Genomic DNA, 115,343 nt, shown 5'->3' with positions numbered 1-115,343 from the left:
AAAGAAACCAAAGGCGCACTGCTTGTAATTGCCCCACCATTAAATAAAGGACTCGCTGCATACAGCAACACCCTGGATTTTAGCGCCAAACAAGCGCCGCGTGTTATTCTTCCGTAATCGATATCTTTATAAACAACCGTCGATAATTCTGCTGCAGCAGCATCAAGCTCTGAGGTGATGTAGTTTACACAATCGGCAAAATTGTTTCGTGGTAGATTAATGATATCGTTAATACCGAAAACCTGATCTTCAATCACCGGAACACCGCCAAAGGCAACAACCATGTAATGATAAAAATATGCCCTTAAAAAACGGGCCTCTCCACGCATTCTGTTCTTCATTGCCGCACTTAAAGGTGCATCGGGCAATTTGGAAAGCAGCAGATTAATCCGGCGGATATTTTTATAAGGTGCCGTCCAAAAATCCTTATCGGTTGCAAAATTAGTAGAAACGTTATTTGGTCCAATTATCCCCTGGACATAAGAATCTGCCCATACCGAAAGATTGTTGTTACCTTCAGCGTTATCAGTTGCAAGCTCTGTATTACCCGTTCCTCCGGCGGAGTTAAAACGCGATGGCCCAAAGCTATAACCTGCATCAACATAAATTCGGTTTAAAAAATTAATGGTTTGAATACTGTCGGTAAAAACGGCATTTTCATCCAATCCATTGGTTTTATCATCCAAAAAACCAGATTTTTTACACGAAAACAGAACTGCTGCAAGTAGCAATATTGTAATTATCTTTTTCATATCACTCAGTTAAAAAGTAACGTTAATACCAAAGTTCAAAATTCTTGTTGGCGGATACGGCAAATCCGCTATTGATTCTAATACCTCCGGATCTAAGTTGTAAAGCTTGTCGAGTTTGGTCCAGGTGAACAAATTATAGCCATTTGTATAAAGCCTTAAACCTTTTAATCTTAGTTTACTCAACAACTTCGGCCCGGCAGTATAACTGATTTCAGCTGTCTTTAACCGGACATAATCGGCTGGGATTGCCCAAAAATCAGAGTAAAAATCTCTCGGACTTTGACTTAATGCAGTTGTGTACAACTGAGGGTATTTTGCATTGTTCCCTAATTCCGGCGTCCAGTGCTCTAAGTGAATGGGCAAAGCCTTACTTGCATTGTGATGAATCACTGCCCCTTGAGCGCTGGCCACAAAATTCGTTGCTCCCTGAAATAATACCGTTAAACTGAAATTTTTGTAGGCTGCACTTAAGGTTAAACCCAAAGTGGTATTTGGTAAATTGGTATAACCAAAATACGACCGGTCGCTAGCATCAATTACTCCGTCAGCGTTTAAGTCTTTATATTTTAAATCGCCTGGGCGACCACCAATAATAGGTTTTGGAACGGCAGGATCTGCAATATCTGCAACGCTGTAGAACTCACCCGTCCAATTGTACTTTAGAACCGAACCAATTGACTGACCCGTCAGCGTCTGATAATCATAGGTTTGAATAGCCTCATCGGCGAAAACAATTTTATTTTTAGCCAATGAATATGTGCCACGTACCGAATATCTCCAATCTGTACCGATGGAATTATTGAATCCAAATTCTACCTCGAAACCCTTATTGTTTACTTTACCCAAATTAACTGGTGGCAAATTTTGTCCAAAAACTGCCGAAACCGTCCCCCTGGTAGTTAAAATATCGTATCGGTTATTGTTAAAATAATCGAATGAAGCGGTGAATTTACGCTTGAACAAAGCGATATCAAGGCCAATATCCAGTTTCTTTTCTTTCTCCCAGGTTACCTGATCGTTACCTAAAGTACCTTCAACTGCCGTACCATAGGGATTATTGGTAGCTAAGCCAAAAAGCCCGGTTCCTGAACCTGCGGTATAAGATTGCAGGTAAGCATAGGTGCCTCCTGTTCCATCTGCACCAACTAAACCGTAAGATGCACGCGCTTTAAACAGATCGATAAACTTCAGGTTATCTTTAAAGATTTTCTCTTCGGCAATGTTCCACCCTACCGATCCTGCGGGGAAGAAACCCAGTCTTTTTCCGACTGCAAAACGATCGGTACCATTATAGGCACCACTGGCTTCAACAATATATTTCTGCTTATAATCGTAGCCCAATCTGGCGGTGTAACCTCTAAAATTTTCGGGAATAAAGTTGTAGCGATTTCCATCTGCATTGTTCTGAAATGTCTTGCTATTTTGATTATACAAAACCAAGCCTGTAACGTTGTGATTGCCAAATGAACGGTTATAATTTAAAATGGCCTGCAAGGTAAGCGAGCTATTGGTACTACTGGCAGGAGAGCTAAGCGCTGGAATACTGATGCGATACACGTTATCTCGCTGCCCGAAATTATAAGCATCAGTTGCCGGATCATATATATAAGAAATGAAACCAGTACCACTTGTTGGGCGTTGCAGGTTACGGCTGTAAGCATAAAGGTTGCGGTAAGCCAAAGTTCCCTTTACAGATAAACCTTTGGTAATGAAATCCAGCTTCTGTACCGCCGATGTGGCTAAATTAACATTGTTTGAATAAGTACGGGAATAGCCATTGTACATCAACCGGCCGATCAGGTTATTGTTATTTCTTCCAGATGAATTTCTCTGCCACAAGCTGTAACCCAAACTTCCATCCGGATTATAAATTGGATAGTTAAAAGGAGCCGTTTCTGCCGTGCGGCCTAAATCGCTAAATAAACTATTGGCACTGGCATTGTTGGTATTCAATTCATCAACATTACCAAACAGATCGAATTTTACATCGAGTGTTTTGGTTAATTTAACATCAACATTCGAACGGTAATTATAACGTTTGTAGTAAAACTCACTGTTTAAATCTGCACTGTAATCTTTTAACTGACCACCTTGGTTGAGGTAACCAACAGAAACGAAGTATTTAGCTTTCTCTGTACCTCCGGTGATGTCAAAATTACCACGAAGCTGTGGCGCAAATTTCTTGAGTAAAATGTCCGTCCAGTCGTTGTTGGGGTGACCATAAGGATCTGTGCCATTTTTGTAGAGTTCTAAATCCTGATCAGAAAATGTACGCACAAAACTCGGATTAGGGTTAAGCGCATTCGTATTCACTTCGCCCTGATTGATGATCGATGCAGATTGATAAGCATCTAAATATTCTGGCCTTCTGGTTAACTGGTTTAAACCATATTCTGCCTGGAAAGTAATTTGCGGTTTACCCACCTTACCACGTACGGTAGTAACCAAAATTACACCATTCGCGCCCTTTATACCATAAATTGATGTAGTAGAGGCATCTTTCAAAATACTAACTGATTCTACTTCATTGGCGTTAAGGGATGAAAACTGATCATAAGTAAACTCAATATCATCAACTAAAATCAATGGATTATTATTTCCTACATAAGAACCTACACCACGGACATTAAAACTTGCCCCATCTCTGCCAGGTTGGCCAGAACGTTGCTGACTGCTAAAACCCGTTACCCTGCCAGCCAGCGTGTTTTGCAAACTTGGCGATGGACTTTGTTTGATATCCTTACCACTTATGGCACTTACTGCACCGGTTAAAGTTATTTTCTTCTTCTCTCCGAAACCAACAACTACTACTTCATCTAAATCTGTCTGATTTTCGGTTAAAGTTACCTTAATATTACTTATACCTTGTACTGAAACATCTTTGGTGGTGTAACCAACCATTTTAAGGGTAATCACATTGCCATCAACAAACAATCTGAATTTTCCGTTTGCATCTGTTAATGTTCCGTTTTTAGGATTTGTTTTATCGATAACGCTAACACCTGGCAAACCGCCATCCTTATCGCTAACCTGGCCGGTAATTTCTCTTCTCTGTGCCATTGCAGAAAAACTGAGCACAAAAAGAAACACACTTAAAATGTATATATATTTTCTCATTTCGTTCTTTTAAAAAATTAAACCATACAGTGCATCAATAATAACCCTGGTTTTGTAGCAAGCTCGTGTTCCTGGTAAGCTCAGCGTATGGAATTGGCATGTGATAGTATTTATCGTTGAAAACATTATCGGTTACGTTTTGCAATTCGTAACTGAAAGCCGTTCCATTTTGCGTAATTTTTAAGCCCTGAAAACTGCCGGCCAATAATGATCCTAACTTCCAGCGACGAACATCGAAGAAACGATGTTCTTCAAAACAAAGCTCAATTCTGCGTTCATTTCTAATTAAATCACGTAGCTGAGTTTGCGTAATGCCCACACTAATGCCATAACGGTTACCAGTGCCGGCGGTAATTCCTGCCCGTGCCCTGATTAAAATAATCTGCTTAACGGCATCTTCAACACGGTTAACCTCATTTAAGGCCTCGGCATAGTTCAATAAAACCTCTGCAAACCTGAAATAAGGGAAGTTGTGGCTTTGGTTAGAATAAGTTGTGGAGGTAGAGAAATCGGCCATAAATTTCCTTAAATAATAAGCCGTTCGGGTCTGTGTTTTAAAGGCCTGATTAGGTTTATCCAAACCACCCTCGAAAGTTTGTACCGGTCTGCCCAACCAGGCAACCGTATTATAAAATAGTATTGATTTTAATCTTGGGTCGCGATTATCATATTGTGTTGCTTCAGTTTGTGTACCTGTGTATGCCGAACCGTTCAAATTTGGGAAGGCATTAACTAAATTCTGCGTCGGACTGGTACGCCCGTTACTGGTAGTTGGTGCTACATAACCCACTGGCGCATTCGCATTTTCGATTACAGTAGAGTTCGCCGATTGTTTGGAAAAAATAATATCGGTATTAATTTTTGTAGTGAAAACCGCTGAATAAGCTGTAGTTCCGGTTCCGGTTGGCAGCTTATAATAATTTTTGGCAATAATAGCCTCTGCAGCGCTGATTACTGGCAACCATCTGTTTTGATCAGCAGTTAAATAACCCGTTAAGGATTTTAGTGCATTGTTTGATTCAATACCTCCACCGTTAAATAAAGGGCTTGCGGCATATAAATACAACCTGCATTTTAAAGCCAAAGCTGCCTCTGATGGCACTCTGCCAAACTCTGCAGCAATAACTGCAGATCCATTGGGCAGATTTGCTGCTGTATAATCGCATTCATTTGAAATATAATCTACACACTCGGCAAATGTATTTCGGGGAACATTTAGATCCTCTTCTAATGCAAATACTTTATCGCCAACCAGCGGAATACCACCGTAACGTTTTAAGAGTTCAAAGTATGCAAAAGCACGCAAAAAACGAGCCTCGGCAACCTGTCTTTGCCTGATTGCATCAGCAATAGGCACAATACCAATATTTTTCAAAAATACATTGCAGCGGCGAATGATCGTGTAGCTATTGTTCCAATTATTGTCCGGATAATTAACTGCCGTCAACTGTCCGTTGGTAAACAAACTAATGCCCGATCGGTTCGAAGACGGCACAGCATCATCAGTTGCCGCATCTAAGAAATCACCATCAATTCTATTAAATCCAGCTGGTAAAAAAGAATAAATTCCTAATAAATAAGCAGTAGAAAGTGTTCCGGTTTTATCCGTGGGATCAAATACATCTGTTTCTGTTGTGCGCTCTTCAGGTTCATTTTCAAATTTCTTGCATGATGACGATATCATCGTCAGCGCTATGATTAATAAGCTTAATATCTTTTTCATAACTATAATTGAATGTTTAGGCCCACATTAAATACTTTTCCAATCGGATAACCGCCAGTATAATTTTCCGGATCGGCACCGTTAAATGTATCTGAACTCCAGGTGTAAAGGTTCAATCCGTTTAAGAATATCCGCGTGGATTGCAGTCCGATCTTTTTGGTGAGTTTTCCGGGAATGGTATATCCCAATTCGATGGTTTTTAAGCGCACATAATTTCCGCTTCTTAACCAGTAAGAAGAACTTACAAAATTATTTTGCGCGCCATTTCTCGGGCCCGAGCTTGTTGTTAATCTGGGATAGGTTGCTGTAGTGGCAGTTGCCGGAGTCCATCTACCTAGCTGTATTTCGTATGCCTGAGCTGTTCCGCTTTGAAACTCACGGTATGAATTTCCCGACAAGTAAACCTGTTGATTTAATACGCCCTGAAACAAGGCACTAAAATCGATTCCTTTAAAACTAAAACCAATTCTTGAACCCAGAAAAACTGTTGCTTTCTCAGATCCAAATGTGGTTTGATCGTATTGGTTAATTACCCCATCGCCATTTAAATCGCGGTATTTGATATCGCCAGGTTGAGGGCTGTAACCTTCAATTGTTGGATAACCTGTAATTTCCTGTTGATTTTGAAACAAACCTTCGGCAAGGTAACCATAGTTCTGCCCTACGGGGTGACCAGTTCTGTACATCCACTCATACCGTTGGTTGGCCTCGGCCGAATAAATTAATTTTGAATTTTGCAAGCTGGCATTCGCACTGATGAAATAACCGAAATCGTTAAACCTTTGCGCCCAGTTTATTTGCGCATCCCATCCGTAATAACGTTGTTTTCCAATGTTTTCTTCGGGATATGAGATTCCAAGTAAACCTGAATTGTTACCGCGAACGATGCTCAAATCGCTATACACATTCGAGTAATATTCAACATTAAATGAGAGCTGGTTTTTGAATAGAGTTCCATCCACCCCTGCATTGAAAATTTTGGCTTTCTCCCAGGTGATGTTTGGATTAGCCAGATAGGATTCGCCAACCGTGGTTCCGGCCGCAGCGCTCGATCCAAAATAAGCAGTGGGCGAAGCATTATAAACCTGCATGTAAGTATAATAAGCAGTGTTATTTTTACCACTCTTACCATATGAAGTATAAAGCTTCAAATTATTTAACCAGCTCACATCTTTTAAAAACGATTCTTTATTGATATTCCAGCCTAAACCAGCAGCAGGAAAAAAACCGTATTTAAAACCACCATTGTTAGGATAACGATTAGCCCCGTTTTGAGCAAAAGACAATTCTGCTAAATACTTTTCATCATAATTATAAGCTACATGACCAGAGATACCTTGAATTGTATAAGGCAAATTTGTACCATTTACCAGATTATCCCGATTGGCAAGAATTACCGCATCGAAACCATGCTTGCTGAAAGTACGGTTATAACCTATAGAAAGTTCCTGAAAATCAGAACGGTTTTGAAAACCGATAGAATTGGTATTCCCTTGTTCGCTATTGGTACCAAACTGGCGATAAGTAGTTTCGCCCGTACCAGAAACACCATTTGGCTCAAAAACGGCAAAAGATTTAACCCTGACCAAATTTTCGTTCAGATTGCTAAAAAAAGATGCGCGAACTTTAACCCATAAACCTTTGCTTAAATCATCAAGTGTGTGTTTCAAATAAACATCGGTTAAAACTGTTCTGGTATTGCTCAGCGAGTAGCCAGAATTAATGCTTTGGGCTAAAATATTGTTGGTAAACTGAGATGAGCCTCCATAACTTCCATTGGCATTATACACGGGGTAAGCGCTGTTTGGAGTTGCCAATAAAGATGAAAAAATGTTATCTGCTGCTGCATTACCCGGATTATTTTTATTTAAAATCCTGCCCTGGATGTAAATTCCAGCAGTAATTTTATCGGTAAGATTTACGTCTACATTAGAGCGGATAAAGTACCCCTTTGCGCCAGCATTGGTGCTGTAGTTAGTATTAATATCGCTCTCCTTAAAAAATCCATTCTGATTAATGTGTTCCAGATTAATGAAGTATTTCACGTAGTTATTGCCTCCACTGGTATTGAGGTTGTAACGGGCAATTGTTGCCGAGTTTTTTAGCACCTGATCCCGCCAATCAACATTTGGATACAAATATGGATTATTGCCCGTTTGAAAACCATTTAAAGCTACCTGACTAAATCCGTTACCGGCAACCGATAGTCCATCGTTAACCAGGGCCTCGTTATAAAGCTGAGCGTAATTATAGGCATCAAGCGAATGGGAAATTAGATTCTGTAAAGGCCTTTGGGTACCCCACTGGCCGGTAAAACTAATTTGTTGTTTACCCGGACTTCCTTTTTTAGTTACGATTGAAATTGCTCCTCCAGATCCCCTAACGCCCAACATGGCAAGGGATACAGCATCTTTTAATACCGTAACAGATTCAATTTCCTCCATACTGATTTCGGTTACCGAGCGGGGAATACCATCGATAAAAATTAACGGGCTTTGCCCCCTCAAACGATAGGAAAAGCCTTCATTTAACGGTTCTCCGTTGCCTTGCGAAACCGATAATCCTGCTAAGCGGCCGGCAAGTGCCAAGGGATAAGCAACTACAGGTGTAGTATTAAATTCTTTACCCAGCACCATTGCAGATGAGGTGGTTGATAATCTTTTAGGTGTATTGAAATAGATCAGCTGTTTTAAATTCTTTAAGGAATCAGTTAATAAAGAATCGTTCCTAAGTTGATTGTAGGGCCTGATTACCGTAACCTCCTGCGCACCTGTCCCGTCTATGAAAATAAAAAGACAGCACAGCAATACCATAAATGGTTTTATAAAAATCGACATGGTTAGTTTAATTTTTAAGAGTTAAAAGATTGATGCTTTGATTAGTTTGCCGATCTCGAATAATCGGACTACCAGCACCTAAATTTTGGCGGGAAAGTAAGCTAAAGCTGGTAACTTGTGATAGTAAAATTCTCTCATAATTATTTGGTTAATTTGATTTGGTTAAAATCTGTTTACCAAAGATATTCAGCTTTTAATTTTTGATATTATGATCTGTTGACTAAATTTTATGAGAACGTTCCCATTTTTTGGGAACGTTCTCATAAATAACACAAAACACTGAAAATCAATACAAAATCATAAAAACAGATTATAAAAATTGCTATAAATCTTCGTTAGAATGGGAATTTTGATCAAAAAAAATCCCTTGCACTTTTATACAAGGGATTAAACCAAATATAACGACTACCAATTATCTGTTCGGAAAGGTGAAGCTGGCAATCCTTCCACATTATAAAGCTCGCCCACACACCAATCTTTAAATGCGTACCTAACCGCCACTGGTTGGCTAACCTCTGCACTGATTATAATAACCTTATCGTCTTTTATCCTAGCAAGTGCCTGATGGAAAACTTTATCGCGACCAGCGACTTCAAATTGCGTTAGCTTTTTACCATAACTGGTCATTCCCAATGGAGTTTCAGAAAACTTAACGACTACGGTATCATGCTTAATTTGCATCGATTGATACCTGGGGCCACTAAAGGCAATTCCCTGCTTATGGTATGTTTTGGCCAGTGCCAGATATGCCAATCGTTTTGCCACAATAGTTTTATTTGCAGGATGGATATTATGTTCTTCACCGGCATCAATTGAAATGGCCATGCCGGAATTGACCAAGGTATCGGTTAATTTTAACTGCGCCTCCCTTAGCAAGGGAACCGAAAGACCAGATTCTTTACCATAATACATGGGGGCTAATTGTACGCCATAAAAAGGCCATTCGCCTATGCCCCACTCCTTTCGCCAAAGTTTTACCATCGCCATTTGTAAGGCCAGGTAATCTTGATTGTTATGCCTGTTTTGTTCTCCCTGATACCAAATTACGCCTGCAATATTGTAGCCAACTAAAGGTTTAACCATTCCATTATATAAATTCCCAGGTATTTGATAGTGTGCTTTCGTTATCGCCTTATCAGTAGCCAACCGATCTCCCAGAAGATTTTCGATAACAGTTTTATCTGTCCATGCTTCAATTGGCGAACCACCCCAGGTGGTTTGGATAATGCCAACCGGAACACCTAAATGCTTTTGTAAAAAACTGGCAAATTGGTAACCGACCGCACTAAAACTACTTGCAGAACCCGCATCCGCCTCTGCCCAGGTTCCTTTAACATCGTTTTTTGGCGTTGTTGAGAATATTTTTTCAAGATGGAACAGCCTTAAATTTGGATTAGGTGCATCCAATAATATATCCATTGAACCCACAATTGGTGAACCACCGTATCCTTTCATCGGCATATCCATATTCGACTGACCCGAACAAACCCAAACCTCACCAATTAATACATTGTTTAAAACGATCTTGTTTTCTTGTTCAATGTCAATGCTATAAGGTCCACCAGCACCAGGCGTTGCCAGTAAGGCTTGCCACTCGCCATTTACCTGGGGTTTAACTTTGTAAGTTTTATTATCCCATGAGGTTTTGATGCGGATTGATTTTTTACCACTTGAAAAACCCCATATTTTTGCAGCTGTTTTTTGTTGCAGCACCATCCCATCAGCAAATAATGCAGGAAGCTTAACCTCTGCCCGGGCACTAAATGCCCAGGCTAGCCATACAAATAATATACTCTTTAGTAATTTCATAATCAAACTTTAATGGTGCTCTTATTTAGGGTTGCTTTGTAAATGGCTAGGGCAGCGGCAAAAATAACTGTACCCACTACAATAATCACATTTGAATGGCCTTTTGCTAAAATACCAAGGCACACGATCCCCAATCCAACGATAGCCATTGATATCGCAATTACCCGAATGCCAAAAATATTCTGCTTTTCTGCTGCGAAATGCACTTCTGTGTTTTTTGGCAAATGTGCTTCCCGTATCAAGGATTTATCTTCCTCCATTTTAATTGCTTTTGAAGAGATAAAACCACGGTTTAAGTAGTAGAATTCAAAAATCAAAAGCAAAGTAATCGGAATGCCCATGCCTAAAACCGTTTCCATTGTTCGGCTTAGTTTTAAATCAAGCAATGAAGGAGAAATCACTTTGAAAAACAGATTAATTACTAGCGAACTGATGGTTACAGTTACTACAGATAAGCCCGTTTGTCTTTTCGAAAAAAGTGTCCAGATGATGGGCGCAAACAAAGCTCCCCCGGCAATTGAGGCAGTACTTAAAACCACCTCAACAATTCCACCAGCACTTGGAATCCACATGGCCACCAAAATTGTCAGTACCCCAAATATTAAGGTAAATAAACGCGCCATCCAGATTACCTGCTTTTCTGAGGCCGAAGGGCGCATCAGATTTTTATAAATATCTTGCGCAAAAACCGTTGCAGCCATGTTAATGGTCGTATTTGCCTTACTCGAAGTTGCCGAAACCATACCTGCCAAAACTAATCCGATTAAACCTGCAGGCATTACTTTCTGAATGAGCATCATGTAGGCGTCTTCTGTTTCCAGGCCCTGCAAATTAGGATTGATAATGCGGTAAATCATCGGTGGCAGCATCCAGATTACAGGACTTACAAAATAAAGAATGGTGAAAATTCCTGCTACTTTTTTCGAATTCTTTTCATCTTTAACACTGGTGTAACGCTGAACGTAAGACCAGTTTCCGCCAATATAAAATGTTTGATAAACAATAAAGGCAAGCATAAATCCGTAAGTATAATCTTCGTTAAACGGTTCGAAGAAATGTGCCGGTGCATTTGAAAGCAGATTGTCGAAACCGCCTATTTGTGCAAATGCAATGGGAATAACAATAACAACAGCAGCAGAGAGGATTACAAACTGAACTACATCTGTAACCAGAACAGCCCAAAGTCCACCAGCTGCGGTGTAGAGAACGATGATTAGCCCAATGATTAGAATACAGGTATTTACCGGTAAATCTGTAGCCACATGAACCATTTTGCCAACCGGATAAAGTACCGCAGCTGTTGTAAAAAGGCTTAAAAGCAATGTCATGTAAGTATAAAACTGCTTCTCCTTATCTCCAAAACGCTTCCCGATGAACTCGGCAGCAGTAGCAACACCTGTTTTTTTCCATCTGGCGGCGATAAAAAGCATTACAATTAGACCACTTATAGCCATGGTTAACTGTATGGCATTGGCCACTACGCCATATTTATACGCGATAGATCCCCAAACCACAAAAGTACCTGCAGAAAAATAGCTAATGAATAACGAAAGTCCGTTTATCCACCAGGGTGTTTCGCCTCCTGCTTCGAAAAACGCCTGACCGTTTTTACTGCCAACACGGGTAAAAGTTAGCCCAATGGCGAAAATTAACAGGGCAAAAATGCCCATAACTATAAAATCCAGTCTTACCATTATTGTTCTTTTTGATCGGCATAGCAACGAACAGCGAATAATGCTGCGGGAATATTTCCTGAGGGATGCTGGAGCTCAATAGTTAAATTTTTAGTTACGATTTCTTTTTCAAAAACAACCTGATTACGCGTTTGATAATTATTTTTTTGCTCAAAAATGATTTCATTTGCATCATTTTTAATGATATAGTTTCTCACACAAAAAGGCATTACATTTTCCGGATGCGTCATTAAAACAGATTCCATGGGATGATCAAAATCGCTGTCGAACCAAAGATCAATTTTTTTGATGACTTGTGCCGTTTTCCATAACAAATTAACGGATGGTTTTGGATCTTTTAGCTCTGCAGCCCAGGCATTAGGTTGTGAAACGGGTCTATCGATACCGTTTAATAGATTTTCTACCCTAAAAACACTTTGTACCCCGGAAATATTAACCGCCAGATTCTGCCCGTTTGGACGACGTTGAGGACACCAGAATTCAAACTCGTCAACACCAGTTCCGACTGGAGGAACCTGCTTCCCATTGTTCGAAACCGCTTTATTTTTAGAATTAAACACCGACAAAACCCCTGTTAACCGGCTTTCGGTGAATCCGATTTCAACATCAGGATTACCGGCAAACATCAGGTAAACGTAATCGTCAGTTTCTATTTCAATACCAAAATCAATTTCAATAGTCTGTTTTCCTTTTTTAACGGCTATTTTCTTTAGGCCTAATGTTTTATCGGGTGTAAAATTTCCTTTTTTATCAGAAATTCTGAGTTCTACATCAATTTCAGTATCAATCAAAACGTTGAGCTGAATCGCAAAAACTGGTAATTTACCCACCTTAAGAGGAAACATTTGAGCGGATGGAACCGCCAGCGATTTCCACAGATCAACCTGATCAAACCCCCTAAACTGGTATTCGCTTGATGCAGTTAATTTTGCTTTTTGTGCCAGGTCAGTTTCATCCCTTAATGCAAATTCGGGTATAAATTGCCCCTCTCTGATTAAATTCTGCTGCAAGTTCTTCAGATTTTCTGCTGCGAGTAAAGCCTTGGGCTGAAGCCCGTTTTTAATACAAATTGCAGCAGCCATCCCTACAGCCTGACCAATGTAGCCGCAGGTAGCCATTACTCGGGTAGCGCCAAAAGCAACATGACTAACACTGATGATACGCCCCGCCAAAAATAAATTTTTGATATTCTTACTATAAATTGAACGGTATGGAATTTGAAAAATCCCTTTGCTATGCCATTGGTTACAACCCGGGCGTTCGCTGTAAACGCCATCGGCTGGGTGCAAATCAATTGACCATCCACCAAATGCAATTGCATCATGGTGTTTATGCTGCTCTACCAAATCATGCTGAGTCATGATATAGTCTCCCTCAAACCTGCGGCTTTCTCTCTTCCCGGGGATGGTTCCAACCCATTCTAAGGTCAGATTTTCAGCCTCTGGAAAATTGCCAGAATTTTTAATGTGGTTCCAAACGCCATAAACAACTTTCCAAAGTTCCCACTTAATTTTTTCGGTATCATGAACGGTATCTAATCTTCCGCCAAATTCTACCCACCACAATTTGCAACCAAATTCATTGGCATTAAAGTTACGGAAACGCGGAATTTCAGTAATATCATTCAGCGCAAAGGATGGCGGGATAAATTTCACCGGTTTACCGGTATCCTTGCTGTAAAAATAAAGCGAATGCCCTAAAAGCTCGCCGTACTCCTCAGTTGGCGCCATGCCTTCATCAAATTCTTCTTTGGGCTCTGCGCCCATTCTAAAAGCAGCTCCCGATAAGAATCCCATAATCCCATCACCGGTAGCATCGCAAAATAACTGGGCAGATAAATTGTATTGCGTAGAATTCTGACTGCAAAACGCCTGAACAGATTCTATCGTATCATTGTCTTTTTTGGTTATCTCATAAACGGCCGTATTAAGCAACAGCTGAATATTTGGCTCTTGCACCACCTTGTCCAGCAAGATCATATCCAAAATCATTGGGTTTCCCTCTGGGTTACGGAAGGTATTTTCTACCAAAAGTTCGTCGATTACCCCACCTTCACGTGCCCAACGATTATTGTTGCCCATGTGCGATGTGGCCCCTAAAATCCAAAGACGCACCTCGCTTGATGAATTACCGCCGAGTACCGGCCGGTCCTGAACTAAAAGCACCTTAATTCCTTGCCTGGCCGCGGTAATGGCAGTGCAAACACCAGATAAACCTCCGCCGGCAATAATCAAGTCAGCGGATAAATTAACCTGATTTAAATCTCTTTTTAAAGATGGTTCTTCTCTTTTCATGAAATATCTTTCGAATAGGTAGGAAACTGTATTTGGTTAGGCAGCAACCTACGCTTGATTTTTAATTGATTTCGAAGATATTTATATTTTAAGTGGACGACAGTGATGAAAAGCGCTAAAATGTTGTGGGAACGCTCCCGAAATTTGGGAACGTTCCCTTTATTCGGGTTGATTTTTGTCCCATTTTCTTTGTTAACATTGTTTAAACTATTACGCTGATTTCCGGAAATTACAGGTTAACTCCCCTTCACAGTAGAATTGCGAACGATCAGCTCAGCATCAAGCGTTCTGATTAAGGGCTTCCATTCCGAGATATCTTTATCCATTAAGCCCAAAAGCAGTTCCATTGCGTTTCTGCCAATTTCTCGAACGGGCTGAGCCACGGTGGTAAGGCTGGGTTCGATAAAGTTTGACCCATAATTATCACTAAAACCCACTACCGCTACATCTTCGGGAATTCGCTTTCCCAATTGCTTCAAAACCTGTATAGCCTCAATTGCAGTCGGGTCATTTACTGCAAATAGAGCATCAGCAGGATTGTCCAGCTCAACCAAATGTTTGACATACATTTTTACTTTATTCAAAGTTAAATCGTAGCCAATAATCAGTTCCTCATCCACAGGAATATTGTGTTTTTTAAGCGCATCCAGATAACCATTCGTTCTTTTACGCGTGATAACCAGCGAACTTGGTCCAGCCAAATGTGCTATTCTACGTTTACCGATACTAATCAAATGCTCTACAGCTTTAAATGCAGCATCGTAATCATTAACCACTACTTTTGGAACCATCATTTCTTCACAAACCCGATTAAAAAACACTACCGGAATACCTTTACGGATAAATGCTTTCCAATGATCGTAGTTTAGGGTTTCTTTGGTAAGCGATACCATCACGCCATCAACCCGATTGGCCAGCATCACTTTTGAGTTGGCAACTTCGGTTTCGTAACTTTCGTTACACTGAGAGATCAATACGCTATAACCCTGTCTTGCAGCCTCTTCCTGGGCGCCCACTACTACCTGCGGAAAAAAGGATGTGATAAATTCGGGCAGTACGATACCAATGGTCTTTGTTTTATTGGTTATCAAACTAATGGAAAGCATATTGCGCTGATAATCTAATTTTTCTGCCAGTTCCAAAACTCTTGCCCTGGTTTCGGTTTTTACAGAGGGATGCCCGGTAAGTGCCCTGGAAACAGTCGACTTCGAAATTTTAAGTTCGTTAGCAATATCAACTATGGTGGTTTGATTACTTTTCATATCTGGTTCACGATAAAAATACCGCATAATTTACTAGCAGTGGAGTGACTAGTAATGTATATAGCCACAAGTAAGTTAATTTTAATTAAAGATCAAAGCCGCGGGTCAAATACCTTTGACGATTACTGGTAAATAATTAAATAACCTTAATATTGTTACGTTTACTTCAGGCCAGCTTCAGAAGCATTTTTCTTTTTGAACTCCGAGGGGCTTAATTCAAACTGTTTTCTAAAACACACGCTAAAATATTTTGCATTGTTAAAACCTGTTTGATAGGCGATTTCAGCTACCGTCAAATCAGAATGTTCGAGCAAATAGACACTTCTTTTTAGCCTGATATTGAGAATAAATTCTTTGATAGACATGCCCACTATATCATGAATTTTCTGATATAAAATCGTCCTGCCGGTGTTCATATCCGAAACAAAAGCATCAACTGAATAATCGGTATTGGCCATATTAAGTTCTATGAATTTCATCGCCTTAACTAAAAGCTCTTCATCCATCGAGGTAATGGTTACATTTGAGGGATCGACAACCAACCTTTTGCTATACATTTCTTTCAGCTCCTGCCTGTTCTTAAGTATAGTATCAATCTGCTGTAACAGGTATTCTACCTCGAAGGGTTTATCAATAAATACGGTTGCACCGTGTTCAAGCGCTTTTATTTTATGCTGATTTTCGTCACCCGCTCCAGATATCATAATAACCGGAATATGGCTGGTTTTAAAATTCTGGCGCAAACGGCTACAAACCTCAAATCCATTGGCGTTAGGCATCATTAAATCGGTAATCACCAGTTGAGGATTAATTTTTTCGGCTTTGATAATCCCCTCAACACCATTGCTTGCGGCATAAACATTGTATTTTTCAGCTAACCGATGCTCTAAATACCCCCTCATGGTCGAATCATCTTCTATAAGCAAAAGACTAGTCGATTTTCGGGCGTTTTTGATGGCAAAATCCGTTTCGACTGGCTCTAACAGGATATCGTCAATTTCCGAAATCGTATAATCATAAACACTCTCTTGCAGATCAGCCGGGCTTGCCTCTTTTCTGAGTGGTAGCATAATGGTGAAAGATATTTTGTTGGTTTTATTGACCATCCAAATTTCACCATCAATTACTTCTACCAACTCTTTAACAATGGCAAGGCCAAGGCCAGAGCTTTCTTCAAAAGTTGGCCGAAATGAAGATAAATGGTTAAAAGAGGTAAAAAGGTTTTCAATCTGAAGTTCAGAAAACCCAGCTCCGGTATTTAATACCTCAATAGAAATGTAGGTTCTTTCCTGATCCAGTTTATCGGATATTTTTTGCTTTTCCTCGTCGGTCGATTCATAAATGCGCACCCCAACATAGCCCTTATTTGTGGTATATTTTAAGGCATTAGAGAACAGATTGGTTAATATTTTCTCAATAACATCGTAATCAAAAGCTATGTTTAAATGATCGGTAAAAGCGGTTATACTGGTTTCAATTTCCTTTCTGTTCGCATATAATTCAAACAGGCCAAATACATCACGCACAAAGCCTATAAAGTCGCCAACTTGCGGGCTTAGGGTAATCTTTTGGCTCTCTATCTGCCTAAAGCGCAGCAACTGACTGATGGTACGTTGTATCCGAGCTACATTTTTTTCAATCAATTGCATGTGGCTTACTACTTTGTGGTCACTATGCGCCATTGTTTCTTTCAATTGTTTAAGCGGTTCGAGCACCAAAGTGAGCGGCGTTTTTAAATCATGAGAAATATTGGTGAAAAAATCTGTTCTGGCCTGATTCAAATCACGCATATTCTGTTCTTTTAACGATTCGAGCGCAAGCCGTTCTTTAAAAACTTTTTTATTGGTATAATACCGCGCAATGAAGTATAATAGCGCCAAAACAATCAGCGTATAAATAAGATAGGCCCACCAGGAAAGGAAAAATGGGGGATCGACATGTAAGTACAATCTAGATACCTCGTTACCCCATAAACCATCGTTATTGGCAGCTTTTAATTCAAAAGTATAATTCCCACTAGGGAGGTTAAAAAAGTGTACCGATCTTTGGTTGGAGTTAACAGGCAGCCATTTTTCGCTTAGGCCTACCATACGGTAAGCAAACTGGTTCTTATCTGCCGATAGGTAACTGTTTGAGGAAAACCGAATCTCTATATTTGATTGCTCGCTTGAGAGATGAATTTTGTCTTGTTCTTGCCCAGCTAAAATTGAAATGTCTTTTGACAATGGCGAATCTTGACTATTTGCTGTTACGCGATTGTTATTGATGGAAAAGCCGGTAAAAAATACTTTTGGTTTTTGGGGATTTTTATTCAGAAATCCGGGATCAAACAGAATAAAACCATTTGTACCCCCGAATAGTATTTCTCCTTTTTTCGTTTTAAAAGCCGACCTGATGTAAAAAGAGCCACAGCTGTTTTCTTTGTAAAATTTCGCTTTCTCAAACTTACCTAATTTCTGATCGTAATGATAAAGGCCATCATTTGTACTAAACCAAATATTTTTTGATACATCATCTTCCAAAATGGCGAATACCATTCTGGGTAAAAAGCCGTTTTCACTGTTATAATTGATATACTGACCATCCTTTTTTAGCACATTTACTCCTCTTCCGGAAGTTCCGAGCCATAAATCGCCATTTGCAGCCAGGTAATAGCAACACAAATGGTTAACCGCATAAGGGCCATTCCTGATAAAATAGTGTTTCAATACTTTTAGATTATTCCTCTCGACTACGAATAATCCCTGATGGGTGATTAATCTAAGATGTCCTGCCTGATCAATATACAAAGCCTCGATTTCTACATCCATTGGTTTATTGTCTGATCCAACGATTCGAACGATCTCTGTTTCTGCCTGATTTTTTCGTTTATAGAAAAAAGGTTTATCCGGATCTGTCATCCACCAGGTACCCTGATCATCCCGCACAAAATCATAAATTGCCAACTGCTGTTTGCTAATTGGAGAAAGAAAACCCAGATCGCTAAAAGTTTGCTGAGCAACATCATAGGCAGAAATTCCTCCGTTAAAAGTTGAGACAAAAAGTTGTTTTTTGCCTTCATCAAAACGCATGCGTTTAACCAAATTAGAGTTTAGCGAATTGCTGTTTCGCTTGGGAAAATATTTAAAAGAATCATCCGATCTATTCCAGTAATTAAGTCCAACGCCCTCGGTTCCAATCCAGATATTGCCCAATTCATCTTCCTGAAAACTACTTACAACAGGGTGGTTAAGTCCACCGGGGCTAGGGTTGAAATAGCGAACATAAGCATCATACAAAGAACAATAAGCAATTTTCCCTCCATAGGTCCCGATCCAGACCCCTTGATCTGGATCGCGATAAATGGTCCATATAGAATTGTTTGGCAAAGAAAAGGCATCGTTTAAATTCATTTTTAACAGGCTGCTGCTTTCCTTAACCGGATCATAAAGAAAGAGCCCTGCTTGTGTTGCCACCCAGATCATCCCATTCTGATCTAAAAACAATTTCTTAGACATTATGGGTTGGCCTTTATTAGCCGCTATAGTAATATTTTTTTTAATCTCTCCTGCAGGATCAGTAATGTAAATTCCTCCCCGCTGGGTAAGAAAATAATAGGCCCCATTAAATTCAATCGCATCAATTGTTATGTTAGATAGCGAACCAAAATCAGCGTATAAAATAAAAGCCTTCTTTTGGGTATCTATTTTATAAAGCAAATTCTCCTGGGCAACGTAGATATTTCCTTTTAAGCTGAGTACATTATTGAAATATCTATTGGTAGGCAGTGGCAACTGTTGGGTTATTTTTTTTTTAGGGTTGTACCAAAATAAACGCTCACCCGAGAGCATATACAAATTACCATCGTCACCTAAACACAGCGACCGGATTCTACCCGGCATAATTAATTCGAAAGAAAAGTGTTCGTAATTAAATTTAAGTAAACCCTGGTTCGTGGCTAAAAACAATCGTCCTTGTTTATCGGTAATCAGCGTGCCATAGGCCCATTTTACCTTTGGATTACCGGCAGAAACAACATCATTGAGTTGATAAAAGCTATTTCCATCATACATGTAAACTGCATCCGGACCAGTGTACCAAATTCGGCCTAAACTATCTTTAGTAATGCTTTGTATCCCTCCATAATAAGAATTATCAGGCATTACATGGAACCTATATCTTGAAATATCAATAGCAAAGGCTCCCTTAATGAGTAAGATACTCAGGCAAAAAAGCAAAAGAAAGAATTTGCGGAACATCATAAACCTAAATGAGTAGAAGCATGTTAAAGCCTCCTGGCTTGAAATTACTATAATTATTGGTTTTCTTTAGTTTTACCTGTCGATAAAAACGTTATTGTTTATAATGATAATCGGCGAAACGAATAAAATTCTCCCAATCGTAAACATTTAGATCGTGTATGCCCTCACGCAGGTGATACCCGATTGATGAATTAATAATTGGTGAATTAACGGCAGGCGGTTCCGGGCCCAGCGCAGATTTCTTTCCATACAAATTATACACCGGAACTGCGTTTGTCAGCGATAAATAAGAACCTCGCGGATCTGCCCACCGGTCTTCTACAGCGTTAGTGGTATATACTGGTCTGGGTGCCATTAAGGCAATCAGCATATGCTGATCAACAGGTAGTTCATTAACCCGGTTACTGTATGTTTTGTAACGATTAGCAAACCAATACCCAAATTGTTTATTAATTAAGCTAATGGTTTCGCCATATTGCCTTCGGGCAAGCGATGCACCACTATTTCCGGAACAGCTGCTAAATACTAAAGCAAAACGTTGATCTAAGGCTCCAGCCCACAAAGATGTTTTGCCTCCTCTTGAATGCCCCACAATAGCTACTTTTTGGGCATCAAGGTTCTGGTCGGTTTCAAAATAATCCATTACGCGGCTGGCTGTCCAGGTCCAGGCACCAATGGCTTTCATTCCATCATCACTATTCAATTGTTCTGGATAGAGTTGATCAATTACGCCATGTTGATAGGAGTCCTTTTTATCTGGGGCAGCATCGGCCACATGGAAACTAGCTATGGCATAGCCTTTATCAATAATCATTTCTGCTGGCCAAAATGTACTTTTTACGTTGCGGTTTGGATCTGTATTTCGCTTACTGCGATTATTAATGAGTAAGAAAACAGGTACTGGCTTTTCCCTTTTATTGGGGATAAAAAGCACAATTGGGATCACCACATTTTTACCTTTGTTCCAGATGTTAATGTTTACCTCCTTTAAACAGGCGCGGCCATCCATAGCATCAGTAACCTTTCGGGTAAGCTCAAATTTGATGCTATCAAATGTGGTGGGCATCTGCCCATAAATATTTTTTTTGAACAAGGAGATGATTTCAGGCTTTCGGTCTTCTTCCCAGGACTTTTTGTTTTTCACCAACTGACCATCGGCTTTCTGTAATATGCCGGGTAAGGTATAGGCGGGAACCTTAGTTTCATCATAATTTACAATCTCCCCCATAAATTTATCCGTTTTTATTTGAGCATGGGCTTGAAAGGAGATTAGCTTTCCCAACAGCATAAAGGTTACCAAAGTTATTTTTCCCATAGCATTGATTTAAATTGCAATTTATCTTATTCTATAATTTTAGACAAATAAGTGTGCTGAGTAAAAAAGTCAAAGCCATTGCCTGTAAGCAAACAGACAATAGCTTCAACAATTTTGCTTCGTTTATTTTACAGTTACGTTCATTAACTTTAACCACCCATCTGTGGTAAGATCTCCATTAACCGCAAGTTTTATTCCTGGCAGATTATCTTTGGTAGTATCTATTATAGCCACCGCCCAGGTGTAAGTTCCCGCAGCAACATTAACATTTGCTTTTAACTGGTATGTTGATGGTTGATTTTTAAGCCATGTTGACGGTTCACTGGCATTATCTACAAAAAGTTTTTTAACGGCATTGCTACCATCAAGAAGTGCAAAGGCAACTTTATATTTATAGTTCCATTGTGGAATATTATTTGGGAAATATCCCCACCCCATATTTCGCCAACGGTGCGTGATGGTAGTTTCAGTACCACTGTTAACATTTTCTGGCAGGTAAACCTGATCTGGATATAAACGATAACCACCTTCAGAAATGAATCGTTGACATAAGTTAAAAGATTTGGTAAACCAGGTTTCAATATCGCCCACGCGAAAATCCATCATATTAACTGCGGCTTCTGCCGAAGAATCAAATTCCCCCTGACGAACATCTTCGGGATGCCCCTCTCTATATTTTCCACTGGGATCGATCCAATACCGGTGTGTACCACTTGTAATCCAACCTCCTTCCATAACAATCGGGCGTTTAAAATTCCAGGTTTTAGCAAAGTTCTTTTCCCAACTTTGATAGTAATCGGTCATCCCAAATGCATCCTGCCGAAGGCTATACCCTTTATTAATAGCCATTTCTAATAAACGCGTACTGTTAGCATTAACACTACCGCCGCTGGCAGGATCAGCAATTAAACGATGATATGTCATCATTAAAGGCACTTTTGTAAAGTACTTCGTATACAGAGTAGTTATCCAATCCATTACCTCTGCTTTATACTTTTCGGTACTGGCAACTGTTGCTTTGGATGGATCTTCATATATCACACCATGCCCTTCTCCCCATTTCCCAAGACCATAACCATCAATAAATGCCGTGCGCTTTGGGTCATTAAAATCTTCTGCCAGAGCCTGAATAAATTTGGCGTAGTATTGTTGGAAAATAGGATCTTGTGGATAAGGAGATTTCCGGTCTGGAAATTTACTATCTACTATATAATATTTGGCACCTGCATCAATTACAAACTGCGGGGTGTTCAAGCCTTGATCCTGTCCGTCTGCTACAAATCGGAATGCAATGGGTACCCCCCTGCTTTCGGCGCCTTTAATCATTTTATAAATTGCAGAGTTTGGATTTCTCCAGGCGTAAACTCCATCTGCCGGATTAAATGTTGCCCAGCTGGTGCGTATGTAGCAAGCTGATGCGTAATCTATTGCCTTCACTTTCTTTCCCAAATCGGGCACATAATATTCTGTATCCCAATAAGTTTCATTCCCAGAGCCCGAACCATACATTACCCAACCATTTAGAGGGTTGCGGAACACGGTGCTTCTGTTGTATTTTGGTTTCACGAGAGTGCCCTCAGCTTGAGGAGTGTCTTCATCATTATTTTTTTTACAGGCAAAAACCATCACACACAAAATTGCCATCAATGTCTGAGAGGCTAATGTCTTATAATTCATTTTTTTCATTGTGAGAAATTCTTAAAATTAACTGGTGTTAAATTATTTTACCTTTTTTCGGCCAGAATGGTCATATTTCGCAAATCGAATATGAGTGTGTTCGTACCTGCAGGAATGGTGTAATAAGAATTGCGCTGTGCACTCGTTGAGCCTCCCGATAAACTGGCAACAGTACCCTGTACAAGCGTAAGTTCCTGTAATGCTCCCGTAGCGGTTAATGGACAGCTAAATGCGTAAGCCAGGTTTTTATTATTATCGGCTCCACCGTACACGATAAACTTAGTTTTACCCACTTTACCCCCGGTATAAACCAGAATTTGTGGGTCGGCTAAGCTTACTTTACAATCCATTTTAACCGGCGTACCAAAACTGTTTATCGCACCATGCATCCACAGTTCGCTTACGGTAGTAGTTTGTGCAACACCTCCATCTCCATTCCAGGTTACCACTTTTGGAGTAAGTGCCTGCTCAGGGGAATAAATTGTAGCGGTAGCCTTTTGCATATTTACCACCACGCGATATTGTCCGGCAGTTTCTATTTTCCATGAAAAAGCATTGTCTCTCATCTTGATGCCTATAGCTGTGCCATCTTTTAAGGCAGTGCTGGCATCGGCAGATGCAATGTAATTGGTAGCGCCGCTATATTCTACCGGGATTTGCAGTTCACCAGGTTGCAGGTTAAGTAAATAAGCATATTGATTGAGATTTTCCAAGGTTTTAGACATTTCAACCTTGCTTAATCCCGGCACGGCACTCCCCCCTAAAAATACTTTATCTGCATCAAATACAACGGTTTTTATTGGTGTTACATTTACCCTGACAGTTCTAACCTCGGGCGCTTCAAATGTAGTACCTCCTTCCCATTGGGCTACTACCCTGAATTCTAGTGTAAAAGATTTATTGGCAGGTATCCCCCATTTTTGATTTGCCCAGTTTTGTAGTTGTTCTGAAGTAAAACTTCTGCTGAATGTGCCATCATCCTCATAATTCATAATTGCTGTAGATGAACCGAAGTTATTTCCTACCACATCCAGTTTGGTGGTATAGGAAACCAGGTGATCATCAGATTGTGGTCTTGCTGCTTTCCAGCTAAAGGTTACAATATCCTTTGCAGGGTTGTTTTCATCAAGCGCAATACTTGCCGATGAAATATTCAGTTCCAATTGTTCCTGTACTTTTTTAATATCGTTAATTCCCTTTTTGCAGGCAGAAAAACCAATTAGGAGAAATAGTAAAGACCATGTTTTATATAAAAATTTTATTTTTTTCATCATGTTGTTTCTAATCTGAAGTAAGCAGCACCTTGATCGGTTAAGATCAAAAAGCCATTTTTATTATTTCCCATAGCCCGGATTTTGTGGAAACACAGCATCGCGGTTTGCATCGATAATGGCCTGAGGAATTGGCCAAAGCGTGTGAAAATCCATAATCTTATCCTTTATGGCTGTGTTATACATTTTTACCCGATCGACTAATTTATTGGTGCGTATTAGGGTAAAACGACGGGTTTCTTCACCAACCAATTCGCGAATGCGCTCATCAAGCAGAAAATCTATGGTCATTTGGCTGGCGGTGATTACCGATGCCCCTGCACGTTTACGTACTTCGTTTACCGCATCAGCCGCTTTGCTGGTGTTTCCTTCTCCTAAATAAGCCTCAGCAAGCAGCAGGTAGGTTTCTGCCAAGCGAAATTTCATTCGGTCTTTGTAACTTCCGGTAAGGCTTAAGTTTTCTGCCCGACCATAGAAAAATTTGGTAATGGCCGGATTTAAGGTCTTGGTAGAGAACCAGGTTTGCTCTGTTATATTGGCTTTTTTACCAAACAAGGAAGTTTCAGCCGGGTTATTATAGTACCAGTTTCGCTTAATGTTATAATTTGAGTTGCGGATATCGGTACCTTCAAAGATGCCATTCACGTTTCCTGTAGCACTGGTACCAGTGGTACCAATCCACCATTTCATGGGAGTGAGCTGAGCTAAACCGCGTCCGCCTAAACTATCGGCCAAAACAAATCCAGTAATGCCAGAATAGTTCGGAATCCATGCCCTACGGGTCCAATCATCAGAATTGGTACCGCCGCCTATGGTATTAAATTCAAACTGTAATACCCAAATACTTTCTTTGTTGGCATTTTTAAGCCTGTTTTGGTTGTTTTCAACAAACATGTCGCTAAACACATCTCCAGGTTTATCTTTATTTACACCAAAGCGTGTTTTCATTAAACTGTAATAGCCACTGTTGATTACCGCCAATGCCGCCTGTTCTGCTGGTTGATATTCTTTATTTAACAGATACATTTCGCTTAAAAGATGGTATGCTGCCCATTTCGTCAACTTTCCATCTTTAACCTGATCGGGGTTTGCCGGCAAATATTGGCTGGCAAATTTTAAATCATCAATGATATGCCCAAGCACCTCTGCCTTTGGCGTACGGGTAAAGTTGAGTTTAAAATCGTATAGAATGGTTTCTACATAGGGAACATCACCAAATAAATAGACCAAAGTACGGTAAGCATAAGCCCTAAAGAAACGGGCCTCTGCCTGAAAACGCTCTTTATCTGTGGGGCTGTCCCAATTGGTATTTTTTTCGGCATAAATAAGCATTAAATTGGCTGATGAAATTACGCTGTATGCCCAGTTCCAATAACTATTTACAAATCTCTCTGAAGAGGTAAGTGTTAAATTGGCAAAAGGAAGTAATGATGCATCGCTGTTAATTACATCTGCAATATCGGTTGCAGCCTGTAGCGCCTCGTAAGGACAGGCACCATTGTGAATATAGGCGCCACCCTCTCCAAAAGTATTGTATTCTGAGCGGGTAAGTGCATACAAACCTGCACTGCCAACTTCAAAACCATAGGTACTGGTATAAGTATTTGTTGGTGCCAATTCTGTTTTTAAATCTTCTACAAGAAACTTTTTACAGCCGCTCATTGAAATTAAAAGCATTAGTACCACTCCCGTTTTTATCATTTTTTTCATCTTGTCGTTTTTGGTTAGAAGTTTACGTTTAAACCGAACATATAAGAACGGGCAGTTGGGTAAGATGCCATCCAGGTATTGTCGTAATTAAGTACCTGTCTGATATTGGAGAACGTATCCAAATTGTTTACACTAACGTTTACATCAATGCCGCTTACGCCAATTTTTTTAGCGAGTTGTTGCCCGATTCTATAGCCAAGGGTAATATTCTTTACCTGTACGAAAGAAACCTTTTTATAGTAGCCATGCCCGAAACTATTGGTGTATCCTGGAGAAACGATTGTGGCATCAGGATTTTCAGGTGTCCAGTAATCTGCGCCATGAACGTAGTTGGTAATACCAAAGGTCCATGAGCCAATATTGGCCATGTTATCATCGCGCCAAACGCCAAATACTCCGGTTAACAAGGCCGACATATAGAAATTTTTATAGCTAAGCCTGTTGCTTAATGATGCGGTATATCTTGGCATTTTCGAGCCGATTACTTTTCTATCTTTAGAATCGATCAGGCCGTTTCCATCAACATCCTCCAGCTTTGCCGCCCCTGCGGCTGCTCCAGATTGTCCGGTATAGTTTTCTCCTTTTTGCCAGATACCAATCATGTTGTAGTCATAAAAAACCCTTAATGGTTTTCCGATAAACCAATTGTTGTTTACGTCATCCAACCCATCTCCTCTCAATTCAACAATCTTATCACGATCTAAAGAAAACACCGCGGTAGAGTTCCATTTAAAGTTTTTTGAGTCTACATTGATCGAATTTACGGTTACCTCAAAACCTTTATTTTGGGTTTGCCCAATGTTATCCCAAATTCGGTTATAGCCATTCATAATGGGCACTGTACGAATCATCAACAGATCTTTGGTTTTAGATAAGTATGCATCTATTGATCCATTTAACCGATTTTTAAATAATTGAAAATCAATTCCAATATTTTTGGTGTAAGTGGTTTCCCATTTCAGGTTTGGATTGCCAATACCATCGCCTGCCAAATAGGCTGTATTAACTGCTGTTCCTCCATCGCCCCAAATATATTTTACATTTGAATAAAGGCGATCGAGCGTGCGGTAAGCGGTAATGGCCTGGTTACCGTTCGCACCATACGAAACCCTAAGTTTCAGTAAATCAATCCATTTTAAATTATCTTTTAGGAAATTTTCTTCACCAATATTCCAGGCCACAGCTGCTGATGGAAAAAAAGCATATTTGTTATTTTCTCCAAACACTGAGGCTCCATCCGACCTGCCAGTAATGGTAGCGATATATTTCCCCTTATAAGAATAATTAAAACGCCCCATATAAGACAAAAGTGCTGTTTCTGATAAACTCGAAGACATGGAAAGGTTACGGGCAGCAGTACTCATCATATTGTAGCTGGTATTATCGGTCACAAATCCCTCACCACTTTGAGATGCACCAACACTTTTGGTTTGCTGCATGCTGAATAATCCTGTGGCATCAAAACGATGATTGCTAATTGTTTTTTCGTATTTAAGCACATTTTCCCAGGTATAATCATTATAATGTCCATTATTGATGCTGGCTTTTCCACCTACTAAACCTGCCTGCTCTCTGCCATCAAAAGTATCGCGACTATAATATGTGCCGGTAAAGCTACTTCTGTAGTTATAACCGAAATTAGATCTTAGCGACAGGCCTTTAAGTGGCAGCTTAATATCTGCATATCCGGTAAGGAAGAAATTGCGGTTAATTCGATCCTGATCGGCGTTTACGTTACGCATTGGGTTTACGATAAGCGAATATTCCATTGGCTCCGGAACATAATAACCAGCCGCATCTTTATATTTCCCGTACGGGCTCTGCTTAATGGCATGTTCGATATTGGGTGTTACCCCGCCATCACTTCTTTGAGAGAATTGTGTTCCAATACCAATGGTTAACCAATTGTTGAACGTTTGATCGATATTGGCGGTAATATTTAACCTGGAAAGTTTAGAATTATAAACCACACCATCTTGTTGGAGTGAAGATGCAGCTGCCATATATTTCGTGCTCTCCGTACCCCCATTTATGCTTATCTGATGATCCATGGTAATACCTCTCTGAAAGATATAATCCTGCCAGTTATTGGTAACACCATTTTTGTAATTTTCGCGTTCGGTAACACTGATGATATTCCCCGCTATTGGATCGAGCTGCTCACCTGTATACCCTAATCTCAAACGACCAATATCTTGTTTAAATTTGATAAACTCATTAGGCCCCATTACATCGATACGCTGCATAGGCTCTGCAAAGCCAATCTGGCCTTTGTATGCAACCTGTGCTTTTCCCAACATCCCTCTTTTAGTTTGAATGAGAATTACCCCGTTTGAGCCACGTGAGCCATAAATAGCAACCGCTGAGGCATCTTTCAAAATGGTTAGGTTTTCGATGTTATTGGGATCCAGGTCAACCAGTGAACCGCTATATGGAATTCCATCTAAAACAATTAAAGGCGAGTTATTGGCGGATAGGGAATTTTCTCCACGAATAAGCAAGCTTTGGTCCTGGCCAGGAGCAGCATTGCCTGTGGTAATGTTAAAACCCGCAACCTGCCCAACCAAACGATCCATTAAGTTAGGGGTAGAAACCATGTTTATTTGATCTTTTCCAACTACGGCCAAACCTCCGGTTAAATCTTTTTTCCTGGCGGTACCATATCCCACCACCACAACTTCGTCTAGCTGCTTATCGCCTGCCATCTTAACATTTACAGTCCCAGAGCTGTTTACTCTAACCTCTTGATTATTAAAGCCCACATAAGAAAAAATCAGTAATGCCGTGGGAGCTGCCTGTAAGGTATAATTTCCATCACCATCTGTCGAAGTACCGGTAGTATTTCCTTTTACACGAACGGAAACGCCCACCATTACATCTCCTTTTTCATCGGTAACAGTTCCTTTAATTTTAATAAGTTCTTGTGCATAACTCATGCTTGCTGCAAGAAAAAGCAGGACAAAAGCCATGATGTAGCCTTTAAGCTTGATGTGTATTTCTTTTATCATTTAGATTTATATATGGTTAGTATTTAGTTTGTTTTTTCTTCGTCTTCAAGCTCATTTTAGAAAATGAAGATGGTTTATAGGTTCTGTTTTTCTATAGGCGTTTTATTTAAGTGTTAAACTTGTTTCATTATCATCAAGGATTTTTTCAACAATTGAGCAAAGCTGAAATGCCATTTTTGTAGTATGGATTGATAATTCTCAGCTGAAGAGCAAGAATTATCAATGCTTTAATGATTCTCGGCGAGGAGTAATCAGAAAACTAAGTTATTGAAGCATTAATTTTTGTATTTGCTAAAGCAAGTAATATAAGGTTACCTCTTGTTTCTATTTTCTTTTCTGATTTTTGTGCGGCGGTTCGTAAAACTTTAGTTTCAGAGATATTCAGTTCGGCATGAAAATCAGAAATAATCACTTGGGAAGTTTTCATTGTTTGTTTTTTTGTTATATCTGGCTAAGACAAAACTAGCGTGAAACACCAATTGGGAGGGTTTGTTTTTGTACGGAAATGGTTTGCTTTTGTACACAAAAGGCCATTTTTGAACATTTTTTTTGATCACCTCAGAAAATAAAATATTGATTAGAGTGTAAGCATTTTTTTTCTTCAACTTCAGCAGCTTCCGAACTATCCTTGTCGTCAGCATTTTTCAAGGCAACTTCGTTGAATAAAATTCCAGCAGGTTTTCTTTTTGAATGGATGCTTTTAATGCTGAAAAGGGTATAGTGGGTATTTTGGCAAAAGTGTACGCGCGTTTCGTATTTATGCTGACACGCTTTTTCGCTCCAATTTGAGTTCAGGCCAAATAAGTGGGTATTTCGGCAAAAGTGTACACGCGTTTCGCGTTTAAACTGACACCCTGTTTCGCTGCAAACTGACAGGCTATTTCGGGCCAAACTGACGGCGCTGATCTTCGGATCAGAAATTCTTCACTTAGCAATTCTTTTTAATTTTTTAAGTTCAGGCCAAATAAAGGCGCCAGTCGTTTGGATTCTCCTTGATACAGTCTTGGACCTGTCGAACTGGATTTGAGCGCTTCAGTGCACCTTTTTTGATGGGATTAAGCTTTAATTTGGAGAAGGATCCTTTGTTGATCCAGAAAAAGGGATGAGGCTGAACCGTGAACTTGATAAATCAAGGTGTTTCCAGGAAGAAGGAAATTGGAGGTCGAGACTTGATTTTGTTCAGAGGGAAAGGGACAATTTAGGCAACCTCCCGGCAGCCAAATTCGCGTACAGTTTGGTCCGAAATGGACTGTACAGTTTCATCGAAATACGCAATGGCAATTGCTGCTGTTTAACGGTAATACTCAATTTGTATTTGATATTCGCTCAATTTGCGTTCAGTCTTTTCCAGGACGTTACTGCTATTGTAATGCATAACGGTTTGATATACCTGCTTTCTGTATGGGTTATTGTGCTTGTCGCTGGTAAAAAAAGTTTTACTGTTCAGATTATCCGCTTTGTCAAAGTGAGACTCGGTTTTTAGCAGTCCATCCGAATAGTAATCAAATGTGATGATTTCATCAATTCCTTCGATGTTTTGTTTTACTTTTTTTAATCTGGTCCGGTTTAAGCCGTAATATATGGTGCTGTCTATGCTGCTGGTATTGCTGATTTTATCCAGGCAGATGAAACTTTGGCTGTTTTTATCCTCCTGGATGGAATACTGGTAGTCGGCATATAAAACGAAATCTCTATACCTGCTTTCCCGCATTAGCCTGCCTTTACTATCATATTGGAAGGTGCTTTTTTCAATCGTTGGAATGGGGATGTTTACTGACCTGAGCGTGCTGTCGTTGATTTCGACTAAGTTTCCTTTTTGGTCATAGCGGTTAGTGATTTTTTGGATAAGTTTTCCTTCCCCGTTCCTGCTTTCTTCCTGAATGACTTTGCCTGAATGGTTATAGGTGTATTTTGTTTCTTTCCTTTTGTATCCGCTTGCGGAATAGGCTATTGTTAGGGTAACACGTTTTTGTTTGTCAAAAACGGTATAATCTACAAATTGGGTTGGCTGGCGTGTAGTGTAGCGCTGGGGCTGGTTTTGGAATGTTTTGTTGTCTTGTATTTTGAAGTCTTTTTCAAGCTGATCCAATGCTGTAATCTGGCTGCAGGAACAGCTATAGACAATGAGGGTATCTCCTTTGTGGATATGTTTCTCCCTTTGGATTTTGTTCCCAATACGGCGGAAATAAAAAGCAGTGCTTATGTTTTGCTGTTTGTCATAGGTTACGCTGTCAATTAACCGGAGTTTTTGTTTTGGGTTATCTGGTGAAACCTCATAGCTGCTATAGGATTTGACTTTTCCTTTAAGCTGACTGGGCTCGAGTACTTTTTGGGAAAAGGCGGACTGGCTTAAAAGAAACAGGATAAGATAGAGGGCATTTTTTTTCATGAGAGGTCGTGTTCAGGTGTTAGGTTCCGTAGGTAAAAAGATTTTAAGTAATGTGGGGATCTTTTTTGTCTCTGGAGATCAAAGATAAATAAATCAGGTAGATTGTTTGGGTGTTGATAGCTAAAAGATTTACCTGCTTAGGTGCTAAGTGATTTGATGGTTTTGTTAGTATATTTTTATTTTTTTGGAAAACAGGTTTCGGTGGTGCTTGGGTTGCTGCAGTCCTGTTATCCGCTTTACCTCGCTACGCTCGGTGCCCGCTCCTACCAGGTTTATTTGGGTTGGGTTTGGTGGTTCTTGGTTTGGAGGCTGAGCTTTTGGCGTATTGGAGCTGGGACAGGAAACGCCTTCGCTCCTATTGACCTGCCGGCTTTCGCCCGGCGGGGAGCACATTTACTTTTCTGATTGCTTTGTTTCGCTGTTAAGCGATTATTCTCTTTCCTAGAGGTCACTAACGGTAGTTTATTCCCAGAATATATTACCTTTATGGAAATCTTAATTAATGAAATTCCCTTTCGCTCTTTTACTCTGCCTATTGGTGGCTGGTATGTTATCCTGTAAAAAACTTGATGATAAACTGAACCTGACTCCCGGTGAGTTCGAGGCAAGTATCACTTATCGTGGCGAAACAACTGCTGAACTGACCTGGCAATCGTCTATCGATCCTGATGGAGATGTGGTAAGCTATACGGTGGAGCTGAATGGAAGTATTGTTGCCAGGGATATCACCCAAACCAATTTTACCATTAACGGCCTGATTGCAACGGAAAGCTATCAAGGTAAAGTGATCGCCACTGATCCCAAAGGAGCTCAAAGGCCAGTGAACTTTACTATCTTCCCCGTTCAGGAGCAGCTATTGATGTTTGGAAGGACTTTGGGTTTTGCCAGTTATAACGTAGAGGGACAACGGGCGTGGAAAGCTTTGCCGGAAATGCCGGTTACACCGGCAGTAAGCAATGATACAGTTTTTGTAAATGACGGCAGCACCCTTTATGCACGCTCACTTAAAGATGGCAGGAAACTGTGGGAGAACTACGCTTATGTAGTCAATGAAGGCAAAGGAATTACCTATGCCAGTGGTATGCTAATTTTCAGCACGTACCTCAAAATTAATGCGGTCGATTCCAGAAACGGCAACTTGCTGTGGACAATTCCTTATACCTTTGTGGCCAGGGAAGTAATCGTATCTCAAGGGATAGCCTATATCGCTTCAGCGCAGAAACTATTAGCTATTGATATCAAGAACGGCACGCAGAAATGGGCGGCCACCACGACAGAAGGATTATTCTCTTCTTTGGTGGCCAGAAACGGCGTAGTCTATGCCTTGAGCAGCAGTGGCGGTGATAAGCCGGGATCACTCTACGCATTTGATGCCAAAAGCGGTGCGATTAAGTGGCGGTACACCTTTACTGGCGCTTCGCTCTATTTGGAAGGGGCATCAGCTCCCGCGATCTATGGCAACAGGATTTATATTCCTGTATATAATAGTGTTACAAGTCTATATGAGCAGCATAACCTGCACGCGGTGGATGTGGCTACGGGTACACTGGTCTGGAGAAAAGCTATTGCTAGTTATGAAGATGTCAGTTCTATCCAGGCAGATCAGAATGGAGTTTATTTCTGCACTTTAGCCCAGCTGACCAGACTCGACAGGAACAATGGCAGTGTCATTTGGTCTGTGGCGACTAAGTTCAACCGGTTCTTCACCCTTGCGAGCGACAGGATTTACTCGCCTGTGGGGACCTTCCTTACCCATACAATTGTTTATGATACTGCAACAGGTAAAATAGTCAAGGATATCAACACTGACTACGAAGTAGTCAACTCTCCTGTGGTCATCAAGAATAAAAAAATCTATTATCCTGTCTCAAAAAGTGCCATGTCTGCTATGGAATAAAATGGTCTTAGTTGTTAATTTCCTTTATTTTGGGGATGATTATTTTGCTGAGCGAAAGTAGGGCAGTCAATTAATCTGTGCTTTTGTTTAGGGTTATCTGGTGAAACCTTATTGGTGCGGTAGTATTTGACTTTCCTTTGAGTGCATGCGGGTTATTCAGGTTTTGGGGAAAGGTGGGGCTGGCTTAATAAAAACAGTATAAAATAGAGGGCGTTTCCTGAATCCCCGCGCATTGTTTGCGGCCTTTTTGATAATGGAATAAGGGACTCAGCGAGAACATTGATCCAAAACTGCTCTTAAATGATTTGAAGATGTTGACATACATACCATTGAATTTATTACCGTTTCCAGAATCTTTTGGTGATTTCTTAAAAAATAGACGTATTGAAAAGTTCTGACATCTGATTAAAAATATCTTCTCTCTCACGTACCACTGGAATCTGTCTTAACTCCGAGATCAAGGTTTCAAAAAAACGACTTTTACTGACACGAAACTGAATTGTTTTATTGATCTGATCTGTATAATCAATCCCATACAGTTTATCAACATCGAACCAGCCAACTTTGTTCAAAAGCGGGTTTATCATCCGGTAATCTAATTTTTCCATGTTCAGGATGAAATGAATGGACCATCCATAGGGCATTTCCAAATATGGAAAATCATCTGCACGCTGAAATTCCCGTTGAATGTCTTCCAAATTTTCACCCCAGCTAGACTTAGATGATGAAGACTTTTGGATCGCTCGTTCCAATATATCATGCAATAAGTATTGGACAATTTCATCGCGCTTGGCCAGGGTCCGTTTATAGAAAGTAAGCCATTTATTTTCCTCGTTGTTTCGAGGATTAATAGGCTTTTTTAGATATTCCTGTATAAACGGGATTTGATGATAGTGATCAATTAGTTCTTGAATCTTAGCAAGGTGCTGTCTGGCCTCAGTCTCCAATTTATTCTTCAAATGGCGGACGATCCGATTTTGAACCATTTGCTTCATGAAGGCGAAACCTTTGAAAATACAGAGGAACGCAGGCTGTTTTATGTGGCTTTAACCCGGGCACGCCATCAGGTTTACCTGATGTACAACCCGCAGCAGCCCAGTAAATTTTTAACGGAAATTATTTCGGAGTTTTCTCTGGGTGGGCAGGATGCTGCCGGCAGTATCTGCCCTAAGTGTGATGGAAAACTGGTGGAACGGAAGTCAGCCAGAGGGCGTTTTCTGGGCTGTAATAATTATCCGCATTGCAGGTATACGCTGGATTTAACTGCCGATAAAGTTTGATTATCTTAAGGTCAATTAAGTAAGAGACGGAGAAAGCGGTCCTGAATATAGATGAGCTATTCTCTCATCGGGATATTTATACTTATTGTATATTTGTTAACTAATCAAAATCAATAATGCTCAACACCAACACGCTCTCCGCCCGAAAGGCATTCCGCCTGCCGTTTAACTTTTATCTTATTGGTTTACTGTTTGCTCTGGTCTTAGGCTGTAAGCAAAGTGAAGAGGGGAAAATTCATGAGGTCTGCAGCACTTTTATCAGTGGTAGAATTGCCTTGAGATATGGGGATTCTTTGAAGCTGAAGTCTGTTATGGAAGATTCTTTATTTAGATTATTCATGCTCAACGAACAGTACATCAAAGTTGTGGATGCGCCGACCATGAGACCAAATCTGGATATTTATCCAACGAAGGTCACTATTAATGGAAACCGGGCAACATGTAAGATGAGCGGTGATGAGTTTTATTATATAAACCTGATCAAAAAGGGTGATCGCTGGATTGTAATTGGGGAGAACGAGATTTATGCTAGCCCGGATAAGCTTTTGGCTATTCGGAAAAAAATACGGAAGTATCAGCTTTTTCTGGTCGATAAACCTGCCAGGGATTCGGTAATGCGCATCATGGATATCTTTCGCCCTGGCCTTGAACCCGCTTTTAAAGATAATAATTTTAAATACCTGGAGTCGGTATCTGACAGGGCTACGGTTGATTTTATCCGAAAGTTTTTTGATTACGCTAAACGCAGAAGCGGAGTGCCCCTATTGACGGCTGAAATTGACAGTCACCATGTTGTTGCGGGCGATGTCTCTTTCAAAGGTAACCAGGCAAGTTTTAAATTCTATCAGGAAGAAGTATCGATAGCTTTAAAGAAGATAGAAGATGAATATGTCGTTACGGGCTTTAACCACATGGACTCAAAAGATATTAGCCCCTCAGTTATGGAAAAACACTATATGGATTTACTCAGGGTACTGGAACTGGTAAGACAAAAGGAATTCCGCAACAAGGCAATTAAATGATGATCAAGGGTATAGCTTAAGATAGAGCTGGTTATTTAGCGTAAATGAAGTTAATTATAGATGTAGCTTATAGCGCAAGCCGTGCAAAAGTTGTCGGCGGTTTCTTCGAATCCTGGGATGATGGTTCGCTGCTCGGGATAAGCTCAAAATTCGTGGATCATGTGGGTGAGTATATTTCCGGGGAGTTTTATAAGCGGGAATTGCCTTGTATTTTAGCTTTTCTGGAAGATATCGATTTGAAGGCAATAGCACTAATTATCATTGACGGTTTTATCTATCTGGATGATGACGGGAAAAAAGGCCTGGGTGCTTATCTTTATGAATCGCTTGGTAGAGCTATACCTGTAATAGGTGTGGCTAAATCAAAGTTTTACAATAACAATGCCTTTGTCAGGGAAATTTTCCGTGGACAGAGTAAAAACGGGATATATGTTTCTGCTATAGGCATTGATTTAGAAGATGCATCAGGTTTGGTTCAGGGGATGTCTGGGGATTTCCGCTTGCCTGATCTGATTAAAAGAGTTGATACTGAAACTAAAATATGGCCAGATCATTCTTAAAGAAATACCCTAAAGATCAAAGGCTTTTTAAGTCTGAGCGCTCTGGCTTTGAGGGCTGGCGCAGTAATTCCTGCATCTTTGGAATTCCTCATTATAACAACCCGCTTCCCTCAATCGATAAATTGCCCGGTAGCACAACCAGCGTGTTTGCTTACTTTGCTGAAGGGAATTTTGAGATCATTGAAAACCTGATAGAAAGAGGTTTAAATGAGCAGCTGGAGCATTTAGTAATCGGTTCTCAAATTTCGAGTTATCAGTATGGTTTTAAAAACTATGCAAGGATATCGGAACTGCTATCAAGGGCTGAATTCCCGAAACTGAAAACTTTTGTATATGGTGATGAATTTCTTTTAGCTAATCAGGATGCTTATTATCCCTATTTGGGAGACGTTTCTGCGGCGCTTGGAAATATGCCTGCTTTGGAGCGTTTGAAGCTATATGGTGTGTTCGCGCTTAGTAGTAGGGTAAATTTACCAAAGCTCGTGGAACTGGGCATTCATTCTTATTGGGTAACTGATGAGCAGCTCGGCTTTATCTCGCAGGCGACGCTTGATCTGCTGCTATCCTCTGGCTTTGAAAGCCTGGAGACACTGGAAATTGATCTTATCTGCAATTACTCCTATGATACTGATGGGGCAAAGCAATATTATCAGTTAGATGAGCAGTTGTTTTTAAATTTCCGGGCGTTAAATGCGTTGTATATCTGTGGGTATTTTAAAGCGGGTACAACTGACAGACTAACCAGGTTGCTTTCTGCTAAAATACAAAAACTCTCATTGGAGGACATAAACGAATCTTAAAGCGGGATCATTCATATTTTAAGCCCCTGTTAAAACAATCTAAATGAATATCTATATCGAATATTTTCAAACGCTCAAGGCTTATTTAAGCTTATTGGGGATTGATAAAAATACTGGGCTAGCTGGATGCAGTGATGAAGAGATTGCCTCACTGATCAGAGAAAAAGGCGAGCTTCCGGCTACCTATGAAGCTTACTTACGGACGATTGGCAAAAAGTTCTTATTTGATTTTATGGACGCGGAAAATATGGCCTATGATCATCTGGGAGATATCAATCAGTTTGCCCTTAGGACTTTCAAAAGAAATGCGCGGGAGCCTGAATCTCCTTTTCTGGTGATTTCGGAAAGAAGGTATGAATACATTAGTCTTATTCACATGGGAGAAGATGATCCACAGGTTTGGATCATGAGCGAGTTTTGGGATAGCCGGGATGGGGAGAATTTAACCATCAGAAATAATAGTTTTACTGAACTGATTAATTCTTTTTTCCGCCGGTGCCTTTCGGGCTATCCTGCTTCTTTTGGCTGGGTACCGGAGGGAGAAGATAGGGCAGCATATATTGATATGCAGTTTAAGGCATGGGAAGATGGGATTAATGGGATCGCTGAGCAGATAAGTAGCGCTGGGGCTGGGATACACAATCCGCTTGTTATCTCCCTTAATCAGATTTTTTTGGAGTTCTACGCGGTTGATGTGCTGAATAACAGTGCCGGATCAGGCAGCCCTCCAACAGAGACTGAAGAAGGAAATGAGCTTATGAACAGGTTTCTAAATGACCTGGCTAACCTGAAGGATTCCCATTCAGTAGAAAAATCCTTTAATTGGGGACTGGTTGCGGTAGCCGTCATTATCGTCTTGTTGTTAATAAAACTTTTGATGTAAGCTTAATCAGTATGCTATTTATGGGCACAATAAACTTCATTTATAGATACATTTTCACATAAACTTTAAGATGGCGAGAATTTATCAATGTTCAACGATGGGCGAAGCACGGATAAGGGCAGCTGTAGTTGCCGAAAAAGTGCAGGCTGACTTGCTGGTTTACCGGGTATCTTCCTGGGGAAGCGCATCAGGAGATGCGAGATGGTATATCACTCCAGAGCAGCAGGATGCCACCTCACTCCTGTTTTTTACTTCTATTGGTATGGCAGAGCTGAAAATATATTTCGTAAGCAGCGCTGCAGAGGCAGGTTGGCAGATCAGCCATCATCGATTAAAGGGGAAACTTTAAGCTAAGCTGATTGAGATAACAAAGCCATGCAGGATGGTGATTTTATCCGCAAGGAATTTTCACATATCGCAGTATTCTATTTGATCCGGGTACCCTCTTTTTGCTTTAGCCCGATATTCCTTACCGCTATTACGATTCCACCTTTGGCGATCAAATTCTTTACTTTAAATTTTGAGGCGGTATAAATCCATTGTTTATCCCGCCATTGACAAAGATTTGTATGTTCATTACTTCATCGCTGTCCATTTGCCAAAGTGGTAAAGATCATCAGTGACTGATAATGATCTGCTGTTTACTTGTTTTTCCATCTTTTGTAATATGAAGAAAGTAGGTTCCGTTAGGGATATTGTTGATATTAAGAGTGACTTTTTCTTTGGAAAAAGGGTGTCTTGCTACCACTTTACTTTTGATATCCAATAAGACCGCCGAAAATCCCTGGCTGGCTTTAGTGTTAACGGTCAGGCTAGCTTGACGGGGTTCTACCGTGACTAAAGGAGAAAAACTGGTTGTTGGGGTAATATCTTCAGTAATAGTCGCCGGTTCAATGAAGAGTGTTGTACTAACCGGATTTGGATAGACTTTAAATGCCGCAGATGTAGGCAGGTGCGGGTAATCGTCTAAATTTATTCCGAAATGCTGCCATGCACTTACTCCGCAGGTATTGGTATAGCGTACGGTGATGGTGCGATACATGCCGTAATTAGTATCAAAAGAAACTCCGGTTACGTTTTGCAGATTGGTTGCAGGATTGAGGGTATTTAGGGGAATGAAGGGGTTTCCGTCTGCGCTTTCCACATCAAAATAGCTCCCGGGATAGGTGTTATTGTATTTAAACATGACTGTAACATATCTTGGTGCAGGCGGAGGTGGTCCTGAGGCCAAGGTAATGTTTGCAACCCCAACCTGAATGGTTTTGTTAACGGTTTGGGTCCGGCTGTAGCCTTTGCTGTCTGTGATGGTGACGCTAAGCTGAGTATAAGCGGGTAATACAGCTGTATTTCTGTTGACTGTGATGCTTGAGGTATTTTGGCCACTGAGCAGGTTTAAGGTGCCAGGAACATTCCAGCTATAGGTACAACCCACCAGATTGGGCACTGAATAGGTATGGTTTCCGTTATCGCAGTAGTCAATATTTTCATCACCGTTCATGGTTATTGTACTTAAAATAAGGGGGTTTACTGCCTGAACTCCTGAAGGGGAAAGCAGGGGTTGAAGGCCGGCCTCTGTCCAGGAATAATAGAATTTGCCGTAGCGGTCGCCAAAGTCGGTGAAATCACAGCTGCTCCATCCACCCCTGAGCTGACCGACAACCTGACCGTATTGGTTGAAAAGGCCCGCTCCTGAGGATCCGGGCGAAACTACGCCTTGGTTATAATGGGCGGTCCAGAATTTGCTTCCCCAAAGCCAGTCTGCAACATCGCGTGTACTGGTGATACGCATATCTTCTCCGTTTGGATGGTGCAGAATATAAGAACTGTAATCCGCTGGTGGTGTAGTCTGCCTGTTCCAGCCGGCATAGTTTACCCCATCCCCTACGCCGGGTGGATTGCTGAGTTCAAGCAATACGATATCAGTTTCCTTGGAAGCGGCTTTTAGTGTTGCTCCGTAGAAGGTTATGCCCATGTCATTCACACTGCTGTTGCAGTTGTTGCGCCAGTACTGAAATATCATTCTGGAGTTGGCAAGGGCATTTATTTCTGAAGGGTCCAATACGTTGTTTTCATCAGCATCTATAACATGGAATGCAGTTAAAAAGTAGGCTTTACCGTTGTTTAACTCGTTATTGATCAGTGTTCCTGTCCCCATGTATCCATTGGAGATTATTTTGGCTACTGCCCTTGCTGAGGGCATCATATATGGACTACAGGCAATGGTTGGATTACAATTGGTGGAAGCCTCGCGTGAGGTGACTGCTGAAGTAGCAACTGGAGTATCTTTGAATCCGGCTTCAATTTTGTTGATAGAGATACTGCTCTGAAAATCTGCTGTACTCAGTGGTTCTATAATATAAAGGATAACGGTGTTGCCTTTTAATGGGGATATTGCAAGCGTGCTGGAGCGCGTAAAATTATCTTGTTTAATACAACTGTCCAGTTCGGTCTTTTCATCGTTGAATACATACATCTCCGCTTTGGGTGAAAGCTTAAAAGTATTAAAAATCAATCCGAGGTTGGTAGCATTGGTGATGCTGATGCGCAATGCCCAGGCTTTTCCTGCTGAAGTTGAGCTGATGGTTCCATCGGCCATAGTGATGCTTACCGGCAGAATGTCTGCGTAATGATCAATCTTATTGATTTCGGTATTGGGATCACCGTCTATGACCGGCTGGTTTTTGGCTTTTGAAAGCTTTGGCGAATAAGCCAAAGTTTTTGTGTTAATGGTTTTAAGCTCTGAATAGCCTGGCACCTGGCTTTTGATCAGTAATGGGGAGCTTGTTACCCTTAAAATCTGTGCATGAGCAGAAAACAAAAGCGTGCTCAAAAATACAACTAAAAGTATTCTCATGTTGGGTTTGTTAATTTAGAAGAGAGATGGATTAAAATACAGCTGGAGTGATATGTACGAATTCAGCGATTTTCAGGGTATATATCACAGGACTGGTAACATTACAATTCGGTGTTGAAGTAGCAGTGCCTGCAATCGTAAAGTCAAACCCGACCTTCTGCCCAACTTTTTTTAAGTTTTCTGGAAGACCTGCTGTTTTGATAACATTGGTGTAAGTGATTCCGTTTAAGGTGAGCTTGTCCCCAAACTGTTGTTGCTGTGATGAGGCTGAAAAAATTTCGATCAGCCAGTAGTCTTTGCTTTGGTCTGTATTACAGGTTTCTTTTGCGATCACTGTGCCTACTGCACCTTCATAAGGAGATTTTAAGGGACTATTGTCTTTGCAAGCGAATGAAAAAAGGATTACCAAGGCCGAAAACAGGAATACGATTGTTTTGTTTTTCACGGTAGATAAATTAAGAGGTTAATGTTGTAAAGTTAGCTTATGATTCTGATACTGAAAACCATCGGGTATTAACTTATTGTTAAATATTCCAAATGGCTATATCCAATAACTATTTTCTCTTTTAGCGCTTTTTATCACCCAAAAATATTTTCTTTTCAATATTTTATTTTTTGCTAATATTTTTAGTATTATATTTGTAATATAATTCTTAAAGTCTTTTTTTGGTAGTTAATTTTAGTATTCAGGCATGGGATCGAAAAGCGAATTGGTGGCTAAACTTCAGCAGGATATCCTGCTGTGGCAGAGCTTTAAGCCTGCTTCTGCTGCATGTGCAGAGCGGATTGGCCTTGGCGGGATTGAGGATGCTTTTCCTGGAGGGGTATTTCCCAGAAGGGCGATCCATGAATTCATTACTGTTTTTCCGGAAGATGCTGCTGCCAGTGATGGTTTTATTGCGGGGATACTTGCTTCATTAATGCGCGATGGCGCGGCTTGTGTGTGGATCAGTACTTCAAGGAGGCTTTTCCCTGCTGCGTTAAGGTCGTTTAATGTGGAACGGAAAGGATCATTTTTATGGATGTGAAAGCTGAGCAGGATGCTTTGTGGGTGATGGAGGAAGCTTTGCGCTGTGAGGGTTTGGCCGCTGTGGTTGCGGAAATTGATGCCTTAAGTCTGATTGAATGACCTCAAACGGCACAAAAAAGCCCTTCAAGCTAACTTGAAGGGCGATTTTTTGTCAGTGGGCCCACCTGGGCTCGAACCAGGGACCAAAAGATTATGAGTCTTCTACTCTAACCGACTGAGCTATAGGCCCGGAAAAAAGCCTTGGCTTTTTGCGAGTGCAATGTTACAAATTTGCATTCAATTTTCGAAAATGTTTTTCACTAAAAATCAAATTATTTCAGCTACAAACTCATTTTCAACTCCTTAATTTAAAGTTTTAAAATGGATTTATTAGCCAGATACAGGTATTTTATTCAGCACTACAAGCCAAATCAGGCTATTTTGTGGATAAAACGGTCTTCCCTCCTTTATCAAATGCGTTTCGAATAGGCTATTTTTGTATTAGATATGAATACGCCCGATCCGGACAACCAGCTCCTTTTAGATTTTCTAGCCACAACCAATCAACCCGTATTTTTAACGGGTAAGGCCGGTACAGGAAAAACCACGCTATTGCGCAAAATCAGAGAACTAACCAAAAAGAACTACGCCGTGGTAGCCCCCACAGCTGTTGCTGCCATAAATGCAGGCGGCGTTACACTCCACTCCTTTTTTCAGATTCCTTTTGGACCTTTGGTGCCGGTTGTTGATGAAAATACAGAGGTTCCGATTAAATATTCTGATGAGAAAACCAGGTTGCTCCGTTGCCTTGATCTTTTAATTATCGATGAAATCAGTATGGTGCGGGTGGATATTATCGATTTTATAGATCGTACTTTAAAAAGGGTAAAAGGATCTAACCGTGCCTTTGGGGGTGTTCAGCTACTGATGATTGGCGATTTATATCAGCTTTCGCCCATCTTTCACGATGCCTGGCACATATTGGGCAGCTATTATCAGAGCCCTTATTTCTTTGATAGTCTGATTTTCAAATCGACCCCAATGCTCACGTTTACGCTGGAAAAAGTGTACCGCCAAAGCGACCCGGTATTTCTGGATATCTTAAATGGCATGCGCGAAAATAATCTGAGCGCCGATTTGCTGGCCAAACTGAACGAACGCTACGACGCCTCGCTTAACCAGGAATGGAAAGACGACTACATTACCCTAACCACGCACAACCAGCTGGTAAACGAAATAAATAAAAGCTGCCTGGAAAAACTGGATGGCGAAATATTTGAATTCGATGCAGAAGTAAGCGGCGATTTTCCGAAAGATGCCTACCCTACCGATGAAAAACTGCAACTGAAACCTGGTGCACAGGTTATTTTCATCAAAAATGACTCATCGGGTAAAAAGCAATATTATAACGGAAAGGCAGCAAAAGTAACAGCCATTAGTCAGGATAGTATTAAGGTTGCCTTTTCAGCTGGTGGTCGCGAGATTGAAGTTGAAAAAGAAATCTGGCAGAATGTTAAATACAGCCTCAGCGAAGAAGACAACAAAATAAACGAAAACAGCACCGGATCTTTTGCACAATACCCTTTTAAACTCGCCTGGGCTATTACCGTACACAAAAGCCAGGGATTAACTTTTGATAAGGCCATACTCGATGTAAGTACTGCTTTTACGCATGGCCAGGCTTATGTTGCCCTCAGCCGTTGCCGAAGCCTGGAAGGTTTGATTTTAAAATCGCCGGTGGCGGCAGCAAATATCATTACCGACGCCAAAGTAATCAGTTTCACCAAAACCAGTCACCAGGAAAAACCCACAGCCGAACTGTTAGAACGCCGCAGCCAGCAATATGCCTGGGGACTAATACACGAATTGCTCGACTTTACACTGGTGGCCAAAGACTGGGAAAAACTCGGCCGTTCCAAACTGATTGACAAAGACGAAAAGAACGCTTTCCTGGCTTTATATGAACAGGGAAATCAGCTCCTGCAAAACGAGATTTTTAAAGTGGCCCGCAGCTTCATTGTAAAAGAATATGACAAAGTTTCTACCTCAGGCCATCCGGCTACAGAAAGCACTTTTATGGAGCGTTTGCAAAAAGCTGCTAATTATTTCATCCCCAAACTGCAACAGGTTATTACCCTAATGGACAGAATTGTGGCTATCAATTTTTACAACGATGCCCATTCAGATAAGCTGTTAACCCTGCTTAAAGATTGCAAAGATGCCTTGAATATCAAGCTGGCCTTATTTCATATTTCATGGAATCCTTTTTCGATTAAAAACTATATCGATACGCTGCATGCCAGCAGCAACAAGCAGCCTGGAGAAAAGAAACAGGTAAAAACGAGCATCAAGCCCAAAGAAATCAGCAATCCGCAGGTGTACAAAAACCTGGTTGAGTGGCGAAAAACCATTGCAACACAAAGAGGTACTGCCGATCATGCAGTACTTTCCGATCTGGCCCTGCTATCCATTGCCGAACGGATGCCGCGCACAACCGATCAACTGGCTGCATTAAAAAGCGTGGGTATAGGCAATGCAAAAGAACTTGGCCAGCAAATTACCCGTATTGTTAATGCCCATTTAGGCACGAGCGAGTTATTTTAAAAAAGTTTAGCCTGCTAATTGTTTTTTTAATACTTTCGCAGCCCCATTTTAGTCACTACACTTTATACCAAGCCCATGAGTAAGTTTTTGTACGGAATAGATTTTGGAACAACCAATTCGGCCCTTTCCATTTACGATGAAGAAAAAAGAGAAATTGTAGAAACCATTTCCATTCCTTCGCTCATTTATTTTACAGAAACCAAAAGCATGGTAGATGGCGAAAGCCACATTGTGGGCGAAAAGGCTATTGAAGCTTACCTGAACGATGGCATGAAAGGAAGGTTTATCAAATCGATTAAACAAATCCTTTCGCGTACAACCTTTACCGAAACACGCATCCACAATAAACGGTACACAGCATCAGATCTGGTTACTTTAATTCTTAAAGACTTAAAAGATAAAGCTGATCAAATTATTGGCGAAGATTGCCACAGGGCCATTATTGGTCGTCCGGTTTTCTTTGACGATGACAGCGCCATGAAAGATACCCTTGCGCAAACCCGTTTAAAAAAAGCGGCCGAAAATGCAGGTTTTACCCATGTACGTTTTCAGTTCGAGCCCATAGGCGCGGCCTTTGCCTACGAAAAAACCATCACTAAAAAGGAACGTGTATTGGTAGCCGATTTAGGTGGTGGAACAACCGATTTTACTTATCTGGTACTTGATCCTGACAAGGTAGGCAGCAAAGACCGCAAAAACGACATGATTGCCTCAGGTGGTATTTATATTGGTGGCGATAGCCTCGACTCGGCTTTTATGTGGGAAAAGGGAACGCCTTACTTTGGTAAAAACACCATGTACGAAGCCACACCTGGCAAAGTGCTTAATGTACCCAAATCGCTTTTTGCTAATATTTGTACCTGGGATAAGATGAACTTCTTTAATGGTTTAAAAATCCAGAAGGAGATTGAAGAATATTACTACTATTCGGGCAACGATCCTAAATTTAAAAACCTGATTACCCTGATCGAAAATAACCTGGGTTATTCGTTGTTCAGATCAATCGAAAAAACAAAAATCGAGCTTTCAGATCAGCCTTTATCCAACTTCGCCTATTCCAATATGGAAATCGAAATTGATGAAGATATTTCAATAGCGCAATACAACAACATTATCGAAAGAGATATCCAAAAAATTGAAAAATACCTCGATCAGTTTATGGAAACTTACAAAGTGGCACCTCAGGATATAGACTGCTTGTTTTTAACCGGTGGAACATCGATGGTGGCGGCTGTACAACAGCTTTTCAAAAATAAATTCCCGCATATTCCACTAAACTCGGGCGATAACTTTAAAAGTGTAGCCAAAGGATTGGCCTACAGCGGTTATTTATTTGAAGATTAAGTAATTCACACCACCTCACACTAATTTCAGTTCATGAGGCGGTGTGAAACTTTTTTTTTTAAGGATTATTGTTCAATTTCCGACCAATCAAATCTTGGGTTTTCGGCAGGAGTTTTGGCCTTTTTCATTAATGCGTACAAAGCCTTCACTGTATCGGGATTTTTAGCAGCGATATCATGTTTTTCACTAATATCACTTTTTAAGTTATACAGTTCCAGCTTTTCAGCGGTTCCCTTATCTTTAAAACGAATCAGTTTCCAATCTCCTTTGGTTAAAGCTTCCTTTAAACCATTTTCATTAAACTGCCAGTAAAAATAGTCGTGCTCTTTTACTGCTTTTTTACCGTTTAGTAGTGGTGAAAAAGAAAGACCATCGATATTTTTTGGTGTAGCGGTGCCCGTAAGCTCGCCTAAAGTTGGCAAGATATCCCAAAAAGCCCAGGGAGAAGGATTTACCTGTGCTGCGGCTATTTTACCTGGCGCCCTTACAATAAGCGGAACACGGATACCCCCTTCGTACAAGTCTCTTTTTACCCCCCTGAATGCACCACCGCTGTTAAAATAAACCGGATCTGCCCCACCTTCTTTATGCGGGCCATTATCGCTGGTAAAGAAAATATAGGTATCGTTATCCAGTCCAAGTTTTTTAATAAGGGCTACAATCGTACCTACATCCGTATCCAGCTTATTTACCATTGCTGCAAATGTTGCATGCGGCTGCGCCTGACTATCGTAATTCCCTTTTTTCTCGAAGGGTGTTTCGGGTGGGAATTTACTCGAGCCATCGGCATGCTGAAATTTCTTGAGCAACGCTGCCGGCACTTTCAATTCGGCATGTGGCACCGTTAAAGGCAAATACAGAAAGAAAGGTTGGTCTTTATTGGCGTTAATAAAATCAACAGCTTTATTTACAATCAGATCTTCGGTGTATTGCGTTGTATCAACCGGTACTTCTACGGTTTTACCACCAATTATTTCGTATAAATGATTGGTATAATAATCATGGGCGTGCGATTGATCCAGGTAGCCATAAAAAGCATCAAAGCCTTTTAAATGTGGTGCCCCCTGACTGTCATCATCTCCTAACCCCCATTTTCCAAACATACCAGTTCTATAGCCATTGCCTTTTAAACGCTGGGCCAAAGTGGTATCCTGTGCACGTAAAGCAGCCAGCCCATCTTTCGCTTTAGCATTTCCGCGTACCCAGGCGTGGCCCATGTTAAACCCCGTCATTAAAGCGCAGCGTGAAGGTGCACAAACCGTATTGCCTGAGTAGAAACGGGTAAATTTAATGCCCTCTCCTGCCAGCCGATCTAAGTTTGGGGTTGGTATTTTGCTGTTTGGATTAAAACTTTTCACGTTGCCATAACCTAAATCATCGGCCAGGATAAAAATAATATTGGGTTTCCGTTTGCTTTGCGCCTGCACCCCGTAGCCACTGCCTAACAGTAAGGCTAAAGCCATATATTTTAAAGTGTGTCTCATATTTTATTTATTGTAGTTAGGGTTCTGTTTCAGGGCGGGGTTATTTTGGATAGCTATAGAAGGTACCGGCCAGAGGTAATCTTTATTGGCATCAAAAAGGCGGCTATCAATCCTCGCACCTGCACTATTGGTTATATTTCCATTCAACACCTGGTCTGCAATTCTCCACCGGCGTATATCGTAATAATACAAACCCTCTCCGGCCAGTTCTATCCTCCGTTCGTGCCTGATCTCTGCCCGAAGATCTTCCTGGTTCAAGCCAGTTGTAACATTAGGCATTTTCGCCCGCGCACGGATCAGATTTAAGGCATCAAATACCGATTGATCGGGCCCCGTATCTTCGTTTTTAGCCTCTGCATACATTAAAAGCACATCGGCATAACGCAACAAAATAAGATTCAGCTCAGAAGTGCCGCTGGTTGGGGCCGAAACTGGTTTTTCGTTATCTTTAAAAATGGTGTATTTTTTTAAACCATAACCTGTACTTGGATACTGAATGGCGGTTACTACAGCACCTTTAAATTGGGTGCCGGGTAAAATTACAGTTGCCTGCAGGCGACTGTCGCGGTTTTCGAATGGTTTTGCAGCATTGTAAACAGCCGATCCGGAGATTGGCTTGCCATCTGTAGCATAATAGGCATTTACCAGATCGGGTAATGGAGCCGAGCCCAATTGCTGATCCAGGCTGATATCGAGCGAGTGCGTAAACTCAGGATATTTATACTGTACATCGAAAATCACTTCGGCATTGCCTTCATTTTCAAGGTAAAACAAACCGCGATAATCGGGAAAGAGGCTATAGTTTTTTAAATCGATAACCGCTTTGGCCGCTTCAGCGGCTTCTTTCCAGCGTTTGGCATACAGCAACACCCTCGCTTTTAAAGCCAGAGCTGCACCCCGAGTAGCCCGCCCCTTGTCTGCTCCCGAATAGCTCAACGGAAGCACCGTGCCAGATGAGGCCTCGTTAAGATCTTTTAAAATCTGTGCCAACAGTTCATCTGCTGTATTTCTTGGCAAAGTAGCCTGGGTTTCGTAATTGGTGGCTTCGGTAATTAATGGCGCACCACCAAACAGATTCCACAATGGTATATAATACAAAGCGCGCAGATATTTTGCTTCTGCTTTATATCTTTCTTTCAGCGTAGCATCCATATTTACTTTGTCGATATTGGCCAGCACATTGTTGGCACGCCCAATTCCTTTGTAGCTGCCGTTCCAGGTTTCGTTAAAGTAACCGGTAGCTGCATTGTGCAAACCCCGCGAAATGATATTGTAATCGTTATTGTATTGGTAAGTATTTGGCGTCAGCGCATCCAGATAAATTGAATTTGCAGCATATACATTATAGTAAAGAGCGGCATAGGTTCCGTTTAAAGCAGCTTCGGCCTGTATTTTGGTATTCCAATAGGTGTCTTGTGTAAAACGATCAGTTGGCGTTACATCAAGGTAATCTTTACAACCGAAAAAGAGCAACGAAACCGTTAACAGCAGCAAATATTTTTTCATTTCCTTTTTATTTAAATGATACATTAAGTCCGGCACTAATTGTTTTGGCATTGGGATACTCAATTAAATCAGCACGTGTTAAATTGCGTTCAGGGTCGCTAAATTTGAAGTTAGAAAAGGTGAGGTAGTTTTGGGCATTTACAAAAACCTTTAACACATCGATTCCTGCTTTGCTTAGCCATTTACTGGGGAATGAATAGCTTATCTGAACATTTTTCAGTCGCAGATAGGAAGCATCGCGTACCCAAAAACTCGAAGTCTGGAAATTCTGCGGATATCCGTTCGAAGTAGTGAGTCGTGGTAAACTTGCCCCCGTATTGGTTGGTGTCCACGAATCGCTAAGCCAATTTTTGGTTACTCCGGCACCGTTCTTGAAAGGTTGGGCCAAATTACCGCTTAAATAAGTATCTACGTCCTGTAATCCCTGAAAAATGAAGCTAAAATCCCACCGTTGGTAGCCAAAACCACCAGAAAAACCGTATACAAATTTTGGAATGCTGTTGCCAATTACCACCCGGTCGTTGTTATCGATTACACCATTGCCATCTACATCTTTATATTTCAGGTCGCCCGGAACAGTACCTGCATTTTGAAAAGCATGTGCTTTAACTTCATCTGCCGTTTGGAAAATCCCCTCGGCCTGCAATCCGTAAAAACTATCTATAGCAGAACCTTCCTGAATAATGGTGTTACCACTATAATATTTCTGGCCGTTTACATTGGTCACCTTGTTTTTAACATAGGTGAGATTGGCATCTAAGTTATACCTGAAGTCGTTTACGGCATCTTTAAAACCTACCGTAACTTCGAAGCCCCTGTTGTTAACTGCCCCAATGTTTTTTACCGGCCCGGCCAAATTACCCACCTGCCCGGGAACACTGATTTGCCGCAAAATTTTCGAAGTCTGTTTATCAAACCAATCCAGTTCGAAAGTTAACTTACCTTTAAAAAGGCTTCCTTCTAAACCTATATCGCTCATGGTGGTTGTTTCCCAGGTAATATTTGGATCGCTAAGCTGGGTAATGGCTGCCCCACTTACAATTGTGCCGTTAAAATTATAATTCTGGCCCAGGGCTATGGCATCTACATAACTAAACAGCGAAACATTCTGGTTGCCCAGCTTGCCGTATGAAGCACGTACTTTCAAATTGCTAAAAATATTCAGGTCTTTAATAAAATCTTCTTCGCTGGCCCGCCATCCGGCCGAGAAGGAAGGAAAAAAGCCCCACCTTTTATCTTTTGCAAAGCGCGATGAGCCATCATACCTGAAATTAGCCTCGAAAAGGTATTTTTCGTTGTAATTGTAATTAAAACGGCCAAAATATGATTGTAAGCGGGAAGCTCCGCCTGTACCTGTTACCTGTGGCGAAGTGCTGCCAGCATTCAGTTCGGTTAAATCATTACCCAAATAACCTTCGTTATAAGCCGAAAAATTACCATCATCAAAACGTTCGAGGCTAAAACCTGCCAGAGCACCAAAATGATGTTGATTTAAAGCTCCTTCCCAGTTTAAAGTGTGGAAATTGGTAATATTGATGTTGTTCTGGCTAATTTGTCTTACCCCCCTGGCCGGCGTATTGCCAATTGGTGTTATCGCCCCTGTTTTAGGATTGGTTAAATTAATGGCCGGGTAAGAATATTTGTTGATGCCATAAAGCAGATTTGCCCCCAAAGTGGTTTTATACCTGATATTAAAGGGTAGCTGGTATTCTAAAAATACATTGGCCAGCGTACGGTACTGATTGTTCTTATTAAACCCCTCATTCGCCAGCGCAACAGTATTTCTAAAAAAATTGTGCCCGGGTACGCGAATCCATTGATCGGCATAAGTTCCATCCTGGGCGTAAGCAGTTTGAAAAGGCAGGCCGCGATAGGTTAGCCCCATCAATCCACCCTCACCATTTCCATCATCTGCACTGTAAGCGCTTTCTTTACTATTCCAGAAATTAGCCGTTAAGCTTGCGCCAACTTTTAATCTTTTGGTAATTTCTGAACTGACGTTTGTGTTTAAAGAATAGCGCTTTCCCGAAGAAGCAATTAATATCCCATCCTGATCCAGATAACCTAAAGAGATCGAAAAAGCAGTTTTTTCAGTTCCTCCAGAAATGCGGAGATTATGCTCCTGAATGGCGGCATTGCGGAACATAATATCAAACCAGTTGGTATTGGGGTAAATGTACGGATCGGTACCAGTCCTGAATTCATTAATCAGTGCCTCACTACTTTCGGCAGGCTTGCCTTCGTTGGCCAGTGCCCTGTTTTTGCCAATCATATAATCAACCGTATTGGTTACCACATCCGGAAACTGGGTGGCCTTTTGCGAACCAGCATAAAAATTGTAATCGATAGAAAATTTTCCATTTTTACCGGTTTTTGTCTTGACCAGAATAACGCCATTGGCTGCCCGATTACCATAAATAGCTGCAGAGGCAGCATCTTTTAAAACAGTAACACTTTCAATATCATTTGGATTTACATCGCCCAAAGGATATTCGATACCATCAACCAGCACCAGCGGATTGTTGTTATTCAGTGTGCCTGCCCCACGAATGCGGATTGTAGCAGCATCAGCCCCTGGCCTGCCCTTAGTTTGGTTAGTAAAAACGCCCGGTACATTTTGCAAAGCCTGTGTTGCATTTGTTATAGGCCTGTTGGCTAATGTTTTGGCATCGACAATAGCCAGGGAACCCGTAAGATTAATCTTTTTTTGGGTACCGTAACCTACTACAACAACATCATCTAAAGGGTTGTTGTCTTCTACCAGCGCTACTGTTATCTGGCTCTGGGTAACCACAATTTCGCTTTGTTTGTAGCCAACAAAATTAACAAGTAACGTAAAGGGGTATTTTTGTCCTGTAACTAACCTGAACTTGCCATCGCGGTCGGTAGAAGCACCGTTGGTTGTACCTTGTATTTTAACAGTTGCGCCGATTAAGGTTTCCTTTGTTTTGGAATCGATAACGGTACCGGTTAAGGTGGCATTAATAGTTGGTTCGGTAGGATTTTGGGCTTGCACCACTAGCGGTACAATAAGCCATAAAAGCGGTGCTAAAACACGCGCCATTTGCTTGATATCCAGTTTAACCCCGGATAACAGGCATGGTAAAGCCAAAGCCCGGTGAACGGGATTGACTTTCTCAAAATTTTGCATAACTTTGAAATAGGTGATTTGAATGAATTAGAACAGGGCGCAACGCCAATTGAATCCCTGTTCAGTTAATTTGCCTGGGGAAAATACAAATTGTATTTTCCTTTTTTTTGCCCTATCCGTTTATGGATTGGAATCAAAAATCTTTACCATCAGCAACAACAACCCATCTCTTTTAAAATTTTAACCAGCCGCTTAGCCAGGCTTAAAGTTTCTGTAAATTCTTGTTTCATAATGATTATATTTTTGGCAAATATAATTTTTTTCAAATAGACTACAAATTTACTAGACTTTTTTTAGTCGTTTTTCCCTGAATCTTGCCTGTCAAAAACACAATAGATAAAACAGCTCATTCTATATCTGTTTAAAAAATGTTTTCTTTCTTAAAGCGGGATTTTATAATTTAGTCCTTGTAAAATTGGTGCGACTGAATTAAAGATGCAGCGAGCAAGGCCTTACGCGTTAGGCGCCATAGCAATTAATGTGGTGAGGTCGGGAAAACCTGTTTTCTTGAAGAGATGAAATCGAACAGATGCCCATTTCTTTGCCAGACGCACCAATTTTCAATTCAACAGCGCCTGCTTGCTAAACTGAAATACCGATATTCCTTTGTAACGCTTAAAACTACTGTTAAAATTAGCGGTTTGCTCAAACCCCAATAGGTTAGCTATTTCATCAATGCTGTAATCACTATGGGTTAATAATGCCTCTGCTTCGCGCATAATGCGGTCTTTAATCAGCGCAGCCAGGCTTTTCCCTAAAACACGATCAAGAAAACGGTTTAATTTACTTGCACTCATACCCATCCCTTCGGCGTAAAACTGAATAGCGCGTTCCTGCTTGTAATATTGTTCTAAAATGGCCCTGAAACGAAGTACCTGCTGCAATTCATCGAGGGTTAAGGCCGCCAGGTAACCATCTAAACCTGCAGTATAACCTAAGAACAAGGATAAATATTGAGCCAGAAAAGGTAAATCGTTGCGGGCATTAATTTCCCTGCGCAACTGATCGAGCAAACTATAAGTCTTGGTTGATTCTTGTTGTGCTAAATCTCTGAAGGATAAGTTGAGGAACAAGTTTTTAGCCATTGGATCGAGGTGTTGCAATAAAAATTCGGCATACAACAAGCTACTGAAAGTGAGCCAGTAACCCGATTTAATTTCGCCTTCCAGCCGAACCAAACCTTCTTCCGGAATAAAGAATATCCTCCCGCTTGCAAGCATGTAATCGCCAGAATTCATGCATAAAAACCCTGCACCCTCTTTAACAATTAACATCCGCATCGGAAATGCTGCCAAAAGCGCACGCTCTCTCTTAAAAATCCCGCTAATGGGCTCCAGCTGTATCATATAAACTTAATGGAATAAACATCAGTATGACTAACATTATATTATCTGGTTACATGGCTAAAGATAAAACTTATCAACATGTATGACAAATACTATAAAAAACAACCAATATACCTATTTTTGAGTAATACCGGACTGATCAATTACTTGTATGTTTATGGCCACTGATAGGGTTTGATGCAACTCGAAAGACACATTTAAGCCCGTTTTTAACTCAGCACCATTTAATATTCCGGTGCGGTAAAACAAAACCTCTTCTCCGAAATCAGTTTTAATTTTACCAAAACCCTCTGTTTCACTATAACATCCTATTATCCCCATTTGTTTTATCATTTTGGCCTAAGCTCATTTACACCTTAGCCTAAAAAACTATGCCAAAATAATTCCCGCACAGGCAAATATATGCACATGCTGGTTTAGGAAACAAAAAAGACAGACAACTACTTGAGACAGGAAAGATTTATTTATCTCTTCCTGGTTAGCCTGATAGAATAAATTAAACCAGTTTTACCTGGATGGCATTAGGACCTTTTTTGCCTTGCGCAATTTCGAAAGTTACTTTATCGTTCTGTTTTACTTTATCAACCAAACCCGTAACATGAACGAAAACCTCTTCGCCACTTTCGGTAATTACAAATCCAAACCCTTTAGATTCGTTAAAAAATTTTACTGTTCCTTGCATTTAATTTAGATTTTTAACATAAACATACAAAAACTATTGCGTAAAGGGTAATAGTTTTAAAATTGGTTGAGAGAATCGGCAACAGGTAAAATCTAAATTATAGGCAGGCTTTCATTTTAGACCTATTTTTTACCACCGCCGTAATATTTTTAGCCACCACACCTCTTTTTGTAATCTGGGTATCGAACTCTACAGAGCTACCAATATACAAGCCTCTCGCCTTGCATTCTGAAATATCGAAATAAATACTTTCGGCAACCATTAACTGAGAAATGAGTCCAAATCCCCTTTGTTTATTATAAGCAGTAATCACTCCCGTCATACAAAAATAATTTAAGCGTTTAGCTTCATAAATATAGGCTTATTAACACTACACTATTACAGCAGTAGATATTACATTGAAATAAATAGATAACCCCAACAGACTAGTTGATGTGCAAAACTGACCGATCGACCCAAAATGTTAAATTTGTTAAGCTTACAACCTATAGTTGTTAAACAAATTCAAAACCATATAATCTACTACCTGTTAATACTATACATCAACAGATCAAAACATGAAAAAACTAACAAAAAACAGTTCGGAAAAAGAGTTAGATAACATTAAAGAAGGCGACAACATCCAGGACGATACCGGGAAACAGGGAGAAGTGGCGCACATCGAAATTTTAAACCGCCGGCGGGAAAAACAATATTACTATAAGCTCAAAAACGATGGCACGATCCTCGTCATTAAGCAATGCCTTACTTAGGTTTTACCGGGCTTAAAAAGCAGACTTCATTTTAAATTTTACGGTTAATGGGTGCTGAACCAAAGGGCTATTTTTAAGCCAAATCTGGCCATAAGCATTAATTTTGATACAATGTATCGATTGCATAAAATAATATCATATATTTACGCAGCACACCATTAACCAAATAAATGAAAACAACGTTTACACTATTGCTGTCTGCTGCTGCCCTTATTTCTGCAGCAACATTTAACAAAAACACCTACGAAAGTAAAAAAACATCCTTCCTGTCTATCGATACGCCAGATCAGGATCGCTTTGTAAAAGCTACCCTAGCACAAGGCGAATTTACCGAACCCACAGAAATGGCGGTTTTACCTAACCTCGATATTTTAGTTACCCAACGAAGAGGTGAAATATTGATTTATAAAAATCAGACTAAAAAACTTAAAGAAGCCGGTAAACTCGATGTTTATTTTAAAACAAATGCGCCGGGGGTAAATGCCGAAGAAGGCTTACTGGGTATGGCCGCAGATCCTAAATTTGCCATAAACAAATATGTTTACCTTTTTTACAGTCCTTTCGATAAATCCGTAAACAGGCTATCGCGTTTTAAACTCGTTAACGATCAGATAGTAAAAGAATCAGAAAAAGTTGTACTCGAATTTTATTCGCAACGCGATATTTGTTGTCACACCGGCGGCTCAATCGCTTTTGGATCAGACGGTTTGCTTTACGTTTCTACAGGCGATAACTCCACTCCTTTTGATGCACCAAATCAAAAATTCGTAAACAGGGGTTATGCTCCGCTTGATAACCGCAAAGGTTTTGAACAATACGACGCCAGAAGATCATCGGGGAACACTAACGATTTAAGAGGTAAAATTTTAAGGATTAAAGTGAACGAAGATGGCACTTACAGCATCCCGGATGGAAACCTTTTCCCTAAAAACGACCCGAAAAGCAGGCCCGAAATTTATGTGATGGGTAATCGCAACCCTTACCGCATTTCAGTTGATCAGAAAACCAACTTTTTATATTGGGGCGAGGTTGGACCAGATGCCAGTGATGATGATGCTTTAAGAGGTCCGAGGGGCTACGATGAGGTTAACCAGGCCCGTAAAGCTGGTAATTTTGGCTGGCCTTTATTTATTGGCAACAACTATCCTTACAAAGCTTATGATTTTACCAATGGCGAAAACGGCAGTGCTTTCGATCCGGCTGCGCCGATTAACAACTCGCAAAACAATACAGGTTTAACGCAGCTCCCTCCTGCTCAAAAAGCCTTCATCTGGTATCCTTATGGCTTATCAAGCGAATTTCCTCAGGTTGGCGCCGGCGGCCGTACGGCTATGGCAGGTCCTGTTTATTATGCTAAAGCCAACTCGCCTTACCCGGCTTACTACGATGGAAAACTGATTATTTACGAATGGGTACGTGGTTGGGTAAAAGCTGTAACCATGAATGCTGCCGGCGATTATGTAAGCATGGAACCCTTTTTATCTAAAGTTTCGTTAGCAGCGCCTATTGATATGGAACTGGGACCAGACGGGAAACTCTACATCCTGGAATATGGAAAGGGCTGGTTCTCTAAAAATCCTGATGCAGCCATCTCGCGTATCGATTATATCAAAGGAAACCGCCCGCCAAGGGTAGAAAGCCTCGATATTGCAAAAACAAGTGGTTTACTCCCTTATAAATTAACTGCTGCGGTTAAAGCTAAAGATCCGGATGGTGATGCACTTACTTACGTGTGGAACCTGGGCAAAGGAATTACCAAAACCACTACCACACCAACTGTACAGTACACCTATACCAAAGCCGGCGAATACCCGGTGAGCGTTACCGTTATGGATAAAAGTAAAGCTGCTGCCAAAAGTCAGGTTATTCCGGTTTTTGCCGGCAACGAGCACCCTGCTGTTGATATCGTTTTGGCTGGTAACAAAAGCTTTTACTTTCCAAATAAGGTTGTAAATTATAAGGTACTGGTAAGCGATAAAGGAGCTAAAGTTAACAATAACCGCATTTATATCTCCAACACCTATACGCAGGGAACAGATATGGCTGGCGCACAGCTTGGGCACCAGCAAGCTGCACAGACAGCTGTTGGTAAAGCACTGATGTTAAAATCTGATTGCAGTACCTGCCATAAAGAATCGGCAGTTTCAATTGGTCCTGCTTTTGAAAAAGTGGCTGCAAAATATAAAAACGACAGTAAAGCCGTTGATTATCTGGCATCGAAAGTAATTGGTGGAAGCCATGGTGTTTGGGGTGAAGTGCCCATGCCTGCGCACAGTGCCATGAAAGAAGCCGAAGTGAAAAAGATTACCGAATGGATTATGACATTAGGCAACAAAGAAACGGTTGCAGCTTCGTTACCTGCTTCAGGTAAAATTGTGCCACCTGCCAATGTAGATAAAAAGAAATCGGTGATGACACTTAAAGCAAGTTATACCGATGCAGGTGCAAAAGGCTTAAAACCTTTAACCACAACTAACCTGATTAACCTGCGAAGCAGCACAATTGATGCCGACGACATTAAAGAATTCAGAGGTTTTGAAAAGAAAGATATTTATGGCGGAGAAAAACTGGTTTTAACCTGTGATAATGGCTGGCTGGCTTTAAAAGATATCGACTTAACCGATATTGCCAGTTTTGGCTTTTCATTTGCAAACCTGGCACCCGGCACAGCAGGCGAAATTGAAATCCGGCTGGACGGTAAAGATGGCGCTTTGGTCGGAAAATCGACATTTACCAGCGCCACACCGGTAAACCTGCTCACTGATGGAAAACTTCATTCCCTTTATTTTGTATTTAAAGACGTAAAACCTGAAGATAAGAATAGCAAGCTCGTTATTCAGTCAATAGTGGTCGCACCAAAATAAACAACAAGCCCGGAACACCAAATTTCCGGGCTTTTTTATTGTAAAAAGATAAGCTTTTATACATTTCTTTAATGCAGCAATAATATCTTTGCAGCAAATTGGTAGCACATGCAAAACATTAAAAACATCATTTTTGATTACGGAAACGTAATATTCGATATAGATTTCAAAATCGCACAGGCATCATTCCAAAAACTGGGCATTACTGATGTAGAAACCTTTTTTGCACATAAAGCACATAACAGCCTCTTTGATGATTTCGAAACAGGAGCCATTTCTCCGGCTGAATTCAGGGCAGGCATTAGAGCCGCAGCCAACCAACCCCAGCTTACCGACCAGCAGGTTGATGACGCCTGGAATAGTTTATTGATTGGTACCATACAACAAAACCATGATCTGCTTTTGCAGGTTAAAGCAAAATACCGCACATTTTTATTAAGCAACAATAACGAAATCCATTACGACTGGATTATCAATTACCTGCAGGCTACTTTCAAAATGAACAATTACGACGATTATTTTGAAAAGGCTTATTTTTCGCAGCACATGAAATTGCGTAAGCCCAATACCGATATTTTTGAGCAGGTACTGAAAGAAAATAACTTAAACCCAGCCGAAACCTTGTTTATTGACGATAGCCCCCAACACATAGCAGGCGCTAAAAAAGTTGGTTTAAATACTTTACTCATGACCGAAAAACCAGCACAATTAGGTGCGTTTCTGAAAGCGAATGGAATTTTGTAAATTAGGATATGGCAGAGAAAAAGTTCAAATCGCTTAAAGAGTTTTATCCATTTTATTTATCAGAGCATACCAATACCACCTCGCGTGTACTGCATTTTGTGGGTACGGGTTTAGTCGTATTGGCTTTCTTTGCCGGCTTTCTCTTCCATAACTGGCGTTTTTTCCTGTTAATGCCTTTGGTAGGCTATAGTTTTGCCTGGGTAGGGCATTTCTTTTTCGAGAAGAATAAACCTGCTACCTTCCAATATCCGGGTTACAGTTTAGCCAGCGATTTTATCCTTTTTTATGATTTGCTAACCGGAAAACAGGCTTTCGTGGTGAAGAAGTGATTTCAGTTCAAAAAAACAGTTGGCAATTTTCAGCTGGCAGTAAACTACCTAAAACCGAAACTACCAACTGCTCACTGTATTTGGTCAACTGAAAACTGTCAACCGAAAACTGAAAACTGGCCTACAGTTTCCTTCTTTTCAATTCTCTTTCAATTAAACCAAGCTCTCTACCGGTTTGGCCGGCAACAGAAGTATTTTCCTGTGCTCTTCTAAACAGGTAAGGCATTACAGCTTTAATTGGTCCGTAAGGCACATACTTAGCCACATTGTAATTCGAATCGGCCAGGTTAAAGCTTAAATTATCACTCATGCCTAACAATTGTGCAAAATATACGTGCGGATGGTTATGGTCAATATTTTTTTCTTCCAGCAAATAGGTTAACAAACGGCTGCTATCTTCGTTATGCGTTCCGGCAACAATTGCAATCTCCTCAATATGATCTACACAGTAGCGTAACGATTCGTTATAATCGCGATCAGAAGCAGCTTTATCCGGCTGTATTGGTGACGGGTAGCCCATCTCCGCTGCACGTTTGCGTTCTTTTTCCATATAAGCGCCACGAACCATTTTAACACCTAAAATAAAGCCATCGGCCTTCGCAATTAAGTGATCGGCTTTCATATCAGCCAGTTTATCGTGACGGTACATCTGATAAGTATTGTACACAATAATGCGTTCGCGGTTAAACTTACGCATCATATCCAAAGCTAGTGCATCAATAGTATCCTGTATCCAGGTTTCTTCCGCATCGATCATAATCGGCACACCTTTATCATAGGCGGTTTGGCAGATTTTTTCGCAACGCACTTTTACTTTATCGTACTCAGCCTCTTCTGTTGCTGTAAGCGTTTCTTTCGCATCTAATTTTTGTAACAGGGCAAAGCGGCCAATACCTGTAATTTTAAATACCGTAATCGGAATTTTTATATCTCCATCGGCACGAACAATGGTGCGGATAATTTCTTCACAGGTTTCATCAAACACCTGCTCTTCTTCTTCTCCCTCAACCGAATAATCTAAAATGGTACCCACACCACCTTTATGTAATTGTTCTATTGCTTTATCGCACTCAGCAATGGTTTCGCCACCGCAAAACTGCTGAAATATGGTTGCTTTAATCGCACCCTGAATCGGTAGTCCGATATTTAAGAAGAAATTGGTAATGGCCGGGCCAACTTTGGTTAGAAAATTATTGGCGATGATTTTAAAAAGCCAGTAAGCTTTTTTTAATTCTGTATTGGTTTTTTGGCGGAATGCAACTTCCGTGTTATCGAAATTTGGTTGCTTATTGGGGGATAAATCCATTTGTATGCTATAAATTAAGTCAGATTGGTGCAAAATTATAAAAAGCATTGATTGTTAAAACTAAAAAGGTTTAAATAATCGTATTTTTGCAGAAAATGATACAATTCAAATTAGAAGGCGAATTTATTCCACTAATTCAGCTGTTAAAGGCTACCGGGTTGGTTGGAAGCGGCGGCGATGCCCAGGCCGTTGTAACAGAAGGCTTGGTAAAATGTAACGGCGAAGTAGATTACCGCAAACGTTATAAGGTTAGAGTTGGCGATATTATTACTTTTGGGGAAAATAAAATAGAAGTTATTTAATGGAACCACTAACGAGCGCAGGCCACTCCGTTTATTTCGAAAGCAATTTAGCAGCTTTAAAAGTACTTTTAGAAAGCAACAAATACAGCAAAGTTTTTGTACTTGCTGATGAACATACCAGTGAAGTATGCTTACCGCTTTTTCAATCACTTTTAGATTTTTCTGAATTTGACCTGATTGAAACTGCAGCAGGCGAAGAAAATAAAAACATCGATTTCTGTATCGGCATCTGGAAAACCTTACTGGATTTTGAAGCCGACCGCAAAAGTTTAATGATCAACCTTGGTGGTGGTGTAATTACCGATATGGGAGGCTTTATTGCCTCTACCTACAAACGGGGAATTGATTTCGTAAACATTCCTACTACCCTTCTTTCGCAGGTTGATGCTTCCGTAGGTGGCAAAACCGGAATTGATATCGATAACGTAAAAAATATGGTGGGCACTTTTACCCTGCCACAGATGGTTTTTATCGAAACCGGCTTTTTAGAAACCCTCCCTGAGCGCGAACTTTTATCAGGCTTTGCCGAAATGATTAAACACGGTTTAATTTACGATAAGCCTTATTACGAAAAATTAAAGGCGGGCAGCTACCTGACACCATCTGCAGAAGATATTTACCGCTCTGTTGAAATTAAAAACGAAGTGGTTACCATCGATCCGCATGAAAAAAATCTGCGTAAGATTTTAAATTTCGGTCATACCATTGGTCATGCCATTGAAGGTTACTCGCTGGCTAACGACGAAAACCCACTAACCCACGGCGAAGCCATTGCTATTGGTTTTGTCTGCGAAGCTGCGCTTTCGATTAACAACAGCACACTTACCACCGAAGAGCTGGAAGATATCAGTAAATATATCTTATCACTATATCCTAAATACCACATCAAAAAAGAAAGCTACGATACGCTTTTAGAATTGATGAAAAGTGATAAAAAGAACGAAGATGGTAACATTTTGTTCTCTTTATTAGAAACAACAGGCAAATGCGCGTTTAACTGCCGTGCTACCAAAGCCGATATTTTAAGCAGTTTAGATTATTATAACAGTTTATAACATGAAGTTTACCGGAAGTGATATTTCTGTAATCGGGCTTTTTGGTTTCGTAATCGTTTTAACCCTGGTTGAAATGTATTTCAGTTACCTGCACGACAGGAAATTATATACCAAACGCGATACCTGGACCAATATTTACCTGATGACAGCCGCTATTGTAATCAATCTGGCTACCAAAACAGGTACTTTTTTCTTATTGCAATATTGCTACCAATTCCGTTTGTTCCAAATCAGCAACATCTGGATTTACTGGCTGGTGTTAATTTTAGCTCAGGATTTTCTGTATTGGTTTTTGCATACCGTTGGCCACTATGTGCGCTTTTTCTGGGCCATGCACGTTACCCACCATTCGTCAGAGCACTTTAACTTAACCACTGGTTTCCGTTCTACTGTTTTTGAACCTTTGTACCGCGTATTCTTTTACCTGCCACTAGCCTTTATGGGCTTTACCGCGGTTGATATTCTTTTTGCCTACCTGGTTACGCAAATTTACGGCAACCTGGTGCACACCCAATACAATATCAAATTCCCGAAATGGTACGAATATATTTTTGTAACGCCATCTCACCACCGTGTACACCACGCCAGTAATGTGCGTTACCTGGATAAAAATATGGGTATGGTTTTAATTCTTTGGGACAGATGGTTTGGAACTTTTCAGGCCGAATTACCTGAAGATGAAGTAAAATACGGTTTAACTACCCAACCTACTGATACCGGGCCTGTAAATATCATTTTCCACGAGTTTATTGCCTTAACCGCTGATGTAAAAAAGGCACCAACTTTTATGGATAAAGTAAAATACGTTTTCAATCCGCCGGGATGGAGCCACGATGGCAGCACCAAAATTGCTAAAATTATGCAACAGGAGCTGAGGGATGCTGAGATCCTCGAAAAATCAAAAAAGTTAAAGTCTGAACAACCCGAATTAAGTTCGGCAGTATAAAATTAAGCGGTCTATTACGGGCCGTTTTTTTTTGATTTAATCCCTATAGAAATGGACAAACAGCGCCAAAATATTTAAAGATATAATTCGTATTTTTGATATAAAGTTTATTGCCATGACAACATTGACTATACAAGTTAAAGATAACGATACAGAATTTCTTTTAGAGGTACTAAAAAGAATTAATGCGAAAGTGATCCAAACTTCTAAAAAGCAACTTTTACTTGATGGCATTACGCAAGGAATAAGAGAAGCTAAAGAAATCAAAGCCGGAAAAATTGCGCCATTATCATTGAAAGATGTATGATATGGCAGAAATTACCATAGTCTACTCGCCAATTTTCATAAAAAAAGCTAAGCAGCTAAAGAAGAAACATGCATCATTAATTAGCGACTTATCTGAATTAGAATCCGTATTACTTGAGAACCCAAGAACAGGTACTGATTTAGGCAATGGCATTTTCAAAATAAGATTAGCTGTAAAAAGTAAGGGGAAAGGAAAAAGTGGAGGTTATAGAGTAATTACCTACTTATAAGTTAAAAATAAAATCAATATGATTTACATTTATGACAAATCAGAAGAGGCTACTATTACTAAAAAAGACATACAGAAAATAATTGATACCTTGTGATACATGTTCAATTCCTTAACAACGTATAAATCACTTGCCCTACATATTCCCAATAACAAACGCTCATTTTCATTACTTCAAACCAACCTTTAACAGAATTTATACCATGCACCAAAACGGTCTAAAATCAATAAAATTAAATTTTATTAAAAATATTTTCAATTTCCTATTGACAAATTAAATTTTGTTACTACATTTGGCTCAACGAAAAAAAGAGATGAAAAATTTTAGCACATATTACTTTGGTTACTTTTACTATTTTAGTGAGAGCCGGGGCTAATATGCAAAAAGATATATAAAAAATATTAAAATGTATAAGAAAGTCCCGGCAAACAGCCGGGACTTTTTTTGTTTAACGCAAAAAATGGAAACGACAAAACGAGTAGCAATTCAGGGTATTAAGGCCTCTTTTCACGAAGAAGCAGCCTACAAATTCTTTGGTAAAAGCATTGAAACTGTAGAATGCAATTCATTTAAAGAAACCTGCGATAAGCTTGAAAAAAACGAAGCAGATTTCGTGGTAATGGCCATCGAAAACTCCATTGCAGGTAGTTTATTACCAAACTATACCCTGATTCGTGATTATGGTTTCTCGGTTGTTGGTGAAGTGTATTTGCCTATCCAATTGCACTTAATGGCTTTACCTGGTGTAAAATTCGAGGATATTAAAGTGGTAACCTCACACCCTATCGCCATCCGTCAATGTATCGATTTCTTTTACGATTACCCGCACATTAAAATTGTGGAGAGTAACGATACTGCAGCCTGTGCCAAACGCATTCAGGAAGAAAAACTGACAGATACAATGGCAATTGCAAACAACTTAGCTGCTGAACTTTACGGCTTAAACATTTTAGAACGCCGTGTAGAATCGAACAAGAAAAACTACACCCGTTTCCTCATCCTCAAAAAAGATAAAACAGACGAAGGCAAAAAAATAAACAAGGCTTCTATCTGTTTCCAGGTTGGGCACAAAGCCGGCTCGCTGGCCACCGTGTTAAACATCTTTGCCGAACAGGATGTAAGCTTAACAAAAATACAATCTATGCCGGTATTAGGTAAACGAAACGAATACTACTTTTACGTCGATTTAGAATGGCCAAGCACCGATAAATACGATAAAGCCGTTAGGAAAGCATTAAAATATACCTCGAACTTTAATATCCTTGGCGAATATCAGAAGAACGATAAGGTATAACATGGTTAACTGTATAAACTGGTTAACTGTCAATTAACCGATTTAAACAATTAACCGATTAACCAAAAAACAACACAACAATTAAACAATTTAAAATATAAACCGGACTCCGGAATTAAATACCAATCATCATGAAACTAAATTTAAACATTCAACCTTTAAACACCTGGTTAAACGTAAACAACGAACCATTAATCATTTCTGGCCCTTGTAGTGCAGAAACCGAAGAACAATTATTAACTACCGCACATTTATTGGCTGCAACTGGTAAAGTATCGGTTTTAAGAGCCGGTATCTGGAAGCCGCGTACCCGTCCGGGAGAGTTCGAAGGTATTGGCAGCATTGGTTTAGAGTGGTTAAAACGCGCTAAAGCAGAAACCGGTTTACCAACAGCAGTTGAGGTTGCAAATGCAAAACACGTTGAAGAAGCTTTGGCAGCTGGTGTTGATATCCTTTGGATTGGTGCACGTTCTACAGTAAACCCCTTCACCGTACAGGAAATTGCCGATGCTTTAAAAGGTCATGATGTTCCGGTATTGATTAAAAACCCTGTTAACCCTGATTTACAGTTATGGATTGGTGCAATTGAGCGTATCAATGGCGCAGGTATCACTAAAATTGGTGCTATCCACCGTGGTTTCTCTTCATTCGAGAAAAGCTCTTTCCGTAACGAACCGATGTGGGAACTTGCTATCCAGTTAAAAACGCTTTGCCCTGATTTACCAATCATTAACGATCCAAGCCACATTTGCGGTAACCGTGAGTTAATCCCTTACATCTCGCAAAAAGCCCTGGATTTAGATATGCAAGGTCTAATGATCGAATCGCATGTTGATCCTTCAGTAGCCTGGACAGATGCTAAACAACAAGTTACTCCTGCTGCTTTAGCAGAACTGGTAGACCGTTTAACTGTACGCGAACCAGAGGTAGCAAACGAAGCTTCGGCTGATAAATTAGCTGATTTACGTAAATCAATCGATAAAATTGATGATATTTTATTACAGAAATTAGGTGAGCGTATGGCGATTGTTGCTAAAATTGGTGAATTTAAACGCGATAACCAGGTAACCATTTTACAGGTTAACCGTTGGGATGCCATCATCCAAAAAGGTCAGGCTTTTGCAAAAGCATTAAAATTAGACCTAAACTTTACCGAAAAATTCTTAGAATTGGTACACGGTGAGTCGATCCGCAAGCAAACTGAAATCATGAATGCTGGCAAAGCTGAGCAAGGCATTGCTGCTGAGCAACATACAGAAGTTAAAGCATAGGTAAGCTCAAAGACTAAAGCTAAAAGCGGCGTCTGACAGCGATGTCATCCTGAGCTTGTCGAAGGAATGTGACGATTAACAATATATAATGAAGTGTCAGATGTTTCCATCTGACACTTACATTTGAGCATAAAACAAAACAAAATGTCAAAAAATGCCTTAGTTTCTTTTAAAGGAACCAAGAATATTAATACGGAAATCCAATTAACAGGCTCTAAAAGCGAATGTAACAGAGCGTTAATTATCAGCGCTTTAAGCAAGAAACTGGTTAAAGTAGAAAACTTATCGAATGCCGCTGATACTGTGACTTTAAATGGTATCTTAAACAAGCTGGGAGTTGAGAATGGTGAGTCTGCAGTAGACTCTAAATTGAAAACTGCAAACTCAGAACTGGTTGATGTAGGACCTGCAGGTACTGCAATGCGTTTTCTTTCGGCTTATCTTTCGGCAAAAAACGGTAACTTCCTGTTAACCGGAACCGAGCGTATGAAACAACGCCCAATCGGTATTCTGGCCGAAGCACTTAAAAAAATTGGTGCAAACATTTCTTATGCAGAAAACGAGGGTTTTCCCCCACTAAATATTATCGGTCCATTGGATCAGAAAACTGCCCAGATAAAAATTAAAGGCGATATCAGCAGTCAGTACATTTCTGCCTTGTTGATGATTGCTCCTGTGCTACCACAAGGTTTAACTTTAGAAATTGAGGGCGAACTTACTTCTAAGCCTTATGTTGATATGACTTTGGACATGTTGGCTGAAGTAGGTATTGCACACACCTGGAACGGAAATTCAATCTCCATCGAACCGCAGGCTTTTAAGCCCGGCACTTTGGTTGTTGAACCGGATTGGAGTGCTGCATCGTACTGGTATAGCATCGCTGCATTAGCCGACGAAGCAGAGATCAGCCTACCGGCTTTAAAAGATAAAAGCTTACAGGGCGATAGCCAGATCCAGAAAATCATGAAAATTTTTGGCATCGCAACCAGCAAAACTGAAAAAGGAATTTCGATCAGCAACCTTGGGCTTTCACTCGATACCAATCAGGTGTTAGACCTTAAAACCTGCCCTGATTTAGCACAAACCATTGTGGTTATTGCAGCTGCATTAGGCAAAAACATGGCTTTTACAGGTTTAGAGACCTTAAAAATTAAAGAAACCGACCGTATTGCCGCATTACAAAACGAACTGGCTAAAATCGGTGTTACTTTAACCGAAGATAACCTGGTTTATACTTTAAATACCGACAACCTTCATTTCCCTGATAAAATTACCATTGCAACTTACGAGGACCACCGTATGGCAATGGCCTTTGCTCCACTTGCCCTACTCATCAACGAAGTTGAAATTGAAGAAATGCAGGTTGTAGAAAAATCTTATCCATATTACTGGGAGGATTTGAAAAAGGCGGGATTTGACGTACAGGAGATTTGATAAGTGAGCTTTGAGACAACGCTAACAGCTGGAGTAAAATAATTAACCTTAAAAAATTGAAGTTTAGACATGATAACCGGGATATTTCTCCTATCACATATCTAACTTCCAACATCTAAAATAAAATATGGCAGGTAACTCTTTCGGACAACTTTTTCGCATCACGACCTTTGGCGAATCTCATGGCGTAGCTATTGGCGTAATTATCGATGGCTGTCCGGCACAATTGGATATTGATATGGATTTTATCCAGTCAGAACTGGATAAACGCAGGCCAGGTCAGTCGAAAATTACAACGCAAAGAAAAGAAAGCGATACCGTTCAGGTATTATCGGGTATTTTTGAAGGAAAAAGTACCGGAACACCAATTGCCTTGCTTATTCCAAATGAAGACCAGCGATCAAAAGATTATGGCCATAATGTTGATGTGTACCGTCCGAGTCATGCCGACTATGTTTACGATGCCAAATACGGTATCCGCGATCACCGTGGCGGAGGCCGTTCATCGGCGCGCGAAACTGCTGCCCGTGTAGCTGCAGGTGCAATTGCCAAGCTGTTCTTAAAACAACAGGGTATTGAGATATTTGCGCATGTAACCTCAGTAGGAACAATTGAAGCTCCAAATCTGGAAAGCAACGATTTATCAGCCTTACTTCAAATCAGGGAAGAAAATATTGTACGTTGTGCTGATCCTGCTACTGCACACGAAATGGTCGAATTTATTGATGCGGTACGCAAAGATGGAGATACCGTTGGCGGAAAGATCAGTTGCGTGGTAAAAGGCTGCCCTGCCGGACTGGGCGAACCTGTTTTTGATAAGTTACATGCCGATTTAGGCAAGGCTATGTTAAGCATTAATGCTGTTCATGGTTTTGAATATGGCTCTGGCTTTGCAGGCAGCGAATTAAGAGGCTCGCAACATAACGATATCCCCCAGCCTAAAGCAGCCGATTCGAAAGTATTTAAAACCACTACCAATTATGCAGGTGGTATTTTAGGTGGCATTTCGAACGGGATGGATATTACTTTTAAAGTGGCTTTTAAACCGGTTGCCACCATTATGCACAACCAGCAAACCATTAACGCCGCCGGCGAAGCTGCCGAAATTAAAGGTAAAGGTCGTCACGATCCTTGTGTGGTACCTCGCGCGGTTGTTATTGTAGAAGCTATGGCTGCATTGGTTTTAGCCGATCAGTTTTTAAGAAATAAAGTAAGTACCTTATAAATCCTATGATGAGATTCCTGCCTGTTCTACTCGTTTTTATCAGTATAAATGCCTTTGCGCAAAGCTATTCAGCAAAAATTGCAAAGCACCGGGAAGCGTACAAGCAGGATTTTATTACCGACAGCCGATCTCCATTAAAGAAAAAAGATCTCGAAAACCTTCATTTCTACGATGCAGACAGTACTTATAAAGTTTTAGCTGATGCAGCACTGCTGCAAAACGAAAAGGTTTTTAAAATGCCCACCTACGATGGCACCAGCAGCGATTATTACAGGTATGCACATGTGAATTTCAGTTTAAATGGTAAAAAACTACAAATGACTTTATACAAGAGTGTTGTGCTATCGGCCAACCCGGTGTATAAAGATCATTTATTTTTGCCCTTTACCGACGAAACAAATGGCAAAACCACCTACGGTGGCGGAAGATATATTGATTTGGATAGCAAAGCAATTGCGAATAACCAAATTGAAATAGATTTTAACAAGGCCTATAATCCTTATTGCGCCTATAGCGAGGGTTATCGCTGTCCGGTACCGCCCGAAGAAAACGACTTACAACTGGCAGTAGCAGCAGGCGAAAAGTTATACACCGGCGAAAAGAAACACCGCAAATAATTCCCGATCGGGGATTGATAAAAAATCACGGGGATTTACACAATAATTCACATTTTCAATTAAATTTGAAACATTAAGTGTAAATCCCTTGTTCTCTAACTAAATTAAGTACTATCCCTAAATGACCTACAACTGCCTAATTGTTGATGACAACGAAATAGAAAGAGATGCAATTGAAATGCACCTTAAAAAAATCCCTTCATTAAACATTTTAGCAGTTTGTAGTAACGGAATCGAGGCCTCACAAATCTTAGCCTCAACCAGGGTTGATATTGTTTATTCGGACATTGACATGCCTGAGCTTTCGGGCATGGATCTGATGAAAAGCCTTAAAAAACAGCCTTTATTTATATTCATTACTTCATATAGTGAGTATGCTGCCGAAAGTTTTAACCTCGATGCTTTAGATTTTATTGTAAAGCCGGCTACCTTTGAGCGCATACTGAAAGCCACCAATAAGGCTATTGAATATCTTGAACTTAAAAAACTGGTTGGAAAGGAAACTTCACAGGATGAACAACCTGTTGGAGAAGAAGATGATCACTTCTTTTTCAGAGAAACCAAAGGCATTACCAAACTAAGGTACGATGATGTGATTTACATCGAAAGTATGGGCGATTTTTCGAAGCTGTTTACCAGCACCGATAAGCACGTGATTTTAGTTAGCCTGAAGAACCTGGAGAAACAATTACCGGCAAAACTTTTTGCCCGTGTGCACAAGCAGTATATCATTAACGTAAACCACATTGCTACCTTAACCAACCACGAGGTGCATTTAGATCATAATTTTACTGTTCCAATCAGTGCAACCAACAGACAGGAGTTGTTAGAAAAATCGATTGACAAGAAAATCCTTTCGCGTTTTTTAAAGTAATTATCTACCAAGTAAAATTTTAAAGTAACTCCCTCCTGTCACATTAACACCGGCAGTAATTTTACCGTTCATGAGGGCGATAAATGTTCTGCAGAGCAGTAAACCCAATCCTGTTCCTTTTTCTTTATTGGTGCCTGGCGTACTTACCCCACCACCTAGATAACCTGGTTTATTAAAATGATCGATTTGAACCGGGGTTAAGCCTATACCATTATCAGCAATTTTAATTTCGAGATGATTGGAGCCATTAACCGAGCTTACCTCGATAGCCCCTCCATTTGGGGTAAATTTAATGGCATTATTCACCAGGTTTCGGATAACGAGGCTGAGCATGTTTGCATCGGCCAAACAAGTTGTTCCGTCAGGAATTATGTTTTGCAATTTCAGCTCCTTTTCATTGGCTTGATCCTGTAGTGAGCCAAGCACCTCATTTACCAGGCCTTGAATATCCAGTGTTTCTAAACAAGGATTAAAACCGTGCATCTGACTGGCAGCCCAGTTGAGCAGGTTTTCCATCATGGTAGAAGTATAAGATAGGTTGTTCTTCAGCGATGCTGCGTAACGGTTTAATTTCTCCTGTTCAATGTTACCGCCTTCCAGCAATTGCATAAACGAAATAAGCGAATTAACCGGGGTACGCATATCATGGCTCACCACACTAAAAATGCGATCTTTCACCTTACTGAGCTGCTCGAGCTCGCGTTTTTGCGTATTGATAATTTTATTAAGCCGGGTGGTTTTACGCTGGTTAAAATAAATTACCACTGCAATAATCAGAATTAAGGTAATGGCAATAGTAAGCAACAGCTTTACGCGCTCATCGAGCTTAATCTGCTGGCGTTGCTTATTAATTTGCTTGTCTTTTACTTCGGCAGCCATTTGTGCCTGGAATTTAACCTTTTCAAATTTGCTTTCCTGGGCCAAACGCTGGAGATCCAGATCGGCCTTTGCCTTTTGAAAAGTAAGCAAATCCAAGGCCTTTTCTTTATCGCTCAGGGCCAGCTGCTGCCGCTTCAACACCAATTCCTGTTGCTGCCTCTTAAGTTCACCTTCGGTAATTTTTTGTTTAAGCAGGTAATCGCGTTCCTTAACACTAAAATCGAGCTGCATTTGCCGCCTGGTAATTTCTTTTTCCTTTTCCTGATCGAAAATTTGATCTCTTGCACCAATATACTGCCTGTAATAAGCCAATGCCTTGTTATAATCTTTCTTTTTTTCGTAAACTGCACTTAAGCCTAAACACGATTCTTTCTCGATATCGAGCAACCTGTTTTCTTCGGCAATTTTTAAGCTGTGGTTAAGTAAAACAATGGCGTTGCCCAAATCATTTTCTTTTTGGTAATAGTTACCCAGTGCATATAAACTGGAAGCATAACTTTCCTGATCTTCGCCATCCCTGCTCAGCTCTACCGATTTCTGATAAGATTTTAAAGCCTGCTCCTGTTGCCCTATCGAACTGTACAAATCGGCCAGATTGCGTTTAACACCGGCAATCAATCCATTATCGGCTATCGCCTCTGAAACCTTTAACGACTTATTGTAATAGTCCAGTGCCAGTTTCACTTTTTGACCTGGCAAAACATTCATTTCCGTTAATTCACGGTCTGAAGCTTCGAAATAATTGCTGCCGATTAAACCATAAACAACGGCTACTCCGCGCGAATTTTCGCCTTCCTGAGCAAATACTTTTAAAGCCATTTTAAGATAAACCAGGGCCTGACTCTGGTTACCCAAACTTTGATAAATACCCGAAATGTTGGTGTAGCAGCTTGCCATATCACTTTCGTTGCCTAATTTTTCGTAAATGGCAATTGCTTTTTGGTTAACCTCCAAAGCTTTAACATAATCAGGTATACTGCCATATAAGGCACCCAGGTTAAGATAGGTACCCGCAGTCATATCCAAATTGCCTACAGCTGTAAATTCAGTAACGGCAATCAGGTAATTCTCTTCAGCTTTTTGATAATTAGACCTGCCATGGTACATTAAAGCCCTTCGGTAATAAGCCATCGCCGAAAATTTTTTCATGTTTTTTTCGTGCGAAAGCTGAATACTTTTATTTAGAAATTCTTCTGCTTTATCTACATTTTTCATCCGCATGTACTGGCGGTAAATCTCAGTCAGAATTTTTATTTTAGATGAATCTGTCTTCAGATTTCTTTCGTTCAGATATAAAAGGCTGTCGAGTTTTTTTTGTGAAGCATTGGTTTGTGCAAAGCCGTTTAAACCCAGAAGTAAAAACAAAGTAAATGCAATACCTATCTTACAGAAATAAGTTTTATTAATCAACCGACTGAAAACAAGGCGTTTATTCATCCTGAAATTAAAACTGATGTTTAGTAATTAAAGGATAAACAAAAAACCTGCATCATGCAGTAATCTCCAATGGGGATGACTTGGAACATACTGAAATAACAAAAAATAGGGTTTGGTATATAAATGTATATAAAAATCTGATCATTTGGGCAATCAAATGTTTACGCTGTAGTTAAAAACACAGCCTGTTTATTGCGAACAAGCATACAAAACACCCTTAATTAAATGATTAACAATCATTTAAAGGAAAAAAAAATTACCCTAAAAACAAATCAATCAGTAGCCTTAAAAAAGCGCCGGATATTTATTTGGATTGGCGTCGTGCATCATCTGGTATATGGTTTCGATTACATCATCAACCGAAGGTTTGCTAAAATAATCGCCATCTGAACCAAACGGCGGGCGGTGCGCTTTGGCCGATAAGGTTTTGGGCTGTCCATCCAGATGGAAATAACCTTTTTGTTCTTCGAGCACTTTTTGCAGGATATAAGCAGAAGCGCCTCCGGGGACATCTTCATCAACCACCAGTAATTTATTGGTTTTAGCCAGTGAGCTTACACAAACCTGGCTGTTATCGAAAGGTAAAAGGGTTTGCGGATCAATAATTTCTACAGAAATGCCCAACAATGCCAGTTCTTCAGCAGCTTCCTGCACAATTTTTAAACACGATCCGTATGAAATTACGGTAATATCAGTACCTTCTTCCAAAATCTCAGCTTTACCCAATGGCACGGTAAATTCGCCGACATTAACCGGTAATTTTTCTTTCAGGCGATACCCGTTTAAGCATTCGATTACCACCGCAGGTTCATCGGCCCTGAACAAAGTGTTGTACATGCCGGCAGCCTGAGTCATGTTGCGTGGTACGCAAAGGTGCATTCCCCTTAAAGAGCTTAGCAACATGGCAATAGGCGAACCTGAGTGCCAGATGCCTTCGAGCCTGTGGCCACGGGTGCGCACAATTACAGGTGCTTTCTGAATACCTTTTGTACGATATGAAAGCGATGCTAAATCATCACTCAGTACGTTTAAGGCAAATATTAAATAATCTAAATATTGGATTTCGGCAATGGGTTTTAAACCACGTAGCGCCAGGCCTATGCCCTGCCCCATAATGGTCATTTCCCTAATGCCGGTATCGGTAATTCTCAATTCGCCATATTTGGCCTGCAAACCTGCAAAACCCTGATTTACATCACCTATATTGCCTAAATCTTCGCCAAAAGCTACCAAACGCTGGTCGCGGGCAAAGTTTTCGTTAAAGCAGGCATTCAGTACTTCACGGCCGTCAATCATTTTAGAAAACTCATCATACACCGCATCCACAACCGGGATCATATCGGGGCTTTCCATCCCATCGGTATGTAATTTAGAGTTATAGCGATCGTAATTAAGCGACTCTTGCTTTTTGTACCAGGTTAAAAGTGCATCACGTTCAGCCGAAGCAAGCCTGGTTGATAAACGAAGGGCTTTACGGGCAGCGGCAAAAACATCACGGCGCTGTGCATCGGCAGTTGCAGCTAATGTAGCGGCAATTTTAGCCAATTCCGGTTGGTGTTTGGCCATATCACTCACTAAATCAACAACCTGTTTTTGCTCAGGTCTGATACTATCTAAAAATTCGTTCCAGGCCTCTTTCTGGGCATTGCGCACAAAAAGTTTAGCTTCTTTTTCAATTTCCAGAATTTCTTCTTCAGTAGCCACTGCCGAATCGAGCATCCAGCCACGCATTTTCAGGATACAATCGTGCTCAGTTTCCCAACTCAGGCGTTCTTTCGATTTATACCTTTCGTGCGAACCTGAAGTAGAATGCCCCTGTGGCTGGGTAAGCTCAGTAACATGAATTAAAACGGGTACATGCTCATCACGACAAACCTTGATGGCTTTCTCGTAAACTTCGCAAAGGGCAGGATAATCCCAGCCTTTTACTTTATAAATTTCGTATCCCGGATTTTCCGAATCGCGTTGAAATCCTTTTAAAACTTCAGAAATATCTTCTTTGGTAGTTTGGTATTTTGCAGGTACAGAAATACCATAAGCATCATCCCAGATCGAGATGGCCATGGGCACCTGCAATACTCCTGCAGCATTAATAGCTTCAAAAAACACACCTTCTGATGTAGAGGCATTGCCAATAGTACCAAAAGCCACTTCGTTTCCGTTAACCGAAAAATGCTTTAAATAATCGAGTTCTTTATTCTCCCTGAATAATTTGGAGGCATAAGCCAAACCAACCAAACGGGCCATTTGACCACCTGTTGGAGAAATATCAGATGAGCAGTTTTTAATTTGCGTTAAGTCGTTCCAGCTACCATCTTCGTTAATAGACTGGGTTGCAAAGTGACAGTTCATTTGCCTCCCACCCGAAAAAGGATCGGCACCTTTAGCCGGGTTGGCATAAAGCTGAGCAAAGAATTCTTTAATTGTTGAAATACCGGTTGCAAAAGCAAAGGTTTGATCGCGGTAATAGCCCGAACGCCAATCTCCGTTCTTAAATGCTTTCGCCATCGCCACCTGAGGTACTTCCTTACCATCGCCAAAAATGCCAAATTTAGCCTTGCCAGTTAACACTTCCCTTCGTCCTAAAATACTGGCCTGCCTGCTCTCAACCGCTATTCTGTAGTCGTTTATCACGATTGATTTAAAATCGTTAAAACTCAGTTCAGCAGCATCAATAGCATTGGTAATCAATTTTTCATTCTGCATAGTAATCAAAGATTGGTTGCGGCAAATATAGACAAAATTAAAAGTTTGCCTTTATCCTCTTATGTAAAATTATATATGGAATAGCAAAATATAATTGGAATAGTTTTTGTTTTAATTTGAAAACATTAAATTTGTTTGAGTAAATTAAAAATAAAATATACCCACATAACATGAAAAAGATCTTAGTATTATTCGCTTTTGTATTAGGTTTTGGTATCGCAGCAAATGCACAAACTAAACCTGCTGAATTTAAGTTTGAATCGGAAACACATGATTTCGGTAAAATTGTTTTAAACAAACCGGTAACTTATGATTTTAAATACACCAATATTGGTGAAGAGCCGTTAATTATCAGCAAAGCTGAAGCAAGTTGCGGTTGTACAGTACCTAAATACACTTCTACTCCACTTAAAAAAGGCGAAACAGGTGTAATTTCGGTAACTTTTAACGCTGCTGCAGGACCCTCTACTTTCTCTAAAGCGGTAACCATTACTTCAAATGCTAAAACACCGGTTAAAGTACTTTACATTAAAGGCGAAACTGTTGCACCTGCTTCAAAGTAATTTTTAAATGATATTATTTTAAAAAGTCCCGATTTTCATCGGGACTTTTTTATTTTTGTGCCATGCCAAAAATTTCACAAAAAGGCGTGCAGATGCCTGCATCGCCCATTAGAAAGTTAACTCCATTTGCTGATCAAGCTAAAAAAGATGGTAAAAAGGTTTACCATTTAAATATTGGCCAGCCTGATATTGAAACACCTGAAGGGATGTTAAACGCCATCAAAAACATTGATTTTAATGTTTGGGCCTATACGCCATCAGAAGGTACCCTCGCCTACCGTTTAAAACTTACCGAATACTACAATAAACTGGGCTACAACATTAGCCCTGAAAATATACTGGTAACAGTTGGTGGCTCAGAAGCCATTACCATTGCCATGCAAACCTGCGTGAATGAAGGCGATGAAATCATCATTCCAGAGCCTTTTTACGCCAATTACAATGGTTTTGCCTGCATGAGTAATGTGGTGGTAAAACCTATTTTATCGTATATCGAAAATGGTTTTGCTCTGCCACCAATTGCAGAATTTGAGAAACTGATTACCGAAAAAACCAAGGCCATTATCATCTGCAACCCAAATAACCCAACCGGTTATTTATACTCGAGAGAAGAACTTGAAGCTTTAAAAACGCTATGCGTAAAATACGATTTGTTTTTGTTCTCGGATGAGGCATACCGCGAATTCTGTTATGATGGCAGGGAATTTATTTCGCCAATGCATTTAGATGGCCTGGATGAAAACGTGGTAATTATGGATACTGTATCTAAACGTTACAGTGCCTGTGGAGCGCGCTTAGGTTGTTTAATTACTAAAAACAAGGAAGTAATTGCTTCGGGATTAAAATTTGCACAAGCCAGGTTAAGTCCGGGTATGGTTGAGCAAATTGCCGGTGCAGCTGCAGTTGATACGCCAGATAGTTATTTTGAAAAAGTAAATACCGAATATACTTTACGCAGAGACACTTTGGTGAAGCGCTTAAACAGCATTGAAGGTGTTTACTGCCCTAATCCGGGTGGTGCATTTTATGTGGTGGCTAAATTCCCGATTGATGATGCAGATAAATTCTGCCAATGGATTTTAGAAAAATTTAGTCATAATAACCAAACGGTGATGATGGCACCTGCTACAGGTTTCTATTCTACACCAGGATCGGGTAAAAACGAGGTACGCATGGCTTATGTGTTAAATACTGATGATTTAAATGCAGCCATGGATTGTTTGGAAATCGCTTTACAACAATATCCTGGTCGAGTTGTTTAATTGTTAAAACTGTTTAAAAGTTTAATTGTTGAAACTGTATAAATCGGTTAATTGTTAGCAAAACAAAACAGTTAACCAATTTTAAAGTTTAATTGTTGAAACTGTATAAATCGGTTAATTGTTAGCAGAACAAAACAGTTAACCGGTTTAAACAATTAACCAGTTAAGCAATAATTTTGTATATTTGTAGTTCGATCTTGCAATTGATAATTGATAATTGATAATTGATAATTGATAATTGATAATTGATAATTGATAATTGATAATTGATAATTGCAAACTGAAAACTAAAACTGGGGCCGTTCTTGGATTTGACAGGGTGGCGAAGGTTATGTTAGCATGCAGTGCGTTGTTCGGAGAGCACTTAAAGTGAACGATCACATTTTAATTGGCGAAAATACTTACGCCTTAGCTGCCTAGTTTAGAACTACGCTTAGCTTTTGTCCCTCTAACTGCTGCATTGTTGGGTTAGAATCTGGGGCATCGAAACAACAAAGCTGGCTTTAAGGAGATACGACTTAAAGTGAGATCAAGTATCTAAGGATCTAAATAAGGTCGGTTTTCAGCCCGTTTATTTCCCGAAAATCAATTGAAAAATAAGCATGTAGAAGGTATAATTTATCTCACAACTGGACAAGGGTTCGACTCCCTTCGGCTCCACAAAGTAACTTAAAAATCAAATAGTTACATAATTAACACCCAATTTTACACCCAAAAAGTGTAGTTGGGTGTTTTTTTATCCATGCTAAAGCTCTATTATATTTTACCTTTTTCCTAAATACTCTGCTGTTTGAAAAAAACCTCCGTGGTGAGGCTTAAATACTAATTTTTGCCTATAAGCATTATCATAGATATCAACAAATTCAAAAGATATATATCCTATTAATTCAGGGATGTCATTTGTGTGTATTTCAACGAAACTGGCCACCTCGTTTCGGGCCAAACTGGCCGCCAATTTGATTGCCGGACTATAGCGTAAATAGTTCCTTTCCCTTTGAACAAAACACTAAGAACGATTTCAAATTCCTTTCCAAGCTAAAGCCTTCCTTTCTACTTATTTTCAGTGATAGTTACGCTATTCAGTCTGCCCAAAGATTAAGGTCTGACAACTTACATATCTAAAACCCCATTCAAAAGCCATCAGAACGCTTTTAAAATGAGAATTAAACAAGACCTACCTTCAGCTCCAAACTAGGCCCTGAGGCTTTCATTTTACTTTAATTTAAAAAGTGATCAGGAAAAGCTATACTTGAAAAGTCCAATCGAAAGATAAGTGCGGCCAGTTTGCTCCGAAATACCCACTCAGGAAAATGGATACGTAAAAAAAGCCACTGAGTTTATTTCAGTGGCTTTCTCCCAAAACATTTTATGTTTTATTTATCGCTGTTTTTTTTCTCTGTAACCTCAGTTCTGATTTCCTGAGCAAGAACTTTTAAATCCTGCATCGCTTTGCGTACGCGTGTTCCAGCTGCTGCGTTTCCACCATCATAAAATTTTGCTACATCAGCTTCAACTGAAGCGATAACTTCCTGTACCTGCTTAAATTTGTCCATCTTTAGTGTTGTTAGCGGGCATAAGCCCCGTTATCAAAATATTCTTATAGGGAATTCTCTTCCGTGGACAAAACTAAACAAATCCATGCAAAAGCAAAATTTAGTTAGCACTTAGAGTGCACCATACTCATTGGTAACCCCAATCGCATTTGCCCTCCAGAGGATGAAGCCAAGCCTTCCGCAGCACTCTGCCACAAAATATTCTACATCCGCCGGCACATCATTGACAATGCGAAAGCGAATCTTATATTTCGGGTTATAACTTATATAAACAACAAGGTCATCGTTTGGAAATCCCCACCCTGTAAGGGTTCTAAAATGATTATCCTGCAAATCCTTCGCGGTTCGGATCAACCTATCGTTCATCACCTTTGCAAGGGCTTTCTCGGGCTTAAAATCTGTCTCTAAAATAGGTAGCACGGTCACGGTCATAAAGCAAAAATAAACTCATTGACCAAAACTCCAAATCAAAAAAGATAAGGCGCTGATGCTCAGAACAAAGTTTTTTATACCCATACGGTTAAGTGCTGTTGATAATTAGAATAGCGTGATTTTCCCCCTATTGCTACCTTTGCAGATATGCCCACGGAGTACAAAGTTATCTATCTTTTTGAAAACCCTGATCTGATCATAATCAAGATCAAGCTTGCCCAGCCGTCTCCAATGGCTAACAGCTGGGATGCTTTTCACTGGTTGTATTTTGATAAGCTTTCGGGTTCACTGGTAAAACTTTGGTTCCATAGCTCGGATTCATCAACAGCGATCGAAGAACGTTATTTTGAACAAGGCTATCTCAAATTCAGCAAAACCGAAGCTATGTTTATAGAAAAGTTCAATTCATCGCAGCATAAACTAATCAATTACAGTGCAAGGCGCGTAAGTCCCGATGTGGAAACGCTTATAGAAGGATATCTCAGGACGCCAGATATTCAACACGACACACCCCTTATTAAAGATATTTAATCTCCAAGAACCATATCAAACCTTCCCTTCGTGATGGCAACAGTTTCACCTGTTGTTTCTTCCTTCACCGTAAGCGTAAAGGTTCCTGAGCCGATCCTGTTTTTTAGGTCCCAGCGGATGAATGTTATACTTCCTTTACCGTCAAGCTTATAGCCTTTTGCGTGGTTGTCTGCTGAAATGGTCTCAACATCGATTTTACAGTTTTGCTCGTTGAGTTCGTAGGTTCCCGTGCTGATATCCGGGTTGGTGTATTTTAGATTAAAAAAATCGGAAGTCTTTTGGTTCTGGGGACTTTTTCTTCTGCAGAAAAGATTTAGTTTTACTTCATCACCTTGCATTCCATAATTTGCTGATAGTGTAGAAACGAGTAGGTTAGGGGTCCAAACTTCATTACTGAACATAAAACCAAATGTATTCAGTCCCAACTGGGTTATTTCAGGTAAAGTGGGTGCAGGTTCAATTACCTCCTTCTTTTTACAGGAAGAGAAGGTAATGAGGCTAAAAAAAATTAAAATCAGGAAAAGTGATTTTTTCATTGAAGTTGGAGCGTTTTAGTATAGGAAAATTCAAAAAAACCGAAGTTTTTCTTTACACAAAAAAAGAAACTTGCTGAATATCCATGCAATTTTCAACATTATCAAATTGTTAACTTTTATTGAATGGGTGTTTCGGCACAAGTGTACGCGCGTTTCGCATTTATGCTGACACCCTTTTTCGCTCCAAAGTTTCATTGAAATATGCACTCCTTCGGTAAAAGTGCTGCCGATTCGAAAATGCTCTACATATTATATTTAGATTTCTGTAAAAAAATAGTAATTACAGATAGATATAAAAAAATATTTTGAGCGCCATTAGGGCGCGTTTTTTCTAAAATCTGTTGCTGTCATTCCTAAACGTTGCTTAAGAAATTTATTGAGATGATTTTCATCTGTAAAGCTAAACTCATAAGCCAATTGCTGAACGGTTAGTTGACTATGCTGTAATCGACTTTTGATAAGGTTTAGCTTATAATGTTGTATGTACTCTTTTATGCTATATCCAGTATGTCGTTTAAAATAAGTGCTGAGGTAATTTCTAGATTTATTGAATACTTGCGATAATTTATCTAAACGCAATTCTTCATTTTCGTAAATGTGTTCCTGTAAATAGAATACAATTTCTGCAATATCGGCATCAGAACCTTTGGCAATAAAATCTGTTACTACATTGTTTTTGATTTGTCTAGCAATAAGGCAAAGAATCTGAAATATGGTATTTTTTATGATAATTTCATGAAAGAAATCTTTCTTTTCCCGCTCATGGATGATATTCTCTATTAGTATTTTGATTAAAATATCATCTGAATCTTTACCTTCTTTATTCTGCTTCAGATGATTAGCATTCTGTAAAATAAATTCGACTTTTCTAAAGATTGAAGAAAAGTTCAGGTTAGCACCAGTATTTTCATGGGTAAAATAAGACCTGTTGAAAATGAGTACACAGAATCGGGTTTGTATTTCGATATCAAGGTAATGCTCATCGCCAGGCATCAGTAAAAAAAGATTGTTTCCTGTGTACTTGTGGGCCACTCCATTGATCATGTGCCTTCCCTTGCCTTCAAATACATAGAGTATTTCAAAGAAATTATGTCTGTGGTTTCCATGTATTTCTTTGTTCCATAGATGAGTAGATATATCTAGTTCCTGAAACAAGGAGAAATTCTTCATGTTACAAATTTACTGTATTTGTGTTTAAATGTGCTGATATATAGAAGTGTATTAAGATAATTTTGTAATTCATTATAAAAATATCATCATGAGTATTAAAAAACAGGTTTTAGGTATTTTCTATGTTATTCTAGTTTCTTTTACCATTACTAAGGCACAAAATATCGAATTAAATAATAACACGCTTATCCCGGGTAGAGCTGCTTTCTCAAGCGTTGAAATTGATGAACAGGAAGTTTTGAAGGTGATTATGGATCCTACAGTAAAACTGTTTGATGAGCCGACCTATGCGAAACTAAAGAATTTTGAGTTTAGCAACGGTATCATTGAGGTTGAAGTGATGAGTAAATTTCTTCCGAATGCCCCAGAATGGGCCAGAGGCTTTATTGGTGTTGCTTTTAGAGTGGATAAGTACGATTCGAAATTTGAATCGATTTACATTAGACCAGATAATGGACGAGCAGAAGATCAGGTGCGTAGAAATCATTCAACACAATATTTTGCCTATCCAGATTTTAAATTCGATAAATTAAGAAAGGAAGAGCCAGAGAAGTATGAATCTTATAGCGATATGAAAATGAATAAATGGATTAAGATGAAAATTGTAGTAAAGGGAAAGAAAGCAAGTTTATATCTTGACGGAAATGAACAACCTTCACTAGTGGTTGCAGAGATGAAGCAAGGCGCTAAAGGTAAGGGATCAATTGCCCTTTGGGTAGGTCCGGGAACGGAAGGATATTTCAGAAATTTAAAAGTTAGCAAGTAACTGAATGAAAATTCACATAAAAAAGGTTGTACTTTATGATAAATCGTTAGTGTTTTGGCTCAATTTTAACCCCGTATCCTCCTTTTAAATCCCTCTTAAATGAATCAAAACCTTTAAATCATTGATAAAACAGTTCAAGTTCTTTCTCTTGTCGCTTACAGAAAAAACACCTGTAAACCAATAATTTACAGGTGCTTTTTTTTTCTGGTAGCTTTTTAAACTTATCGTACGCGGTAAGCCACTCAATTTGCCTACTTCGCAATTTTTAGTTTAGGGTTATTCGAAACATCCGTTTACATAACTACCTCTCACCAGCCTTACTAAAGCTTTATAGATTCCAGGTAATTGCGCTGGTATTAATCTTTAAGTGATATTTCCATCTTTTGTTCTTTTTGATTTCTGATAATAATAATCTGACTATGCCCTTTCCAGCGGATTTCGTTATAAATTTTCATTAGTTCGTTAACAGATTTCACTTCATTATTGTCCAGTTGTACAACCACATCACCCTTCTTTAAATTATTTTTCTCTGCCACAGAACCTTTGGTTAATTGCGTAAGTAAAGCACCATTGTTATCTGGAAGCCCGGCTGCAGATCTTTCGCCCAGGGTTTCGATGTTTTTAAACTTAGCACCTAACCAATCTACTATTGTAGTTTTAATATTGTCTGAATTATCATTCAATGGTTTTATAGCAGGCGAAGCAGCCAGTTTTTTTAATCGGGGATTTGTGACACCAAAATTCATATCAAAATCTTTAAAACCAGTTTTAAACACAGCTGAAGTTTTTTTAAGATGATAGTTCCCTGTGTTTGCCTCAAGAAAACCTGCCTCGCCTGACAAGCTGTTGGCATCAACATTTAATTTCTGTGTTTTGATTAATGCTTCTTTGCTTAAAAAGAAATTATGGTCAATCTCTTTTCCCCAGCTTTCCATCAGTATGGGAGCATAGGCAGCAGTTAAAATATTATTTTTGAAAACATCATCGCTGTTTTTTAGCCAAACGTGTGGATGAAAGGTATTGTTTATGATAATATTGTTAAATACAGCACGATGATAGCCTTCACGAAGTTTTAAACCACCACTTAAACAAACGTTATTATAAATCTGATAATTAGTGCTTCCATCATCAAGATCGATATCCCAACCATGATCACATTGGAAACGATTATTACGTAAAACAATCGGCGCAATCACATCCAAAAGTTCTATTCCAGGTTTTGCGGCAACAACACTATCTATAATACTTCTTTCTGGCCGCCAATAACGATCTCTGCCCCATGAATTAAAGGCTCCATGATCTCCGGTTTCAAGCACGGTATCAAAAACATCATTAAATTCGATAATATGTCCGCCCCAGGTTCCTTCACTAATATTTATGCCGGCTCTTGGTACATGGTAAATAGTATTGTGGCTAACCAAAATACTGGCAGACATAGATATTTGAACTCCTGCTGATTGTTTCTCTATTAAACCTGTATGATGTATCAGATTATTGATGGCCTGGCAATGCTGGGGATAATCTGCGTTTTTTGGCCCGCGCTCCATATCCATTTGAGCATACGGCACAAAATTTTCATACCTGAAAGCAGGCGAACGTACCGCATTTGGGTTACCTACAAATGCAATTCCATTAGCCCCAATGTTATAAATATGGTTGTTACTAATGCGATCTTCTTTATTATAATTACTTAGAAAAACAGCACTTCCGCCTAAATCGTAAAAATTACAGTTATTAATAATACAAGATTCAGTGCCTTCCAACAATATTGCTGCTCCACGGTAAATTGCCCAGTCGCTTCTTAAAAGGGGCTCTTTTACCTCCATAAAACTTCGTGCTGTTTGCACAAAATCGACGCCTGTTATTGTTATGTTTTTAACCGGATTTGCCAATGTTCCTTTAATATGTAAGATATCACTTATCATGGTAAAGGCAAAATCGGCCGTTTGCAGATTAGATCCGACAGGTGGAATCAGGTAAAGCATTTCTTCTTTTTGATTATAAAACCATTCACCTGGATGGTCCAGTTCTTCGAAAATATTCTCTACATAACGATATTGTGTATGCATTTTGGCCGGACGGTTATTTTGCCATCCACCTTCGTAAAGCAATTTGTCTGTAGCATCCTTTCCGGTAATGCGATAATGGAAATCGCCCCACTCACCCTGGTGTAAAGCATGTATATAACCACCTGTAGGATTAAGCCACTTTCTGCTACGCTCAATAGAAATTGCATTGGCGGCTGTTCCGTTAAATACTCTTGAGGTGGAATCAAAGTCAGGGTATCTTGCCATGGGTAATTTTTTACCATTCATGAATAACTGATCAGGCGCTTTGTTTAGCTTTATTTTAGCCGATACCATATTGTTCTTGTAGGGTTTCCATGACAGTTTAAACTGTTGCGCTCCTGAAATTATTACTTTTTCATTTGCCTTAGCCTTAATTGTAAGCTCGCGGAGAGGAAATTTTTCTGATGTAATTTCAACAGTTTTATCTACCGGATAGGTACCACCATCTATTTCGATAATTACTTTCTTATTTTTGTGAACCATAGCTTTTGCTACGCCTGCTGCAAACGTTTTTACCGGATGGTAAATGGAACCTGCATTGTTATCATTTCCCTTTGTAGAAATGTAAATGGTTTGTGCCTTGCAAGTGCAGCAAACAAACAAAATAGAAACAACTAATAAAAATTGCTTTATCATTTTCAGAGTTTTGTGGGGTTATTTTTTTTAACTAAATATTTTCAATTTCACTCAGTAAAAGAACTGGACGAATTATATATTAAAATTTTATTTAATAGCTATTTTATTGGTAAGCAGCATTCTGAGGTATGGAATTATTTAAAATTTCACTATCAGGAATATACCAGTTATAATTATAAGTACCAATTGGATGCACAAGGCTTGCACCTCTCATCGCTTGAATTACATCTATAGTCTGTGTTCGTTTTAAATCAAACCAGGTACTGCCTTCTAAATGAAGTTCCCATTTTCTTTCCATATATATTGCCTTTCTGAAAGCCTCTTTTGTAAGGCCGTTAAGATCTGGCACATTAGTGGGATCGGTTTTATTTATTCTTGCCCTTGCTCTTATCTTATTAATATAATCGTATGCTGCAGCTGGGCCATTTAATTCATTTTCTGCTTCTGCAGCAATAAGATACATCTCTGCAAGGCGAATAAATGGAATGCTATAGTTGTTTATAATTCCCGAAGGTGTTGTTCCGGCGTCGATAAAACTGGTGTTTACAAATTTTTGAAAAAAGGGTGCTAAGGTATTTTTCTTCGGACCGATATAACTATCCTGTATTCCCCAGGTTCTGCGTTGATCGCCAACCGGGAAACTATTCATAAATGAACTTGCAGGTTTTAATATAGGCACAAAACCTTCGGCAGTACTAGTCAGGCCCTGCATCGCATTTCCGCCAACATCTACACGAAATAATTGTTCCCAAATACTTTCGGTAGTGTAAGCAGTGTTATGAAATACCTTGGCATATTCGCTTACCAATTGAAACTTACCAGAGTTAATTACCAACAATGCCTTTTCTTTGGCATTTTGAAAATACTGGATCTGTTTGAGTGGATAGCCCGCCATGGTAAGGTAAACCTTGGCCAGTAATGCTGTGGCAACCATTTTATACACCCTGCCTTGTTGAGGTGCATTTTCAGGAAGATTGGCCTCAGCAAAATTCAGGTCTTCCAGAATAAATTTATAAATATCTGCCTGTCCTACCCTGGGGCTTTGTGCTTCAGAATAGTCTGTTAATGGCGTTGTTCTTAATGGCACATCACCATAAAACTGCACCAGTTGAAAATAAGCATAGGCCCTGAGAAACCTCGCTTCGGCAGTAAGAAGTGCTTTTTTTTCAGCATTAATCAATGTTGCAACAGGTATGTAGCTTAAAATAAAGTTAGCATTTTTGATAATGGTATAATTATTAGACCATTCGGCTCTTACGCTATAGAAAAAAGGCTGATGGTTATTTTCATAGGATGCCTGAGCCTGCTCTGCATTTCCGGGAGCTCCACAGATATCGCTAAACATTTCGCGCATCATCATTGGGTTTTGGGTATATGCTCCCCTAATATTGGTGTATATGCCTAAAACAGCCTGTTCGTAACTATCTGCATTGGTAAAAAATGATGAAGGACTAACAAATGTTTTTGGGTTTTCTTCCAGACCTTTTTTGCAACTTTGTAAGGCAATAAACAGGATAGCGAAGGTGAATATGATATAGTATTTTTTCATTTCAATTATTCTTTAAAAGTTACACTTAATGCCAGCAGTTAACGATTTCATCGAAGGGTAGTTTCCTCTATCCCAACCATTAACCGTAGTTGCACTCCACGCTACTTCAGGGTCATAACCATCATATTTTGTAAACGTGACATAATTTTGGGCACTTATAAATATATTTATGGATGAAATTTTAAACTTCTCTAATAGCGGAGCCGAGATATTATAACCTAATGTAATATCCCTCAGTTTTATATATGAACCAGGTGATACCCAGGTACTGTTGGCAAAATCCCGTAATGATGCGGCACTATTTACCGATGGTTTATCGATTGTGGCGCCGGCATTCGGGCCAGTCCATCTATTATCAAAAGCAGTCTGACTAGGTGCCCATTGGCCATTTAAACTGTTTCGGTATTTACTGAATTCATTTACAATATCATTGCCATACGATCCTACGAAAAGCAAACTTAAATTCCAGTTTTTGTAGCTAAGATTGTTATTAAAACCAAACGTAAATTTTGGCTGCATATGCGTTAATATTTTCCTATCGTTACCATCAATTATTTTGTTCCCATCAAGATCACTGAATTTATAATCACCGGCACGTTTGTTTGGTTCGCCATTTGCAATAGCTTCAGCATTGCTATTATAAATGCCATCTACAACATAACCATAAAGCTGGCCGGTTGGCAAGCCTACGATGGTCGGAAACCAGTTTCCACCTGCCCCAATTTCCTTATAGGTAACCTGCTGGCCTTGAGGTGTTGAGCCAAGAGACAATACTTTATTTACATTTCGCTGTACGGTTAGTGTACTAGACCATTTAACAACACCATTTGTGTTTAGTGTAGTTAGCTGAAATTCAAGCCCCCGGTTTTGTACCTCTCCAATATTTTGTAATACAGAACCAAAGCCGGAAGAAGTTGGCAGGTCTACATTAAGCAATAAATCAACTGTTTTTTTGTTGTAGTAATCAAATGTAAACTGCAATCTTTCAGCAAATAATCCTAATTCTAAGCCTAAATCGAGTTGTTTTGTAGTTTCCCACTTAAGATTGTTATAGGGTAGCCCACCTTGAAAATAAGCTGTATAATCCTGATTATTAAATACAACGGTTGTATTGGATATTCTGGCTAAGGTTTGGTAGTTCGCAATAGCCTGGTTTCCAGAATGCCCATAGCTGGCTTTAATTTTTAGATTAGAAATGGCTGGAATGCTTTTCATAAACTGCTCTTCTGAAATTCTCCAAAAAGCTGCTGCTGAAGGGAAGAATGCAAACTTCTTATTTTCGGCAAATTTCGATGAGCCATCGTACCTTCCTGTTAAGGTTACATAATATTTACCCCCATAGTTGTAGTTTAACCTACCCAGGTAAGAAATTAATTTACTATCATTAAAACCAGTTCCCGGACGGGCAGGTGTAACTGCCGCCCCTAAATTATTATTCAGAAATACATTAGAAATAAAACCTGTGCCGGTTCCGCTACTCAGGTTTTGTGATTTTGTAGTTTGATAGCTGATGCCTGCGGTTATATCCAGATTATGTTTATCAAAAGATTTTACATAGTTAAGGTAGTTTTCGGTCGTAAATGTCCTGCTGTTGCCATAACTTTTCGATGCACGGCCTCCTGGTTGCCCGATGCTGATATTAGATGGGGCATAATAATCGGACTTATCGAAACCGGCATCAATACCAGCGCTGGCTGTTAATTTCAATCCATCAATTATATCGTAAATTGCATTGGTTCTGCCCAATATTCTTAAATTGGTTGAAGGGTTGTACAATTCATTTGATATACCAACAGGATTGGTTTCTCCGTATGATACACCGGTAAACTTGGTGTAATTTCCTTTCTCATCATATACTCCCTGGGTTGGTGGCAATACCATTGTAGTCCATGGGATCCCTCCACCACCATCGGCGCCACCATATACAGCTTGCGTGTAGGTAGAGTTTTGTAAAGAAAAGGTTGTATTTAACGAAAGCTTTTTAGTTAATTTCTGATCAAGATTTACCCTGAATGAGAGTCTGTTAAAGTTTGAATTTTTAATAATCCCGTCCTGATCATAATAACCAAACGAAGTATAATATTTCGTATTCTCATTGCCACCGGAAAAAGAGAGGTCGTGATTTTGAACACGTGCATTTTGATAAACAAGATCCTGCCAATCGGTCCCTTTACCTGTTAATGAATCAATTTGACTGGTTTTCCAGGGCAAAGGTTTAGCAGGATTGTTTACGCCTGATGCATTATCATTACTTACCACTTCATTTTGAAGTATCGCATAATCATGGGCATTAATAATATCCAATTTTTTCCTTAAATTTTGAAAGCCGTAATAGCCATTATAACTTACCTGTGTTTTTCCGGACTTTCCTTTTTTGGTTGTAATCATGATTACACCATTTGCCCCACGGCTACCATATATTGCTGTAGCAGACGCATCTTTTAATACTTCTACTCTTTCAATATCATCAGGATTAAGCTGGGCACTAATACCATCGGTTGGCAATCCGTCTACCACATAAAGCGGGGCGTTTCCCCCATTAATAGAGTTTGTACCTCTGATTTTGATGATCATCGCTTCACCAGGCTGTCCTGATGACTGGTTTATCTGTACGCCGGCTGCATTTCCCTGTAGCGCCTGGGCAACATTCGATATTCCTTTAACCTGTGTAATTTTATCGGCAGAAACAGAAGATACTGCCCCCGTTAGATCTGATTTTTTTACCGTACCGTAGCCCACAACCACCACATCATTCATTACATTATTGAGCGGTTTTAAACTAACTTTCAGAACAGTAGATTTTTTATCAAAGGTTACCTCTTGTACATTATAACCTATATAGCTTATTACTAATGTACCCTCCTCGGTTGGAGATTTCAGCCTGAATTTCCCTTCCTGATCGGTTAATACGGTTAATGTACTTCCTTTTAATTTTATTGTTGCCGATGGTAAGGTATTTCCTTTTTCATCTGTAACTATTCCATTTAATATGGTTTCTATTGAGTTTTGAGGTTTATAAGAGGCTTCAGGAGTTTTTTTAACCTCTTCACGTATAACAATAGTCTGATCTTTAATAATATAGGAAAGTCCTCTTTTGGCAAGAAGCATGGTAAGTACCTCATTTAAACTGGTATTGCTAACATGCAAAGAAATGGGTGTGAAGCTTGAAATATGCTGTGTTTGATAAATGATCGCAAGACCAGTTTGCTTCTTGATATCTTTAAAGATCGATTTTATGCTTGCGTTATCTTTATTAATGGTTAAATTTTGTGCAAAGCCAGTTGCGGTAACCTGTGCTAAGATGATAAAGAGTAAAATAATTGTAAGGTTGATACGCATAAGTGTTCTCCTGCTGTTTTTGCCTATGGTGTCGGAAATTTTGCCAAGCATACCACTAGCTGGGTTAAGGAAATAGGCGGCTGGCCTATGCCTTAACAAATAGTTAAAAATCATATATTTGGTTAGTTTTATTGTATAGTTTGTTTATTAAGGGGCATTCGATGCAATCTTAAACTTAGCTGAAAGTGTTAGCGCACTTTCGGCTTCTTTTCGCTTTAGATTGAGCAGTTAACGTTTTGTTTTATTTCATAACTATAACCCTCCTCCCTTCAATTTTAAAATGAACGCCGTTTGTTAATTCCAATTTTTCGAGCACTTTACCAATTTCCGCATAACGCGAAATACTACCGCCAAATAATTGTTTCTTATCCGCGTCGAGGTAAACGACATCTACATCGTACCAGTTGCTAATTTTCTTCATGATTTCTTCAATAGGTTCATCATCGAAAATGAACATGCCGTTTTTCCAGGCCATTACATATTCTATATCCGCCTCCTGGGTATTAATGTGGTTATTTTGTACAGTAGCTTGCTGGCCTGGCTTTAACAGCTTAGAACCTGTTGGAAGGTTTATTTTCACACTACCTTCAAGCAGTGTAGTTGTCGTTTTTTGTTCATCACGATAGGCAGAAATATTAAAATGAGTACCCAAAACCTCGACTGTCTGAGTTGATGTTTTAACCAAAAAAGGAAGCCGATTGCCTAGCTTATCAGTCTTTTTTGCTATTTCAAAATATGCTTCACCTGTTAATTCTACTTCTCGCTTAAATGGTGAAGAACCAACTGAGAAACGCAGGTTAGAGCAGGCGTTAAGCCAAACTTTGCTCCCATCCGGTAAGTTAATCTGATATTGTCCGCCTCTTGGGGTCGCAATTGTATTTGATCCGATTTCCTTATTGCCTCCCAGCTCATCAACCACGTATGAAAGCTTACCATCTTTAGATTTCATAATCTTAAAACCAGTTGCCTGGGCAATTTCTCCGCTTTTAACATCATTAAGAACTATTACTTTCCCGTTTGGCAAGGTTAAGGTGGCTTTGTTACCTGCTGGTTGTACTTTTACTGCGGCCCGGGCATCATTATTTAGTTTACCTGCTATTTTTTTGCTGTAACTGGTGTAAAAATGTAAGGTTGCCAATAATGCAATAACTATTGTTGCGGCAATTATCGGCCATAATGGAATAACTCTCGGTGACTTAAAATGCGGAGGAAGTGTATTTTGAATTTCTTTTAACTGTAATTCTTGATCCTGCGCTGTAATCAGGGGGCGTTCATTTTCTTCAAATTGATTATACCAAGCCTCTACCAGTGCCTTTTCTCCGTCGGTACAGTTACCTTCGAGATATTTTTTTAACAACTGTTTTGCGTCTTTTTTTTGCACCATATCAATAATACAAGGTTATCGTTATGATTGTAAGACAGGTAGCTAAGGTGTAACAGGTAGATGATTTTAAGAAAATGACAAAAAATTACATAATCAACTGATTATCATATAAATAAACTTTTAACTAAATCCAGATTAAGTTTACTTTTTAGAATTTTGATGGCATTACTAATCTGCTTAGAAACTGTTTGTTCAGATATATTTAATTTAGTTGAAATTTCTTTATGACTAAAATTAGAAAACCTGCTTAAGCTAAATACTTCACCCATCTTTGGCGGGAGATTTTCAATCTGATCTTTTAGGAGACTTGTTAATTCGTTTTCCCTGATGCTTAGATCAGTAACATAATTTGCTTCATCAATAAAAAGTTGTAATGATCTGATATAATTTGACTCAACGTTTTTATGCGAAATAATATTTAAGATTTTATTTCTTGCTGAAATATAAAGGTAACCACTCAGATTATCTGTTACAGGTAATTTTGCTCTATTTATCCAGAGGTTGATGAAAATCTCTTGTAAAATATCTTTCACTTCATCAAAATTCCCAGTTTTTTTATAAATGTGCGTTTGTAAATCCTTTTTATACCTATCATATATTTCAGTATAAGCCATGTGATCATTGGCTTTAGTCCTAATGATCAACTCCTGGTCGCTAAGTGATTTATAGATAGACATTTAATTTTAGCAGCTAAAATTTCAACTAAATTACATTAACAGATTTACTTTTGAACACGGTATCAGCAGAGACTAAAAATTAAACATTTAACAAAACAACTTAAATAAGCGGTTTTATAAAAATGTTCTTGAGTGGTTAGCATTCTATTTCTTTGAATACTGCAATTAAACAATAACTGTTTAATATAAATTTAGTCATTTTGTCAAATTATTCTTAAATATTAGCCTATTGTACTTCACAACTTTGCGATTTGAGTAATAATGGATTTAGTTATTGCAGTGAAAGTTTACAAATCTGCAGTTGTGCTAACTTAATGAGCTAGCTAACAGGCTAACTTAAGGCCAAAACTAACCCTTCTATTATTTACAAAAGTTTAATATTACAATGCTTTGAATTAAAAATTCATCTTGCATTTATGCCGTTTCATCAAAAAAACTATCAAATACGGGCTTTATCTACAACAGATAAGCAACAAAAAGACAAAGCCGCTACAAAAACATTCTTAAAAGCTCTAATTACTTATTTATGAGTAGTTTATTTAGCAGCATTTTACGTTTCGCAGTAGACAAGAAATTCAAAACACCTAATTATAATGTAGCTTTAATAATACCTATTTATAGCTATATGAAAATAATAAAAAAACAGCACTTAAAGTTGGTGTAAAATTAACACAGCGCGTATTTTGGCAAACAATATTTGAACTAATTTAGTGTTGAAGAAATCCTCAAACTGAGTTTTCATATCCCAAATAAGATTAATAATCCTACTAAGGAGTAATAATCTATTGTCAAAAATTAGTCTGACTTGCTTTGCAGGTTTAGATGAGTGTTTGACGCGTACAGTATTGGAATTAGGGATAATTAAACCAAACATGATTAAAGCGCTACTTAGGTTAGTATTTTCTATAATTATTGCCTCTTTTCCCATTTTTACGGGAGCGTTTGCCTATGCCATACCTATTTCGGTTAAGGCTATCCCTTTTACAAATTCTCTTACTGAAAAAACACTTAAAACCAACTATTATTCAAGGGCGCTTAGCTATTCCAAACACTATATTGCACCTGCCCCCTGGCAATACTGGAGCAAGGCCAACGAAATTGTAATTACTACCGATAACACTACCACAGTTACCGGAACCATTAAAAAAAGCGACGGCACGCTGATTGCCACTTTTAGCTGCTCGCAAAACACCCCTTTTACCTATCGTTTTGCTGGTTTGCCAAAAGATGTTCCTGCTTACAGTTTAAACACGGTAATATCGGCTGCCGGCATTATTGTAGAGGCTACCGCTTCAATTGCTGTGAATTTAAGAAATATAGCTTCGGATGCCCTGGGCAGTGATGGAACGGATAGTGACATTAAAGGAAATGCCTCTTTGTTTAGCTTTGGCGATGCAGCCATTGGCAATGCTTTCAGGGTTGGTTATTATCGAGATGGCGAGCTGGCCGGGCCAACTCACACCCCCATTTACAGCATCATGGCCATTGAAAATAACACCATTGTTAAAATTGGTGGTGTGGCCACAGCCACTTTAAATGCCGGCCAAAGTTATCTTTTTCATGCCCCTATAGGCACACTTGTCGAATCTTCCGCTTCGGCAGTGATGAACACGTCTGCCGATCTCGATGCGCCCGGGGGCTGTGGCGATGGAGCCTTTAACCCTGTTCCACCAATTTCCTCATTGGGAAAAGAATATGTAATTGTTAGAGGGGAAGGAAATCTTACAGCGGAACAATCGACCATTATTGCCAGCGAAGCCAATACAACGATAACCATAACCCATTTTGATGTTAATGGAATTCAGAAAACTACACAAACCATTACGCTTCTGCAGCCTGGCGATAAGTATACTTTTAACCACGGCTATATTAGCGGTACTTATAATACCACCACGAACACCGGAAGGTATTCTTCTTCGATGATTGTGGCCAATAAAAACATCGAAGTTTTTTCAGGAACAGGTGGGGTTTCAGGTGGTGGAGGTTGTGAGGTAGACGTATCGGCCCTGGTTCCCATATCAGGATGTTCGGGTTCCAAACGCGTAGAAACGACCAAGTTTACAGGTTATGTTCCTACCAATGATCTGCCCTATTTCGGTTATATCTTAACCAAAAGTGCGGATCCGATTTTGTTAACCACAATTGGCGGCACACCAACCTATACCAATCAGGATATCGAAACGATTGCCGGCACCCGCAAGCCATTGGGCAGTACCGGCCTTTCTTTAATCAGCTTTACCAATACCACGATCGGAAAGCCCGGCATTGTTTCTATTACCAGTTTGGGCAGGCTTACCATTTCGATGGTGCAACAGGGAGCTGGTTTCTCCATGTCGAACTTTATTACGCGTTTTCCGGAAATGGCAGAGCAGCCGAACGTAAGCCAAACCAACTGTGCATCGGCTACACTAACAGCTGTTGCTAATGCTGCCCCATACCAATGGTATTTAAATGGAGTGGCCATTAGTGGTGCCACCTCCAATACTTACGAAGCAAGCACATCAGGCAATTATAGCGTAAGCTATCAACTCGAATGCGGGGTTAGTGCCCCCTCACTGCCTATCAACATTTCACTTTGTAATATTGACAGGGCTATTACTAAAACAGTTGATGTGGATTACCCCGAGCTGAACAGTAATGTAGTGTTTACCTTAAAAGCCGAAAACCTGGGCAATGGTAATGCCGTTGGGGTATCGGTTACCGATAAATTACCGGCTGGCTATACTTATGTTTCCAGCGTATCGCCTTCGGGCACCAGCTACGATGCAACTACGGGGATCTGGACGATAGGCGATTTGGCCAGCCTGGCCAGCGTTACCTTAAAAATTACGGCCAAAGTGGTACAAAACGGAGTGCTTACCAATACAGCTACGATTACAGGCTCACAACCCGATCAGGTAACGTATAACGATCAAAGCAGCGTATCTACCACTACGGGATCTGGCGACCGGGTTGTGTGTATCAACACCGTTATGGATCCCATTATTTATACCATGCCAAATGGCACCAACAGCGTTGTGGTGAGTAACCTGCCTGCCGGAGTTACTCCCAACTACGATAAACCAAGCAGAAAATTAACCATTAATGGTACACCTACAGTAGCGGGTGCCGCAGCTACTTATAGTATTTCTACCATACCTTCATCCAGCTTTAACTCCTCAGGTAGCATCACTGTAACCAGCAACGTAAGCAACCTTTTATTTAACAGCGGCTTAACCAGTAGTCGTTGCATGGGTGCCGGCACAGATACCTATCTGGCAACAGCCAGCAACACCACAGGCATTGTTTACAGCTTATCACCTTTGTCGGCAGGTTTAATTGATGCTTCAACGGGGCAGCTAACCTGGTCGGCTAGTTTTACAGGAACAGCCACCATCACTGCAACAGCAAAAGGCTGCGAAGAAAAAACAGAAACTTTTGTAGTTACGGTAAATCCGCCACCGGGTCTCACACTGGGTAGCGACCCTGAACTTTGCCAGGGGTTTAATACCACGCAATTAAGTTATACCAACCCGGTAAATAGTCCTTTTACTTACAGCATTAGCTGGGTATCATCAGGTTTTCCGGCTCAAAACAACCAGGCACTCCCAGCTTCCAATATCCCCGTTAGTGTTCCAATCGATGCGCCTGTAGGTACTCATGCCGGAATTTTAACCTTAAAAAATGCTGCCGGCTGTACCACGCAAATCAATTTTAACATCAAAATAAATCCAAAACCGACAGCACCGCATGTGCTGGTTAATGCCAATTCACAATATTAACTCACTAAAAAGAATCCCCATGAAAAATTTCTTTACCCAAACCCTTTTAATCATTGCGACCATCTTATTAACAGGTAGCTTTTTAACCGCATCGGCACAAGCTTTAGCGCCAAATACAGCCGGTGTAAACCTTTTTTGCTCAGACGGAGAGCTTACCCTCCCTGCGGCTACTGCGGGTACCGACTGGATAGTAAAATACAGTGCAACTGCTACCACCACACCTTCAACCGGAATCACTTTAAGCGGCGGAAATAAGGTGGCGAATGCCGATTTAAAAACCGGTTACTATTATCTGAGTTCAAAATCCAGCACTCCAGGTTCCTGCGAATCGGAAATGCAGGAAATTCCGGTTTATGTTTTAAAGCCACTGACACCAAACATTGCGCCTACTGATTTCTGCGTGGAAAGCCCCTTGGCACAGGTAGGTAGCGTTACTAACCCCGAAGACCCAACTAAAGCTGCATTGGTTTACCAGTGGTATACTGTAGCCGGAGGTGCCGAAACCATTATTGCCGGAGCAAATACATTAAGTTATACACCAACAGCTCCAACCGTTGGCAGCATTACTTACCGCTTAAAGGTTGGATATGAAATTAATGGCAGCAAATATTGCCCGCAAATTGTAGATAAAACCATTACGGTAACAGCTAAACCTACCAAACCAACCATCAGCATTGGCACGGCACAAGGTACAGCCACTGCAGTAACTTTTTAAATAAACCTGCTATTCCCGGTAAAATCTGATACATGAAACTGAGGTTTTATACCTTCTTGTTGCTGCTATTCCTGTTATTATTTAACACAAAGGGATACAGTCAGGATGCTCCGCCAGGGCGCCAAACGATTACGATCGCCGAAGGGTCGTCTGTAATCCTGCGTGCCAATTCGGTTGGGGCCAGTACGTATATCTGGTTTAAAGATGGGATACTGATTCCGGGGCAAAATAAACCGACACTGATTACCGCCACAGCAGGGCTTTATAAGGTAGCCTCGATTAACAAAAGCGGCTGTACTTCAGATTTATCGGAAGATGTACGTGTTTTGGTAGTACCGGCCCGTTCGGCCGATGTGTCGATTACCAAAAGATCGGCATCGAAAACGGTAGTAAAGGATGAGGTTTTTGAATATTACCTCAACGTAAGAAACAATGGTGCAGATGATGCTACAGGGCTGGTTATTGAAGATAAGCTACCTGAATACCTCAGTTTTGAAAGCCTTTCGGCACCAACAGACGGCACTGCAGATTACGACCCTTCACTGCGCAGCGTGAAATGGAAAATTGACGGGCTGGCCAACGGCAAATTTGCAGAGCTGGTGATTAAAGTGCGCTCGAAACAAATGGGAATGGTGAGCAATACAGCAACCGTAAGTGCAAATGAGGCCGATCCAAATCTCAGCAACAATACTTCAACCGATAACAAGGAAATTTCGGGTTTAAGGATACCAAACGTGTTTACGCCCAATGGGGATGGCAAGAACGAAACGTTTTACCTCGAACACCTGAATTCCTATCAGTTTAACGAAGTTACCATTATTAACCGCTGGGGAAGTACGGTTTACCAAACCAACGATTATAAGAACGACTGGATGGCTCCAGGCCTGAGTGATGGTACTTATTTCTATGTAGTAAAAGTAAAAAATGGCAATGCCGACTGGATTGTGTACAAAGGATATGTAACCGTGATCAGATAAAATTAAGACAACATGAAAAGGATATTGAAATTAATGATGGTGCTGATGTGTTGCTTTACCAAAATGGTTTTTGCACAGCAAGATGCACAGTTTGGACAATATGTTTTTAACGGTATGTACATTAACCCTGCCTACACGGGTTACAAAGAAGAGCTATACTTGCAGGCATTCGCCCGCGCACAATGGACGGGTGTTAAAGGCGCACCGCAAACACTTTCGATCTCGGCTGATGAGGCCATAAACGATGAGAGCCTGGGCATAGGTGCCATTATTACCAAAGATAAAATCGGGGCACAAAATTCGCTAAACGCCTCGGCCAATTTTGCCTACCGTATTAAGCTCGACCGCACAGAAACCAACATCCTGGCTTTTGGTTTGGGCGTTGGCGTAATGCAGGCGGGCTTAAACGGCAATTTACTTGATCCGATTGAACAGGGCGATAACCGTATTCCGACGGGTAGTGTGAGCCAGATTACGCCCGATATCAGCGCTGGTATTCATTATTCGAATGAGAGATTCTTTATTGGTTTCTCGGCCAATAACTTACTGGGTAAAAGCTTATCGTTTTTTGGCGACTATAAATTACTGAATGTTAAAATGCAGCCGCATTTTTACCTGAGCGCTGGTGTGGCTTTACCTTTTGCTGATGATTTTGTGTTTAAACCTACCTTTTTAATTAAAGACGATTTACACGGGCCAACCTCCCTTGATTTAAATGCTTTTCTGCTGGTTAAAGAGCGCTTCTGGATTGGCGGAGTATACCGCAGCTCGGTTAAGCTGTATCCGAAATCAAATTTGCAAAGCAATTTAACCGCAAGAAGTGCCGTAGGATTGATATCGGAACTTTTTGTACGCAGCAACCTGCGCATTGGTTATGGTTACGATTACAGCTTAAATAAACTCAGCAATTATGATTATGGCTCGCACGAAATCTCAGTGGGTTATTACCTCGTAACCAAAAAAAGTCGCAGGCCCAAATGTTATTTTTAATACAGGCTTAATCTATTTCCAGGCGGTGAAAGCAAAATGAGTTCCCTTTTTTTCAACCTTCCGTTTTTCTCTATTTACATAAATAAACAAATACTTGGCATCCGGTTCAGGCTTTTCGGCATCAAATTCGAAAGCTGCAAAATCATTTTCGGGGATTAATTTACGGGCAATTACTTTTTTGGGCAGATTTAGGGTAAAATAAGTCAAATCTTCATTCATCACAATTTCGCCAAATTTGGTATCGTCCAGATTCCAGATATCCAGTCTGTCATTTACCTCAAGTGTAAACGAAATTACCCCTGCTCCTCTTTTCACCTCATCTATGTATGAGGAAAAATTTTGGTTTTCGTAAAGCAAACCTTTTTCATAACGTGGTTTTGGGGCATCGGGATGCTTTGAAGCAACCGCCGGGCTTTGTGGTTTTTCTTCAGTCTGTACGGTTTCTTGTGGTTTACCCGTACAGCCAAATAGCAATGTGAGCATGAGGATATAAAATATAGATCTTTTCGTCATTTTCTTTAAACTTATCTTCAGGTACAAGATACGTACCAAAATATTACGATAAGCTTAAAATGCAATGTATTTATCCGACTCTTAAAAGTCCTGGCTCTGCAGAACCGGCATAACGGTAAAGCATATCAATCACTCTGGGGTTCAGGCTCCGCATATCCATGGGTAAAAGGCCAAACAAGCGCATAAATGTAGTGGTGCTGAGATAATCGTTCTGTGCCTTAAATATTGCTATAGAGAGTAAGTTGCAAAAGTTCCGGTCGATGGTGGCTGGCTTAGTTTTTTGAAGTAAAGCTATTTTTAAATCTTCCAGTTTTGTTGAGTCGTTCATTATTCATTAAAATAATCTGACCGAAATTAAGTTTCAACCTTGCTCGCTGCAAACGGATATTGACAAATGACAAGGTGAAAATTAAAATAAATGCGTTTTCATCAAATAAATGTATATAGATGAAACTTCCTGGATGCTGAACTAAACCAATGAAATTCGTTATAAAGCTACAGATTAACAGATTTTATCTAATCTGTGGCAAAAAGATAACCCGGGGTAAGCACCCCGGGACTATCAGATTGTGCAAAACCGGCCGGATGAGGCGGCCGGCGTAAAACCAAATACAGCACAATGAAGATTTTTTTAACTTATTTTTCCATGAGTGCCAAAACACACCACAGATATGGCGATTGTCCGTGAGAATCGCCAACGTTGCGCGGACGATCATAATAATACTGCCGGTCATTCTTTTTATTGGTACCTACACAAACTTCGCGCACATCGCCTTTTTCGTTAATGTAAGGCACCATGGCCAACCAGGCTTTGCGTGCTACAGGAGCATATTCCTTTTGATCTAACCAACCCTGTTTTACGCCCGAAATTAAGGCGTAGGTAAACATGGCTGTTCCGGATGTTTCAGCCCAGCAATCGGGTGCATCAATCAACTGGTTCCACATGCCTGTAGGGCTTTGAAAATCTTTCAGGCTTTTCATCATGTTTTTATAACCTTCCAGTATGCGTGGGCGCTCTTTACTGTCTTTTGGTAGCAGGCGCAAAATTTCGGTCATCCCTGCGGCCATCCAGCCATTACCTCTTCCCCAGTAAAAAGGAACATCTGGCGCATGATAAAAAAGGCCATTGGGACGTTGCAGCTCATCCAGATAATGTACCATTTCTTTAGCAGCGCGATCGATGTATTTACGGTCGCCGGTAGCTTTATAGGCTTGTGCCTGTACAATGGTAATCATGTACATATCGTCAATCCACAGGCGGGTTTGCCAGGTAAAGCCTTTATCGGCCCAGGCTTTCTGCTGGGCATTGGCATTTTCGGGGAGCTGCCATTGCGTATCGGCATAGGGCAAGCCCAGTTCCAGATATTTCTTGTCTTTGGTAGCCAGATAGAATTCCAGTGGCAGGCTTCCAAACATGTTCAAATCTACATGGTTCATAATCGGCAGTAGCTGCTTTTCTTCGGCAGTTAGCTTATCAAAACGTGCTTCCAATAGCGAAAACAACTTTTTGTCTTTGGTTTTTTCGGCATATTTCAGGGCACCCGTCCAGTTGAAAGTTTCCGGATAGCTGATCCACTTGCCGGCATGTAGCATGTGCTTTCTATCCACAAAGCGGTAAGCCAGCCGCTTACCTACTTCTTTGGGGCCAAAGCCTTCAGGAAAGTCTTTTAGCAAATTGCCCTGCGCAAATAAATACTGGCAGGAAATGAACAATACGAGTAAAGTAGAGAGTTTTTTAGTCATATAGGTTTATAATTTGGTTAATGTTGATTTAATAATTGCCGGTTACGCCAAGCTCCAGTCCGCGCAGCTCTGCCAAACCTCTTAAACGGCCAATGGCCGAGTAACCGGGGTTGCTTTGTTTGGCCAAATCATCCAGCATCTGGTGTCCGTGGTCGGGCCTGAACGGGATTGGTTGCTCACGCAAAGCATTTTCTTCTGATAAAGCCTTCATGATTTCGTACATGTTTACATCGCCTCCCAAATGATCTGCTTCGTAAAAGCTGCCATCCTCATCTTTGGTTACATTGCGCAAATGCGCGAAATAAATCCGCTCTTTAACGACGTTAAATATTTCGAGAGCATTGTTATCCATCCCCGCGCCTAAAGATCCGGTACAGAAACACACGCCGTTAAAAGGCTGGTTTACACTTTGCAGGATATAATTAAAATCATCGAGGCTGCTGGCAATTCGTGGCAAGCCTAAAATCGGGTAAGGCGGATCGTCAGGGTGAATGGTCATTTTGATCCCTTCACTTTCACACACGTCAGCAATGGCTGACAGAAAGTACACCAGGTTTTGACGCAGGCCATTGAAGCCAATTTTTTCATATTCATTAATGCTGCTGCGAAGTGCCTCTAATTCAATTTCCTTTTCGTTTGGGATCCCCATCAAAACATTAACCCGCAGCTCATCTAACTGCTGCTGATTTAAAGTCGCAAATTTGGTTTTTGCCCTTTCTAAAACAGATTGGGGATAATCGCTTTCTGCCCCGCTTCTTTTTAGTATATATAAATCAAAAACAGCCAGATCAATCCAATTGAAATACAGCGCTTTAGAACCATCTTTCATTTCTAAATCGAGCTGCGTGCGGGTCCAGTCTAACACCGGCATAAAGTTGTAGCAAACAATTTTGATCCCGCAGGCTGCCAGATTTTTGAGTGATATTTTATAGTTTTCGATATACCGACCGGCATCTGCCCTCCGGGTTTTAATGGCTTCGTGTACGGGTACACTTTCTACTACCGCCCAGGTTAAGCCCGAAGCCTCTATAATTGCCTTGCGTTCCAGGATATCTTCAACAGGCCATATTTCGCCGTGAGGAATGTGGTGTAAGGCCGTTACAATTCCGGTTGCCCCGGCTTGTTTAACGTCTTGTAAGGAAACCGGATCGTTTGGACCATACCAACGCCAGGTTTGTGTTAGTTTTTTATATTTTGAGTTCATTGTTATTACTTTTTGTCCTGGCCGGACCGGCTTTCTTTTTGATGTCAAAAAGAAACAAAAAACACCGGCTTAAAATTTTTCTTTTGAAGCTACCGGGCTGGCAAGGCCTGTTCATTCCGAAAAATTTGTTAGGCCGGATTTAAGCAAAACGTAGATGCAGTGCTATGGCCTTACTTAATGGCAAACAAAATGTCTAAGCATTTACATTCCTTTTAGTTTAACAGAACGCCCTTAATCAAAAAACTTCTCCTTCAGAAAAATATAGTCGGAAACTACATTTACCATGGTTTGGTAGTAAACATTTTTGTTGAGGCCTGCGCCACTGAAGCTCACCACATGTCCGACACCTCCATCAATTTCGGCAAAAACCATGTTGAAATCGGGCGAATACAGCCAGGTATGAGTTGCCGGATCGGGTAAACTAATGTGGCAGGCTACATGACAAACCCTGGGGCTGGTATATTCAAACTTTAAGCGGTAGGTTACGGGCAGCTCAACAATGCCATAACCCAAAAGGTCAATCAATACGTTTACATTATTGATCTCTTGTTCCGTTGCCCGCTTACTGCGCAACCTTAAAGGATTTGTTGTTTCATTCTTATACATCAAATTCATCATGCTTCCCCCTATTTCTGTTTTTGTAATGCGATCATTTTTGCCGCAAAGCGATTGCCCAGTAAAATGGCCGATTGGGTATCGAAGTGGGTATGATCGCCTTTATCGGTTAACCCTGCCGCGCTTACCACAGCTGTATGCGCTACTAAACCGGGCAGTTTGGCCAATTGCTGGTTAATATTTGCGTATTTCGGATTAAAGTGACCCAACTCTCCGGCAACAAAAGGCAAAGCCTCATTTCCGGTTAATTTCCTTAATCGTTGTATCAGTGTAATGAGTTTGGGCAGGTAAAGCCGGGCGCTGTCTGCCTGGCTATCCGCCTCGCCCTGGTGCCAGATAATTCCTTTTACTGTTCCGGCCTTCATTGCTTCAATAATTCTTTTTTCGGCCTCGTTATAGGGGTATTTTTTGGTAGCCTTATCGTAGCCATCGGGCACCCAGGCATTGATAGAGGTACCGCCCACAGCCGTTGGAACCAAACCTATCCGTTTTGTTTTGGCTTGCTGCTGCATGGCCAGCCCAAAAGATAAACCCGGACCAACACCGGTTATGCCTGGTTTATCAAAATGTACAGGATTTTTGGCAGCCGCCCATTCCGTATTTTTTGTAAACATCAATACGTTTTTATTTAGCACCAGACTATCTTCAGCGCGTAACGCCGCTCTGCCAGCCATATTCGATTGCCCCATTAAAATGTAGATGTCTAAACCTTGATGGGTTTGTAATTTTTCCTTACGGGTACCACAACTACCCAATAAAGCAAGAACGCTAAACAATAAAATCACTCGTTGTATACCTACTCTTTTTAGCATCTTTCCTGTTATTTATGGTTAAAAGGCACATCAACCGCAGCGCCTTCATCGCCCTGAGCTTTCATCCATTTTTCGAGTTCGGTTTTAAAAGCTGATATCGTTTTTTGGTAGCCATCGTTACCGGCCAGATTATGCAGTTCGTAGGGGTCTTTCAGTACATCGTAAAACTCAATAGCAGGCCTGTTGGTTATTCTTTTCACCAAAACATTGGCTACCTGATCGTTATTTGCCTTTTCTTTCCATGATTGCCACACGCCTAAATCGCCGGGTGTGTTGTACCATTTTATGCCGTAGGTTTTCTCTGGCGATAAATTCAAAATCAGCTTATATTGATTGCTGCGAATGCTCCTGCTGGGATAAGCAGGTCCTTCGGGTATATTGTTGTACATACCATAAGCATAGTTTCTGGCCAATTTTGAGGTGCCTTTCAATACCGGCAAAAAGCTTTTCCCATCTAACGCAGCAATGGGTTTTCCTCCGGCAATATCAATCAGGGTTGGGGTAATATCTTCATATTGCACAATGGCAGCTGTTGTTGTTTTTGCTTTAATTACACCCGGCCAGCGTACAATCATCGAACTTTTTTGTCCGTAATCCCAGCAGGTCCATTTGCCACCGGCAAACTGCGGTCCCTGTTCGCCCAGAAAAATAAAAATGGTATTTTCTTCCTGCATATTCTTTTTAATGAGCTGCATTAAATCACCCACCTGATTATCCAGACGCCTTACTTCGGCCAGGTATTTCCTGAACTGTGCGCGGGTTTCTTTGGTATCGACCAAATTGGGTGGCAAAATCAGTTTTTCGGCATCAAATTCTGTCGGGTCGCCCTGATCCCAGGGCATGTGCGGATTGATACTCATTACAAAAAGGCAAAAAGGTTTATCGCCCGCGGTCATGTATTTTTCAATACCAGCCAGATCATATTCATCGTTACTGGACACACAATTGGGCTGAAAACCTTTAATGATATCGAAAGGGAAAGAACTGGCAGGTTTGGTACTGTGATCTTTGCCGGTTAGCCCCACCTTATACCCCAAATCGGCTAAATAATGGCCAATGCTTTTTACATTGGGGTAAACAGGTTTATGGTTCTGGTACGAACCATGCCTGATGGGATACAAACCGGTAAAAAGCGATGCCCGCGTAGGCACACAGGTAGCATGAGAAGCATAAATATTGTTAAACTGTAAGCCTTCGCCCGCCAATTGATCGATATTACTGGTTTTCAGATTTTTACCGCCATAACAACTCAGCTGCCGGCTGTCGAGATCATCGGCCGTGATAATAACCACATTGGGTTGTTTGCTACGCTGCTGCCCATAACCGAGTACGGGCAGCAGACATAAACTAAGCAAGTATGCAATTACAATTGTTTTCATTTGCTATTTTTTACCTTACGCTTAATAACCTGGGTTCTGTGCCAGTTTAGCACCGTTATTACGTTCAATTTCTGAAGCCGGAATAGGCCACAGGTTGTAAGTAGTTAAAACATCGTTGTAGTAAGGATTGCATTTTTTTACACGGTCGTAGACCAAACCTAAACGCATCAGGGTAATTCTTCTTTTCTCTTCCGAGCCCAGTTCGCGCATACGTTCATCTAAAATGTAATCGATATTTACGTTTGCAGGCAATACTGCTGAGGCATTCGACCTGCTCCTTACGGCATTAATATCAGCGGCAGCTTTATCCAGCTGGCTTAAACCTAAATAGGCCTCTGCCCTGAGCAAATAGGTTTCTGCCAGCCTGAACATGTACTGATCGGCATAGGTTCCACCAGCACTGGCTTTAAGCAAAAGCTGCGATTTATCCTGGAACATGCCATCTGGGTGATCGCCCGGTGTAGTAACCTTCGACTGGAAAGCATAAAAATCTCTGCGTGGTACGGTTATACCCGCCGGTGGATTAATGGTAGATATGGTTTGGCCAAAACGCGGGTGTGCCGGATTGGTTACTTTAAATTCGCGCACAAAATTGAAAGGTGCATTTCTGAGGTCGTTGTTAAAATCGCTCTGCCAGATTACATCAGAAAAATATTTGGTTGGAATGGCCCAACCAATGCCCCTGCCGCCGGTATAATCGCTAATGGGATATAAAAATGGCTGAACACTGCTCCCTGCAAGTCGGAAATTGAGAAATTGCGGCGCAAAATGTCTTTCCATTTGGTAAGAACCACCAATACCTGTTGAAACGGTACCACCGCCCGGCACATCGGTTTCGAACTGGATTACCCAAAGGCCTTCTTTATTGGTGCCGTTTTTTCTGTTCTGGTTTCCTTTTTGAAATAAATCCCAATACACGTTTTTGGTCGCATCTGAAGCTTTAACCCCAAATCTGGTGGTCATTAGGCCCACATTTGGATTGCTGATCACGGTAGTAGCTGCATCAACAGCATTTTGGAACTGCCCTGCAGCGAGATAAACTTCAGATAAAAGGTGAGCTGCTGCAAGGTTATTGATTTCTCCATCCTGGACCTGATTTATTGCTGGCAGGTTTGCCGCTGCAAATTTCAAATCGCTGATGGATTGAGCCAATACCTCCGCTTTAGGTGCGCGCACGTAGTCTGTTTTTGCGCCTACAGCCTCAGTAGTATTTAAAGGTACACCGCCATATAAATAGGCCAGCGTACGGTAAGCCATTCCCCTGAAAAACTTTGCCCTGGCTTCCATTAATGTTTTTTCTGCACCGGTTAACGATGAGGCAGGAAGCCTGTCGATAATGGTATTTGATTCGGCTACGATTTTATACAAGGAAGTCCAGTGGATTAGCGGAATTTCGGTACTCAAAGGCGAATAGGCCGCCACCATATTGGTATGCCTGGTGGTAGCGGGCTGACCATCAAAAACAAGATCGCAGCCAAATACATAATCGAATGGTCTTTGCTCGCCGCTGCTGTAAAATTCGAGCCTTATCCGGCTGTACAGGTTGTTCACTGCCGCATCGAAATCTTTAGCGGTTATATAAGCATTATCGGTGGTTAAAAAATCGAGAGGTTCTTCATCCAGGAAATCTTTTTTACAGGCAGAAAACAGGATGGTAAATGCAGCTATAATGGTTAGGGTTATCTTTTTCATCGCTTTTGGTTTAAAATGTAACGTTAAGGCCTACCGCATATCCTTTAAATACGGGTCTTCCATCATTGGTTAATCCCTGATTGGTTTCCGGATCCCAGCCTTCCCAGTTGGTCCAGGTAGCCAGATTACGGCCACTTACAAATACATTTAAGTTTTGCAATTTCATGCGTTCAATCAGTTTTCCGGTAAATTTGTAAGAGAGCGATACATCTTGTAAACGCACAAAACTGCGGTTTTGAAAAAGTGGCGGATTTAATGTGGCCGATACAATAGAACGGGGATATTTGCCATTGGGGTTATCTGGCGACCAGTAATCGATACCACTCAGGTAGTTATTTCTGATGGCATTATCATCTCTGATAATTCTCGGTGTATTACCCGCCAGATAAGAATTTTTACCGCCTTGAATGGAGTTTAAAAAGATGCTCAAAGTAAAGTTCTTATACTGGAAATTATTGAGCAAACTTAAACGGTAAGCCGGAGCCGATGAACCTAAGATGGCCCTGTCGCTGGCATTAATTACGCCATCACCGTTCTGATCTACAATACGGTAGGTACCCGGCGAATAACCTGTCGGGATTTGCTCGCCTACCTGCCAGATTCCGTTCACCTGATAATCGTAAATTACAGCCGTAGGCTGACCAATAAACAAACCACTTTGCGGCAAATCATCTTCTACACCATCGCCATTTAAATCGCCCAGAAGTTTAACAATCTTATTGGCATTGCGGGCAAAATTGAGGCTGGTATTCCATTGAAAACCGCCGCTATTGATGTTTTTTGAGTTTAAAGAAAACTCTACACCCTGATTATTTAATTGCCCGATATTGGTTAACACATTGCTAAAGCCGGTGATTACCGGAATATTAACCGAGTAAAGCAAATCGGTTGTTTTGGTATTGTAATACTCTACAGTACCCGATAACCTGTTTTTAAGGAGTGTAAATTCTAAACCAATATTGGCACCGGTGGTACGCTCCCATCTTAAATCGGGATTAGCCATACCGTTTACCTGCTGACCAAACTGGGTAGAACCGCCATCGCCAAAAACATAAGCCGCACTTACCCCAACATTAGCCAGTGATGAATACCGTGAGGTTTGATTTCCGGCTACACCGTAACCTACCCTTAATTTCAGGTTATCAACCCAGTTTACTTTAAAAAACGATTCTTTAGAAATATCCCACCCTACGGATACGGAAGGAAAAATACCGTATTTATTATTTTCTGCAAAGCCCGAAAATCCATCCCTTCTAATGGTACCGGTAAACAGGTATTTGCTTTCGTAATTGTAGTTTAAGCGGAACATCTGGTAATTTAAAGACTCTTTCCAGGCGTTTGAGATAGCAAACCTGTTGGTTCCCTGCTGTAAATTATCGTAACCCAATGTTAAACGCGAAAAGCCGGTTGAATAAGCCCTGGTATAACTGTTTTCGCGCTCAATAGCGCCGTACAATAATGTTCCGGTAAAACTGTGTTTGCCAATGGTTTTGTTGTAGGTTAAGAGGTTATCGAAGGTATAATCGTAATAAGTGGTGGTTTCTTTTGATGCCTGCCCGGTTAGGTTGGCATCGTACATATTCGAAATGTTTTTAAAATCAAGCCTGTAATTATTACCGAAGCTGATTTTGTAGCTCAGGCCTTTAATGGGCAACTGTACATTGCCATACACATTGGCGAAGAAATAATTGTGGCGATCGTAATCGTCGGCTTGGTAGCTTAACAAAGGATTGGTTAAATTAGTACCAAAAGGATTAATTTTCAGGTTTCCGCTGTTATCCCAGGGCAAAATTAATGGCGACATCAGGTTGATATCGGTAAAATTGGGTTCTACGCCATCTTCGTTTACAAAGGTTCCGAACGATTGCAAGCCAATGGTCAACCAGTTGGTAGCTTTGGTTTCGATATTGGCCCTGATGCTTTTTCTCTTGAAATTATCGTTTTCAATAAAGCCCGAATTGCGGGTTAAACTTCCCGACAACAGGTAATTGATTTTATCGGTTCCGCCCGATACACTTAACTGGTTATCAACGATCGAACCTCTTTTAGTTGCTTCATCATACCAGCTAAAATCGTTCGGCAACAGGTTTCCCTGTGCATCTTTCATAGATGGGTCTACCTTACTAATCAGATCGAATGCCGGATTGGGTTGGGTAAAATCTGGTGCCAGGAAAGCCTGATCGTAATACAAATATTTAATGTGATCTAAATATTCATCGCGCGCCATGGGCCTGAGATCGATATTTGGCTTTTGGGTAGCATATTGGGTTGAAAAAGAAATCCGCGTGCGGCCAACAGTACCTTTTCTGCTGGTAATTAGTAGCACTCCATTTGCGGCTTGTGCACCGTAAACTGCTGTGGCACTTGCATCTTTAAGTACATCTATAGAGGCTATATCATCGGGGTTAATTGAAGTTAGCGAACCGTTGTATTGCACTCCGTCTAAAATAATCAGCACATTCTGGTTACCGCCCAAAGTGTTCTGTCCCCTGATGCTGATGCCAGGGGTTGCACCGGCGCGGTTAACCTGACCTACATTTAAGCCCGGTACCGTTCCTTGTAAAAGGTTGGCCACATTGGTGGTAGGCGCATTTCTAAAATCGTCTAAATTTGCCCGCACAACCGATCCAGTTACATCGGCTTTCTTTTGCGTACCGTAGCCTACTACCACTACTTCTTCGAGGTTAGCCTGGGCCGATTTTAATATGATATTGATGTTTTTGAGGCTCCCAACCTGTTTCTCCTGCACATCGTAACCTACATAATTAAAGGAAAGAATGGCTTGCTCGTTCGGAACCGTTATTTTATAAACACCGTTCTCATCGGTTACGGCGATGGTTTGGCTGTCTTTTACCTTAACTGTAACGCCAGGGATGGGCGATTTTGTTTTTTCGTCAGTTACTTTACCGGTTATGATAATATCGGCCAGATTATAGCCGGCAACTAAAAGCTTTTTATTTGCCAATCTATCTGCCGCCGTATTTTCAGCATTTGCATTTAAAAAAGCAGCAGATACGGTGACTTGTAGAAAGGTGAGCGCTATAATTTTTTTTTGTAAAACACTATATTTCATATTTGGTTAAGTTTTGTTTCAGGTTGTTCGGGATAAATCGCAGTCGAAATAACTCAAACTTGTTAGCAGAAGTCCTTCGACAGGCTCAGGATGACAGTCTTATGGAGCAATTTACTTCCCATTCATTTTTTAATCTGGTATGCGGGCGTGGATATTTGGTTTCTTCATTTCAAAGTAAGAGAATGTACCCTGAAAAATTTGTTCATTCTTTTGTCGTTTTATATCAATTGTGCTGTAAAAGCAAAAAGAGCAACCACTGGGGGCTGCTCTTACTTAAAGTACCTTACTCACCAACCGGAATCGGAATGTTGATCCCGGTGGCCATTGCAGTTCCAAAGTTTGGTGATCCATCTGCATTCCAGCTCAGTTTTTGCATCCGCGGGGTTCTTGCTCCGTTGGTGGTATTGGCAACGCTACGGGCATGGTATATAAACCAGTTTTCTTTATGCAATACGCCGTTCGGATCGGTGTAACTGCTGGTAAAGAAACCGTTGTGGCCAGGACCATACACCCCGTTGGCATCACTTTTAACAAAAACCTGTTTTTTATTAATCCAGTCGGCGGCTACCAGCGGGTTACCACCTGTTTTAAGCTGAATTTGCCCTAAACAATAATTATCGCTGCTGTAACGGCTCGCTGAGTAAATGATAAATACCGGGCTGCTGGCATCTTTCTGCAACATAATCGGACCTTCGTTAACTCCTGCACCTAAATTTCCACTGGGCTCATATTTTTCCCAGTTATTGGTTGGCGATGATATTTTTACACGGTCGCCGCTAATGGTCCACGGATCTGACATGGGCGCAATGTAAATGTATTGCTTAAACTTGGTGGCTACGTTTTCCCAGCCCGACCAAATGAAATAATTTGCCGAGCCAATGGTTAACACCGAACCATCAATAGCCCATTGATCGCTCGGATCGCTGATTTTTCCTTTAAATGTCCAGGTACCCGTCATTGGGTCGGCATTGGGATTTTCGAGCACAAACATGCGGTGACTCACATCTCCCCCATCATTGGCTGCAAAATATAAATACCATTTGCCTGAAAGGAAGTGGAGTTCGGGCGCCCAGATGTTGGAAGAATAAGCCATTCCGGCAGGCGGTGTCCATACTACCGATTCAACCGCTGTAGAGAGTAACGACATGGTTTTGGTTTTCCGCAAGCCTATTTTATTCCCCCTGGTGTACATAAAATAATAATAACCATCTTTCTCTGCCACGTAAGGGTCTGGTCTGCTGGCATCAATCAGCGGGTTCTGAAAATTGGTGTCATGGAAATTAAACTGATCCTGTGTACCCGTTACCGTTGTTTTTTGTCTTATTTTGGCACCAGGTGTACTGCTCTCGGGGTCTACTGTCATTTTCATTCCGGTAGCTTTATTGGTAACCGTGTACACATTGTTGCTGCCAGTATAATTAATGGCCCATTGTTGTGCATCACTACCATCGTCGGTGCCTTGCTGCAAAATATCGCCCGATGTTGCCGATGGCGATTTGAGGCATTTATTACTCGTTACATTGACCAGTTTGTAGTAAGTGGCATCAAGTTTTACCAGTTTCCATTTCTGTCCGTTGTTGGGGAACCACCACCATTGTTGTATAGCAGCATTTTCGGCTGTAGAATTACCGGTAACTTCGACCACCGGCCCGTTTGATAAGGATGATACTCCCCTGATCCGGTAAATAGCCCCGTCAATTAAAGTGCCCAATACAGGTGCAGCAGCAATAACATTTTGTACCTGAAGCTTTTCAGTTTGGAGTCCTTCTTCAGTAATACCAGTTGATGGCCCTTTTTGACAAGAACCCGCTAAAATTACCAGCGCAGCGGCCAGTTTAGCTAACATTTTGTTTCTCATAAAAAAAATACTAAAACTGCAATGGCATAGTTTAGCCGGTAGAAGATTTTGCAGTAAGGTTTATAATTTGGTTAATTGCAAAATCAAAGTAAAACATTGAGGGCCGTATAATTTGTTCATCTTTTTGTCGATATGTCTCAAATCGAGTGTTGTACAAAAACTCAAAACAGAACAACAATCTGATAATCAATCCATAACAACAAGCCTCAAACCTATACTCATAACAGGTTTAACCCTGTGCAGATTCAACACTTCAATTTATCTCTATATTTGATATTGGCTTAACTATGCGGTTTCTTTTATCTTTCTGGTTATTGGTTTCTTTTTTTGCAGTTTCTACCTGCGAAGGGCAATCTTATTATTTTAAGCAATACCAGGCAGATGATGGCCTGGCCCACAATTCGGTAAATACCATTTTACAGGATAAAAAAGGCATGATTTGGGTGGGTACCCGTGGTGGTTTGAACCGCTTTGATGGTTATACTTTTAAAACCTTTAAAAACGAAAAAAGTAAATTTGGTAATGTAGGCAACAACATTATTGTATGTCTGGCTGAAGATAAAAAGAACATGCTGTGGATTGGTACCGGTCGCGGTATTTTTAAATACGATCCGCGCAAGGAAGTATTTACGCCACTTGAGCCTACCCTTCAAAAGTATATCAACTCCATTTTGGTAGACGGGCAAAACAACCTCTTCTTTTTAGCCAACAGAGAACTTCATAAATATACCCAGCACGATAACCGGGTGGTAAACCTGCAAATTAATGCTGCCTGCATTGCGCTTGATGACCGTGGTAATATTGTAATTGGCAATGACGATGGGCAACTGGTTACCTACAATCCTCAAAATGGCACTAAAACCACGGTGAGTATCATCGACCAGCGTGTGCCTGCAAACCGGCGCTCGATTAGTAAAGTTTTCCCCATTGATGGTAACCGCATACTGGTGGGCTGCTTTAAACAAGGCTTAAAAAGTTATAATCCCAAAACCGGGGCTATCAAATCGCTGATACTTAAAAGCAGCGACAATACCGATATTTATGTACGTGATATCACTGCCGGCGAAAAACAGGAATACTGGATCGCGACCGAATCGGGCATTTACATTTATAATTTAGCCACCAACACCAGCCAGAACTTACGCAAGCGTGCCGGCGATCCTTACTCTATGCCTGATAATGCTGTTTATACCGTTTGTCGGGATAATGAGGGAGGCATGTGGGCAGGTACTTATTTTGGGGGCCTGAGTTACTTTTCGAAGAACAATGCCCGCTTTGAGAAATATTATCCACTGGTAGGCACCAATTCTATTTCGGGCAATGCAGTGCGCGAAATCTGCCCTGATAACAAAGGAAATTTATGGATTGGTACTGAAGATGCGAGTGTAAATAAGTTTAACCCCAAAACCGGAATCTTTACCAATTACGCCGCCAATGGCAAAGCAGGTAATTTATCATACCCCAATATACATGGCTTGCTTGCCCTGGGCAACCAGCTGTTTGTTGGCCCGTTTTTGCACGGAATGGAAATTATCGATATTAACAAAGGAACGGTTAGGGAACGTTTTAAAACCATTGGTGAAGAAAATGAGGAAACAAGTGACTTTGTACTTTCAATTCACCTGGCTAAAGACAGTACCATTTACGTAGGTACCGGCTACAACATGGGCTCAGGCCTGTTTATTTTTAATCCAAAAAACAAAACCTTTAAACGGGTTAAGCAAATTCCAGTGAACTCTTATGTTTACGATATCTGGGAAGATCGTTTTGGCAATATCTGGACGGGTAGCGTTTCGCGTGGTGCATTTTGGTACCATCCTAAAACCGGCAAACAGGGCAACATTACCTTCGGCGATAAAATTAAAAACAGTACCGTGCGCGAGTTTCCGGTTTGCGGCATTATGGAAGACAGCAATAAGGCCATGTGGTTTACTACTGAGGGCGGAGGTTTAATCAGGTTAAGTCCGGACAGGAAAAAGCTTAAAAAATTTACTACCGAAACAGGTTTGCCCACCAATATTCTTTTCCGCGCACTCGAAGACAGCTCTAAGCACCTGTGGATAAGCTCGCTGAAAGGTTTAATCTGTTTTGACCTGCGCACAGAAAAATTTAAGGTTTACACCCAATCAAACGGCTTGATTACCGATCAGTTTAACTTCAGTTCTGCCTATAAAGATCCAACCGGACGCATGTATTTCGGCTCAGTAAGGGGTATGATTTCATTTAACCCCAAAGATTTTGAGCAGAAAGATACGGCCCCGCCCACTTTCATTACAGGTTTCGAGATCAACAACAAAGAGGTGCTTCCGAATGATAAAAACAGTCCGCTTAGCAAATCGATTTCCTTTACCGATACCATTGTGCTCGCACACGATCAGAATAATTTCAGCATTGAGTTTGCCGCCCTTAACTATTCCTCGCCCGAAGTTACGCGCTACGAATATGTAATGAAAGGTGTAGATCTGGCTACCACCTACCTGAACAACAACCGGAAAGCCTATTTTACCAATTTATCGCCCGGTAATTATACCTTTTTAGTACGGGCAAAAAGCAATGTAGAAAGCTGGACAGGTAAAGAGCGGCGCCTTTTTATCAAAATCAGGCCACCTTTCTGGAAAAGCATTACGGCTTATATTTGCTATCTGGTGATGATTGCGACTGCACTTTTCCTGGCGATCCGTTACTATCACCGATATATCGAACGTAAAAACCTGAACAAATTACAACTGTTCGAACACGAAAAGGAAAAGGAAATTTACCAGGCTAAGATTGAATTTTTCACCAATATAGCCCACGAAATCCAAACACCGCTAACTTTAATTTTGGGACCGGTTGAGATGATGATGGAGCAGGCCAAAGAACAACCTTTTAGAAGCAGTTTATTAATGGTTGAAAAAAATGCCAACCGATTGGCTAAACTAACCAATCAGCTGCTCGATTTCCGTAAAACAGAAATGCACCAGTTTGGTTTAAACTTTGTTAACACCAATATCAACAGCCTGCTAAAAGAACAAATTGAGATTTTTAAACAAGAAGCGCAGAAAAGCAATATTACACTCGATCTGGAGCTGCCTAAAAATCCGGTAATTGCCTTTGCAGATCGGGAAGCTTTGGTAAAGATTTGCAACAACCTCATTTCGAACGCCATTAAATATGGGAATAGTATGGTAAATGTACGTTTAAACACCTCAACCGAAACAGAAGGGCACTTTACTATTACCTTTAGCAACGATGGGCGTGGCATTCCGGCACAATACCACTCGCAGATTTTCGAGCCATTTTTCAGGCTGTATGGCAAAGATAAACCGGGAACGGGAATTGGCCTTTCACTGGCTAAATCGCTAACCGAATTGCATAATGGTTCGTTAAAATTAGCAGAAAGTGAAGTTAACCAGGTGGTTTTCGAGTTAACTTTACCCATCCACCAAAAATTTGAATTTAAGCTGAGTAGCTGGAAAAAGATAAAATAGATATGACCGACAGTATTTTAATTATTGATGATAATGAAGATATCCTGGAGTTTCTGACTCAGGTTTTTGCAGGCACCTATAAATTACATCTGGCCATTAATGGAGAGGTTGCACAGGAAATTCTGAATAGGGAGATTATCGATCTGATTATTTCGGACATTATGATGCCTGGAATTGATGGCTTTGAACTCTGTCAGCTCATTAAATCAAACGTAGAATATTGCCACATCCCAATTATATTGCTTACCGCCAAAAACACGTATAAGGCGCACATAGAAGGTTTAGAAGTTGGGGCCGATTTATATATCAAAAAGCCCTTTTCGCCGCAATTGTTACGCCTGCAAGTGTCCAACCTGCTCCAAAACCGGGTAAAAATTAAAGCGCATTTCGCCAGTGCACCTTTCGAAGATGTACGCGTAGTGGCCAATTCTAAAACCGAAGAAGCATTTTTAAAACGGCTGGATGAATATGTACGCAAAAATATTCAGGACCCCAACCTGGATATCGACCAGCTTGCCGAGCACATGCACATGAGCCGGCCTACACTTTACCGCAAGATTAAAGCCATTTCGGCGCTATCGCCAAAGGAACTGATTGATGTTACCCGACTTAAAAAAGCCACCAAACTCATAGCACAGAACGAGTTCAGTTTCTTCGAAATTGCTAAAATGGTGGGTTATGGTTCGCAAAGTCTGTTTAATAAAAACTTTCAAAGGTATTTTAAGGTATCGCCACAGGAGTATATGAATTCGTTAAGTAAGGATGGTGAGGGGTAAAATTAAAAACTTCCCAAAACGAGAACCGTCATGCTGAACTTGTTTCAGCATCTCTACGATAGAATTTCCCTGTCTCGTCTTGCTGATCCGATAGCTATCGGATTTATTTCAGCATCTCATGATTGGAGAGACCCTGAAATAAATTTACTGCGTAGCTTTCCGCTTCGCTCCAGGTCAGGGTGACGACCATAAGGGGCTTACCTTCAAAGGGGAAACTTAGATTACCTCTTCTGGCTAAACTTTCATGGCAAAGCCTGTAGAATTACCCCTTACCGGAAACCGTCATTCCCGCGCAGGCGGGAATCTTAAAGCTTTGGCTATATCCTCAAGTTCGTCTTGCTGAACTTCCGCCCCAACGGTCGGAGGAGTGTTTCAGCATCTCATGATTGGAGAGACCCTGAAATAAATTTACTGTGTAGCTTTCCGCTTCAGGTCAGAGAGACCGAAACAGGTTTTAGTTGCTAGCCTATTTACTTCATTAAGATTGCCAGTCAAGCTGGCAATGACGGATACGGAAAGGGAATTACAAAAGATGTTTCCATACAATAGTTTCAAAAAGGGGAACTTAGATTTCGTAATCGAGTAAGAAGCAGGGAATTAGTTTCCCTGCTGTCTCCTCACACCACCGTACGTACCGTTCGGTATACGGCGGTTTGTCAGAATAACTTCGTTTGGTGTGTCGTTTTCCAATAGTAATAATTCCCAAATCCGTCAAGCCCAAGCCCCATAAAGAACTTTTTGTTAAGTGTAGTACGTAGTGTGGGACTGTTTGCAGTTCTACAATATCCCTTGCGGGTATTAGCCAGCTGATAAGCCCTTGATTTCACTACGCCCACCTTCATCAGATTCCTGGCTCTGCCCGTTATGCCCTTCCATTGTTTCCAAAGAACAATACGCAGCCTGGTTCTCATCAATTCGTCCAGTTTTTCCATGTATCCCTTTGCATTTGCAATAGAGAAGTAGTTGACCCAACCATGGATGATTTCCTTAAGCTTTGATATCCGTTGATACAATGGAAGGGGCTGATTCCGTTTGGTCTGCTCACGTATTTTCTCTTTGATCGCTCTTAGAGATTTGGATGAAATTCGCATCTTCCATCCCTCTTTGCTACCATAGAATGAAAACCCAAGGAGGTTGCTTTCACTCGGCCTGCTGACCTTACTCTTCATCCTGTTAACCTTCAGTTTCAGCCCGTCTTCCAGATAG

Annotated in this window: 84 protein-coding genes, 1 tRNA gene and 1 other RNA gene (1 of these 86 running past the window's edge); 36 read left to right on the top strand and 50 right to left on the bottom strand. The window is 40.5% G+C overall.

The window, feature by feature from the left end; translation table 11 throughout:
- The 16 genes from BLR37_RS19540 to BLR37_RS19465 all read right to left on the bottom strand — a co-directional run.
- Window positions 1–752, bottom strand: partial view of a RagB/SusD family nutrient uptake outer membrane protein gene (locus BLR37_RS19540; protein WP_090771545.1) — the start only. The gene continues 1,000 nt to the left of window position 1, outside the view; 752 of the gene's 1,752 nt are visible here — the first part of the coding sequence; its start codon is at window positions 750–752; the stop codon falls past the left edge of the window.
- A 9-nt stretch (window positions 753–761) separates the two neighbouring features.
- The gene (locus BLR37_RS19535; RefSeq protein ID WP_090771543.1) at window positions 762–3,869 is read right to left on the bottom strand and encodes a SusC/RagA family TonB-linked outer membrane protein; all 3,108 of its coding nucleotides are present in this window, start codon (window positions 3,867–3,869) and stop codon (window positions 762–764) included.
- A 34-nt stretch (window positions 3,870–3,903) separates the two neighbouring features.
- On the bottom strand, window positions 3,904–5,592 hold the full coding sequence (locus BLR37_RS19530) for a RagB/SusD family nutrient uptake outer membrane protein (protein WP_090771541.1): 1,689 nt from the start codon (window positions 5,590–5,592) through the stop codon (window positions 3,904–3,906).
- 2 nt (window positions 5,593–5,594) lie between these two features.
- Complete coding sequence (locus BLR37_RS19525) at window positions 5,595–8,429, bottom strand: SusC/RagA family TonB-linked outer membrane protein (protein WP_090771539.1); 2,835 nt, start codon at window positions 8,427–8,429, stop codon at window positions 5,595–5,597.
- Window positions 8,430–8,834: 405 nt separating this feature from the next.
- Window positions 8,835–10,238 (bottom strand): sialate O-acetylesterase, encoded by a 1,404-nt coding sequence (locus BLR37_RS19520; RefSeq protein ID WP_090771536.1) that lies wholly within the window; start codon window positions 10,236–10,238, stop codon window positions 8,835–8,837.
- A gap of 2 nt (window positions 10,239–10,240) precedes the next feature.
- Window positions 10,241–11,932 (bottom strand): sodium:solute symporter family protein, encoded by a 1,692-nt coding sequence (locus BLR37_RS19515; protein ID WP_244154706.1) that lies wholly within the window; start codon window positions 11,930–11,932, stop codon window positions 10,241–10,243.
- Window positions 11,932–14,226 carry an FAD-dependent oxidoreductase gene (locus tag BLR37_RS19510; protein WP_090771534.1) on the bottom strand — a complete coding sequence of 765 codons (2,295 nt, stop codon included), beginning with the start codon at window positions 14,224–14,226 and terminating at the stop codon, window positions 11,932–11,934. The genes BLR37_RS19515 and BLR37_RS19510 overlap by 1 nt, the downstream gene beginning before the upstream one ends.
- A 236-nt stretch (window positions 14,227–14,462) precedes the next feature.
- Complete coding sequence (locus BLR37_RS19505) at window positions 14,463–15,488, bottom strand: LacI family DNA-binding transcriptional regulator (RefSeq protein ID WP_090771532.1); 1,026 nt, start codon at window positions 15,486–15,488, stop codon at window positions 14,463–14,465.
- A gap of 161 nt (window positions 15,489–15,649) precedes the next feature.
- Complete coding sequence (locus tag BLR37_RS19500; RefSeq protein ID WP_244154705.1) at window positions 15,650–19,630, bottom strand: hybrid sensor histidine kinase/response regulator transcription factor; 3,981 nt, start codon at window positions 19,628–19,630, stop codon at window positions 15,650–15,652.
- Window positions 19,631–19,820: 190 nt separating this feature from the next.
- Window positions 19,821–21,044, bottom strand: a complete 1,224-nt coding sequence (locus BLR37_RS19495; protein WP_090771528.1) for a glucuronyl esterase domain-containing protein — start codon at window positions 21,042–21,044, stop codon at window positions 19,821–19,823.
- Window positions 21,045–21,167: 123 nt separating this feature from the next.
- On the bottom strand, window positions 21,168–22,730 hold the full coding sequence (locus tag BLR37_RS19490) for a DUF4832 domain-containing protein (RefSeq protein ID WP_244154704.1): 1,563 nt from the start codon (window positions 22,728–22,730) through the stop codon (window positions 21,168–21,170).
- A 38-nt stretch (window positions 22,731–22,768) separates the two neighbouring features.
- Window positions 22,769–23,995 (bottom strand): SusE domain-containing protein, encoded by a 1,227-nt coding sequence (locus tag BLR37_RS19485; RefSeq protein WP_208599693.1) that lies wholly within the window; start codon window positions 23,993–23,995, stop codon window positions 22,769–22,771.
- Window positions 23,996–24,055: 60 nt separating this feature from the next.
- Window positions 24,056–25,702 carry a RagB/SusD family nutrient uptake outer membrane protein gene (locus tag BLR37_RS19480; RefSeq protein ID WP_090771524.1) on the bottom strand — a complete coding sequence of 549 codons (1,647 nt, stop codon included), beginning with the start codon at window positions 25,700–25,702 and terminating at the stop codon, window positions 24,056–24,058.
- Window positions 25,703–25,716: 14 nt separating this feature from the next.
- Window positions 25,717–28,710, bottom strand: coding sequence for a SusC/RagA family TonB-linked outer membrane protein (locus BLR37_RS19475; RefSeq protein ID WP_090771522.1), 2,994 nt, complete (start codon window positions 28,708–28,710; stop codon window positions 25,717–25,719).
- 259 nt (window positions 28,711–28,969) lie between these two features.
- Window positions 28,970–29,137, bottom strand: coding sequence for a hypothetical protein (locus tag BLR37_RS25425; protein WP_167356650.1), 168 nt, complete (start codon window positions 29,135–29,137; stop codon window positions 28,970–28,972).
- 864 nt (window positions 29,138–30,001) lie between these two features.
- The gene (locus BLR37_RS19465; protein WP_090771518.1) at window positions 30,002–31,099 is read right to left on the bottom strand and encodes a hypothetical protein; all 1,098 of its coding nucleotides are present in this window, start codon (window positions 31,097–31,099) and stop codon (window positions 30,002–30,004) included.
- Window positions 31,100–31,601: 502 nt separating this feature from the next.
- Here BLR37_RS19465 and BLR37_RS19455 point away from each other — a divergent pair.
- Complete coding sequence (locus BLR37_RS19455) at window positions 31,602–32,996, top strand: outer membrane protein assembly factor BamB family protein (protein ID WP_090771513.1); 1,395 nt, start codon at window positions 31,602–31,604, stop codon at window positions 32,994–32,996.
- A gap of 368 nt (window positions 32,997–33,364) precedes the next feature.
- On the opposite strand, the gene BLR37_RS19450 is transcribed toward BLR37_RS19455, so the two are convergent.
- A complete protein-coding gene (locus tag BLR37_RS19450; RefSeq protein WP_143009630.1) occupies window positions 33,365–33,955 on the bottom strand; it encodes a hypothetical protein in 591 nt (196 codons plus the stop codon).
- On the opposite strand from BLR37_RS19450, the gene BLR37_RS19445 reads away from it, so the two are divergent.
- The 6 genes from BLR37_RS19445 (at window position 33,956) to BLR37_RS19420 (ending at window position 37,890) form a co-directional block, all read left to right on the top strand.
- Window positions 33,956–34,276, top strand: a complete 321-nt coding sequence (locus BLR37_RS19445; RefSeq protein WP_090771509.1) for a topoisomerase DNA-binding C4 zinc finger domain-containing protein — start codon at window positions 33,956–33,958, stop codon at window positions 34,274–34,276.
- A gap of 116 nt (window positions 34,277–34,392) precedes the next feature.
- Entirely contained in the window at window positions 34,393–35,298 is a 906-nt protein-coding gene (locus BLR37_RS19440) for a hypothetical protein (RefSeq protein WP_090771507.1), read from the top strand.
- A 44-nt stretch (window positions 35,299–35,342) separates the two neighbouring features.
- Window positions 35,343–35,858: an endonuclease V gene (locus tag BLR37_RS19435; RefSeq protein ID WP_090771504.1), complete on the top strand. Its 516-nt coding sequence runs from the start codon at window positions 35,343–35,345 to the stop codon at window positions 35,856–35,858.
- A complete protein-coding gene (locus BLR37_RS19430) occupies window positions 35,840–36,658 on the top strand; it encodes a hypothetical protein (RefSeq protein WP_090771502.1) in 819 nt (272 codons plus the stop codon). The genes BLR37_RS19435 and BLR37_RS19430 overlap by 19 nt, the downstream gene beginning before the upstream one ends.
- Before the next feature lie 43 nt (window positions 36,659–36,701).
- Complete coding sequence (locus tag BLR37_RS19425) at window positions 36,702–37,541, top strand: hypothetical protein (RefSeq protein WP_090771500.1); 840 nt, start codon at window positions 36,702–36,704, stop codon at window positions 37,539–37,541.
- Between the two features lie 70 nt (window positions 37,542–37,611).
- Window positions 37,612–37,890 (top strand): 7(1) septoil knot domain-containing protein, encoded by a 279-nt coding sequence (locus BLR37_RS19420; protein ID WP_090771499.1) that lies wholly within the window; start codon window positions 37,612–37,614, stop codon window positions 37,888–37,890.
- A 267-nt stretch (window positions 37,891–38,157) separates the two neighbouring features.
- Here the strand turns inward: BLR37_RS19420 and BLR37_RS19415 are convergent, their stop codons facing one another.
- Together BLR37_RS19415 and BLR37_RS19410 are read right to left on the bottom strand one after the other, a co-directional pair.
- Entirely contained in the window at window positions 38,158–40,395 is a 2,238-nt protein-coding gene (locus tag BLR37_RS19415; protein WP_090771498.1) for a trypsin-like peptidase domain-containing protein, read from the bottom strand.
- 31 nt (window positions 40,396–40,426) lie between these two features.
- The gene (locus BLR37_RS19410; RefSeq protein ID WP_090771496.1) at window positions 40,427–40,840 is read right to left on the bottom strand and encodes a hypothetical protein; all 414 of its coding nucleotides are present in this window, start codon (window positions 40,838–40,840) and stop codon (window positions 40,427–40,429) included.
- Window positions 40,841–41,087: 247 nt separating this feature from the next.
- On the opposite strand from BLR37_RS19410, the gene BLR37_RS19405 reads away from it, so the two are divergent.
- Window positions 41,088–41,423, top strand: coding sequence for a hypothetical protein (locus BLR37_RS19405; RefSeq protein ID WP_090771494.1), 336 nt, complete (start codon window positions 41,088–41,090; stop codon window positions 41,421–41,423).
- A gap of 157 nt (window positions 41,424–41,580) precedes the next feature.
- On the opposite strand, the gene BLR37_RS19400 is transcribed toward BLR37_RS19405, so the two are convergent.
- Window positions 41,581–41,654 (bottom strand) — tRNA-Ile (locus tag BLR37_RS19400).
- A 257-nt stretch (window positions 41,655–41,911) separates the two neighbouring features.
- Between BLR37_RS19400 and BLR37_RS19395 the strand changes: the two genes are divergently transcribed.
- Both BLR37_RS19395 and BLR37_RS19390 read left to right on the top strand, forming a co-directional pair.
- Window positions 41,912–44,008: an HRDC domain-containing protein gene (locus tag BLR37_RS19395; RefSeq protein ID WP_090771493.1), complete on the top strand. Its 2,097-nt coding sequence runs from the start codon at window positions 41,912–41,914 to the stop codon at window positions 44,006–44,008.
- Between the two features lie 75 nt (window positions 44,009–44,083).
- On the top strand, window positions 44,084–45,352 hold the full coding sequence (locus BLR37_RS19390) for an Hsp70 family protein (RefSeq protein WP_090771491.1): 1,269 nt from the start codon (window positions 44,084–44,086) through the stop codon (window positions 45,350–45,352).
- A gap of 65 nt (window positions 45,353–45,417) precedes the next feature.
- Here BLR37_RS19390 and BLR37_RS19385 read toward each other — a convergent pair whose 3' ends face one another.
- The 7 genes from BLR37_RS19385 to BLR37_RS19350 all read right to left on the bottom strand — a co-directional run bounded on the left by BLR37_RS19385 (window position 45,418) and on the right by BLR37_RS19350 (window position 53,843).
- Window positions 45,418–46,836 (bottom strand): arylsulfatase, encoded by a 1,419-nt coding sequence (locus tag BLR37_RS19385; protein ID WP_244154703.1) that lies wholly within the window; start codon window positions 46,834–46,836, stop codon window positions 45,418–45,420.
- Window positions 46,837–46,839: 3 nt separating this feature from the next.
- Window positions 46,840–48,342, bottom strand: coding sequence for a RagB/SusD family nutrient uptake outer membrane protein (locus BLR37_RS19380; RefSeq protein ID WP_090771646.1), 1,503 nt, complete (start codon window positions 48,340–48,342; stop codon window positions 46,840–46,842).
- Window positions 48,343–48,349: 7 nt separating this feature from the next.
- The gene (locus BLR37_RS19375) at window positions 48,350–51,406 is read right to left on the bottom strand and encodes a SusC/RagA family TonB-linked outer membrane protein (protein ID WP_090771644.1); all 3,057 of its coding nucleotides are present in this window, start codon (window positions 51,404–51,406) and stop codon (window positions 48,350–48,352) included.
- A 647-nt stretch (window positions 51,407–52,053) separates the two neighbouring features.
- A complete protein-coding gene (locus BLR37_RS19365; RefSeq protein ID WP_090771485.1) occupies window positions 52,054–52,839 on the bottom strand; it encodes a helix-turn-helix transcriptional regulator in 786 nt (261 codons plus the stop codon).
- Between the two features lie 114 nt (window positions 52,840–52,953).
- Entirely contained in the window at window positions 52,954–53,160 is a 207-nt protein-coding gene (locus BLR37_RS19360; protein ID WP_143009629.1) for a cold-shock protein, read from the bottom strand.
- Window positions 53,161–53,335: 175 nt separating this feature from the next.
- Complete coding sequence (locus BLR37_RS19355) at window positions 53,336–53,521, bottom strand: cold-shock protein (RefSeq protein ID WP_039478391.1); 186 nt, start codon at window positions 53,519–53,521, stop codon at window positions 53,336–53,338.
- A gap of 97 nt (window positions 53,522–53,618) precedes the next feature.
- A complete protein-coding gene (locus tag BLR37_RS19350; protein WP_090771483.1) occupies window positions 53,619–53,843 on the bottom strand; it encodes a cold shock domain-containing protein in 225 nt (74 codons plus the stop codon).
- 235 nt (window positions 53,844–54,078) lie between these two features.
- Here BLR37_RS19350 and BLR37_RS19345 point away from each other — a divergent pair, with 235 nt between their 5' ends.
- The 4 genes from BLR37_RS19345 (at window position 54,079) to BLR37_RS19330 (ending at window position 58,210) form a co-directional block, all read left to right on the top strand.
- The gene (locus BLR37_RS19345; RefSeq protein WP_039478396.1) at window positions 54,079–54,273 is read left to right on the top strand and encodes a hypothetical protein; all 195 of its coding nucleotides are present in this window, start codon (window positions 54,079–54,081) and stop codon (window positions 54,271–54,273) included.
- A gap of 170 nt (window positions 54,274–54,443) precedes the next feature.
- On the top strand, window positions 54,444–57,137 hold the full coding sequence (locus tag BLR37_RS19340) for a PQQ-dependent sugar dehydrogenase (RefSeq protein ID WP_090771481.1): 2,694 nt from the start codon (window positions 54,444–54,446) through the stop codon (window positions 57,135–57,137).
- Window positions 57,138–57,245: 108 nt separating this feature from the next.
- Complete coding sequence (locus tag BLR37_RS19335) at window positions 57,246–57,881, top strand: HAD family hydrolase (RefSeq protein ID WP_090771479.1); 636 nt, start codon at window positions 57,246–57,248, stop codon at window positions 57,879–57,881.
- 8 nt (window positions 57,882–57,889) lie between these two features.
- Window positions 57,890–58,210 (top strand): Mpo1-like protein, encoded by a 321-nt coding sequence (locus BLR37_RS19330; RefSeq protein ID WP_039478401.1) that lies wholly within the window; start codon window positions 57,890–57,892, stop codon window positions 58,208–58,210.
- Window positions 58,211–58,331: 121 nt separating this feature from the next.
- Here BLR37_RS19330 and BLR37_RS19325 read toward each other — a convergent pair whose 3' ends face one another.
- Window positions 58,332–59,516 carry a proline dehydrogenase family protein gene (locus tag BLR37_RS19325; RefSeq protein ID WP_090771477.1) on the bottom strand — a complete coding sequence of 395 codons (1,185 nt, stop codon included), beginning with the start codon at window positions 59,514–59,516 and terminating at the stop codon, window positions 58,332–58,334.
- A 95-nt stretch (window positions 59,517–59,611) separates the two neighbouring features.
- Between BLR37_RS19325 and BLR37_RS19320 the strand changes: the two genes are divergently transcribed.
- The 11 genes from BLR37_RS19320 to BLR37_RS19270 all read left to right on the top strand — a co-directional run bounded on the left by BLR37_RS19320 (window position 59,612) and on the right by BLR37_RS19270 (window position 69,070).
- The gene (locus tag BLR37_RS19320; RefSeq protein WP_039478407.1) at window positions 59,612–59,818 is read left to right on the top strand and encodes an RNA-binding S4 domain-containing protein; all 207 of its coding nucleotides are present in this window, start codon (window positions 59,612–59,614) and stop codon (window positions 59,816–59,818) included.
- Window positions 59,818–60,873, top strand: a complete 1,056-nt coding sequence (gene aroB, locus BLR37_RS19315; RefSeq protein ID WP_090771475.1) for a 3-dehydroquinate synthase — start codon at window positions 59,818–59,820, stop codon at window positions 60,871–60,873. Before BLR37_RS19320 ends, aroB begins: the two co-directional genes overlap by 1 nt.
- 1 nt (window position 60,874) lies before the next feature.
- Window positions 60,875–61,819, top strand: coding sequence for a sterol desaturase family protein (locus BLR37_RS19310; protein WP_039478410.1), 945 nt, complete (start codon window positions 60,875–60,877; stop codon window positions 61,817–61,819).
- A 115-nt stretch (window positions 61,820–61,934) separates the two neighbouring features.
- Complete coding sequence (locus BLR37_RS19305; protein ID WP_090771473.1) at window positions 61,935–62,126, top strand: hypothetical protein; 192 nt, start codon at window positions 61,935–61,937, stop codon at window positions 62,124–62,126.
- 1 nt (window position 62,127) lies between these two features.
- Window positions 62,128–62,355 carry a type II toxin-antitoxin system RelE/ParE family toxin gene (locus BLR37_RS19300; protein ID WP_244154702.1) on the top strand — a complete coding sequence of 76 codons (228 nt, stop codon included), beginning with the start codon at window positions 62,128–62,130 and terminating at the stop codon, window positions 62,353–62,355.
- Between the two features lie 460 nt (window positions 62,356–62,815).
- Window positions 62,816–63,649, top strand: a complete 834-nt coding sequence (locus BLR37_RS19295; protein ID WP_090771471.1) for a prephenate dehydratase — start codon at window positions 62,816–62,818, stop codon at window positions 63,647–63,649.
- 131 nt (window positions 63,650–63,780) lie between these two features.
- Window positions 63,781–64,920 carry a chorismate mutase gene (locus BLR37_RS19290; protein ID WP_090771469.1) on the top strand — a complete coding sequence of 380 codons (1,140 nt, stop codon included), beginning with the start codon at window positions 63,781–63,783 and terminating at the stop codon, window positions 64,918–64,920.
- 144 nt (window positions 64,921–65,064) lie between these two features.
- On the top strand, window positions 65,065–66,354 hold the full coding sequence (gene aroA / locus BLR37_RS19285) for a 3-phosphoshikimate 1-carboxyvinyltransferase (protein ID WP_090771467.1): 1,290 nt from the start codon (window positions 65,065–65,067) through the stop codon (window positions 66,352–66,354).
- A 127-nt stretch (window positions 66,355–66,481) separates the two neighbouring features.
- Entirely contained in the window at window positions 66,482–67,579 is a 1,098-nt protein-coding gene (aroC, locus tag BLR37_RS19280; RefSeq protein ID WP_090771465.1) for a chorismate synthase, read from the top strand.
- A 5-nt stretch (window positions 67,580–67,584) separates the two neighbouring features.
- Complete coding sequence (locus BLR37_RS19275; RefSeq protein WP_244154701.1) at window positions 67,585–68,196, top strand: DUF1684 domain-containing protein; 612 nt, start codon at window positions 67,585–67,587, stop codon at window positions 68,194–68,196.
- A 121-nt stretch (window positions 68,197–68,317) separates the two neighbouring features.
- Window positions 68,318–69,070 (top strand): LytR/AlgR family response regulator transcription factor, encoded by a 753-nt coding sequence (locus BLR37_RS19270; protein ID WP_090771461.1) that lies wholly within the window; start codon window positions 68,318–68,320, stop codon window positions 69,068–69,070.
- Here the strand turns inward: BLR37_RS19270 and BLR37_RS19265 are convergent, their stop codons facing one another.
- A complete protein-coding gene (locus BLR37_RS19265) occupies window positions 69,071–71,386 on the bottom strand; it encodes a tetratricopeptide repeat-containing sensor histidine kinase (protein ID WP_090771459.1) in 2,316 nt (771 codons plus the stop codon).
- 285 nt (window positions 71,387–71,671) lie between these two features.
- A complete protein-coding gene (locus BLR37_RS19260; protein WP_090771457.1) occupies window positions 71,672–74,092 on the bottom strand; it encodes an alpha-ketoacid dehydrogenase subunit alpha/beta in 2,421 nt (806 codons plus the stop codon).
- Window positions 74,093–74,262: 170 nt separating this feature from the next.
- Between BLR37_RS19260 and BLR37_RS19255 the strand changes: the two genes are divergently transcribed.
- The 3 genes from BLR37_RS19255 (at window position 74,263) to ssrA (ending at window position 76,580) form a co-directional block, all read left to right on the top strand.
- On the top strand, window positions 74,263–74,655 hold the full coding sequence (locus tag BLR37_RS19255; RefSeq protein WP_090771455.1) for a DUF1573 domain-containing protein: 393 nt from the start codon (window positions 74,263–74,265) through the stop codon (window positions 74,653–74,655).
- A gap of 62 nt (window positions 74,656–74,717) precedes the next feature.
- Window positions 74,718–75,917 (top strand): pyridoxal phosphate-dependent aminotransferase, encoded by a 1,200-nt coding sequence (locus BLR37_RS19250; protein WP_090771453.1) that lies wholly within the window; start codon window positions 74,718–74,720, stop codon window positions 75,915–75,917.
- A 295-nt stretch (window positions 75,918–76,212) separates the two neighbouring features.
- Window positions 76,213–76,580: a transfer-messenger RNA gene (gene ssrA / locus BLR37_RS19245) on the top strand.
- A 710-nt stretch (window positions 76,581–77,290) separates the two neighbouring features.
- On the opposite strand, the gene BLR37_RS19235 is transcribed toward ssrA, so the two are convergent.
- Both BLR37_RS19235 and BLR37_RS19230 read right to left on the bottom strand, forming a co-directional pair.
- Complete coding sequence (locus BLR37_RS19235) at window positions 77,291–77,470, bottom strand: histone H1 (RefSeq protein WP_090771449.1); 180 nt, start codon at window positions 77,468–77,470, stop codon at window positions 77,291–77,293.
- 111 nt (window positions 77,471–77,581) lie between these two features.
- Window positions 77,582–77,902, bottom strand: a complete 321-nt coding sequence (locus BLR37_RS19230; RefSeq protein ID WP_090771447.1) for a hypothetical protein — start codon at window positions 77,900–77,902, stop codon at window positions 77,582–77,584.
- Between the two features lie 231 nt (window positions 77,903–78,133).
- Between BLR37_RS19230 and BLR37_RS19225 the strand changes: the two genes are divergently transcribed.
- Window positions 78,134–78,433 carry a hypothetical protein gene (locus BLR37_RS19225; protein ID WP_143009628.1) on the top strand — a complete coding sequence of 100 codons (300 nt, stop codon included), beginning with the start codon at window positions 78,134–78,136 and terminating at the stop codon, window positions 78,431–78,433.
- Here BLR37_RS19225 and BLR37_RS19220 read toward each other — a convergent pair.
- Both BLR37_RS19220 and BLR37_RS19215 read right to left on the bottom strand, forming a co-directional pair.
- Window positions 78,430–78,969: a Riean_0653 family protein gene (locus tag BLR37_RS19220; protein WP_090771444.1), complete on the bottom strand. Its 540-nt coding sequence runs from the start codon at window positions 78,967–78,969 to the stop codon at window positions 78,430–78,432. The two genes, BLR37_RS19225 and BLR37_RS19220, sit on opposite strands and share 4 nt — an antisense overlap.
- Window positions 78,970–79,284: 315 nt before the next feature.
- Entirely contained in the window at window positions 79,285–80,139 is an 855-nt protein-coding gene (locus BLR37_RS19215; protein ID WP_090771442.1) for an AraC family transcriptional regulator, read from the bottom strand.
- 88 nt (window positions 80,140–80,227) lie between these two features.
- Here BLR37_RS19215 and BLR37_RS19210 point away from each other — a divergent pair, with 88 nt between their 5' ends.
- Window positions 80,228–80,905: a 3-keto-alpha-glucoside-1,2-lyase-like domain-containing protein gene (locus tag BLR37_RS19210; protein WP_090771440.1), complete on the top strand. Its 678-nt coding sequence runs from the start codon at window positions 80,228–80,230 to the stop codon at window positions 80,903–80,905.
- 356 nt (window positions 80,906–81,261) lie between these two features.
- Here the strand turns inward: BLR37_RS19210 and BLR37_RS19205 are convergent, their stop codons facing one another.
- The 5 genes from BLR37_RS19205 to BLR37_RS19185 form a co-directional block, all read right to left on the bottom strand.
- A complete protein-coding gene (locus tag BLR37_RS19205; protein WP_090771438.1) occupies window positions 81,262–83,610 on the bottom strand; it encodes a PDZ domain-containing protein in 2,349 nt (782 codons plus the stop codon).
- A 103-nt stretch (window positions 83,611–83,713) separates the two neighbouring features.
- Window positions 83,714–85,159, bottom strand: a complete 1,446-nt coding sequence (locus BLR37_RS19200; RefSeq protein ID WP_090771436.1) for a RagB/SusD family nutrient uptake outer membrane protein — start codon at window positions 85,157–85,159, stop codon at window positions 83,714–83,716.
- Between the two features lie 12 nt (window positions 85,160–85,171).
- A complete protein-coding gene (locus BLR37_RS19195; protein ID WP_244154700.1) occupies window positions 85,172–88,612 on the bottom strand; it encodes a TonB-dependent receptor in 3,441 nt (1,146 codons plus the stop codon).
- A gap of 127 nt (window positions 88,613–88,739) precedes the next feature.
- Window positions 88,740–89,882, bottom strand: a complete 1,143-nt coding sequence (locus tag BLR37_RS19190) for a FecR family protein (RefSeq protein WP_090771434.1) — start codon at window positions 89,880–89,882, stop codon at window positions 88,740–88,742.
- A gap of 104 nt (window positions 89,883–89,986) precedes the next feature.
- Window positions 89,987–90,559 carry an RNA polymerase sigma factor gene (locus BLR37_RS19185; protein WP_090771432.1) on the bottom strand — a complete coding sequence of 191 codons (573 nt, stop codon included), beginning with the start codon at window positions 90,557–90,559 and terminating at the stop codon, window positions 89,987–89,989.
- Window positions 90,560–91,431: 872 nt separating this feature from the next.
- Between BLR37_RS19185 and BLR37_RS19175 the strand changes: the two genes are divergently transcribed.
- The 4 genes from BLR37_RS19175 to BLR37_RS19160 are packed head-to-tail and all read left to right on the top strand — an operon-like array spanning window position 91,432 to window position 97,002.
- On the top strand, window positions 91,432–94,320 hold the full coding sequence (locus BLR37_RS19175; RefSeq protein WP_143009627.1) for a DUF11 domain-containing protein: 2,889 nt from the start codon (window positions 91,432–91,434) through the stop codon (window positions 94,318–94,320).
- Between the two features lie 19 nt (window positions 94,321–94,339).
- Window positions 94,340–95,035 carry a hypothetical protein gene (locus BLR37_RS19170; protein WP_143009626.1) on the top strand — a complete coding sequence of 232 codons (696 nt, stop codon included), beginning with the start codon at window positions 94,340–94,342 and terminating at the stop codon, window positions 95,033–95,035.
- A gap of 32 nt (window positions 95,036–95,067) precedes the next feature.
- The gene (locus BLR37_RS19165) at window positions 95,068–96,012 is read left to right on the top strand and encodes a T9SS type B sorting domain-containing protein (RefSeq protein ID WP_090771425.1); all 945 of its coding nucleotides are present in this window, start codon (window positions 95,068–95,070) and stop codon (window positions 96,010–96,012) included.
- Window positions 96,013–96,024: 12 nt separating this feature from the next.
- Complete coding sequence (locus BLR37_RS19160; protein WP_090771423.1) at window positions 96,025–97,002, top strand: PorP/SprF family type IX secretion system membrane protein; 978 nt, start codon at window positions 96,025–96,027, stop codon at window positions 97,000–97,002.
- Window positions 97,003–97,014: 12 nt separating this feature from the next.
- Here the strand turns inward: BLR37_RS19160 and BLR37_RS19155 are convergent, their stop codons facing one another.
- The 10 genes from BLR37_RS19155 to BLR37_RS19110 form a co-directional block, all read right to left on the bottom strand.
- Window positions 97,015–97,515, bottom strand: coding sequence for a hypothetical protein (locus tag BLR37_RS19155; protein ID WP_143009625.1), 501 nt, complete (start codon window positions 97,513–97,515; stop codon window positions 97,015–97,017).
- Window positions 97,516–97,585: 70 nt separating this feature from the next.
- On the bottom strand, window positions 97,586–97,843 hold the full coding sequence (locus tag BLR37_RS19150; RefSeq protein ID WP_090771419.1) for a hypothetical protein: 258 nt from the start codon (window positions 97,841–97,843) through the stop codon (window positions 97,586–97,588).
- A 308-nt stretch (window positions 97,844–98,151) separates the two neighbouring features.
- A complete protein-coding gene (locus tag BLR37_RS19145) occupies window positions 98,152–99,258 on the bottom strand; it encodes a glycoside hydrolase family 88/105 protein (RefSeq protein WP_090771417.1) in 1,107 nt (368 codons plus the stop codon).
- Window positions 99,259–99,286: 28 nt separating this feature from the next.
- Window positions 99,287–100,462, bottom strand: a complete 1,176-nt coding sequence (gene uxuA / locus BLR37_RS19140) for a mannonate dehydratase (RefSeq protein ID WP_090771415.1) — start codon at window positions 100,460–100,462, stop codon at window positions 99,287–99,289.
- 231 nt (window positions 100,463–100,693) lie between these two features.
- Complete coding sequence (locus tag BLR37_RS19135; protein WP_143009624.1) at window positions 100,694–101,080, bottom strand: hypothetical protein; 387 nt, start codon at window positions 101,078–101,080, stop codon at window positions 100,694–100,696.
- A gap of 8 nt (window positions 101,081–101,088) precedes the next feature.
- Window positions 101,089–101,889: a sialate O-acetylesterase gene (locus BLR37_RS19130; protein ID WP_090771412.1), complete on the bottom strand. Its 801-nt coding sequence runs from the start codon at window positions 101,887–101,889 to the stop codon at window positions 101,089–101,091.
- Between the two features lie 8 nt (window positions 101,890–101,897).
- Window positions 101,898–103,268: a sulfatase family protein gene (locus tag BLR37_RS19125; protein ID WP_090771410.1), complete on the bottom strand. Its 1,371-nt coding sequence runs from the start codon at window positions 103,266–103,268 to the stop codon at window positions 101,898–101,900.
- 21 nt (window positions 103,269–103,289) lie between these two features.
- A complete protein-coding gene (locus BLR37_RS19120; RefSeq protein WP_090771408.1) occupies window positions 103,290–104,960 on the bottom strand; it encodes a RagB/SusD family nutrient uptake outer membrane protein in 1,671 nt (556 codons plus the stop codon).
- A 10-nt stretch (window positions 104,961–104,970) separates the two neighbouring features.
- A complete protein-coding gene (locus BLR37_RS19115) occupies window positions 104,971–108,033 on the bottom strand; it encodes a SusC/RagA family TonB-linked outer membrane protein (RefSeq protein WP_090771406.1) in 3,063 nt (1,020 codons plus the stop codon).
- Window positions 108,034–108,316: 283 nt separating this feature from the next.
- Entirely contained in the window at window positions 108,317–109,891 is a 1,575-nt protein-coding gene (locus BLR37_RS19110) for a family 43 glycosylhydrolase (protein WP_090771404.1), read from the bottom strand.
- A gap of 287 nt (window positions 109,892–110,178) precedes the next feature.
- Here BLR37_RS19110 and BLR37_RS19105 point away from each other — a divergent pair, with 287 nt between their 5' ends.
- Both BLR37_RS19105 and BLR37_RS19100 read left to right on the top strand, forming a co-directional pair.
- Window positions 110,179–113,361 carry a ligand-binding sensor domain-containing protein gene (locus BLR37_RS19105; RefSeq protein WP_090771402.1) on the top strand — a complete coding sequence of 1,061 codons (3,183 nt, stop codon included), beginning with the start codon at window positions 110,179–110,181 and terminating at the stop codon, window positions 113,359–113,361.
- Between the two features lie 2 nt (window positions 113,362–113,363).
- Window positions 113,364–114,137 (top strand): response regulator transcription factor, encoded by a 774-nt coding sequence (locus tag BLR37_RS19100; RefSeq protein WP_090771400.1) that lies wholly within the window; start codon window positions 113,364–113,366, stop codon window positions 114,135–114,137.
- Between the two features lie 656 nt (window positions 114,138–114,793).
- Here the strand turns inward: BLR37_RS19100 and BLR37_RS19095 are convergent.
- Window positions 114,794–115,343: group II intron maturase-specific domain-containing protein (locus tag BLR37_RS19095; protein ID WP_279615750.1), on the bottom strand; the 550-nt coding region annotated here is incomplete at its 5' end.

This window comes from Pedobacter soli (assembly GCF_900101435.1).
In the GTDB taxonomy this organism is placed as follows: domain Bacteria; phylum Bacteroidota; class Bacteroidia; order Sphingobacteriales; family Sphingobacteriaceae; genus Pedobacter; species Pedobacter soli.
This window is presented reverse-complemented; position numbering and strand designations above follow the sequence as displayed.

Excerpts from the sequence above, each read along its gene's own strand:
- BLR37_RS19200 (WP_090771436.1), bottom strand. The coding sequence starts at position 85,159 with ATGAAAAAATACTATATCATATTCACCTTCGCTATCCTGTTTATTGCC.
- BLR37_RS19350 (WP_090771483.1), bottom strand. The coding sequence starts at position 53,843 with ATGACGGGAGTGATTACTGCTTATAATAAACAAAGGGGATTTGGACTC.
- BLR37_RS19445 (WP_090771509.1), top strand. The coding sequence starts at position 33,956 with ATGGCGGACGATCCGATTTTGAACCATTTGCTTCATGAAGGCGAAACC.
- BLR37_RS19135 (WP_143009624.1), bottom strand. The coding sequence starts at position 101,080 with ATGATGAATTTGATGTATAAGAATGAAACAACAAATCCTTTAAGGTTG.
- BLR37_RS19495 (WP_090771528.1), bottom strand. The coding sequence starts at position 21,044 with ATGGGAAAAATAACTTTGGTAACCTTTATGCTGTTGGGAAAGCTAATC.
- BLR37_RS19110 (WP_090771404.1), bottom strand. The coding sequence starts at position 109,891 with ATGAGAAACAAAATGTTAGCTAAACTGGCCGCTGCGCTGGTAATTTTA.
- BLR37_RS19330 (WP_039478401.1), top strand. The coding sequence starts at position 57,890 with ATGGCAGAGAAAAAGTTCAAATCGCTTAAAGAGTTTTATCCATTTTAT.
- BLR37_RS19385 (WP_244154703.1), bottom strand. The coding sequence starts at position 46,836 with ATGAGACACACTTTAAAATATATGGCTTTAGCCTTACTGTTAGGCAGT.
- BLR37_RS19490 (WP_244154704.1), bottom strand. The coding sequence starts at position 22,730 with ATGAAAAAAATGAATTATAAGACATTAGCCTCTCAGACATTGATGGCA.
- BLR37_RS19535 (WP_090771543.1), bottom strand. The coding sequence starts at position 3,869 with ATGAGAAAATATATATACATTTTAAGTGTGTTTCTTTTTGTGCTCAGT.
- BLR37_RS19160 (WP_090771423.1), top strand. The coding sequence starts at position 96,025 with ATGAAAAGGATATTGAAATTAATGATGGTGCTGATGTGTTGCTTTACC.
- BLR37_RS19290 (WP_090771469.1), top strand. The coding sequence starts at position 63,781 with ATGAAACTAAATTTAAACATTCAACCTTTAAACACCTGGTTAAACGTA.
- BLR37_RS19355 (WP_039478391.1), bottom strand. The coding sequence starts at position 53,521 with ATGCAAGGAACAGTAAAATTTTTTAACGAATCTAAAGGGTTTGGATTT.
- BLR37_RS19485 (WP_208599693.1), bottom strand. The coding sequence starts at position 23,995 with ATGATGAAAAAAATAAAATTTTTATATAAAACATGGTCTTTACTATTT.
- BLR37_RS19520 (WP_090771536.1), bottom strand. The coding sequence starts at position 10,238 with ATGAAATTACTAAAGAGTATATTATTTGTATGGCTAGCCTGGGCATTT.
- BLR37_RS19230 (WP_090771447.1), bottom strand. The coding sequence starts at position 77,902 with ATGACCGTGACCGTGCTACCTATTTTAGAGACAGATTTTAAGCCCGAG.
- BLR37_RS19360 (WP_143009629.1), bottom strand. The coding sequence starts at position 53,160 with ATGGGGATAATAGGATGTTATAGTGAAACAGAGGGTTTTGGTAAAATT.
- BLR37_RS19345 (WP_039478396.1), top strand. The coding sequence starts at position 54,079 with ATGAAAAAACTAACAAAAAACAGTTCGGAAAAAGAGTTAGATAACATT.
- BLR37_RS19415 (WP_090771498.1), bottom strand. The coding sequence starts at position 40,395 with ATGAGAATACTTTTAGTTGTATTTTTGAGCACGCTTTTGTTTTCTGCT.
- BLR37_RS19220 (WP_090771444.1), bottom strand. The coding sequence starts at position 78,969 with ATGAAAAAATCACTTTTCCTGATTTTAATTTTTTTTAGCCTCATTACC.
- BLR37_RS19335 (WP_090771479.1), top strand. The coding sequence starts at position 57,246 with ATGCAAAACATTAAAAACATCATTTTTGATTACGGAAACGTAATATTC.
- BLR37_RS19440 (WP_090771507.1), top strand. The coding sequence starts at position 34,393 with ATGCTCAACACCAACACGCTCTCCGCCCGAAAGGCATTCCGCCTGCCG.
- BLR37_RS19405 (WP_090771494.1), top strand. The coding sequence starts at position 41,088 with ATGGGATCGAAAAGCGAATTGGTGGCTAAACTTCAGCAGGATATCCTG.
- BLR37_RS25425 (WP_167356650.1), bottom strand. The coding sequence starts at position 29,137 with ATGAAAACTTCCCAAGTGATTATTTCTGATTTTCATGCCGAACTGAAT.
- BLR37_RS19165 (WP_090771425.1), top strand. The coding sequence starts at position 95,068 with ATGAAACTGAGGTTTTATACCTTCTTGTTGCTGCTATTCCTGTTATTA.
- BLR37_RS19390 (WP_090771491.1), top strand. The coding sequence starts at position 44,084 with ATGAGTAAGTTTTTGTACGGAATAGATTTTGGAACAACCAATTCGGCC.
- BLR37_RS19235 (WP_090771449.1), bottom strand. The coding sequence starts at position 77,470 with ATGGACAAATTTAAGCAGGTACAGGAAGTTATCGCTTCAGTTGAAGCT.
- BLR37_RS19500 (WP_244154705.1), bottom strand. The coding sequence starts at position 19,630 with ATGCCTGATAATTCTTATTATGGAGGGATACAAAGCATTACTAAAGAT.
- BLR37_RS19305 (WP_090771473.1), top strand. The coding sequence starts at position 61,935 with ATGACAACATTGACTATACAAGTTAAAGATAACGATACAGAATTTCTT.
- BLR37_RS19270 (WP_090771461.1), top strand. The coding sequence starts at position 68,318 with ATGACCTACAACTGCCTAATTGTTGATGACAACGAAATAGAAAGAGAT.
- BLR37_RS19125 (WP_090771410.1), bottom strand. The coding sequence starts at position 103,268 with ATGAAAACAATTGTAATTGCATACTTGCTTAGTTTATGTCTGCTGCCC.
- aroA (WP_090771467.1), top strand. The coding sequence starts at position 65,065 with ATGTCAAAAAATGCCTTAGTTTCTTTTAAAGGAACCAAGAATATTAAT.
- BLR37_RS19380 (WP_090771646.1), bottom strand. The coding sequence starts at position 48,342 with ATGAAAAAATATTTGCTGCTGTTAACGGTTTCGTTGCTCTTTTTCGGT.
- BLR37_RS19210 (WP_090771440.1), top strand. The coding sequence starts at position 80,228 with ATGAGTATTAAAAAACAGGTTTTAGGTATTTTCTATGTTATTCTAGTT.
- BLR37_RS19185 (WP_090771432.1), bottom strand. The coding sequence starts at position 90,559 with ATGTCTATCTATAAATCACTTAGCGACCAGGAGTTGATCATTAGGACT.
- BLR37_RS19300 (WP_244154702.1), top strand. The coding sequence starts at position 62,128 with ATGGCAGAAATTACCATAGTCTACTCGCCAATTTTCATAAAAAAAGCT.
- aroB (WP_090771475.1), top strand. The coding sequence starts at position 59,818 with ATGGAACCACTAACGAGCGCAGGCCACTCCGTTTATTTCGAAAGCAAT.
- BLR37_RS19395 (WP_090771493.1), top strand. The coding sequence starts at position 41,912 with ATGAATACGCCCGATCCGGACAACCAGCTCCTTTTAGATTTTCTAGCC.
- BLR37_RS19310 (WP_039478410.1), top strand. The coding sequence starts at position 60,875 with ATGAAGTTTACCGGAAGTGATATTTCTGTAATCGGGCTTTTTGGTTTC.
- BLR37_RS19295 (WP_090771471.1), top strand. The coding sequence starts at position 62,816 with ATGGAAACGACAAAACGAGTAGCAATTCAGGGTATTAAGGCCTCTTTT.
- BLR37_RS19195 (WP_244154700.1), bottom strand. The coding sequence starts at position 88,612 with ATGATTTTTAACTATTTGTTAAGGCATAGGCCAGCCGCCTATTTCCTT.
- BLR37_RS19420 (WP_090771499.1), top strand. The coding sequence starts at position 37,612 with ATGGCGAGAATTTATCAATGTTCAACGATGGGCGAAGCACGGATAAGG.
- BLR37_RS19100 (WP_090771400.1), top strand. The coding sequence starts at position 113,364 with ATGACCGACAGTATTTTAATTATTGATGATAATGAAGATATCCTGGAG.
- BLR37_RS19275 (WP_244154701.1), top strand. The coding sequence starts at position 67,585 with ATGATGAGATTCCTGCCTGTTCTACTCGTTTTTATCAGTATAAATGCC.
- BLR37_RS19170 (WP_143009626.1), top strand. The coding sequence starts at position 94,340 with ATGAAAAATTTCTTTACCCAAACCCTTTTAATCATTGCGACCATCTTA.
- BLR37_RS19145 (WP_090771417.1), bottom strand. The coding sequence starts at position 99,258 with ATGACTAAAAAACTCTCTACTTTACTCGTATTGTTCATTTCCTGCCAG.
- BLR37_RS19475 (WP_090771522.1), bottom strand. The coding sequence starts at position 28,710 with ATGATAAAAGAAATACACATCAAGCTTAAAGGCTACATCATGGCTTTT.
- BLR37_RS19530 (WP_090771541.1), bottom strand. The coding sequence starts at position 5,592 with ATGAAAAAGATATTAAGCTTATTAATCATAGCGCTGACGATGATATCG.
- BLR37_RS19430 (WP_090771502.1), top strand. The coding sequence starts at position 35,840 with ATGGCCAGATCATTCTTAAAGAAATACCCTAAAGATCAAAGGCTTTTT.
- BLR37_RS19115 (WP_090771406.1), bottom strand. The coding sequence starts at position 108,033 with ATGAAATATAGTGTTTTACAAAAAAAAATTATAGCGCTCACCTTTCTA.
- BLR37_RS19130 (WP_090771412.1), bottom strand. The coding sequence starts at position 101,889 with ATGCTAAAAAGAGTAGGTATACAACGAGTGATTTTATTGTTTAGCGTT.
- aroC (WP_090771465.1), top strand. The coding sequence starts at position 66,482 with ATGGCAGGTAACTCTTTCGGACAACTTTTTCGCATCACGACCTTTGGC.
- BLR37_RS19480 (WP_090771524.1), bottom strand. The coding sequence starts at position 25,702 with ATGAAAAAAATGATAAAAACGGGAGTGGTACTAATGCTTTTAATTTCA.
- BLR37_RS19320 (WP_039478407.1), top strand. The coding sequence starts at position 59,612 with ATGATACAATTCAAATTAGAAGGCGAATTTATTCCACTAATTCAGCTG.
- uxuA (WP_090771415.1), bottom strand. The coding sequence starts at position 100,462 with ATGAACTCAAAATATAAAAAACTAACACAAACCTGGCGTTGGTATGGT.
- BLR37_RS19265 (WP_090771459.1), bottom strand. The coding sequence starts at position 71,386 with ATGAATAAACGCCTTGTTTTCAGTCGGTTGATTAATAAAACTTATTTC.
- BLR37_RS19260 (WP_090771457.1), bottom strand. The coding sequence starts at position 74,092 with ATGCAGAATGAAAAATTGATTACCAATGCTATTGATGCTGCTGAACTG.
- BLR37_RS19340 (WP_090771481.1), top strand. The coding sequence starts at position 54,444 with ATGAAAACAACGTTTACACTATTGCTGTCTGCTGCTGCCCTTATTTCT.
- BLR37_RS19150 (WP_090771419.1), bottom strand. The coding sequence starts at position 97,843 with ATGAACGACTCAACAAAACTGGAAGATTTAAAAATAGCTTTACTTCAA.
- BLR37_RS19105 (WP_090771402.1), top strand. The coding sequence starts at position 110,179 with ATGCGGTTTCTTTTATCTTTCTGGTTATTGGTTTCTTTTTTTGCAGTT.
- BLR37_RS19505 (WP_090771532.1), bottom strand. The coding sequence starts at position 15,488 with ATGAAAAGTAATCAAACCACCATAGTTGATATTGCTAACGAACTTAAA.
- BLR37_RS19515 (WP_244154706.1), bottom strand. The coding sequence starts at position 11,932 with ATGGTAAGACTGGATTTTATAGTTATGGGCATTTTTGCCCTGTTAATT.
- BLR37_RS19510 (WP_090771534.1), bottom strand. The coding sequence starts at position 14,226 with ATGAAAAGAGAAGAACCATCTTTAAAAAGAGATTTAAATCAGGTTAAT.
- BLR37_RS19365 (WP_090771485.1), bottom strand. The coding sequence starts at position 52,839 with ATGATACAGCTGGAGCCCATTAGCGGGATTTTTAAGAGAGAGCGTGCG.
- BLR37_RS19175 (WP_143009627.1), top strand. The coding sequence starts at position 91,432 with ATGATTAAAGCGCTACTTAGGTTAGTATTTTCTATAATTATTGCCTCT.
- BLR37_RS19190 (WP_090771434.1), bottom strand. The coding sequence starts at position 89,882 with ATGGTGCAAAAAAAAGACGCAAAACAGTTGTTAAAAAAATATCTCGAA.
- BLR37_RS19455 (WP_090771513.1), top strand. The coding sequence starts at position 31,602 with ATGAAATTCCCTTTCGCTCTTTTACTCTGCCTATTGGTGGCTGGTATG.
- BLR37_RS19375 (WP_090771644.1), bottom strand. The coding sequence starts at position 51,406 with ATGGCGCGTGTTTTAGCACCGCTTTTATGGCTTATTGTACCGCTAGTG.
- BLR37_RS19250 (WP_090771453.1), top strand. The coding sequence starts at position 74,718 with ATGCCAAAAATTTCACAAAAAGGCGTGCAGATGCCTGCATCGCCCATT.
- BLR37_RS19255 (WP_090771455.1), top strand. The coding sequence starts at position 74,263 with ATGAAAAAGATCTTAGTATTATTCGCTTTTGTATTAGGTTTTGGTATC.
- BLR37_RS19465 (WP_090771518.1), bottom strand. The coding sequence starts at position 31,099 with ATGAAAAAAAATGCCCTCTATCTTATCCTGTTTCTTTTAAGCCAGTCC.
- BLR37_RS19435 (WP_090771504.1), top strand. The coding sequence starts at position 35,343 with ATGAAGTTAATTATAGATGTAGCTTATAGCGCAAGCCGTGCAAAAGTT.
- BLR37_RS19525 (WP_090771539.1), bottom strand. The coding sequence starts at position 8,429 with ATGTCGATTTTTATAAAACCATTTATGGTATTGCTGTGCTGTCTTTTT.
- BLR37_RS19225 (WP_143009628.1), top strand. The coding sequence starts at position 78,134 with ATGGCTAACAGCTGGGATGCTTTTCACTGGTTGTATTTTGATAAGCTT.
- BLR37_RS19425 (WP_090771500.1), top strand. The coding sequence starts at position 36,702 with ATGAATATCTATATCGAATATTTTCAAACGCTCAAGGCTTATTTAAGC.
- BLR37_RS19325 (WP_090771477.1), bottom strand. The coding sequence starts at position 59,516 with ATGGATTTATCCCCCAATAAGCAACCAAATTTCGATAACACGGAAGTT.
- BLR37_RS19155 (WP_143009625.1), bottom strand. The coding sequence starts at position 97,515 with ATGACGAAAAGATCTATATTTTATATCCTCATGCTCACATTGCTATTT.
- BLR37_RS19205 (WP_090771438.1), bottom strand. The coding sequence starts at position 83,610 with ATGATAAAGCAATTTTTATTAGTTGTTTCTATTTTGTTTGTTTGCTGC.
- BLR37_RS19215 (WP_090771442.1), bottom strand. The coding sequence starts at position 80,139 with ATGAAGAATTTCTCCTTGTTTCAGGAACTAGATATATCTACTCATCTA.
- BLR37_RS19120 (WP_090771408.1), bottom strand. The coding sequence starts at position 104,960 with ATGAAAAAGATAACCCTAACCATTATAGCTGCATTTACCATCCTGTTT.